The organism is Barnesiella intestinihominis YIT 11860, assembly GCF_000296465.1.
Taxonomy (GTDB): domain Bacteria; phylum Bacteroidota; class Bacteroidia; order Bacteroidales; family Barnesiellaceae; genus Barnesiella; species Barnesiella intestinihominis.
The window spans coordinates 286,858-402,200 of the sequence record NZ_JH815203.1 but is presented as its reverse complement, the minus strand read 5'-3'; the positions used below and the strand labels follow the sequence as shown (position 1 = coordinate 402,200).

The 115,343-nt window shown below is 44.3% G+C and carries 111 protein-coding genes and 1 tRNA gene (1 of these 112 running past the window's edge); 26 read left to right on the top strand and 86 right to left on the bottom strand.

Annotated features, from left to right (window positions below; all coding sequences use genetic code 11):
- The 10 genes from HMPREF9448_RS01800 to HMPREF9448_RS01750 form a co-directional block, all read right to left on the bottom strand.
- A protein-coding gene (locus tag HMPREF9448_RS01800; protein WP_008860869.1) for a beta-N-acetylhexosaminidase crosses the window boundary here: on the bottom strand, nt 1-797 show its start. It extends 1,552 nt beyond the left edge of the window; only the first 797 of its 2,349 coding nucleotides appear in the window; its start codon is at nt 795-797; its stop codon lies beyond the left edge, outside the window.
- Nucleotides 798-835: 38 nt separating this feature from the next.
- The gene (locus tag HMPREF9448_RS01795) at nt 836-3,106 is read right to left on the bottom strand and encodes a GH92 family glycosyl hydrolase (RefSeq protein WP_008860868.1); all 2,271 of its coding nucleotides are present in this window, start codon (nt 3,104-3,106) and stop codon (nt 836-838) included.
- A 46-nt stretch (nt 3,107-3,152) separates the two neighbouring features.
- On the bottom strand, nt 3,153-6,500 hold the full coding sequence (locus tag HMPREF9448_RS01790; protein ID WP_008860867.1) for a beta-N-acetylglucosaminidase domain-containing protein: 3,348 nt from the start codon (nt 6,498-6,500) through the stop codon (nt 3,153-3,155).
- A gap of 204 nt (nt 6,501-6,704) precedes the next feature.
- Complete coding sequence (locus HMPREF9448_RS01780) at nt 6,705-8,738, bottom strand: LamG-like jellyroll fold domain-containing protein (RefSeq protein WP_008860865.1); 2,034 nt, start codon at nt 8,736-8,738, stop codon at nt 6,705-6,707.
- A gap of 81 nt (nt 8,739-8,819) precedes the next feature.
- Nucleotides 8,820-12,662, bottom strand: a complete 3,843-nt coding sequence (locus HMPREF9448_RS01775; protein ID WP_008860864.1) for an endo-beta-N-acetylglucosaminidase — start codon at nt 12,660-12,662, stop codon at nt 8,820-8,822.
- 98 nt (nt 12,663-12,760) lie between these two features.
- Nucleotides 12,761-14,458 (bottom strand): SusD/RagB family nutrient-binding outer membrane lipoprotein, encoded by a 1,698-nt coding sequence (locus HMPREF9448_RS01770; protein WP_008860863.1) that lies wholly within the window; start codon nt 14,456-14,458, stop codon nt 12,761-12,763.
- 14 nt (nt 14,459-14,472) lie between these two features.
- Nucleotides 14,473-18,051 carry a SusC/RagA family TonB-linked outer membrane protein gene (locus HMPREF9448_RS01765; RefSeq protein ID WP_008860862.1) on the bottom strand — a complete coding sequence of 1,193 codons (3,579 nt, stop codon included), beginning with the start codon at nt 18,049-18,051 and terminating at the stop codon, nt 14,473-14,475.
- Nucleotides 18,052-18,162: 111 nt separating this feature from the next.
- Nucleotides 18,163-19,095 carry a FecR family protein gene (locus HMPREF9448_RS01760; protein ID WP_008860861.1) on the bottom strand — a complete coding sequence of 311 codons (933 nt, stop codon included), beginning with the start codon at nt 19,093-19,095 and terminating at the stop codon, nt 18,163-18,165.
- 150 nt (nt 19,096-19,245) lie between these two features.
- A complete protein-coding gene (locus tag HMPREF9448_RS01755; protein ID WP_008860860.1) occupies nt 19,246-19,788 on the bottom strand; it encodes an RNA polymerase sigma-70 factor in 543 nt (180 codons plus the stop codon).
- 556 nt (nt 19,789-20,344) lie between these two features.
- A complete protein-coding gene (locus tag HMPREF9448_RS01750) occupies nt 20,345-20,935 on the bottom strand; it encodes an RNA polymerase sigma factor (RefSeq protein ID WP_008860859.1) in 591 nt (196 codons plus the stop codon).
- Nucleotides 20,936-21,263: 328 nt separating this feature from the next.
- Between HMPREF9448_RS01750 and HMPREF9448_RS01745 the strand changes: the two genes are divergently transcribed.
- The 5 genes from HMPREF9448_RS01745 (at nt 21,264) to HMPREF9448_RS01725 (ending at nt 28,242) form a co-directional block, all read left to right on the top strand.
- Nucleotides 21,264-22,163, top strand: a complete 900-nt coding sequence (locus HMPREF9448_RS01745; RefSeq protein ID WP_008860858.1) for a glycosyltransferase family protein — start codon at nt 21,264-21,266, stop codon at nt 22,161-22,163.
- Nucleotides 22,164-22,457: 294 nt separating this feature from the next.
- Complete coding sequence (locus HMPREF9448_RS01740) at nt 22,458-23,834, top strand: tetratricopeptide repeat protein (protein ID WP_008860857.1); 1,377 nt, start codon at nt 22,458-22,460, stop codon at nt 23,832-23,834.
- Between the two features lie 226 nt (nt 23,835-24,060).
- A complete protein-coding gene (locus HMPREF9448_RS01735; RefSeq protein ID WP_008860856.1) occupies nt 24,061-25,950 on the top strand; it encodes a fibronectin type III domain-containing protein in 1,890 nt (629 codons plus the stop codon).
- A gap of 280 nt (nt 25,951-26,230) precedes the next feature.
- Nucleotides 26,231-27,583, top strand: coding sequence for an MATE family efflux transporter (locus HMPREF9448_RS01730; RefSeq protein WP_008860855.1), 1,353 nt, complete (start codon nt 26,231-26,233; stop codon nt 27,581-27,583).
- Between the two features lie 8 nt (nt 27,584-27,591).
- Nucleotides 27,592-28,242: an AlbA family DNA-binding domain-containing protein gene (locus HMPREF9448_RS01725; RefSeq protein WP_008860854.1), complete on the top strand. Its 651-nt coding sequence runs from the start codon at nt 27,592-27,594 to the stop codon at nt 28,240-28,242.
- A 48-nt stretch (nt 28,243-28,290) separates the two neighbouring features.
- Here the strand turns inward: HMPREF9448_RS01725 and HMPREF9448_RS01720 are convergent, their stop codons facing one another.
- Nucleotides 28,291-30,750: a phosphodiester glycosidase family protein gene (locus HMPREF9448_RS01720; RefSeq protein WP_008860853.1), complete on the bottom strand. Its 2,460-nt coding sequence runs from the start codon at nt 30,748-30,750 to the stop codon at nt 28,291-28,293.
- A 1,066-nt stretch (nt 30,751-31,816) separates the two neighbouring features.
- Here HMPREF9448_RS01720 and HMPREF9448_RS14575 point away from each other — a divergent pair.
- Complete coding sequence (locus HMPREF9448_RS14575; protein WP_157260314.1) at nt 31,817-32,737, top strand: hypothetical protein; 921 nt, start codon at nt 31,817-31,819, stop codon at nt 32,735-32,737.
- 251 nt (nt 32,738-32,988) lie between these two features.
- Nucleotides 32,989-33,639, top strand: coding sequence for a ribulose-phosphate 3-epimerase (gene rpe, locus HMPREF9448_RS01710; protein WP_008860851.1), 651 nt, complete (start codon nt 32,989-32,991; stop codon nt 33,637-33,639).
- A gap of 269 nt (nt 33,640-33,908) precedes the next feature.
- On the opposite strand, the gene HMPREF9448_RS01705 is transcribed toward rpe, so the two are convergent.
- The 5 genes from HMPREF9448_RS01705 to HMPREF9448_RS01685 form a co-directional block, all read right to left on the bottom strand.
- Nucleotides 33,909-35,102 carry a transglutaminase-like domain-containing protein gene (locus HMPREF9448_RS01705; protein WP_008860850.1) on the bottom strand — a complete coding sequence of 398 codons (1,194 nt, stop codon included), beginning with the start codon at nt 35,100-35,102 and terminating at the stop codon, nt 33,909-33,911.
- A 13-nt stretch (nt 35,103-35,115) separates the two neighbouring features.
- Entirely contained in the window at nt 35,116-35,850 is a 735-nt protein-coding gene (locus HMPREF9448_RS01700) for a copper homeostasis protein CutC (RefSeq protein ID WP_008860849.1), read from the bottom strand.
- A gap of 376 nt (nt 35,851-36,226) precedes the next feature.
- Entirely contained in the window at nt 36,227-36,856 is a 630-nt protein-coding gene (locus HMPREF9448_RS01695) for a DedA family protein (protein WP_008860848.1), read from the bottom strand.
- A gap of 100 nt (nt 36,857-36,956) precedes the next feature.
- On the bottom strand, nt 36,957-37,538 hold the full coding sequence (locus HMPREF9448_RS01690) for a uracil-DNA glycosylase family protein (protein ID WP_008860847.1): 582 nt from the start codon (nt 37,536-37,538) through the stop codon (nt 36,957-36,959).
- A gap of 17 nt (nt 37,539-37,555) precedes the next feature.
- Nucleotides 37,556-37,906: a hypothetical protein gene (locus HMPREF9448_RS01685; protein WP_008860846.1), complete on the bottom strand. Its 351-nt coding sequence runs from the start codon at nt 37,904-37,906 to the stop codon at nt 37,556-37,558.
- A 111-nt stretch (nt 37,907-38,017) separates the two neighbouring features.
- Between HMPREF9448_RS01685 and HMPREF9448_RS01680 the strand changes: the two genes are divergently transcribed.
- From HMPREF9448_RS01680 to HMPREF9448_RS01670, 3 genes are all read left to right on the top strand, one after another.
- Nucleotides 38,018-39,343, top strand: coding sequence for a DcaP family trimeric outer membrane transporter (locus HMPREF9448_RS01680; RefSeq protein WP_008860845.1), 1,326 nt, complete (start codon nt 38,018-38,020; stop codon nt 39,341-39,343).
- A 272-nt stretch (nt 39,344-39,615) separates the two neighbouring features.
- Nucleotides 39,616-40,341 carry a polysaccharide biosynthesis/export family protein gene (locus HMPREF9448_RS01675; RefSeq protein ID WP_195241986.1) on the top strand — a complete coding sequence of 242 codons (726 nt, stop codon included), beginning with the start codon at nt 39,616-39,618 and terminating at the stop codon, nt 40,339-40,341.
- Between the two features lie 7 nt (nt 40,342-40,348).
- Complete coding sequence (locus HMPREF9448_RS01670) at nt 40,349-42,754, top strand: GumC family protein (RefSeq protein ID WP_008860842.1); 2,406 nt, start codon at nt 40,349-40,351, stop codon at nt 42,752-42,754.
- 73 nt (nt 42,755-42,827) lie between these two features.
- On the opposite strand, the gene HMPREF9448_RS01665 is transcribed toward HMPREF9448_RS01670, so the two are convergent.
- Nucleotides 42,828-44,018, bottom strand: a complete 1,191-nt coding sequence (locus HMPREF9448_RS01665) for an FprA family A-type flavoprotein (protein ID WP_040295810.1) — start codon at nt 44,016-44,018, stop codon at nt 42,828-42,830.
- A gap of 204 nt (nt 44,019-44,222) precedes the next feature.
- Between HMPREF9448_RS01665 and HMPREF9448_RS01660 the strand changes: the two genes are divergently transcribed.
- Nucleotides 44,223-44,912, top strand: coding sequence for an MIP family channel protein (locus HMPREF9448_RS01660; RefSeq protein ID WP_262483648.1), 690 nt, complete (start codon nt 44,223-44,225; stop codon nt 44,910-44,912).
- 55 nt (nt 44,913-44,967) lie between these two features.
- Here the strand turns inward: HMPREF9448_RS01660 and HMPREF9448_RS01655 are convergent, their stop codons facing one another.
- The 4 genes from HMPREF9448_RS01655 to HMPREF9448_RS01640 all read right to left on the bottom strand — a co-directional run bounded on the left by HMPREF9448_RS01655 (nt 44,968) and on the right by HMPREF9448_RS01640 (nt 50,215).
- Nucleotides 44,968-46,698, bottom strand: coding sequence for a DUF4153 domain-containing protein (locus HMPREF9448_RS01655; RefSeq protein ID WP_008860839.1), 1,731 nt, complete (start codon nt 46,696-46,698; stop codon nt 44,968-44,970).
- A 91-nt stretch (nt 46,699-46,789) separates the two neighbouring features.
- Nucleotides 46,790-47,710, bottom strand: coding sequence for an NAD(P)-dependent oxidoreductase (locus HMPREF9448_RS01650; RefSeq protein ID WP_008860838.1), 921 nt, complete (start codon nt 47,708-47,710; stop codon nt 46,790-46,792).
- 12 nt (nt 47,711-47,722) lie between these two features.
- Nucleotides 47,723-48,790 (bottom strand): 3-phosphoserine/phosphohydroxythreonine transaminase, encoded by a 1,068-nt coding sequence (gene serC / locus HMPREF9448_RS01645; protein ID WP_008860837.1) that lies wholly within the window; start codon nt 48,788-48,790, stop codon nt 47,723-47,725.
- A gap of 153 nt (nt 48,791-48,943) precedes the next feature.
- Nucleotides 48,944-50,215: a replication-associated recombination protein A gene (locus HMPREF9448_RS01640; RefSeq protein WP_008860836.1), complete on the bottom strand. Its 1,272-nt coding sequence runs from the start codon at nt 50,213-50,215 to the stop codon at nt 48,944-48,946.
- 165 nt (nt 50,216-50,380) lie between these two features.
- On the opposite strand from HMPREF9448_RS01640, the gene HMPREF9448_RS01635 reads away from it, so the two are divergent.
- Complete coding sequence (locus tag HMPREF9448_RS01635) at nt 50,381-52,009, top strand: sialidase family protein (RefSeq protein ID WP_008860835.1); 1,629 nt, start codon at nt 50,381-50,383, stop codon at nt 52,007-52,009.
- A gap of 141 nt (nt 52,010-52,150) precedes the next feature.
- The gene (locus HMPREF9448_RS01630; protein WP_008860834.1) at nt 52,151-52,621 is read left to right on the top strand and encodes a hypothetical protein; all 471 of its coding nucleotides are present in this window, start codon (nt 52,151-52,153) and stop codon (nt 52,619-52,621) included.
- A gap of 87 nt (nt 52,622-52,708) precedes the next feature.
- Here HMPREF9448_RS01630 and clpB read toward each other — a convergent pair whose 3' ends face one another.
- Complete coding sequence (clpB, locus tag HMPREF9448_RS01625; protein ID WP_008860833.1) at nt 52,709-55,297, bottom strand: ATP-dependent chaperone ClpB; 2,589 nt, start codon at nt 55,295-55,297, stop codon at nt 52,709-52,711.
- 255 nt (nt 55,298-55,552) lie between these two features.
- The gene (locus tag HMPREF9448_RS14570; RefSeq protein WP_008860832.1) at nt 55,553-56,374 is read right to left on the bottom strand and encodes a hypothetical protein; all 822 of its coding nucleotides are present in this window, start codon (nt 56,372-56,374) and stop codon (nt 55,553-55,555) included.
- A 412-nt stretch (nt 56,375-56,786) separates the two neighbouring features.
- Here HMPREF9448_RS14570 and tgt point away from each other — a divergent pair, with 412 nt between their 5' ends.
- From tgt to HMPREF9448_RS01600, 3 genes are all read left to right on the top strand, one after another.
- On the top strand, nt 56,787-57,917 hold the full coding sequence (tgt, locus tag HMPREF9448_RS01610) for a tRNA guanosine(34) transglycosylase Tgt (protein ID WP_008860831.1): 1,131 nt from the start codon (nt 56,787-56,789) through the stop codon (nt 57,915-57,917).
- Between the two features lie 11 nt (nt 57,918-57,928).
- Nucleotides 57,929-59,005, top strand: coding sequence for an LptF/LptG family permease (locus HMPREF9448_RS01605; RefSeq protein ID WP_040295901.1), 1,077 nt, complete (start codon nt 57,929-57,931; stop codon nt 59,003-59,005).
- Nucleotides 59,006-59,108: 103 nt separating this feature from the next.
- A complete protein-coding gene (locus HMPREF9448_RS01600; protein ID WP_008860829.1) occupies nt 59,109-59,603 on the top strand; it encodes an RNA polymerase sigma factor in 495 nt (164 codons plus the stop codon).
- A 91-nt stretch (nt 59,604-59,694) separates the two neighbouring features.
- On the opposite strand, the gene HMPREF9448_RS01595 is transcribed toward HMPREF9448_RS01600, so the two are convergent.
- Genes HMPREF9448_RS01595 through HMPREF9448_RS01575 form a run of 5 tightly spaced genes read right to left on the bottom strand, consistent with a single transcriptional unit; the run spans nt 59,695 to nt 65,093 of the window.
- Entirely contained in the window at nt 59,695-62,199 is a 2,505-nt protein-coding gene (locus HMPREF9448_RS01595; protein ID WP_008860828.1) for a TonB-dependent receptor domain-containing protein, read from the bottom strand.
- A gap of 45 nt (nt 62,200-62,244) precedes the next feature.
- A complete protein-coding gene (locus HMPREF9448_RS01590; RefSeq protein WP_008860827.1) occupies nt 62,245-62,985 on the bottom strand; it encodes a hypothetical protein in 741 nt (246 codons plus the stop codon).
- On the bottom strand, nt 62,982-63,374 hold the full coding sequence (locus HMPREF9448_RS01585) for a GntR family transcriptional regulator (RefSeq protein WP_008860826.1): 393 nt from the start codon (nt 63,372-63,374) through the stop codon (nt 62,982-62,984). The genes HMPREF9448_RS01590 and HMPREF9448_RS01585 overlap by 4 nt, the downstream gene beginning before the upstream one ends.
- Nucleotides 63,375-63,376: 2 nt before the next feature.
- Nucleotides 63,377-64,237, bottom strand: coding sequence for a hypothetical protein (locus HMPREF9448_RS01580; protein ID WP_008860825.1), 861 nt, complete (start codon nt 64,235-64,237; stop codon nt 63,377-63,379).
- A 7-nt stretch (nt 64,238-64,244) separates the two neighbouring features.
- Nucleotides 64,245-65,093: an ABC transporter ATP-binding protein gene (locus HMPREF9448_RS01575; protein ID WP_040295807.1), complete on the bottom strand. Its 849-nt coding sequence runs from the start codon at nt 65,091-65,093 to the stop codon at nt 64,245-64,247.
- A gap of 166 nt (nt 65,094-65,259) precedes the next feature.
- On the opposite strand from HMPREF9448_RS01575, the gene HMPREF9448_RS01570 reads away from it, so the two are divergent.
- From HMPREF9448_RS01570 to proS, 3 genes are all read left to right on the top strand, one after another.
- A complete protein-coding gene (locus HMPREF9448_RS01570) occupies nt 65,260-65,577 on the top strand; it encodes a hypothetical protein (RefSeq protein ID WP_008860823.1) in 318 nt (105 codons plus the stop codon).
- A 10-nt stretch (nt 65,578-65,587) separates the two neighbouring features.
- Nucleotides 65,588-66,283, top strand: coding sequence for an OmpA family protein (locus HMPREF9448_RS01565; protein WP_008860822.1), 696 nt, complete (start codon nt 65,588-65,590; stop codon nt 66,281-66,283).
- 117 nt (nt 66,284-66,400) lie between these two features.
- Nucleotides 66,401-67,882: a proline--tRNA ligase gene (gene proS, locus HMPREF9448_RS01560; RefSeq protein ID WP_008860821.1), complete on the top strand. Its 1,482-nt coding sequence runs from the start codon at nt 66,401-66,403 to the stop codon at nt 67,880-67,882.
- A gap of 87 nt (nt 67,883-67,969) precedes the next feature.
- Here proS and HMPREF9448_RS01555 read toward each other — a convergent pair whose 3' ends face one another.
- The 5 genes from HMPREF9448_RS01555 to HMPREF9448_RS01535 all read right to left on the bottom strand — a co-directional run bounded on the left by HMPREF9448_RS01555 (nt 67,970) and on the right by HMPREF9448_RS01535 (nt 71,809).
- Entirely contained in the window at nt 67,970-68,566 is a 597-nt protein-coding gene (locus HMPREF9448_RS01555; RefSeq protein ID WP_008860820.1) for a hypothetical protein, read from the bottom strand.
- A 36-nt stretch (nt 68,567-68,602) separates the two neighbouring features.
- Nucleotides 68,603-69,064: a hypothetical protein gene (locus HMPREF9448_RS01550; RefSeq protein WP_147401619.1), complete on the bottom strand. Its 462-nt coding sequence runs from the start codon at nt 69,062-69,064 to the stop codon at nt 68,603-68,605.
- Between the two features lie 384 nt (nt 69,065-69,448).
- On the bottom strand, nt 69,449-70,639 hold the full coding sequence (locus HMPREF9448_RS01545) for a hypothetical protein (protein ID WP_008860818.1): 1,191 nt from the start codon (nt 70,637-70,639) through the stop codon (nt 69,449-69,451).
- Nucleotides 70,640-70,730: 91 nt separating this feature from the next.
- Nucleotides 70,731-70,919: a hypothetical protein gene (locus HMPREF9448_RS01540; RefSeq protein WP_008860817.1), complete on the bottom strand. Its 189-nt coding sequence runs from the start codon at nt 70,917-70,919 to the stop codon at nt 70,731-70,733.
- Nucleotides 70,920-70,930: 11 nt separating this feature from the next.
- Nucleotides 70,931-71,809, bottom strand: coding sequence for a pirin family protein (locus tag HMPREF9448_RS01535; protein ID WP_008860816.1), 879 nt, complete (start codon nt 71,807-71,809; stop codon nt 70,931-70,933).
- Between the two features lie 236 nt (nt 71,810-72,045).
- Here HMPREF9448_RS01535 and HMPREF9448_RS01530 point away from each other — a divergent pair, with 236 nt between their 5' ends.
- Nucleotides 72,046-73,401, top strand: a complete 1,356-nt coding sequence (locus HMPREF9448_RS01530; RefSeq protein ID WP_008860815.1) for an MFS transporter — start codon at nt 72,046-72,048, stop codon at nt 73,399-73,401.
- Nucleotides 73,402-73,475: 74 nt separating this feature from the next.
- Here the strand turns inward: HMPREF9448_RS01530 and gadC are convergent, their stop codons facing one another.
- A complete protein-coding gene (gadC, locus tag HMPREF9448_RS01525; RefSeq protein ID WP_008860814.1) occupies nt 73,476-74,990 on the bottom strand; it encodes a putative glutamine/gamma-aminobutyrate antiporter GadC in 1,515 nt (504 codons plus the stop codon).
- Between the two features lie 105 nt (nt 74,991-75,095).
- Here gadC and HMPREF9448_RS01520 point away from each other — a divergent pair, with 105 nt between their 5' ends.
- Nucleotides 75,096-75,806 carry a potassium channel family protein gene (locus HMPREF9448_RS01520; protein WP_051008882.1) on the top strand — a complete coding sequence of 237 codons (711 nt, stop codon included), beginning with the start codon at nt 75,096-75,098 and terminating at the stop codon, nt 75,804-75,806.
- Nucleotides 75,807-75,852: 46 nt separating this feature from the next.
- On the opposite strand, the gene HMPREF9448_RS01515 is transcribed toward HMPREF9448_RS01520, so the two are convergent.
- The 3 genes from HMPREF9448_RS01515 to HMPREF9448_RS01505 all read right to left on the bottom strand — a co-directional run bounded on the left by HMPREF9448_RS01515 (nt 75,853) and on the right by HMPREF9448_RS01505 (nt 79,700).
- Nucleotides 75,853-77,172 (bottom strand): alpha-L-fucosidase, encoded by a 1,320-nt coding sequence (locus HMPREF9448_RS01515; protein WP_008860812.1) that lies wholly within the window; start codon nt 77,170-77,172, stop codon nt 75,853-75,855.
- Between the two features lie 118 nt (nt 77,173-77,290).
- Nucleotides 77,291-78,253, bottom strand: a complete 963-nt coding sequence (glsA, locus tag HMPREF9448_RS01510; protein ID WP_008860811.1) for a glutaminase A — start codon at nt 78,251-78,253, stop codon at nt 77,291-77,293.
- 4 nt (nt 78,254-78,257) lie between these two features.
- The gene (locus tag HMPREF9448_RS01505) at nt 78,258-79,700 is read right to left on the bottom strand and encodes a glutamate decarboxylase (protein ID WP_008860810.1); all 1,443 of its coding nucleotides are present in this window, start codon (nt 79,698-79,700) and stop codon (nt 78,258-78,260) included.
- A 204-nt stretch (nt 79,701-79,904) separates the two neighbouring features.
- Here HMPREF9448_RS01505 and HMPREF9448_RS01500 point away from each other — a divergent pair, with 204 nt between their 5' ends.
- A complete protein-coding gene (locus HMPREF9448_RS01500) occupies nt 79,905-81,113 on the top strand; it encodes an MFS transporter (RefSeq protein WP_008860809.1) in 1,209 nt (402 codons plus the stop codon).
- On the top strand, nt 81,110-82,042 hold the full coding sequence (locus tag HMPREF9448_RS01495; protein ID WP_008860808.1) for a DMT family transporter: 933 nt from the start codon (nt 81,110-81,112) through the stop codon (nt 82,040-82,042). Before HMPREF9448_RS01500 ends, HMPREF9448_RS01495 begins: the two co-directional genes overlap by 4 nt.
- Here the strand turns inward: HMPREF9448_RS01495 and HMPREF9448_RS01490 are convergent.
- The 4 genes from HMPREF9448_RS01490 to HMPREF9448_RS01475 form a co-directional block, all read right to left on the bottom strand.
- Nucleotides 82,035-82,964, bottom strand: a complete 930-nt coding sequence (locus HMPREF9448_RS01490) for an EamA family transporter (RefSeq protein WP_008860807.1) — start codon at nt 82,962-82,964, stop codon at nt 82,035-82,037. The genes HMPREF9448_RS01495 and HMPREF9448_RS01490 overlap by 8 nt on opposite strands.
- 150 nt (nt 82,965-83,114) lie before the next feature.
- A complete protein-coding gene (locus HMPREF9448_RS01485; RefSeq protein WP_008860806.1) occupies nt 83,115-84,203 on the bottom strand; it encodes a phosphotransferase enzyme family protein in 1,089 nt (362 codons plus the stop codon).
- Nucleotides 84,204-84,219: 16 nt separating this feature from the next.
- Nucleotides 84,220-85,158, bottom strand: a complete 939-nt coding sequence (locus tag HMPREF9448_RS01480; RefSeq protein WP_008860805.1) for a sugar phosphate isomerase/epimerase family protein — start codon at nt 85,156-85,158, stop codon at nt 84,220-84,222.
- A gap of 44 nt (nt 85,159-85,202) precedes the next feature.
- Nucleotides 85,203-86,075 (bottom strand): CE1 family esterase, encoded by an 873-nt coding sequence (locus HMPREF9448_RS01475; protein WP_008860804.1) that lies wholly within the window; start codon nt 86,073-86,075, stop codon nt 85,203-85,205.
- A gap of 227 nt (nt 86,076-86,302) precedes the next feature.
- Here HMPREF9448_RS01475 and HMPREF9448_RS01470 point away from each other — a divergent pair, with 227 nt between their 5' ends.
- The 3 genes from HMPREF9448_RS01470 to HMPREF9448_RS01460 all read left to right on the top strand — a co-directional run bounded on the left by HMPREF9448_RS01470 (nt 86,303) and on the right by HMPREF9448_RS01460 (nt 88,395).
- Nucleotides 86,303-87,115, top strand: coding sequence for a purine-nucleoside phosphorylase (locus tag HMPREF9448_RS01470; protein WP_008860803.1), 813 nt, complete (start codon nt 86,303-86,305; stop codon nt 87,113-87,115).
- A gap of 53 nt (nt 87,116-87,168) precedes the next feature.
- Complete coding sequence (gene thiL, locus HMPREF9448_RS01465; RefSeq protein ID WP_008860802.1) at nt 87,169-88,209, top strand: thiamine-phosphate kinase; 1,041 nt, start codon at nt 87,169-87,171, stop codon at nt 88,207-88,209.
- Nucleotides 88,210-88,322: 113 nt separating this feature from the next.
- Nucleotides 88,323-88,395, top strand: a tRNA-Phe gene (locus HMPREF9448_RS01460).
- A gap of 384 nt (nt 88,396-88,779) precedes the next feature.
- Here the strand turns inward: HMPREF9448_RS01460 and HMPREF9448_RS01455 are convergent.
- The 45 genes from HMPREF9448_RS01455 to HMPREF9448_RS01240 all read right to left on the bottom strand — a co-directional run bounded on the left by HMPREF9448_RS01455 (nt 88,780) and on the right by HMPREF9448_RS01240 (nt 115,204).
- Nucleotides 88,780-88,983: a hypothetical protein gene (locus tag HMPREF9448_RS01455; protein WP_004303920.1), complete on the bottom strand. Its 204-nt coding sequence runs from the start codon at nt 88,981-88,983 to the stop codon at nt 88,780-88,782.
- Nucleotides 88,984-88,993: 10 nt separating this feature from the next.
- Complete coding sequence (locus HMPREF9448_RS01450) at nt 88,994-89,392, bottom strand: ribonuclease H family protein (protein WP_008143073.1); 399 nt, start codon at nt 89,390-89,392, stop codon at nt 88,994-88,996.
- On the bottom strand, nt 89,389-89,919 hold the full coding sequence (locus HMPREF9448_RS01445) for a hypothetical protein (RefSeq protein WP_004293684.1): 531 nt from the start codon (nt 89,917-89,919) through the stop codon (nt 89,389-89,391). The genes HMPREF9448_RS01450 and HMPREF9448_RS01445 overlap by 4 nt, the downstream gene beginning before the upstream one ends.
- Nucleotides 89,920-90,081: 162 nt before the next feature.
- A complete protein-coding gene (locus HMPREF9448_RS01440; protein WP_008143069.1) occupies nt 90,082-90,738 on the bottom strand; it encodes a hypothetical protein in 657 nt (218 codons plus the stop codon).
- Nucleotides 90,710-91,033 carry a MutS N-terminal domain-containing protein gene (locus HMPREF9448_RS01435; protein ID WP_004293682.1) on the bottom strand — a complete coding sequence of 108 codons (324 nt, stop codon included), beginning with the start codon at nt 91,031-91,033 and terminating at the stop codon, nt 90,710-90,712. Before HMPREF9448_RS01435 ends, HMPREF9448_RS01440 begins: the two co-directional genes overlap by 29 nt.
- Nucleotides 91,034-91,187: 154 nt before the next feature.
- A complete protein-coding gene (locus HMPREF9448_RS01430; RefSeq protein ID WP_008143066.1) occupies nt 91,188-91,598 on the bottom strand; it encodes a hypothetical protein in 411 nt (136 codons plus the stop codon).
- Nucleotides 91,599-91,611: 13 nt separating this feature from the next.
- Complete coding sequence (locus HMPREF9448_RS01425; RefSeq protein WP_008143065.1) at nt 91,612-91,920, bottom strand: LPD28 domain-containing protein; 309 nt, start codon at nt 91,918-91,920, stop codon at nt 91,612-91,614.
- Nucleotides 91,921-92,203: 283 nt separating this feature from the next.
- On the bottom strand, nt 92,204-92,599 hold the full coding sequence (locus tag HMPREF9448_RS14770) for a hypothetical protein (protein ID WP_008860801.1): 396 nt from the start codon (nt 92,597-92,599) through the stop codon (nt 92,204-92,206).
- Nucleotides 92,600-92,602: 3 nt separating this feature from the next.
- Nucleotides 92,603-92,968, bottom strand: coding sequence for a helix-turn-helix domain-containing protein (locus HMPREF9448_RS01415; RefSeq protein ID WP_008860800.1), 366 nt, complete (start codon nt 92,966-92,968; stop codon nt 92,603-92,605).
- Entirely contained in the window at nt 92,914-93,507 is a 594-nt protein-coding gene (locus HMPREF9448_RS01410) for a hypothetical protein (RefSeq protein ID WP_008860799.1), read from the bottom strand. Before HMPREF9448_RS01410 ends, HMPREF9448_RS01415 begins: the two co-directional genes overlap by 55 nt.
- A 12-nt stretch (nt 93,508-93,519) precedes the next feature.
- Nucleotides 93,520-94,026: a hypothetical protein gene (locus HMPREF9448_RS01405; RefSeq protein WP_008143058.1), complete on the bottom strand. Its 507-nt coding sequence runs from the start codon at nt 94,024-94,026 to the stop codon at nt 93,520-93,522.
- A gap of 22 nt (nt 94,027-94,048) precedes the next feature.
- Entirely contained in the window at nt 94,049-94,495 is a 447-nt protein-coding gene (locus HMPREF9448_RS01400; RefSeq protein ID WP_004293675.1) for a hypothetical protein, read from the bottom strand.
- A 38-nt stretch (nt 94,496-94,533) separates the two neighbouring features.
- Complete coding sequence (locus HMPREF9448_RS01395; protein WP_008143055.1) at nt 94,534-95,010, bottom strand: MutS N-terminal domain-containing protein; 477 nt, start codon at nt 95,008-95,010, stop codon at nt 94,534-94,536.
- Nucleotides 95,011-95,111: 101 nt separating this feature from the next.
- On the bottom strand, nt 95,112-96,014 hold the full coding sequence (locus tag HMPREF9448_RS01390) for a hypothetical protein (protein ID WP_004293673.1): 903 nt from the start codon (nt 96,012-96,014) through the stop codon (nt 95,112-95,114).
- A gap of 20 nt (nt 96,015-96,034) precedes the next feature.
- Nucleotides 96,035-96,739 (bottom strand): radical SAM protein, encoded by a 705-nt coding sequence (locus tag HMPREF9448_RS01385; protein ID WP_008672671.1) that lies wholly within the window; start codon nt 96,737-96,739, stop codon nt 96,035-96,037.
- 17 nt (nt 96,740-96,756) lie between these two features.
- The gene (locus HMPREF9448_RS01380) at nt 96,757-97,260 is read right to left on the bottom strand and encodes a hypothetical protein (protein WP_004293671.1); all 504 of its coding nucleotides are present in this window, start codon (nt 97,258-97,260) and stop codon (nt 96,757-96,759) included.
- An 11-nt stretch (nt 97,261-97,271) separates the two neighbouring features.
- Nucleotides 97,272-97,535, bottom strand: a complete 264-nt coding sequence (locus HMPREF9448_RS01375; RefSeq protein WP_004293670.1) for a hypothetical protein — start codon at nt 97,533-97,535, stop codon at nt 97,272-97,274.
- Complete coding sequence (locus HMPREF9448_RS01370; RefSeq protein WP_004293669.1) at nt 97,516-97,695, bottom strand: hypothetical protein; 180 nt, start codon at nt 97,693-97,695, stop codon at nt 97,516-97,518. The genes HMPREF9448_RS01375 and HMPREF9448_RS01370 overlap by 20 nt, the downstream gene beginning before the upstream one ends.
- 34 nt (nt 97,696-97,729) lie before the next feature.
- The gene (locus tag HMPREF9448_RS01365; protein WP_004293668.1) at nt 97,730-98,248 is read right to left on the bottom strand and encodes a hypothetical protein; all 519 of its coding nucleotides are present in this window, start codon (nt 98,246-98,248) and stop codon (nt 97,730-97,732) included.
- A gap of 32 nt (nt 98,249-98,280) precedes the next feature.
- Nucleotides 98,281-98,700, bottom strand: a complete 420-nt coding sequence (locus HMPREF9448_RS01360; RefSeq protein WP_004303935.1) for a hypothetical protein — start codon at nt 98,698-98,700, stop codon at nt 98,281-98,283.
- Between the two features lie 19 nt (nt 98,701-98,719).
- Nucleotides 98,720-99,040 (bottom strand): hypothetical protein, encoded by a 321-nt coding sequence (locus tag HMPREF9448_RS01355; RefSeq protein WP_004293666.1) that lies wholly within the window; start codon nt 99,038-99,040, stop codon nt 98,720-98,722.
- On the bottom strand, nt 99,041-99,391 hold the full coding sequence (locus HMPREF9448_RS01350; protein ID WP_004293665.1) for a hypothetical protein: 351 nt from the start codon (nt 99,389-99,391) through the stop codon (nt 99,041-99,043).
- The gene (locus tag HMPREF9448_RS01345; protein ID WP_008860797.1) at nt 99,388-100,059 is read right to left on the bottom strand and encodes a hypothetical protein; all 672 of its coding nucleotides are present in this window, start codon (nt 100,057-100,059) and stop codon (nt 99,388-99,390) included. The genes HMPREF9448_RS01350 and HMPREF9448_RS01345 overlap by 4 nt, the downstream gene beginning before the upstream one ends.
- A 140-nt stretch (nt 100,060-100,199) precedes the next feature.
- Nucleotides 100,200-101,072, bottom strand: a complete 873-nt coding sequence (locus tag HMPREF9448_RS01340) for a DpnD/PcfM family protein (protein ID WP_008860796.1) — start codon at nt 101,070-101,072, stop codon at nt 100,200-100,202.
- Nucleotides 101,069-102,973 carry a hypothetical protein gene (locus HMPREF9448_RS01335; RefSeq protein ID WP_008860795.1) on the bottom strand — a complete coding sequence of 635 codons (1,905 nt, stop codon included), beginning with the start codon at nt 102,971-102,973 and terminating at the stop codon, nt 101,069-101,071. The genes HMPREF9448_RS01340 and HMPREF9448_RS01335 overlap by 4 nt, the downstream gene beginning before the upstream one ends.
- The gene (locus HMPREF9448_RS01330) at nt 102,960-103,550 is read right to left on the bottom strand and encodes a hypothetical protein (RefSeq protein WP_008860794.1); all 591 of its coding nucleotides are present in this window, start codon (nt 103,548-103,550) and stop codon (nt 102,960-102,962) included. Before HMPREF9448_RS01330 ends, HMPREF9448_RS01335 begins: the two co-directional genes overlap by 14 nt.
- A 130-nt stretch (nt 103,551-103,680) precedes the next feature.
- A complete protein-coding gene (locus HMPREF9448_RS01325; RefSeq protein ID WP_004293660.1) occupies nt 103,681-104,349 on the bottom strand; it encodes a hypothetical protein in 669 nt (222 codons plus the stop codon).
- Nucleotides 104,350-104,430: 81 nt separating this feature from the next.
- Nucleotides 104,431-105,021 carry a tyrosine-type recombinase/integrase gene (locus HMPREF9448_RS01320; protein ID WP_004293659.1) on the bottom strand — a complete coding sequence of 197 codons (591 nt, stop codon included), beginning with the start codon at nt 105,019-105,021 and terminating at the stop codon, nt 104,431-104,433.
- A gap of 11 nt (nt 105,022-105,032) precedes the next feature.
- The gene (locus tag HMPREF9448_RS01315; RefSeq protein WP_004293658.1) at nt 105,033-105,932 is read right to left on the bottom strand and encodes a DUF932 domain-containing protein; all 900 of its coding nucleotides are present in this window, start codon (nt 105,930-105,932) and stop codon (nt 105,033-105,035) included.
- A gap of 69 nt (nt 105,933-106,001) precedes the next feature.
- Nucleotides 106,002-106,787, bottom strand: coding sequence for a hypothetical protein (locus HMPREF9448_RS01310; protein WP_004293657.1), 786 nt, complete (start codon nt 106,785-106,787; stop codon nt 106,002-106,004).
- Nucleotides 106,766-107,578, bottom strand: a complete 813-nt coding sequence (locus HMPREF9448_RS01305) for a hypothetical protein (protein WP_008860793.1) — start codon at nt 107,576-107,578, stop codon at nt 106,766-106,768. The genes HMPREF9448_RS01310 and HMPREF9448_RS01305 overlap by 22 nt, the downstream gene beginning before the upstream one ends.
- A gap of 21 nt (nt 107,579-107,599) precedes the next feature.
- Nucleotides 107,600-107,815: a hypothetical protein gene (locus HMPREF9448_RS01300; RefSeq protein ID WP_004303944.1), complete on the bottom strand. Its 216-nt coding sequence runs from the start codon at nt 107,813-107,815 to the stop codon at nt 107,600-107,602.
- Nucleotides 107,816-107,830: 15 nt separating this feature from the next.
- Entirely contained in the window at nt 107,831-108,367 is a 537-nt protein-coding gene (locus tag HMPREF9448_RS01295; RefSeq protein WP_004293654.1) for a hypothetical protein, read from the bottom strand.
- A 2-nt stretch (nt 108,368-108,369) separates the two neighbouring features.
- Nucleotides 108,370-109,305: a hypothetical protein gene (locus HMPREF9448_RS01290; RefSeq protein ID WP_229065956.1), complete on the bottom strand. Its 936-nt coding sequence runs from the start codon at nt 109,303-109,305 to the stop codon at nt 108,370-108,372.
- Between the two features lie 146 nt (nt 109,306-109,451).
- Complete coding sequence (locus HMPREF9448_RS01285) at nt 109,452-109,661, bottom strand: hypothetical protein (RefSeq protein ID WP_004293652.1); 210 nt, start codon at nt 109,659-109,661, stop codon at nt 109,452-109,454.
- A 1-nt stretch (nt 109,662) separates the two neighbouring features.
- The gene (locus HMPREF9448_RS01280) at nt 109,663-109,881 is read right to left on the bottom strand and encodes a hypothetical protein (RefSeq protein ID WP_004293651.1); all 219 of its coding nucleotides are present in this window, start codon (nt 109,879-109,881) and stop codon (nt 109,663-109,665) included.
- A gap of 51 nt (nt 109,882-109,932) precedes the next feature.
- A complete protein-coding gene (locus HMPREF9448_RS01275) occupies nt 109,933-110,280 on the bottom strand; it encodes a hypothetical protein (RefSeq protein WP_008143041.1) in 348 nt (115 codons plus the stop codon).
- On the bottom strand, nt 110,280-111,212 hold the full coding sequence (locus tag HMPREF9448_RS01270) for a hypothetical protein (protein WP_008143040.1): 933 nt from the start codon (nt 111,210-111,212) through the stop codon (nt 110,280-110,282). Before HMPREF9448_RS01270 ends, HMPREF9448_RS01275 begins: the two co-directional genes overlap by 1 nt.
- The gene (locus HMPREF9448_RS01265; RefSeq protein WP_004322721.1) at nt 111,193-111,429 is read right to left on the bottom strand and encodes a hypothetical protein; all 237 of its coding nucleotides are present in this window, start codon (nt 111,427-111,429) and stop codon (nt 111,193-111,195) included. The genes HMPREF9448_RS01270 and HMPREF9448_RS01265 overlap by 20 nt, the downstream gene beginning before the upstream one ends.
- Nucleotides 111,430-111,462: 33 nt before the next feature.
- Complete coding sequence (locus tag HMPREF9448_RS01260) at nt 111,463-112,047, bottom strand: hypothetical protein (protein ID WP_008860792.1); 585 nt, start codon at nt 112,045-112,047, stop codon at nt 111,463-111,465.
- Nucleotides 112,048-112,058: 11 nt separating this feature from the next.
- The gene (locus tag HMPREF9448_RS01255; protein WP_008860791.1) at nt 112,059-112,784 is read right to left on the bottom strand and encodes a hypothetical protein; all 726 of its coding nucleotides are present in this window, start codon (nt 112,782-112,784) and stop codon (nt 112,059-112,061) included.
- A 13-nt stretch (nt 112,785-112,797) separates the two neighbouring features.
- Nucleotides 112,798-113,085, bottom strand: a complete 288-nt coding sequence (locus HMPREF9448_RS01250) for a hypothetical protein (protein WP_004322729.1) — start codon at nt 113,083-113,085, stop codon at nt 112,798-112,800.
- A gap of 12 nt (nt 113,086-113,097) precedes the next feature.
- Nucleotides 113,098-113,277 carry a hypothetical protein gene (locus HMPREF9448_RS14340; protein WP_004322731.1) on the bottom strand — a complete coding sequence of 60 codons (180 nt, stop codon included), beginning with the start codon at nt 113,275-113,277 and terminating at the stop codon, nt 113,098-113,100.
- 362 nt (nt 113,278-113,639) lie between these two features.
- On the bottom strand, nt 113,640-114,728 hold the full coding sequence (locus HMPREF9448_RS01245; protein WP_008143029.1) for a hypothetical protein: 1,089 nt from the start codon (nt 114,726-114,728) through the stop codon (nt 113,640-113,642).
- A complete protein-coding gene (locus tag HMPREF9448_RS01240) occupies nt 114,725-115,204 on the bottom strand; it encodes a hypothetical protein (RefSeq protein WP_004293642.1) in 480 nt (159 codons plus the stop codon). The genes HMPREF9448_RS01245 and HMPREF9448_RS01240 overlap by 4 nt, the downstream gene beginning before the upstream one ends.
- Nucleotides 115,205-115,343: the final 139 nt, after the last annotated feature.

The window sequence follows — 115,343 nt, the reverse complement described above, 5'->3', positions numbered from 1 at the left end:
ATAATGGTAATACCCAAATCGGCGGCGTATTTTACCATATCGCGTAATTCGTCCTGTGTATAGAATCCACCATAGGGGGTCGTGTCGTAGTTATCCCATTCTTTACGAATCATGGTTTTGTTGCGGATACTGCCCACTTCGGTCAATCGTGGATATTTTTTTATTTCTACGCGCCAGCCTTGATCGTCGGTGAGATGCCAATGCAATGTATTTAGTTTGTGAACAGCCATTACGTTGAGAATCCGTTTTACTTCGTCCAATGTGAAGAAATGACGGGCAACGTCGAGGTGCATTCCCCGATATCCGAAACGGGGAGCATCGTTTATCGTGGTACAAGGAACCGACCAATTTTCATCTGCGGAGAGGGTTTCTCCATAGATAGCTACCGGAAGGAGTTGTTTAATGGTTTGTAGCGCATAGCGTACACCGTTGGGCGTAGCTGCGGTTATTTCGATTTTCTTTTTGCTTATGTTTAGCCGATAAGCTTCTTGGCTCATAGTCGTGTCGATTTTTACGACCATCATATTTTTACCTTCTTTTTCGGCTATTTTTAAGTCCTTGCCGGCTGTTTTACCGAATTGCTCTGCAAACTGAGCCAAGATTTCATTTACTTCGTCTCCACATTCCGGTGAAATAAAAATCTGTGTGTCGTCATCGAAAGAAAAGCGTCCCGACATCTGTTCCATGTCATTGGGATAGGGTATTAATTCATAACGGTTTGGGTTGTCTTCACTTTGGCAGGAGATTAAGGAGATTATCAAGGCCACAAGTGAGAGATAACGATTCATATTTTTCATAACTGTTTGGATTATGTGATGTTAATATCTGATTTCGTTTATTGTTTGACCGGGGTGTTTCCCATTTCCATTACAATTTTTCCGCCTTTCATAATGTCGCTATGCATGAAGAAAGGAGATTCGAGCAAGATATTATCAAGGCGAATGCTCTGTATATATTTATTGGTTCGGGAATTGTTGTTGGCGATAATTTCGAATACTTTCCCGTTGGGTAGATTTATGGTTACCTTATCGAAGATAGGACGACCGACAGAATATATGGGCGATCCGGGACATACTTGATAGAATCCCATCGCATTGAGCACATACCAAGCCGACATTTGACCGCAATCTTCGTTGCCCGACAATCCGTTGGGGTTGTTGAAGTATTGGGTATGGAGAATCGTATCGATCAACTGTTGGGTTTTCCACGATTGATTCACGTAGTTGTAAAGGTGAACGATGTGATGGCTAGGCTCGTTTCCGTGCGCGTATTGTCCGATGAGCCCCGATATATCCGAAGATACGAGAGGGCCTTCTATCTTTGATTCGGCGATAAAGAGAGAATCGAGTCGACCAATGAATTTTTCCTGACCTCCCATCAAGGTGATAAGTCCTTCTATATCGTGAGGAACGAACCAAGCCCATTGCCAAGCTGTCCCTTCGCAATAATCGTCATTGCGGTGGTCGGAGTAACGGGGATTAAATGGAACGTGCCAATTCCCTTTCAAGTCTTTGCCACGCATGAATCCGGTTTGCGAGTCGTAGTAATTGATGTATGATTTAGAGAGTGCCTTGTATTTTTCGTAAGTGGCCGTATCGCCAATTTCTTCTGCCAATCGAGCGATGCACCAATCGTTATAGGCGTATTCCAAACCTTTGGCTACCGACTCGTTTTCTTTTTCGTAGGGAACATAACCTATTTTATTTTTGTAGTATTTAGAAATGGGAACCAACCCGTTGACCATTCTGCTCGATGCGATAATACCGGTCGTATCATATACCGAGCTGCGGATACAGGCTTCGAGCAATTCTTTTCCATCGATTTTGTCGAATCCCTTCATATATGCGTCGACGATTACGGGGATAGCATGATAACCAATCATCGTAGCCGTGTAATTCCCTGCTAATTCCCACATGGGCAGAATACCCCCTTCGTGGTATTTTTGCATAAGAGACATCACCAATTTTTCATTTAAATCGGGTTTGATGATGGTCAATAGCGGATGCAATGCACGAAAAGTATCCCATAGGGAATAAACCGTGTATATTTCTTTGCCGGATTTGGTTTGATGTATCATTTGGTCGAGCCCACGATAGCGTCCGTCCGCATCGGAAAAAAGGCTGGGGTGTATAGCCGTGTGGTATAGTGCTGTGTAGAATATCTGTTTTTGGGTTTCGTTATTGCCTTCGACTTGAATGGTTTCCAAGTAGTCGTTCCACTTATTTTGTGTAGCGGTCATTATACTGTCGAAGTCCCAAGATGGAATTTCGGTTTCGACATTCCGCTGTGCTCCTTTTATATCTACGGCCGATATACCTACTTTTACAAGCACTTCTTCGTTTTGTGCCGTCGGGAATTGGAGCAGTGCTTTTTTCTGTTCCAATTTACAGGATTTTCCATCGCGCACGATATCGATGACCGTGTCGACGATATGGCAAGTGAATGGTTTGGAAAATTTCATGTAAAAGCCTATACATTGATTTTCCGCCCAGCCTTTGGTCTTTTTCCACCCGACTATTTCGGTATCGCTGAGCGAGGCGAGCTTCATATCGATGTTTTCTTGTCCTTGTAGACTGTAATCCAAATCGACGATAAATCCTGCCTCTTTACTTTCGGGGAAACGATAACGGTGCAGGGCCGCCCGAGGTGTCGCCGTTAGTTCGGCTGTCACGTTGTAACGATCGAGTTCTACCGAATAGTATCCCGGTTTTGCCACTTCTTTGTAGTGCGAGAACGGTGAGGCATAGGCGGTTTGTTGGCAACCGTCTCCCAAGTAACGATAGTTTTGTTTTCCTACGGTGGGCATTAACAGAACGTCTCCGTAGTCTCCACAGCCCGTACCGCTCAGATGGGTATGAGAGAATCCGTTTATCGTGCTGTCGGAATAGTGATATCCCGAGCAGGCATCCCACCCGTATATACGGGTATCGGGACTGGGCTGTATCATTCCGTGGGGGGCCACGGGGCCGGGGAATGTGTGTCCGTGACCTCCCGTACCCACGAACGGGTTTACATAGTCGATGTATTGTAACTGCGTTTCTGTGAGGTTAGAACAGCTTGAAAAAAGCAGTAATCCCAAACCTATCCATAGCGTTGTTCGTTTCATGTCCTTTGTTTATATGTGATGATCTTTTTGTTCTATCTTTTTGCTTTTATCGTATTATTTTACAGGTCGATAAATTCTCGTTTGTATGCATAACTTGCACGATTAATATTTGTGGAATATTCGAGCCGAATGTTGTTTCAAAGATACATTTATTCACGTTAAAATGGTTTATTGTTTTTCCGTTTAAGTCGAATAAAATTATATTTTGTATCATATCGTCCGATTGTACGATCAGCCGATTATTGTTTGTATATATGGTTAGACCGTCTTTTTTCATGTTATTTATGGCGGTGGGTTTCCCCGGTTTTTCTACATAAGGAGTCCCAACGGGAAGTATTTCGTAAAGATTGGGAATATTCTCTTTGTTCCACTCTATTTTCACGGCTGTTACCGTATCTATTTCGTGGGTGTCTATGACTGTGCACAACGGTTCCAAAGACCCTTTTTCGATCCATTCGGAGCCATTGTTGACATATATTGACGGGAGTTTGCGAGTGGAATCGAAGATGGTATTGTGGAAAATTTCAATCGACTCTATCGTTATATTTTCGATAAAACGGTGCTCGATATATCCTGCTTCGCCAGCTTGGTAGTTGGTCGAAAGGTCTTTGTCGGCGAGGGTGGCTATTTGCACTCCGCTTTGGTCGGTCGTTTGGGTGTATTTTTCAGACATATCCGCTTTAAATTCGGCTACTTGTAACCAATAGCTACCTACGGTATTACGAATGATAAAGCGAACATATCGTGCCATGAGTCCGTTGGCATTGCAAGTAAACGAACGGGTAGAGTCGAGATAGCCGTTTGTAAATTCGGTTACCGTTTGCCATTGGTCGTTATCGGCGGAGACTTCTATCGCTGCGGTTCCTGAGAGCTGGTCGGTCTCTGTAAATGTGATGCTTATCTCGTAAATGGGCTGAGCCGAAGGGTAGGTGAGAAGAATATAATCGCCTGCGGCTTGTGCTTCGCTGCTCCAAAAGAATGTCGAGGAATTTCCATCGACGACGTTGTTTATGGAGTAAGATTGATATTGTGACATATTGGTGGATGCCTCGGCTTTGACTTCTACGGAGGTGAGGATACGGGAAACCGATAGTTGGTTAAAATCTACGGCGACTTCTTCTTCCGAAATATTCTTAATTCGGATATATGCGGTTTTTTGTTCTCTGATGGGTAATTGTATCGGAGTCCACTGTTTCCCATTTTCCGAAATCTCTACTCGAAGCGTTTTGTCGGCCGTGATTTCTTCCACATTTATTTTTTCGATGTTTCCGAAATAAATACCTAAGTATTCGTCTTTATCGAGATCGAGTCCGTTCAATCCGGTTAATCGGACCGTTTCGTTCTGAGCCGTCAATTCTACACCTTGCAAATTCTCGATGTTGGTAATTATTTGCAAACTGTCTTTTGTCGGCCATAATCCGGGGATACTGTTTCCTATTTTTTCTACCAAAAAGTCTGTAAACGGGCGCAAATGGCTATCTCCCGGCTTCACTTCATAGAATTTTTCGGTGGTCGAAGTTCCATATCCTTCGAGAGCGCTTACGAGATAGGTAGAGTCGGAGCTCATACCGGTGTATAGTTTTTTCAATCGCAGGTATTTTCCCCAACCTTCGGAACGGGACATGGAGTTTCCATATTCGAGCATATCCAATGCGTCGAGCGCTATCGTACTTATGTTTTTCAACTTGGCGTTCCAACAGCGAATGTCCTCATACATCAATCGGTAATCTCTGTGCGGACTGTCTTTTAAGGTTTCGATGTACGTGCAAGCCTGTTTGAGATTTTCCAGTTCGTTTCGCAACTTGTCGGATTCCGGCGGGAAACTTTCGCCGCCGAATTTCTCCATGAAATTGTCATAGAGCGTTATCATTTCTTCGTCCTCGACCAACGTGTTCGAGAAGCGGGCGAAGCATTTGATCGCTTCGGCAGTCTGCGTATCGCCGGGTTCGGCTATTCGGTGAAATACTTCTTCCCAGTTTTTACGAACGTCGAAAGCGTTGGGATTCCAGCTGTAATCGGCCGCTCCGAACAAAGCGATTTTCGAGGCTTGTGCTTGGCACATGGGATTTAGGATAAGCCCGTTGAGCGTATTGATTGCTCCGGGTTTTTCAATTGTCCAATGAGTCGTTAACTCCCGCATGTAGATACGGTCGTCATGATCGTCGTTTACCGGATTGTTCCACCACATGACCGGATTTCTTCCCACGCGTCCGGCCATATCGTCGATGGCCGAGGGGCGGATATTGGAGAAGCAGTCGTATCCGGTAAAGGCGATGACTACTTCGCTATCGACTTTTTTCAGGTTGTTTAGAGTGTAGGAAGCTCCGTAGTTGAGAGCGTAAGCCGTGGGGACGAAAAAAAGAGGTGCTACTTGGTCGTCGGTGTTGTCGGTAGTGTATCGTTCGCGTATTTTTACTTGTACTTCGTTGGCTAAATGAGCTTGCATGTCCCCACTGGGAGTGTAGGTCATGTCGTCGATGAAAACACCAAATCCCCGTACACCGAGATTATAAAGGTGATCGAATTTTTTCATGAGGGCGTCGATACCGGGAGCCATAGCCGATTCGTTCGAAAAACTGATTCCTTGTTGTAATCCGGGGTGTGCTGCCCAGATGAAATCGACGTTGCATGCTTTTGCTGCTTGCACCATTGTTTTCAAATCATCTTGGGTAATCATACCGAAAAACCGTTGTTGTTCGGTGAGCGAGGTAGGATAATCGTCCCTCCAATTACCGAGGTGGTAGGGATCCGATTTCGGTCCATACACGAATACGTTCATTTTGAATCGTTTACAAAATTCAAAAAGACTGATACGGTTTTCCACCGAGTAGGGGTGTCCGTAGAATCCTTCCACGATTCCCCGATATTGAGTGTGTGAATAATCTTCGAAAGTAATTTGACGGATCGAGTTGCCGTCAGTTTGCTCCAAAATTTGTTCGAGCGTGGCAAAGGCATAAAATTCGGAGCCTTTATCATTACCCAGAACGACGATGTCGCCGTGAGGGTGTCGGTCGTTTATTTGCAGGAGATAGGGGTCGAATTTATTATCTCCCGTGTCAAAAACGGCAAGGGGCAAATTGTTTTCTACGGCATAGCGGTCTGCTGCACCGTCCGAGCCGTTGATTCCTATGTAGAGGTTTGTATTCGTCTGCGACGGGTTTGTGGAGAATGCGATGGTATATCCTGCTTCTTCGAGTACTTCTTTCATGCGGTTGCGGGTCACTTCGCCGATTCCACTTTCGCAAATGACATTTATTTGTTGTGTGAGTTCTACCGTTTCTCCGGCCTCGCTGATTTTTTGAGGGGTAGGGTATATCGTGTAGGTTTGAGCATGGTTTTTACATAGTATCGTACCGAATACTAACAAAGCAAGCAGGGTGAATATGTTTCTCATCGCTAAATGTGTTTAAGCAAAAAGCTTTTGTTTTTGATATAAAAAAGATACAGACTTTTGTGTTTCATGGTTCGGCCGAATTGCGATATAGACCGGTAGGGTGTATTAAATCCCGACGAAATCGGGGCGAACCGTGGTATTTTTTGAAAACACCCCGCACTCACACGAGGCAGGCGGGTACGGGGTGTGGCCATGAAAACCTAATTATTTTTTGAAGCGAATGATTGTTGTGTTTTCGCTCATCGAAACCTTAGCCAAATAAATGCCAGCAGGAAGATTTTCGAGATTGGTTGTCATTTCGGTCGCTTCGGCAACTGCTGTTCCCAATAAATTATAGATAACAGCCGTTGCGCCTTGCGGCATATAGAGCACCTTGTCGTTGTAGTAAGCAGTAGCCTCGGCCGTTACGTCTTCAACGCCCGTAGCGAGTTCGAAAGTCGCATTTACCGTTAAATTTTGGTCGGTAACTTTAATCGGGTCGTTTATGTTTTCGAGGGGGATATCGTTTACTGAAACCGAAGCAAATTTATATTTTTCACCGAGGTTAACAGCATAGAGGTTACTGTATGTTTTTACCGGGGCGGGAGATTCACCGATAGCAACATCGAAACGACGAAGTTCATAAGCAGCTTCTTCCTCGACCGGGGTGTTATAAGTCACTTCTACCGTAGAGCGCCCATTGGTTTTTTGCAAAGCATCTGCCATTGGGAAGTTACCACTGGTAACGGTTCCATTTTTACGATAATAAGCGTCGATGTCGCCGGCGAGATTTTCAACCGTTGTGGCATCGGCGGACTCGGGTAGGTAGTGGGCGACCAGTCCTTCGGCATCGGCTTTGGGTCCGAACATCGAGGCTTCTATTTCCTCGGGGGTGAGGGTTTTGTTCCATAATTGTACTTCCTCTACTTTACAAGGCATTTGGTTGTATTTGGAGTCCCCGATGGCGAAGTCGCAGGCATCGTAAAGCAACGCCAAGCCTCCGTCTTCTACTTCTTGCGAGATAGCCTCTTCTCCGTTTTTATATACTTTGAACGTTCTTCCGTCATTGCTGGTTACCAGCGAAATAAATGCAAATTCGCCCGGATAGAGTGTCGTGTTCTCAGATACGGCCGGAGTGGGAACACCCGGACAACCAGTCGAGTTTCCGTCCCATTTGCGATACCAAACGGCGAGTTTACCGTCTTTTACTCCCACGCCGTAGGAACCTTCGACAGCCCAAGTGATACTGTTTTGAACATGCCCCATGAGGACTCCGTTGTAGCCCATAGTAGAAATCCAAGCCGAGAAGGTGTAATTATGAGACCGTTGGTCGCTCTCCACTTGATTTTTGTCGGTGTTATGAGAGCCTAAAACAGTATCGCTGAACCGTAACTGACAGTCTCCTGCCTCACCGTATCCGGGAGCCGACATCAGCATGGCATCGCCGGTACTGGCGAGCTTCTTGAATTGTGCGGCAAAATTGGCATCGGCGCTAGCTACGAAGGTTTCGCTTGCATATATTTCGTCATTGTTTTTTATCGATACCAGTTCATAACCAGTCGAGGGCGCAGCTGCGACAGAAAGAACAGTACCTTCGGGTACTTGGGCTCCCGATTCGATCGGAGTCTCGCCGTTTTTAATCGTTAATGTTCCGTTTTCAGGGGTAGCGATGTTTATCGTATATCGTTGGATATTGTTTTTTACGGTTATTTTTATATCGTGATATATCCCTTCTTTGAAAGAGGGAGCATATGTATTGATATCGTCCATACTCGTAAATATCATACGGAACAGATAGACAGTTCCTTCTGCGGCATCTTGGGGTATGGTAATACTGGGAAGAGTACCATCGGGAGTAGGATTCGGATTGTCTTCTGCGTGTACAAGTACTCCGTTTGTCTCGTCATTATAAGGATTGCTTGGTCCCGGAACTCCACATTGCAAAAGCCGGGTTATTTCTTTTGATGAATTGGCATCGGTGAAGATTGCAAAACGTCCCCAATACGTGGTTATTTTAATGGAAAATTCTACTTTGGCTCCCGGAGCGACGAAAAGTTCCTGTTCGATTTTTCCTGTTGTAAGATCTTTGAGGTCGGTGTAGTTTTCCAATGCACCGGAGGTGCTGAGTGAAATGACTTTTCCACAGTTTCCCGGAGCTGTAAACGACGGCGCTTCATACCCGTCAAGAGGATTTTGAGCGTTTGCTATGGTACTCCCTAACAAGAGAGCCGCTAATGTAAAAAGATAATTTTTTTTCATAAGATGATACTAAATAATATTCTGATTGATTTAATAACCCTCCGCACAAGGACTTGTGCGGAGGGTTTGAATGGCCTTATATTATTCGGCTACCACTTTGAAAGATTTCACGCGTTTGCCGTCTTTCGACACGACTACATAGTACATGCCTTTGGCAGCATTTACCGTGAGCGTGCAGATTTCGCCGGCCATAGCTTGGTGCTTTTTGGTAGTTACCTGACGACCTTGTGCGTCGAAGATGTCGATAACGTAGTTACCGTCGGCTGCGAATTGCAGGTTGACATTTTCGATGAAGGGGTTGGGGTATACCGTGAGGTTATCTACCAAGTTGCCATCGATACCCGAAGAGGGGAGAACTACGATATACTCTTCTTTCGTCTTCGTATCCGAGCCCCATCCGTTGGCAAGCGTCAAGGTGACGTTATATTTACCGTCTTTGTTGAATGTAACCGATGCGTTGTCTCCGGTGTTTTGAACTTCGGCGTCGGTAACGGCGAATGTCGATGTCGTAGTGATGGGCAATGTACCCGACATGGCCGGGTTACCTTGAATAGCGATATTGGCCGGTAATATGTGTTCTTCGTTTGCAGAGGTGTTTTCACCGCCTGCACCTTTCACTTCGATATAGGCAGCCTTGTTGTCGGTAACCAAAGTACCTTTGTTTTCAAACACTTTTTCGCCTTCGTTGTAGTTGTCCGATTCGAACGTCCAGTAACCTTTCAGGTCAGAGGGGATTTCTTTACCGTCGTAACCTTTCATGGCTTCTATTACTTCGGTATCGCTCAATGCCTTGTGCCAAACTTGTACATCGTCGATGACACCGGAAAATCCGGCATAGTAAACGCGAGAACCACCGATGTAGATGTTTGCAGCTTTAACGTTTCCAGTTCCACCGTTATTATCGTTGTAATTGTATTTTGAAGCATTACCTTCTCCTACTTTCTTACCATTGAAATAGATTCTTTGTTTGCTGCCGTCGAATGAAATGAGGACGTGTGCCCATTGACCTTCGGATAAACTATAAGATTCGGTTCCGGTACGGTTACCGTCTGTACAACAAGCCAAGTTGGGAATTTCGTGTTTGTTGTTGTTTCCGTTGAAATAGTATTGCGATTCATTTCCCCACATAGTATAAGAAATGATATTGTTATCCAAAATGCGTTGTCCTCCGTTGTTGAATGTCTCAGGCCATACGTCTACCCAAAGGGCTCCCCAATTATTATCGGGCCAGTGGATATCCATATTGCGTTGCTCGATCAATCCCATACCGAATTTAGCGAACGTGAATTTTTCGGGTTTTATCCAAAGACAGATTGAATATTGATTTTGATTCATCGGCAAGAAATCCGATGGAATACGGAACATATAGGGGTCGTCTACCTGCAAACCACGAGAAACCGTACCTTCGTTCTTTTTGCCGGTGTAGCTGAGTGTTACTTCGGCAGTACCGTCTTCGAGGGTTACGTTGGTGTCGGATGCTGTGAAATCGGTAATCGAAGGAATTGCACCTGTGCTTTCGGGAGAAATTTGTACATAGCCGCGATAAGAGAGTACACTCAAATCTCCTTTGGTGAGTTTTACATCGTAATAACCTTCCTCTGACAGTGAAGTGGTTATCGAACGACCGCCATCTTGGGTGAATACGGCATTACCGCCGGTGGTTGCGTTAAAGATTTCCCAAGAGAAAGGTTCTTCTTGGTTGGGGTCGATCAACGAGAGGGTAAATTCCTCGCCGGCTTTGATTACCGCTTTGTTACATTCGATACCGTCGACGAGTGTGAGGTCGGTAGTCAGATAACTGGTCCATGTCGTTTCGCTCTTCGTTTTTCCGTCGGGAGCTACGGCACAAACACCGATTCGGTAATCCGAGATTTCATTGTTGGCCGATACTGGAGCGCCTACTACGTAGTGTGCCCAAGAAGAAGTCGTTCCGCAAAGAACGGGCTCTCCGTCTTTTGCTTGTACGTAAACTTCGAAGTACCAAGTATCTACATCTTCGTTATAAACGGGTATGGAGGGATCGGAATCGTTTTTGGAGGATTCGCAATCCCAGCTAAATTTGAAATCAATCGAGTTATAAGTACGTTTTTTCAAGATTTTGCTTTCTTCGGTAGTGATAACCGGTTTGATCGGTGCAAAAGTCTTTGCCGGAACAATAGCCATTTCGCCGATGAATACATCGTAGTTTGTCGGGGTATTTTCGAATTTGAGACCGATGAGGGCTACATTTCCGTTCATACCGATTTCAGAGGCTTTCTTGGAGAAGGTCGTCCATTGTCCTTCTTTGGCTCCGGTAATGTCGCAAGAGTGCAATGTAGATTCCGATCCTACGAACGACCAGAAGAGTTTCATGTGCGTATCTTCGCCGCTATTTAATTTGAAAGTCATCGATACGTCGTCGGTTTCAGAAACGTCAAATTTGGTCTTGAAGAGACGAACGTTAGATACTTTCGTAGCTCCGCTCATGTGTAGGGCCGAACCGGCATACCAAGCATCTTCGTAAGTGAATCCGCATTCGATACCGTCTTCGGGTACGTTATTGCTGTCGTCTGTAATCCACCAGCGCCATGTGGGCAGGTAGTCCTGTACACCTACGTTGAACCATTTGTTCCCGAAGGTTACTTTTCCTTCGTTACGGAAGGTTTTTCCATTACCGAGTCCGAAACGGGTTACGAAAGGCAACTCTTGCAGTACGCTTCGGGCGGGCAGGTATTCTGCTATACCGTGAAAGTTGTTCATAGCCGCTTCGCTGGAACTGGAAATTCCGTCTTTAATAGCCGGGCGTTTTGCCGGGTTTCGGTTACCGCCGGAGAATACTTGCTCTTGCTTTTCGAGGTAACAGGCTTGTACAGCTTCGTCACCCGAACCGAATTCGGAAGAGTTCTGGTAAATCATATTGGTGGTGTGGTTTCCCCAAAATGCGATAGACATTTTGGTGTTTTTCAACGTAGACCACGGACCTCTTGCCAACCAGTTTCCTTGAATGTCGTAACCGGCATAAAGGGTGTAGGGATTGGCTCCGATTTGTTCGGCGTAGCTAGCCGAACTGCTTGCAGAATATCCCCAATCGTAGTTGAGCATATACATGTCGACTACTTGTTTGTTGTTTTTCCACAACCAATCTTGTTTGCTACTACCGAAAGAGGAACCTAAATCCATAGATCCTCCGTTAGAACCTACTCCATACCAATATACGTGGAATTGCCAACCGATCGATTCTGCATATTCCCGACATTGGGAGAAGAAGTCTTGCAAAGCAGAGGCTTGGGGAACCGGACCTTCGGGGTTGATACCGACACCATCGAGACCATAATAGCGAAGGAATTTTACGAATTTTTCTACGTATTTGAATTTTCCGCCTTCTTTTTTCACCAGCATATTTACATTAGCTGTTGGGCTGGTGTTATCGCCTCCCCAAGAGTCGAAGAAGATGAGACCGCCGCTATTGGCTACACCGTTACGGTGAGTAACGTCGCTGTATGCACCCGGTACACGTACCCACGGGAGAGACCAGCCGCCTTGCGAATCCACGTAGGACCACATACTGAAATTATCGCCGTCGAATACATATCGCGGTAGCGATTGCCAGTAAGTGTCGGATATACCCATCGGCGTCCACATACTGAATTTGCGGTCTTGCGTCATGGTGGGATCTACCTGTGTTGCCGTGTTCACGAAACGTTTTTTCATGGGGACACGGGCGATGTAGAAGTTCTCGTCTTCGGAAAGGGGGACTCCCGGTTCCCAAGATTCAAAATAGTCATAAAAATCGAGATAGACTGTTTTTTTATCACCTCCGGCGATAGAAATTTCTTTGGTCGGTAAGAGTTCTACATAGGGAGCGTGGGTAGGAATGTTTTGTGCATAGTTTCCCACAACTACCGAACAAGCCAATACCGATAATACTAATTTCGGTGTTTTCATGTTTTTTGTTTTTAAGTTAATAATAGGATCTCAAAAAAGTTGTTTTTTATTTTAGGGGAGAGAGTGTACGTTTCTATACGCTCTCTCCGATTAAATTTTTAGTTAGAAACTTCGGTTTCCCAACGACGATTGTCGCCCAATCCGGCAGGGTCTTCTACGTCCCACCAAAGGGTAGTACGCATCAGGTTACTTCCTCCGAGGGCTTGGATCCCCGACGTATTGACATCTTGGGCGGCTGCCGCATCGGTCATGTTCCACGGAATACGGCGAATCATACGACCTTTTCCCAACGAGCCGTCTCCGATATCGTTGACGGGGAATATGCGAGGATAACCGGTACGGCGCAAGTCGTTCCATGCTTCAAGTCCCATAGGGAACTGAGCGAGCCATTTTTGGGTGATGATTTTTTCGAGCTTTACTTTATTGTCGTCGCTGTTGTTGATTTTTACTCCTACGGTAACCAGACCTTTGGTGTTGTTGCGTGAGTTGTGCGGATCCACGTAGTCGATAGAAGTATCTGCCGATTCTTGATTCCAATAGGTTTGGAAGTCGGGTTCGGTTTGTGCGATGTCGTAATCGTCGAACATGGCAGCAACACCTCTCAGATAGTTTGTATTGACCGATCCGCCGATATTCCATCGAAGGGCTGCCTCGGCTTGCAGAAAGTAACGCTCGGAGAGTTTGAAAATGGCGAGCGGGAAATTTGCGAAAGCACTTGTGACACCTGAAAATTTGGTGTATTGGTTATTATCGTCCCGAGGTGTGAGTTGGATTCCCGTGCGGACTCCCACAATGTCTTGTTGTGCTTGCCACGTCGTTTCTCCGTTTTCGTCTCGTATGGCATCGCTATTTTTTTCAAAAATTTTATCCATGAAAGGTACTTTGAGTCGTTTCATGATGTTTTCGAGCGAAGCGTTTATACGTGTGTCGTTCCAAAGAATGGAGATAAATGCCAACGGGTGATTGGTTCCGTTATTAACCATCGTGTTGTACTCGATGCTTTTTTCGATAAGTCCGTCGTCGATAGCCGATTGCGCTTCGGTTTTAGCTCTATCGGGATTGACGTTGGACATACGCATGGCCATGCGCAGACGAATGGAATTGGAGAATTGTTCCCATGTTTTTACATCGCCGCAGATTTTGTCGTATTGAGCCAGAATCTGATTAATGGTATCTTGATGTTCTTCGGAAGTAGAGGTAAACTCTTTCAATATTTTCCCCGCATCTTTGAGATTGACGAACAGGGAGTCGTAAATTTGATCCATCGGTTCGTAGGTTACGGGAGGTTCCTGTACATCGTTTTTATAATCGGTCCACGGGAAAGGTCCGTACACATCGGAAAGTTCCAATGCAGAGAAACAATACATGATGTTGCACATGGCTCCGATTTCTCGCAGATTGAGGTCGGCAGCCGAGCGCATTACAGGTAAGGCTGCTTGTGCTACGTTGAAAAAACTGGCTTTGGGACCATCGCAGTATTGCGCAAAATACCGGTAGGTAGAGGGCAGGTTCCCGCTAAAATTTTGTGTTCCGGCCATGTATCCCGAATAATTGTCGATGTGAATGTTGAATTGTACTTGATAGACGTGTGCACCGTTCGATGCTCCGACATCGTGCATTTTTTGCTGTGCCGTCAGGAACATGCCGGCTGCCTGTTCATAGTTCTCGGCAATAGAGAGGTCGCCCGAACCGACTTCGATGTTGGAGTTCAGATCGTCGAGCAGAGGGTCGCCGCAACCGATTAAGGAGATTGCCGCGGCAAAAACGAATGCTGATAAATATACTGTTTTTTTCATGATGTTATGTTTCGTTAGAATGATGCTTTAAGTGAAATACCGAAAGAACGGGTAGTAGGCATACTGAAAATATCTACGTTACCCAGAGCATTTTGTGTACTCAACGAAGTATCGGGGTCGATGGGTGCATCGATGTACAAGAAGAACAAGTTACGGGCATTGGCCGATACCGTGAGGTTCTTGCTTTGTCCGAAGAGATTGCGGAACGTATATGCCAATGAAATCTCACGAAGACGGAAGTTCGTAGCATCATATACGTAGTTGCGTCCTACGGGTGATCCACCGCCGATGGTCTGATAATATTGGTCGACCGGAACGACTTGGTTTGTTCCCGGGATATACATGCCGGGCTTGGTGACAACACCGTCCTCGGAGGTCCAATAGAGGTTGTTGTTAAGTGCATAATCCCGTGCATCGGCCGTACGTTGCGATGTGCCGAAATAGTCAAGGTATGCCTCGGTGAAGGAGATGACTTTACCGCCAATTTTTCCATCGATAAGGAAATAGAAGGAGAAGTCTTTGTAATTGAAGGTGTTGGACCAACCGAGGGTGTGCTTGGCATTCATGTTGCCGAGGTATTCGTTGGCTTGTCCATTGAGTTTGAATGGAGCTCCCGTTTGAGGGTCGACAACGATTTCTCCGGTTATTTCGTCTCTCATAAAGTCGACGGCATAGAGGTCGCCATAAGAACCGCCTTCTTCGAATTTGATTTTCAGACCGCTGAGGTTACCCATATCGATTTCGTGGATATATTTTTGTCCGTTTTGCTTACGGGCCACCGTGAGGATTTTGTTGTCGTTGTAGGCGTAATTGAAGTTGGTAATCCAACTGAAATTGTTGTTGGGAGCGAAGATATAGGATGCGGTTAACTCGATACCTTGATTCCGTACCTTACCACCGTTGATATATATTTCTTTGCCGGCAGCACCTTCGTATTTCATGAATTGGTTTTTCATGATGGCGTTGTAGTAGGTGGCTTGCAACGAGATGGAGCGATCGAGCAAACTGATGTCGAAACCAGCTTCGAACGATTGTGTGGTTTCGGGTTTGGGATTTTTGAAGTTAATGATCGCACTGCTGATGTAGGCTCCTGTCGCCGGATTACGTTTTGCCGATGCGAGGAATAGGTTATTAGGAATAGAGTTACCCACCTCGGAGTACGAAGCCCGTAGTTTTAATTCGTTGATTTGTTCGGGCAAAACAAGTATCTTGTTCATTTGAGCGGATGCACCTGCCGAATAGTAGGCAAAGTGGGGATCCATATCTTTGAACTGTGTAAAGGCTCGATACCAGTCGTCTCGGTAACTACCCTCGACCGTTACTTTGTCTTGCCAAGTAACTTGTGCCGTAGCGAAAATAGCTCGTTCCCAGTTTTTGGTAGTAAGTCCCCCGTAGTTCTCGCTACTGTTGAGATAAATATCGGAAAGAACGAATTGGTTGCACGAGAGGTCTTCGGTATAGGGTGCTCCTGATTTGGCAATAGGAGTAATCATCCATTGATCGTAGGAAGAGTTCATCATGCTACCGCCGGCATTGACCCCGATGGTGAAATCTTTGAATGTTTTGTTGTAGCTTAACATGAAGTCGCCGTAGAAGTCTTGCGACTTGGTATGGTCGAGAATAAGACGACCCCGGTCGATCATTTCGGCATTACCCCATGTGGTGGCGTATTGTCGGTTTTCGTCGTTGCGTTCGTTGTAGTCGTATTTGATACGAGCTTGCAAATTGAGGCCGTCGATGATTTGCCAGTTGGCAGCGATACTACCGAATGTGCGGTTAATCACTTCTTCGCTGGTCATACGGTTGAGCAACCACCACGGGTTATTGAGGTTGATGGCATCGGTGAACCAAACTTGTTTGCCATAGTTGGCATCGGAAAGGGTAGATGTCTTGCCCGATTGTATCACCGATATGGGTAACCCGTCTGCTCCGATTTCGGAAGCGATGTAGCTATATGGATTGGACTGCCATGTTGCACTGGTGTCGTAATAGTTTTTGCGATACCAATTCATATCGATGTTACGCGGTGATGTATATACTTGATAGATGGGGTTGAAGAACGTACCACCGGTGGGACGGTTTTTGGTTTTTTGATTGATGTAATTCGCCGAAATATCGATTTTCAGTTTGTCCTTGAAGAAGGAGAAGTTTTGCCTCAACGAGATGTTGTGCCGTTCGAATTTATTGGTTTCGACGATACCGTTGGCTGTGGTATTTCCGTAAGAGAAATAGGTTTGTGCCACTTTTGTACCCCCGCTCAATGCGATGGAGTTGTTGAAGTTGGTTCCTACCCGGTAGAAATCGTTGATGTCGTAAGCATTGCGGGTGAGGTGATAGGGGGAGTTTGCGGTGTCGTAATATTCGTCACCGAGAGTGTTCATGCGTTGTCCCCAGCTATTAGAGTTCATGGTGAATCCGTTTTCGACCGACCCGGACATTTGTGCTCCATATCTGTTTTGTAACTTGGGGAGTTTCAGAGGAGTTTCGAATGTCGTACTGCTCGATACATCGATACGGATTTGTCCTTCCTTACCTTTTTTGGTGGTAATCATAAGTACACCGTTAGAGGCGGCACTACCGTAAAGGGCTGCGGAGTTTGCTCCTTTCAGCACGGTAATCGATTCGATGTCGTCGGGGTTGAGTTGGGAAAGGGCATCGCTACTTTCTTTCGAACCGTCGACCATCATTGTAGCACCGCCGCCGTCCATGTCCATTTGTCCGGCCACGCTGTTTTGCATGGGCACACCGTCGATTACGATGAGCGGCGAGTTGTTACCCAGCATAGACGCATTACCCCGTAGAAGGATTTTGGAGGCTCCACCGGCTCCGCCGGAGTTAGGCGTGATGACCAAACCTGCACTTTTCCCTTGCAACGAGTTGATGAGGTTGGCTTCTTTTGCACGAGTGAGCTCGTCGCCTCCGACGGTTTGCGTCGAGTAGGAAAGGGTTTCTTCTTTACGAGCGATACCCATAGCCGTGACTACGACTTCGTCGAGCAACTTCGTGTTGTCTTGCATCACTACATTGATTTTATTTTGTCCGTTGATGGGGCGTTTGATAGTTTGGTAACCGATGTAGGAAAATTCCAATTCGTTGCTTCCTGCTGGCACTTTGATAGAGTAGTTACCATCGATATCGGTTGCCGTCGCTACACTGGTTCCCGCAACCTTTACGGTGAGGCCGATGAGTGTTTCGCCGGAGGCATCGGTAACGTTACCGGTTATAATTTTCGTGTTGGCACTTTGAGCCGTGGCACTTGCGCTGGCGACATTTCCTTGCGCAGATGCGGCTTTTTTCGACAACATGATGTTGGGGTTCTGTATCGAGTAAGAAACGTCGGTCCCTTTGAACATGATATCGAGTATTTCGCTGACCGTCTTATTTTGAACGTTAAGGTTTACTTTGCGTTTCGTGTCCACTTGGGTGTTGATAACAAACAGACACTGAGCTTCTTTCTCGATTTTTTTCAAAACTTCGTCTATCGGAGTATTTGCCTCGGATAGGGATATGCGTGAATACGCATCGGCACTTGCTTCGAATGCGTAAGCCAGTGCTAAAACTGCAATAATTGCTTTTAAACTTTTTCTATACATACGTGTGTTTTGTGGTATTCAAAAGTTTTGTAACTGAAATAAATAAATTGTTGATTTTAAAATGATAGATAAGAGATGGTGTGCTTTTATGTATTCATAGGCTTTTGGATATTATTTGTGTTTAGAAGTGATTTGTATTGTATTGAGTTCTTTATCCCATTTGAAATCGAAGTTGAAATCGTGTTGAAGAGCTTGCAACGCATGTTGAATGCCATTGTAGCGATAGAACTTACCGGTGTAGTGCTCGGTGCTTTTGATGTCTTTGTCGATACTGATTTTTACACCGAAACATTTTTCAAATCCTTCCATCAATTCGTCGAACGATTTGTCCTTGAAGTAGTAGATGCCGTCTTTCCACAACTCGGTTTCGAAGGTGCGGATTACCGATTGCTTGAACTCGCCGTCTTTGAATTGTGCCCGGTATCCGGGTTTGAGCATCGCGCTTTTTTCGCCCGACGATATTTTTACAGAACCCTCGATGAGCGAGACCATGAAGTCTTTTTCTTTGAGTGTGGAAGTTACGTAGAATTTGGTTCCCAATACTTTAACTTTTCCGTTAGGCGTATTTACGATAAATGGTTTCCAACGGTTGTGGGCGACTTCGAGATAGGCTTCGCCTTCTATTTCTATATTGCGTTGCATTCCCAAGAACGACGAGGGGTATTTTATCGTGGAACCTGCATTGAGCCATACTTTCGTACCGTCGGGCAGGAGCAGGGTATTGCTGTTACCGGCGGGTACGGTCAATGAATAGAGGGGAACGATGCGATCGCCCATCGTGAGATAGAAACTGCCGAATGCTACCGACAACAATAGTATGACAACGGCGGCGATACGTAGAAGTTGTGCACGGTAGTGGCGGCGGAAGTCGTATTTGGTACGCTGTATATTGTCGGTCGATAATAAAATGGCATTGTATATGTTGCGTTCACGACAGAACTCTTTGAGGTTTTCGGGAGAGGCTTTTGTCCACTCCAAAACTTGAATGCGCTCCTCTTCGGTTGCGCAATTTCCGAAATATCTATATAATGTTTTCTTTTCCATACATTATATAAACCGAAAAACAGGGTATATCCCTAGTAATAAAATAAAATTTTTTTGAGAAAAATGAAGTGTGGATTTGTGTTTTTATAGTTTGTTGGTTGGTTTTCGTGGTATTTTAGTCGGATTTCGTTACAGCGTGGCTCGGAATTTTTATAAATAGTCTTTTAATTTTTTTCTTAGGACATTCAGGCTTTTTGTGACATGGAATTCTACGCCTTTTACCGAAATCCCGAAGTTTTCGGCAATGGTTTTGTAGGATTTTTGTTCGAGGTATCTTTCGTAAAAAATTTCACGGGTGCGATTAGGGAGTGTTTTGATAGTATCGTTTACTATATTTTCTATTTCGCTGGTGAATAGTTCGGAGGGATCGCATCCTTTCAATGAGGATATATTGAGTTCTATTTCACCTATTATGTGTTTATAGAGCTCGTCGTTTTTTTGTAATAAATATTTTCTCTCTTCCAGAATATCGATACATCGGTTTCTTATAATTGTAAAGATGTATCCTTTTATATTGGAAGTTTGGAATGTCGCTTTGTCCTTGTTCTCCCAATATTGGATATAGGACTCCATGACTACGTCTTCTGCGTCTTGCATGTTCCCAAGATAGGAATATGCAAACTGGATAAATCCATTTTTAGAAGTTCTAAAAATGTTTGTGAAATCACTATCTTCTTGAGTAACTAATGTCATTCAACTTTAAATTAAAATAAAATGTATAGCTTGTCTGAAAAATAGTATGGAGACAATAATCGTGTTAAATATGGTTTTTGTTACATGATATTCAGTTGTTTAGGGCTTTATGAGTAATGAGAAATAAAGAAAATCGCAGTGCTAATATACTAATATTATAAGATAAAAAAGAAAACTTACATTCTTTTTTTATAAAAAATTATAGTATTATATAAAGAAAGAAAAGAGGAGAAAAAAGGAGTGGTTACGGGAAAGTTTTCTTACTGAGGTTAATAGAGTAGAAAAGAAAAGGGGAGCAGATTATCTGCTCCCCTTTTCTTTTTAGTTATTTACCAATCCTCCTAACGAGGCCGGCAATCGGGAATCGAATGAATATACTCTGGCAAATTGCCTAATAAAATCGATTGTCGAGGCCGTTGGTTGTAATACTTTTGCGTTTTGTACTCTCGTTGTGTTTTTAGAGGTAGAGATTTTTTTCATAGGCTAATAAAAATTGATGTTTATGTATTATAAACGTCGGTAGCCTTGTAATTATTATCTGTACCTGCTTGTTTTTTTATAATGTCAGTACGATGTTGTTTTCCTCGGCCATTTTTCTCAGGTTGAGAATGGCATAGCGCATCCGCCCTAAGGCTGTGTTAATACTGACTTTGGTATGGTCTGCAATTTCTTTGAAGCTCATGTTTTTGTAATAACGCATGACAAGTACTTCCCTCTGGCTGTGTGGAAGGGCCTTGATAAGTTTGCGAACATCGGCTTCGATCTGGTTTTGTACAATTGTATCTTCGACGGTTCCTTCGCTCAATTCTTTGCGATTAAAGATATCCATGTTTTCATTATCGGTGATAACATAATTATCGGCTTTTTCCTGTCGGAAAAAATCGATAATGAGATTATGGGCGATTCGGGAAATCCATGCAGGGAACTTGCCGTTTTCGGTATAGCGTCCTTGTTTGATAGTCATAATAGCTTTGACGAAAGTTTCCTGAAAGATGTCGTTCGCCAATTCTTTGTCTTTTACAATATAATAAATGTAGTTGAAAGTACGGACCTGATGTCGTTTAAGCAAAACATCAAAAGCTCCATTATTACCTTCGGCATACAACGCAACCAGTTCTTCGTCGGTGCGATCGAATAAATCGTTCATTACTACCTCTCTTTTTTTTGATTCAAGCGTAATGTTTTGTCGATAGGCAATCTTTATTTAGAGTGATTCGATAATTATTATTCGTTGCAAATAAAGATGTTTTTTTTCAAATCAGAAAGTAAAAAGGATTTTTTTTCGACCTATCGTCCCATTTTTAACATTATTCTCGTGAACAAAATGGACTCTCTCTATTGAGCGTTGGGGTTTAACAGGTAGATAATATTTGTTTTAGGAACACTTGGGTGAAAGTTGAAGGTGTATTGCTGATTTTTATCATAAAAAATAATTACTTTTGCAATTCATGGAAAACTAAAAATAAGTAACTGCTATGAAACCAACTCTTTTTGTATTGGCTGCCGGTATGGGTAGTCGTTATGGAGGACTGAAACAGCTCGACGGTCTTGGTCCTAACGGTGAAACGATTATGGACTATTCGATTTTCGATGCTTTACGCGGAGGATTCGGTAAAGTCGTTTTCGTAATTCGTAAGGATTTCGAGCAAGATTTCAGGGATAAGATTCTTTCTAAATATGAAGGTCATATTCCTTGTGAATTGGTATTCCAGTCTATCGACGATTTGCCGGAGGGCTTCACGTGTCCCGAGGGACGTACTAAACCGTGGGGAACTAATCATGCCGTGTTGATGGGTAAAGATGTAATTAAAGAGCCATTTGCCGTTATTAATGCCGATGATTTCTACGGTCGCGAAAGTTTTGCTATTTTGGCCGATTATTTGAAAGGTCTGGAAGGAAAGAAAAATGAGTATTGTATGGTGGGTTATCGCGTGGGAAATACGCTGTCTGAGAGCGGTTCTGTTGCTCGTGGCGTGTGCGAGACCAATGCCGAGAAACATCTTACATCTGTTGTAGAACGTACTCAGATAGAACGTCGCGACGGCAAGGTGATGTTTAAAGAAGGGGATACTTGGACTGCTATCGATGACAATGCTCCTGTTTCGATGAATATGTGGGGATTCACACCCGATTATTTCAAATATTCCGAAGAGTATTTCGTTAAGTTCTTGAAAGAGAATGCAGATAATATTAAAGCTGAGTATTTTATACCTTTGTTGGTAAATGATTTGATTCAAACTGGCAAGGCCTCTGTAACGGTTCTCGATACTCCGTCGAAATGGTTCGGGGTAACTTATGCTGCCGACAGGCAGTCGGTTGTCGACAAAATTCATGCGTTGATTGCTGCCGGTGAATACCCAGAGAAATTGTTCTGAAAGAGTCGATGAAATAGAAATTGAAGGAGAGAGCTTATCGTGTAAAAATCGGGCTCTCTCTTTTTTGTTATTTTATCCGGCTGAATAGATGGTGGTTTTCGTATGTCGAGGAGAGTTCGGGTATAGTTGATTTGTACCTTAGGTTTGCTGGGGCATTTATTGTCACCTTTTTACCTATTTGTATAAATTGTACTTTTTTGCTGTTTTTTATTCACATTTTATAATTTTCCCGGCTGATAAAATTATCTTTGCTAAGATTTTCGTTGTTGTTACTTATACCAAGCAGTTGCACTCATGAATTCCCGTATATGTTATATTGTCATTTTGCTTTGTTTTTTTGCTTGCCATAGTGACCGATATCAAGAAAAGGCAACACGCTTATATGAATATGGGATTGAAATAGAATCTTTTCAACCCGATTCGGCTGCATATTTATATCGTCGGGCATTGAGCCTTACTAGCCCGAATTCGGATCTATCGGTTGCGTTGCATTTGCGTCTCGGAAACTTACTGCGTACGCATCATCTGTACAATAGAGCGTTAGAAGAGCACACTATCGCCTTGAAAGAATGTATGGCGAACGATTCGACGAAATATACGGCTCGAGCTTTACGGGAAGTAGGGAAAGATTATCTGTATAAGAACAGTCCCGACAGTGCACTCGGATACATTAAAGAAGCTTTGTCGTTATCGGAAGCTGCTTCGGACACTTTGGAAATGACAGCCGCTCATAACAATCTGTCGGTCGTTTACGGAGAACTCAAAGATCTCGAACAGGCTACAAAGCACGCGTATAGAGCTATTTCTCTGTCTAAGGATAGTACTTTGATATATCGAACGTATTCTGCCATAGGTAAGATGTTTTTATTATCTGGACAGTATGATTCTGCATATCATTATAGCCGGCAAGGAAGTTTAAGCCCCAATATTTATACAAGGGCCAATAGCTATAAGCAGCTTTGCGAAGTTGCTCTCGAAACAAAAAACGGTGCGCTCTATGAAGAATGTGTAAATTTATTGAATCTTGCTAATGATTCTATTGAAAAAATTAATCGTACCGAGTCAATGGGAGAGACAGAATATCAATATGATTTGGAGCAGATTCTTTATACCGAGAAAACTCGATATTATCGTTGGATTGCCGTAGTTATTATTGGAGCTTTGCTTATCTTATTTCTGTATATTCAAAAAAGAAGGTCAAGAGATAAAGCGTGGAAAGCTCAGGTGGAGGCGTTGCGTCAAAAGATAGAAACAGCTCACGAGTGCGATGAGGGTAATATAAAGGGGAATATGGGCGAATCGAATGTCGTCGCCCGGCAGGTCGATAACGAGCGAAAAGAACTACAATCACTCATCGATAAAAAGGGTGATGTATGTGCTTTATCTTTCATGCGAACCAAAGCATACAAAAATATGAAATCGATGATCGAGGCGAAATCGGAATCGGTATTGAGTATTGATGAACGACAGATGGTCTCGCAGTCTATACACAAAGCTTTTAATGAATATATCGATGCTTTGAAAAAACATACTAAATTAACGCAAGATGAGGCGGTTTTATGTTGTTTGGTCAAGTGCGGACTTAATACCAAAGAATGTGCTGTTTGCAAAGGAGTAAGTCTAAATGCTATCCGTACTCAGAAAAGTCGGATTAAAAGTAAATTAATGTAAAAATATCGGTAGGAACTATTTGATGTGTAAATTGTTGATAGTTAGTGTTTAACAAATATTGTTTGTAATATTCTATTTGAAAATGTCTGATTATCAATACAATATAATGGCTTAATTGTAACGTCGATTATTTTTAATAAAGAATTATCGGCGTTACTTTTGTTTAAAACTTATTTCTTCATTATTATAGAGAACACTTCCTAATTATAAAATCATATTATTGCTTATGAAAAAAATTACATCAATCTGTTTGACTATCTTCTTAGGTGTCAACATTGTTTCGGCTTATGCTGCTCGTGGCGAACAACTCGCTATTTTATCGGAAGATTTTTCGGCTTTTACCGAAGGAACCGAATCCACGCCTGCCGAGAGTGAACTTTCGACAGGAAATGCAATGATTCCTATGGAGTTCACGCACGGCATACAGTGGAAAGGACGAGGTATTCATCAAGCCGGAGGAGTTTGCGCTGTACTCTCTTATGATGACTATACATATGGGGAGACACAGGGGTGGATTCAAACGCCGTATACCGATGTGCGTTTGGACGATGGTAACTTCATACTGCGATTCCGAGCACGTTCGATTGCCCAAACGAAGGACTCGCTTATCCTTTATTTGCAAGATCAATACAGTAACAACTACTATACGAGTGAGAAATGCACCATCACCGACCAATGGCAAACGATCGAAGTCCCTTTTCAGCACAATTTCGGTATGGGGAGTCGCTTGGCCTATGTACAAATCGGGGCATACAACGATTCGTGGCTGATAGACGATATTGAAATCATACAAGACGTGTACGATATTTGCTCACCCCACGCGATCTCACCCAAAGATGTAACATTCGAGCATTTTACCGCTCGATGGGATGCCGTGTGGTCGGCAACCTCTTATCTTACGTCTGCTTATTATTATGCCGATGAAGAGAAAACACACCGTGTATATATTGCAGAGAATATCGAAACGACGGAATGTGAATGTCAAGTTACCGGTATGGAAAAAGGAAAAACTTATTTCTTCACGGTAAAAGCCAAGAATGACAAATACACTTCTGTTGAATCGAACGAGGTACAAGTGTATGTCCCCATTCGTACTATGCCAGTGCCCGAATTAGCCGATCCGACCGATATAACCGATACAGGATATACTGCTCGATGGTATCCTGTTGAGCGTGCAATGGGATATGCCGTGCGCCACTTTTTGAAACATACAGCCCGATCCGATGAAGAATACACGCTGGTGCACGAGGATTTAGAAACGATCACGGAGGGAACATTTGAATGGCCCGGTTACTTTTATGATTATGACCTTAATAAATATAGCAAAGTGCCCGGTTGGGGTGTCAATATGGGTTGTACGGTTAAAGGAATGATAGGTATCGATAATTACTACCGTGATTTTGAGGAAGGAAAAATCACGTCTCCCGAATTTGATTTGTCTCGTAACGATGGCAAATACACGGTGCAACTGAATGTGTATGCGATTCATGCTGGCGATACTGTCTATGTGGATAGTTATTGTGAAGGTGAAAAAGAACATCGCGAGTATCTGATGAAAACCGTGGGAGAGCATTCTTTTTCCGTAGATTTTACTAATGGGTCGGCTCAAACTCATTTTACCGTTACTTTCTCGGGAACGGATAAAATGTTTATCGATGATATTTTCGTAAAGCAAATTCTAAGAGCCGGAGAGAGTTATACTTCTGCATTGGCATCGTTCGAAGTGGAAGGTATCGATAACACCTCGTACACCTTTACCGACCTTACGGGTTCTGAAAGCGATGAATATCTTTATTCTGTAGCTTCTTGGTCCTATTCGTTAGATGAAGAAGGAATTTGGGGACCCAACGTATATTCGGAGTATTCAGAACCTCAAATCGTACGACTCTCTTCCTCCATCGAAAATGTTGATGGTATAGACTCTGATAAAGTTTATGCTCATAACGGAATCTTATATGTAGGGGTTGCCCGAGATGCTCTTGTCCGAATATATACTATCGAGGGTAAGTTGATACTTAGTAGACAAATTACAATAGGCAAACATGAACTGGATTTACCGATACACGGATTTTACCTTGTATATATAAATGATCATTGTTATAAAGTGAGTTTGTAGGGGACTTTGAACCGGAAAGTCGGTATTCAAGTCAGTTAAGCATAATCCAGTTATGACAACTTTCTATCAATCGGTATCTATCTATTTGTCGGATAGATACCGATTTTCATTCTGAGAAATGAATAGAAGTTGTTTCTGTATTCGATTTACATGAGCGATTGACAAAAGTCCAAGATTGGCAATGCAAGGCAAGAGAAAGAAAAGTAAACAAGTTCACTTTGTCTTTCTCTTGCCTTGCATTATCTTTGCACTTCATTTAATTTTTGTAAGATTGTATGATATGAGCTCAATGCAATTACTCCCTTATAAACAGCAGGTTAGTTCTTTGCTAAGACTAGGTTTACCGATTGTCGTAGGACAGTTGGGTATGATTATATTGGGTTTGGCCGATACGATAATGATCGGGCATCATAGTACGGAGGAGTTGGCTGCGGCTGCGTTCGTGAATAATGTATTCAATCTGGCAATCATCTTTGCGACCGGTTTTTCTTATGGATTGACTCCTCTAATCGGTATGTTGCAGGGTGGGGGAAACACACAAGGGATAGGACGAGTATTTCGTAATGCTTTGGCTGCTAATGCATCGGTTGCAGTATTGTTGACTGCTGTAATGTATACGGTCTATTGCTTTGTCGATAAGTTGGGACAGCCAGAGGAATTGTTGCCTCACATACGTCCGTATTTTGTTTTGCAACTGATTTCTTTATTGTTTATCATGCTGTTTAACGGCTTCCGGCAGTTTGCGGAAGGGTTGACCGATACTCGTACACCGATGTGGATTTTATTGGGTGGAAACGCATTGAATATTTTCGGGAATTATTTGTTGATTTACGGAAGTTTCGGATTCCCCGAATGGGGCTTGTTCGGGGCGGGTGTGAGTACATTGGTCTCGCGTATTGTTATGCTGTTGGTCTTTATCGGGGTCGTTGCTGTTGCGCGACGGTATAAAGTATATAGGGAGGCGATTTTACGCTCTCGATTCAATCGTAATGATTTTATACAACTCAATGCTTTGGGGTGGCCTATCGCTTTGCAAATGGGTATGGAAACTGCGGCCTTTTCGTTGAGTGCTATTATGGTAGGGTGGCTGGGCAGCATTCCGTTGGCGGCCCATCAAATAATGATTTCGGTCAGTACTATCGGGTTTATGGTATATTATGGTATGGGTGCTGCTTTGGCTGTGCGGGTCAGCCATTTTATGGGGCAGAAGGATTTCCCCAATTTGCGTAGAGCTGTAAATTCGGGAATGGGAATTATTTTATCGCTTGCCATTGTTGCCAGTCTATTCTTCTATTTGGTGAGGACTCCCATTATATATAGCTTTACAGAAGACCATGAAGTTATGATAGTTGTTTCTTCGTTGATATTTTCGCTGATTGTTTATCAGTTCGGAGATGCTTTGCAGATTACTTTTGCCAATGCTTTGCGAGGAACGACCGATGTCAAGCCCATGATGTGGATTGCCTTTTTCTCGTATTTTATAGTTGCTTTACCTGTGGGCTATTTGTGTGGGTTTACATGGGGCGGAGGTGTCGTAGGCGTGTGGGTCGCATTTCCTGCGGGGCTGTTTACGGCCGGATTTCTATTTTGGCTACGATTTCGTTATCGGTTGCAACAGTTAATGAAAAAATAGAGTAAACCATGAGACCGAATTCCGACAAGGTGTATTTACAACAACTTATCGCAGAAGGAGAACACCAGCAGCAGGATTTTAAATTCGAGATTTCCGATGCTCGAAAAATAGCCCGTTCCTTGTCTGCTTTTTCCAATACGGACGGAGGACGTTTATTGATAGGTGTGAAGGACAACGGTCGAATAGCCGGGGTGCGTTCGGAAGAAGAGATTTATATGATAGAGGCTGCTGCCAAACTTTATTGCCGGCCTAATGTGGAGATAAGTGTGCAGACTTATGAAGTGGACGGTAAAACGGTGCTTGTTGCAGAGATTCCGAAAGCCGAACAAAAGCCCGTGCAAGTGCAGGACGAAACCGGAAAGTATTTAGCTTATGTGCGGATTGCCGACGAGAATATATTGGCAACACCTGTGCATTTGGCTGTGTGGCGACAGAAAAACAGCACTTGGGGAACTCTTGTGAAATATACCGAACGAGAACAATTGTTACTTGATTATTTGGCTGAACATCAAGAAATAACAGTTAGTAAATATAGCCGGTTGGCTCATATTTCTTATCGGTTGGCGATAGAGTATATTGCTCGGTTTGTACGATTTGGAATTCTCGATATTTGTTTCGAGCGTCATCGGTTTTGTTATCGGTTGCGAGGGAATGAATGATAAGGGACACTTTCGTATGAAAATATCCCTTATCGATAAAAAACAATCTTATTTTACCCTGAATTTTAGACTTTGGTTTTTTCCGTTAGCTCGGATTGTCAATATATATATTCCAGGAGAAAGGAATCGGTCTGAGATATTATAGGTATAAGTTCCCGGGAGTTCTCGGTTGGAGATATATTCGGAAATTTGCTGTCCTGCGGTGGTCCAAATAGAAATATCGGCACTACCGGTTTGTTGCAAATTATAGTGGAGGCGAAGTTCTCCTTCGGCAGTGATCCATGCAAAGTTATTTTCGGTATATACATTATTTATCGCGGAATTTGCTTTGACTGGATAGTAGGCTTTGAGTTCCCGCAGGGGAATCGTGATTTCAGAACGGCTGCCCGGATTTAGTACGAACCGTATCGCTTCTAATGTGAGAGGAAAATCCTCAGTGGGAAAAGCTATGCCGTTTTTGGAGAAAGCCCATACGATGGTTTGATCGCCCGTGTCCGATGGAATATATTCGGGTTGCCAGTAGCTCTTTCCGTTTTTATGCGTGAAATCGAAACGGATATGTTTGATGGCTGCCAGTGCTTCTTTCGACAAATTCAGTTGTAGGGAGATTGAGTCGGGTAAACTATATAGACGATAACTTTTACCCATTTCTACATAAGGGTTTCTTCCTGTTTTTTGATCGAACTGCAATACGGCTCCATCTGGCCAGCCGGTCGGTAATTCTTCGTGAGAAATTGAGAGCGTGTTAGATACGGTCGAGGATAGTGGGAAGTCTGATAGATCGGAGAAATTTTCGTGTACAAGAGTCTCCGGAGTTACTTCGACGGTAACCTTTAAGCCGACGGTAATTGTGTCGAGTGTCCCGACGAGCGACGTTTCTCCGTTTTCTATTCCTTTTAAGATACCGTTTTCTATACGGCAACAAGATGGATTGGACGAGGTCCATGCGAAAGCGGCCGGGTCGAGCGTATATACTTGACCGTTGATGTTTCCTTCTAAATTGATTCGGTAGGGACGTACACTGTCTATGAGAATTTCGTCGGCTGCTATATGTATGTCTTGTACCGGCCGGGTCGAAACGGAAAGTTCGGCCGTGATTCCGTTTTTCTCGGCTATAATTTTGCCAGACATGACCGTTTTTCCGGCGTGGAAAACAGCTTCTTTGTCCACCCAACCCAATTCGGCCGGTTCACATCGGAATGCGAAACCTTCTACTTCTACGTTGCGTTCGATCACATCTTTGTATTTATTTTGAGAAATTAATGTGAGGGATGCAAGGGAAATTATCGGTACATTTAATTGTGTTTTTGAGAATGAATAATGGGCCACGCCATTGTCTTCGGGAGCAGTTGAAACAAGAAGAACTCCGTCCATAACTGGGCGTAAAGATCCTCTTCCCGGAAGGTTCAGCATGGTGTGGTCGACGACAATGGCAGTGGAGCCACCGCTATCGAAATTGACTACATTCCAGACTCCATGAGCCAACATCCAATTAGCGATGTCGATACAGTTGATACCGGCACTATTTTCCGATAATTCCGTAGCTACGAAATAGACGGTTTTTCCATCTTGTGACATGCCTGCCATTGTGCGACAAGAAGTTTCATATTCCCGTCCGTTTTCAAAGTCATTATATTCTCCGTCGTGGAGTTTTCCTTCATAGGCTATGCTGGGGTATCCGTGGAATGCTTGTAAGATATTGTCTGGTGGTGTTCCGAATTTTCCGGCAACTAATTTTTGCGAGATGGTTATTTCTTCGCCCACTTTTATATCGGGGAGTGAATTCAGTTTTGTATTACGGAGATATAGAACAAAATCGGTGTCGGAAGTTTGTAGGGGTAAATCCGAGACTTCGAGTACATCGCATACCGTGGGAGTTCCATTCACGATCCAATTGGATCGGGGGCGTATTTTTATGTATCTTCCCTCGGCATCCAGATTGAGCGAGTTCATATTTGTGAACAGGACGCAATCTCCGTTGCGGATTGTTTCTGCGCCCCAGTTGAAATGGTCGATTGTCACTTCGTCACCCGATGCCGAAATTGCTTTGCATTCTGGAACGGGAAAAAAGACCGATGCCGTTTTATCTTGGGTAATAGCAAATGTAGATCTTCCGCTACCTGCTGGCATAGAGATGACACCGTTGCTAATGTTTAGTCCGATACAGACGCCTTCGTCATAACTGAAAAAGTCATGATTGAAGGCCGCGCATACTTTATGCCCCGGGGTGGTTAGCCGCTTTGACATGTCTTGTACCAATTCCCGTTTTAAATCAGGAACGGAGTTGTTCGACTGTACTTGTTCAATTACATTGTAAGGATTGGTCATGTCGATAGTGGTCGCCCACAGTGTGAGGGGAACCGATTCGTATCTGATTTTGATGTACTCTATACCGGGGCCTATTTCGTAGTGTTCCAATGTGTCGGCTACGCCCCAATTGGGAGCCGCGGCCGTGACGGAGAAAATTCCTATCACTATAAAAACGAAGAGCGTAAGGTTCTTTTTCATGTGTTTTAATATTAGTAAGATCTTGTGATAAAACTAAATTAGTTTTAATAACAACAAAGATATACTACTTTTTTGAATTTTAGAGACTGTTTATTCTAAAATATTGTATTTAAATATTATTTATTGTGTCGATTTTCTGGCGGGTGATCGTTTTATCGTTCCTTTGAAAAGTTTGTGTTAGGATAAGATATTGTTTAATAGTGCTTTGTCGCTTCATTTTTTCTTGTAGTAGCCGTGATGGTAAAAAAATTGACACTATTTAATTTCCATTATTATAACGAGATTCATATATTTGTTTAATATTATAGAATAGGGCTATAATTATTAAATTTATAGTATAGTTATGTCGGTTTATAGTAATTGGAAATATTTCTTCGATTCTTTTTGGAAATTTGTGTCCCGTAATAGTTATCCTATTGTTTTAGTATTGTTTTTTATATGGATATGTATAGGTATTTTCCCGTTGACATGTTATGAATCAGATAGTATGCATGTTATTGCGGGGTGTAATATCATGTATAATCAGGGACTTACATTCCCGCCAGTATATTCTTATTTATATGAAATGCAACCGTTGGTAACCTATACGGTGGTAGGATTCAAATATGTATTTCCGTTTTTAACATGTGAACAAATCTATTGTTTGCTGTCTGCCATATGCGGGGCTCTATTTATCGTGGAAAGTGTGAATTTCGTTTATCGGATTACATCTTTTAGAAAAATATTTATTTTGCTTTCTCTGTTTCTTATTCCAGAGTCTTTTGCCATTTCGATGTATCCCAATTCGGCGATTTTTGCGGCAGTGTTTTTTGTTTGCGCTCTAAACAGGTTATTAGATGGAAAGTTTTATGTGGCAATGGTGTTGATGGTAATCGCTCCTTTATATAGGATAGATATCTTGATAGTTTATCCAGTGGTATTTTTTATTTTTTTATTTCAAAGGAAGAGTGTAAAAGAGAGTATAACGAGGTCGGTATTTTTAGCTGTTCTCATACTTCTATTTGTGACGATTGGATATTGGGGGCTGCGGGCAAACCCTTTAACCGCATTGACCGGTTATAACGGTATGAATGAAACACACAGTTTCGCTTCGCAAGTAAAGTTTGCGGTATTTACGTTTTATACGATTCTCAATTTTGTTTTTGTCCCTATGGGTTTGGTTGTCCTTTTCCGGGAAAAGAAGTTTGGAATTATGGGGATAGCGTTGATTCCTATTATTCTCATTCATTTTATGTTTCGTTATACAGGGTGTGCGCCTAAACATTATTTATATTTGATTCCTTTTGTTTCTCTCATAAGCGTCTATGCTATGAGGTGGATATATGAGAGGGTCAAAGGGAAACCGGTTTTAAAGTACGGTATAGTTTCTATCGTAGTTTTGTTTTTATGCCTCGGTATAAGAATAGACTTTCCCGACTCGCCGTGGAGAAATGTTCCCGATTCGGATGCGAAGTTAGGTCCTTATGTTCAATTTTGTAGGGAAAATTATACGAAATATCATGTCACGATAGGAGTGGGTGCAGGTCAACTGATACCGACGTTAGACGAGTATATGTTACTTAGCGGGAATTTATTTTATCCGTTTTATATTCATGAATATAAAACGGTAAAAGAGGGTAAGCGAATCGCAGTAAAAAAATGGTTCGATGAGAAAAAAGACTATAATTTATTGGCATGTAGTTGGGAAGATATATTTTATTTTCCCAACTTGCTGCTCGAAGAAGGGTATGAATTTAGAGAGTTGCCTTGTGAGAATTTTACGTATGAATTATTAAAAGGCGATAGGCGAGTGACATTATACACCCGAGAAATTCCGAAAGGCGATATACAAGGAATGGTTCAGGCGATTGACGAAGTTAATGAATATTCCAAAGGCGAAGACCTTTATATTGTATCGGCTCTTGAAAATCAAGACTATTTGTTGAATAAACTATCTGTTAGCGGAAAAGTTCGTAAGCAAATGGATAGACTCTATAAAGTAAATTAGATAGTTTCTCGATATTTTTTTCGAGGATATATCGAATAATTCTGCGTTTGTATAAAATGTGATTATGGAAGCTATCTGTAATGCTAAATAAATTTGTTTTTGCTCTCATTTGTATTACCTTTGACGAGAGTTAAGATTCGTTGAAACTCAACAGACCTGTTCTGTATTTGCTCTGTATTATATTTGTGTGAAATACGAAAGCAGACGGAGTGTCTGTATAATACCGAAAAAATCGTTTATACGTAAAAAATATGAGTGTGATAATTTCTCCATCGTTGTTGTCGGCAGATTTTGGAAATCTGAACAGTGAGATAGATATGATAAATACTAGTGCTGCCGATTGGTTGCATATCGATGTGATGGACGGTGTGTTTGTCCCGAATATTTCTTTCGGGTTTCCGGTGTTGGAATTTGTGAATCGGCGATGTGCAAAACCTCTTGATGTGCATTTGATGATCGTCGAGCCTCAAAAGTTTATACCAGAAGTCAAGCGTGTGGGCGGAGCTATCATGACGGTTCATTATGAGGCATGTACACATCTTCATCGGGTTGTTCAGCAGATACATGCAGCAGGTATGCAAGCCGGAGTTTCATTGAATCCTCATACACCGGTGTCCTTGTTGGAAGATATTATCGAAGATGTCGATTTGGTTTTGCTGATGTCGGTAAACCCCGGCTTCGGCGGGCAGAAGTTCATTCCTCGCATATTGGATAAGGTGAGGGATTTGAAAGAGATGATCGCTCGTAGAAATTCGCATGCGGTTATAGAGATAGATGGCGGGGTAAATTTGGATACCGGTCGGCAATTAGTTGAGGCAGGGGCCGATGCATTGGTTGCCGGTAGTTTTGTTTTTCACTCGGATAATCCTATTGATACGATTGCTCGATTGAAGCAGTTGTAAAAGGAAATATATGGGATAGCCCCTATCGCATATTCGTGTGCAGAGGAGGGTGAAACGTTTCTTGTTTCGTTACAATCCGACGAGTTTTCTATACAATAATATAAAACATTCTAAATTTCTCCCTTGTGTTTTGCAACGTAAAATATAGGGGAGAGATCGAAGAAATGATAGTTTCTGAGGAGAGGGGTTAGATGTATAAAACCACAATCCCCTCTGATTTTCTACTGAGCCGTTTTTTTCAGCTCCGGGAGGTTTAATCCGTTATCAGATTATTGCATATAACCTTTGACTGTCATCGGGTCGTTACCTACTAAAACTTCAACCGTTGTTTTTTCACCTCGGCTGTTCTCGTAGGCGAATGTATAAGTATGGCCTTTTTCCAATAAGAAACTCAGTGCATCGTTCATATCCTGCAAAGGACCGGCTGTGCGGCCTCCACCCACTTGTATGCCATTGCAAAATACATCGACGTTTGCTTCTACTCGATCACCGGAATCGGAGCTATGCCGTTTATCTCGGAACATCATGAAAGTCACATTCGTATGGGTCCCTTGTTTCGTAAGGATTTGGGTCGATTCGGTGTATATATCTCGATAACGTTGCGATACATTGATACCATGAACACTGCGTGCATCTTCATTCCACGCCATTGGAAACCAGTCTCCCGTAGGTCGGAACGATACAGCATAAATTCCGTGTGTATGGTCTCCCGATACTGATTTTCCTGCATCGGCCATAAACCAAGCCTTGTCGAGTACAGGAGGTTGATAATATTCTGTGGAGAACCATGTCCCATCTATCCAAACTTCTGTCCAACTGTGGTTACCTCGATTGTCGTGCCAAGCGGCAGTTCCTGCAAAACGTGCCGGAATACCTACGGAGCGAAATGCGTCGACCAAAAGAATGGATAACCCGGTACAGGAAGCCATGCCTTGTCTTATCGATTCAGCAGGACTTTGGTTGGTCTTTTCCCGAAGCGTGTTGTATTCCACTCCGACCACTTCGGGGATAATTCGGTTTATTGTGTCGATGGCCGCTCGTATGTCTGCACATTTGGCTACACGAGGAGCGAAACGATTATAAAAATCTTGTCTCCACGAGTCTCGAGTTTCGTCTACCACGGCATAGGGTAAAACTTCGTTGAGGAAGATGGAGTCGGGTAATGCTTTTGTCCATGAAAATTCAGACCGAACCCGACAGGCATATGCCACGTTCTCTTTTAAAAGGTCGAGATTCATCGTGTCGCGGTCTCCCTGTGGCATCCAAGCTATCAGGTAAGCCATCGCTTCTTGTTCGTCGTGTGGCGTTTTGTGTAATAGTAATCTTAGGCTGTCTGCACGAGACGACTGGTTTAAAACGGTTTCGAGTTGTCGTTTATAATCAGTTGAGATACCAGAGGTACAGGTAGAGAGTGAGCAAATCAACCCGACAAGCAGTAGAAAAAATGGAGCTTCTTTTCTCATGTGAGAGTCGTTTTTAGATTAGTTGGTTCAGAATATTACGAATCATGGTTGGGTCGATTCCGATTGATGCATATTCGGGAATCCCCTGTACTCCGCCCATTGAGATCGACGGATTTTTATAGGTCATACGGCTTTCTGTTAAATTCCGAGCACTGAAATGTATGGCATCCACTCCGGTGTCGGCAAGCAGTTTGACGTTCGATGCATTCACTCCGCTTCCTGCCATTACGTCTATTCGTCCTGCGGAGGCTTTGACTAACGAATGAATGTTCTCGATTCCTTCCGGTGCTGTGTTACGTCCTCCCGAAGTGAGTACCCGACAGCAACCGACTCTCACGAGGGCTTCGAGGGCTTCGTTGGTATCGCAGGTCATGTCGAAAGCCCGGTGGAATGTAAATTCCATTTCTTTGGCTGCGGCGACCAATTCTGCTGTGCGGATTTCGTCTACTCGTCCGTCGGAAGTGAGTATTCCCGCTACCACGCAATCTGCTCCGCAGTCATGGGCAAAACTAATTTCTTCGAGCATTTGGTGAAATTCTTTGTCGGAGTAGAGGAAGTCTCCGCCACGGGGACGAATCATTACACTCAGTTTCAAATGAGGAATTCGACGAGCCATGCGAATGAATGCGGCCGATGGGGTAGTGCCTCCCTCATAAGGAGATGCACACAGTTCTACACGGGTGATACCCATATCGGCGGCTATTTGGCAGGCTTCGAGTGTGAAAGTGCAAAGTTCGGTTTCTATCATGATTACCGTTTCTCTAAATTGTGTATCGAATTTTCATTTTCAAAGGATTTTACAAAGATAGTGAAAGGTGAGTGCAGAGACAAACGGAAACCTCGTTTCCGATTTGACTATGACGAACCGCAGCCTATCTTCGTACTCACAAAGATAGTGAAAGGTGAGTGTAGAGACAAGCGGAAATATTGTATCCGATTTGGCTATGCCTAACCGAATCCTATCTTCGTAGTTGCAAAGATAGATATTTATTGATGGGATGCAAGAGGGAAAAGTGGGTCATTGGTTATGTGTAGTCATACCCTATGTATTGTATCATTCAATAAATACGAACAGCTATGCGATTATCGCATAGCTGTTCGTATTTTTACAAGTGGAAATATGCTTATTTCGACTTTTTCATTCCCTTATAAATGAGAAATCCTACGATAAATACACAAATAGCGATGAGTATATAGAGTATTTCGTGGCTATACATCTGTACTTTCGAGATAAGTTCGTCTTCGGGGATAACAGCATGGAATCCATATCCTATGGCGGCCAATACGATATTCCAACACATGGCGCCAAGAGTCGTGAAAAGAATAAATTTGGAGAATTTCATACGTGCCAATCCTGCCGGTATGGAAATAAGTTGACGTACAGCCGGTATCAGTCTTCCGATGAGGGTGGATATACTACCATGCTTGTCGAAATAGCGTTCGGCTGTTTCGACTTTTTTCTGGTCGAGCAGACAGATATGTCCGATGCGGCTGTTGGCGAATTTATAAACGAGCGGACGTCCAATCCAACGGGCTAAATAGTAATTAATGATTGCACCGAGGTCTGCTCCGAGAGTCCCGAAGATAACCACCAAATACATGTTTAATTCTCCGTAAGCGGCTTTATATGCGGCCGGTATAATGACGATTTCGGAAGGGAAAGGAATAAAGGAACTTTCTATCATCATTAGAAATGTAATAGTCCAGTAGTTTAAATTATCGAGACACCACTGAATGAAAGATAATGATTCCATAAAAAAGGATTATAAAATTTGCACTTTTATGGCTGCAAAGGTAATATATTCGTGTTACAAATTTGAATTTTTGTGAAAATGTAATCGTATTTTAATATGGCTATTGCTCGAAGTTTTGGAAAATGGTACGGTATATTTTCGCCTTATCGGTTAGAGGCTTGGGATAAGCGCGGGAAGTGGAGGGCATACGGTAAAGCCGGAGGCGGCGATTATGGTAAAGAAAATCGACGAACCCTCCGATCTCAGGAGCTGGTGAACCTGTGATAGAAAGTAATGTGTCGGTTGCCTTTTGTCCTGTGGTCACCAGAGTATGACAGCGAGGAATTTGATCGAGTATTCCGGCCAGATTTAATGGCTCGACGACTTCGAGGGTTAAGTCTGAGGCATTTCCGTTTAGGCGATTGGCAACGGCTACTGTATCGCTTACAGCAATGGCTTTTTCCCGTAGAAATTGTTCGATGTTGTCTTTACAGAATTTTTTCTTTTCTATATCTACAAAATGATCTTTGTCATCGAAGAAGATAAGCCCAAAAATTCTCCACATATCGTTGGTGTAATTGGGATAGAAAAAATCCATCGACCAGCGCTTGCGGGGAGGCGGAAAACTTCCTAGCAATAGGAGCCGGGCATTGGGTGGAAGAAATGGGGCGAGGGGGTGTATCTCTGGTTGAAGTGGATTCATCTTTTTATCGTAAATAGTTAAAAGGAGAGGTCGCTTGGTTCGTCGTTGATTTTCCAGAAAATGTTCTCGGCGGCATCATATCGATATTGTCCTTCTCGTAATGTTTCTGTTTGGAAATCTTCTTTCTCGAAAACGTCTTCTCCCTCGTCGAGTATATAAAATTCGTCGTTCGTATCCGTTGCTTGTATGGTCGCTATGTACCCCTCTGGGATTTCGAAGATTTCATTTTCTTCTACTTCTATCATTTCTCCGTCATAACCTTGTTGGAATAGAATGTCGTAGGCATCGAAATCGTCGTTCTCATCGTAGCCCATTTCGTCCCTGATCGTATCGAATTCGGGGGTTAAGAATAAAGTAATTGTTTCCATAATTATGGGGATTTATTCAAGGTACAAAGGTACTTATTTTTGCGATTGTTTCAACAATTCATGTACCTCGTTGTTTTAATTATCGATGAAACGTTTAAATCCCAAGAAAGTATGAAAAAATTATTTGTTTCTTGTTCCTGTTTTTTGGTGACGACATTATTATCGGTACAGGCTGATGATAAAATGGATAAACAGACCGATGTCGTTGTAGAAGAGTGTGTTTGTCAAGGCCCTTCACAGTCGCCGGCTCGAGTAATTCTTTTGTGGGGGGAAACCCCTCCGAATGACGAATTGATGGCGATGTTTTACGACACTCGGTTATTGCATTTCCAAGACCCGCGAGCCCCTCGTTTTTTGCTGATAGATCGTAAAGGGCGTGCGGCATTGGGTATAGGTGGTTATGTAAAGGCTACTGCTTCCTATGATTTTGACGGGGCTCTGCCTAACCGGGATTTTGTGACATACGATATCCCTGTTCCCCGTAATCCGGCGGAACGTAATCAGTATCAAATGGATGCTTCTACCACACGTCTGTTTTTGAAATTAGTCGGGGCCAATTCTGTATTAGGAAAATATACCGTTTATGTAGAAAGTGATTTTCGGGGAGGACAGGATTACGGTTTTCGTCTCAGACAGGCTTATGTGAATGCCCGTGGCTTTTTAGTCGGACAGACTTGGAGTACCTTTGTGGACCCCGCAGCAGCTCCTCCTACAATCGATTATGAAGGTCCAAATGGTATGACTAGTGTGCGTAATGTTATGTTGCGTTATACTCTTGATTTAAGTAAACATTGGCAGGTGGCATTGGCGGCCGAAGCACCTTCGGTGACTTATACGCTAAGTGATGGTAACAATATGGCTATTCGTCAGCGTATGCCCGATATTCCGTTTTATGTCCAGTATGGTTGGAACGAAGGGAACAATCATATACGAGTCTCTGGTCTTATACGAGGTTTGTCCTATCGGGATTTGATGGCCTCTCGAAATAAATCTGTTTTGGGTTGGGCCGTGCAACTTTCGGGATTAGCTAATATTACACCGAAGGTAATGCTGTATTATCAAGGGGTTTATGGACGGGGATATGATAGATACTTGAACGGTTTGAACGGGAAGGGTTTCGATTTGATTCCAGATCCCGATAATCAAGGGAAACTTTATGCACCAGAAACATTAGGCTATATGGCTGGCATACGGTATTCATTCTCTCAAAAATTCTTTATTTCGGCATCTTATAGTCAAAGTAGATTATACAGCAAAACCGGGTCACTCTCGGAAAATTCCTATCGATATGCTCAATATATTGTCGGGAACGCTTTTTATAATTTAACTCCCGATTGTAGTATTGGGCTTGAATATCTTTATGGTCGTCGTTCCAATATAAATAGGGAAGATGGTCAGGCCAATCGAATCAATGCAATGATTCAATATAATTTCTGAAAAAGGGGAATTATTGTTGAGCCCGTTCTCTTTGTTTAGCGATAGTGAAGAGGGAACGGGCTTTGTTGTGCAATGTCATGAATCGCGTTTGAATCGTGGTTTTTCTGATAAAAATATTGTTCGCCATGTAAAAAGTGTTATTTTTGCATGGCGATTATATAATTGGGCCATATTTAGAAACAGAGCACATAATGAGATATTTGTATTTGACGTTTTTTATGATACTTCTTTGGGGGATAACTTCTTGTTCTTCTTCGAAGAATGTTCCCTATATGGTTGATATTGAAGATATACCTGCCGAAGTATTGAATGCTGCGACGGTTCAGTCTTCTCCTGTTTTAGCTCCGGGGGATATTATAGATATATCGGTAGTGGCTAAGAATCAAGAGGTTGTTATCCCGTTTAACAAGAGGTTGATGCAAGGAGAGGCTTATCTGCGAGGAAATGCATCGAAAGCCGTTGAATATTATTTGATTGATCAGGCGGGTAATATTGATTTCCCGGTGATTGGGCGTATTCACGTAGCGGGAAAAAGTAAGATGGAGGTAGAACATTTGATTCAAGAACTCCTTTATCCCGAATATCTGAATGAACTACCCCAAGTGACAGTGTGGATACAAAACTTTTCTATATCGGTATTAGGAGATGTGAATAGACCGGGATTGTTTACCATAGAAAACGAACGAGTGAGTATATTGGATGCGATCGCTTTGGCCGGAGATTTGGCTATAACAGGTCGCCGGGATAATGTGCTGTTGGTGAGGGTAAACTCAGATGGAACTAAGAGTATAGCGAGAATAAATTTGAATGATAAGAATTTGATATCTTCGCCTTATTTTTATTTGCAGCAGAATGATGTATTGTATGTTCAACCAAACAAATCCAAAGCCAATTCTGCTGTTGTCGTACCTCCCACGACTTCATTGATTTTTAGTGCGACTTCAATTTTATTGACTATCGCTAACCTTATTATTACAGCTTGGAGTATTTCGAAATAAAAGTTTTATGGAAGATAAGCAGAATACATCTGTAAAAAATGCATCGGAAGAGGCATTTGATGTTACGGGCTTCTTTTTAGAATGTATTTCATATTGGAAATGGTTTGTGGCCAGCGTGGTCGTACTTGCTGTGGCGATAATGTTTTATTGTTTCAGGCAGACTCCGGTTTATGAGGTCACATCTGCAGTATATATTCAAGACAATAAAGGAGATAATAGCAATATATTATTGGAAAGTCTAGGACTATCTTCCTATAAGAAAAATATAGATAATGAAATAGAAGTCTTACGTTCGAAAAATCAGATTACAGATGTCGTCGAAGCTCTTAATTTGTACACGTCTTATTCTTGGAATTCTTTTTTGAGAAATGTTCCATTGTATGAAGAGACTCCGATAGAGGCTGTTCTTGATTCGATTGATGTGCGTTCGTTAAAGGCTTCTTTGAATATTAGAATAAAACCGCAAAACGGAGTATTCCATTTGGAGGCGAAGACTCGAAATGTGAGGGGCGATGAGGTAGAAATTTGTAACACTACGGTCGAAACTTTTCCATATTCCATACCTTTTCACAAGGGATTTATCCGACTAAGATATACTGGCGATACGATTCCTACCGTGGATAAAACGTTGAATATATCTTTATCGAATCCGAGAAACGTGAGTAAGTCTATTGCCGGAAATTTGACAGTGGCTTTTGCTTCGAAAGATGCAACGATTTTGAAGGTCGTATATCGAACTCCGGTAATAAAAGCGGGTGAGGATTTTATAAAAACACTGGTCGATTTTTATAATATCGATGCGGCCAAGCAAAAAAATCAAGGGACTGAAAAAACGCAACAGTTTATTGATGCCCGTTTGGATTCTATTTCAAAAGATTTATCGGTTGTAGAGGCGCGAGTAGAAGAATATCGCCGTCATAATAATTTGATTGATATTTCATCTGAGGCGAAATTATATTTGGAGCAAACCGGATTTACCGATGAGAAGTTGGCTGAGTTGGAGTTGCAGAAAAGTCTTGTCGATTATGTAGAGAAATTTTTATCGATACCTCAAAATGAATATATGCCCATTCCTGCGTTGGGAATTGACGATAAAGATTTAGCTAAATTAATAGGAGAATATAATAAAAGTCTGCAACAACGAAAAAGATTATTACATTCATCATCGGAATCCAATCCTGTTATCGTTGAGTTGACGAGAGATATACAGACTCAAAGGTCATTGGTACTGAAAGGTGTCGAAAGCATTCGTAAAGGAGTAGAAATTAAAAAGAGAGATTTATCTCGTCAGGATAAGATTATCGAAGACAAGATTAAGAATGTACCTCAATACGAGCGGGAATTATCCGATATTATGCGTCAGCAAAGGATAAAGGATAATCTGTATGTATTCTTGTTGGAAAAAAGAGAAGAGAATGCATTGGCCAAAAGTATGACCGTACCGGTAGCACGCATTATCGACGATCCGGATTCTACGGGAGAACCAGTTTCTCCTAAGAAAATATTGCTGTTTTGTGCTGCTGTTTTATTGGGCGTTTTGTTGCCGGCATTTGTGATTTACCTCAGAATGTTGTTATTCCCTGTGTTGAAAGATAAGAAAATGCTAGAACGTCTTACTTCCATACCTGTTTTGGCTGAGATATCTAAGAAGCCGGGAAATAAATTTTTTGTGGTTGAGAAAAAGAGTGTGGAGCCCATTGCCGAACTATTCCGATTGTTGAGGAATAATTTACAGTTTGTCCTTACTGGTCCAGAGAAAAAGGTGATAGCGGTAACATCGTCGGTAATGCATGAAGGAAAGACATTCGTTTCTTGCAATATGGCTTTGAGTTTTGCCCTAACGGGAAAACGGGTGCTTCTGATAGGTGTGGATATACGACGTCCTCGTTTGGCTCAGCATTTCCAAATGTCCAATATGAGGGGTGTTACTACCTATTTGTCGGGTGGAGATTCTGATCTTTCGGCTCTTATTCAATCTTCTGGAATTGATTCTAATTTGGACGTTTTGCCGGCAGGGCCTGTTCCTCCTAATCCGAACGAATTGTTGATGAGTTCTCGTTTTGAGCAGTTGGTCGATTATGCACGATCCCATTATGATTATGTGATTTTGGATACAGCACCATTGGGTATGGTATCCGATTCATTTTTGTTGACCCGGGCTATCGATGTGGTTATTTATGTAGCGAGGGCTAATTATACGAATAAAGCGTCGATCGAGATGTTGAATGCATGGATTGACAATAAGCGTATCAATGTGCCGGTTTATCTTATTTTGAATGATGTGAATATGAATTCAAGGACTTATTCATATCGCCAATATGGTAGCGGAAAATATGGTTATGGATATGCTTCTTCGCGGTCGGAATATGTTATTCCGTGGTATAAACGTTTGTTCAGAAAAAGTGATAGTTAATAGAAATGATTTTGAGTATAAAAGAACGGGAAAGAATTTTATTCTTTCCCGTTCTTTTATTGGATTTGTTGAATCATCGAGTTAACCGAGCTGCCATTTCTTGTGCAAGGTTTCTACATTGCTCCTTTATAGCCGGAGTAATGCTTTGTTTCATTTCTATACAGCAGGGGATAGTTTCCCATTTCATGGATTCGGCGAATGCGGCGAGGTGTTTTACTGCCGCACCGGCCCAAGTGAAAGAACCGAAATAAGCAAACGTGCGATTCTTGATATCCCGTGTAGCAATCATTTCGGTGAGGGTTTCGACTGCCGGAAATAATCTGTTAGAATAAGTAGGGCTGCCTATAATGAGCCCCCGGTAGCGGAATATGTTTTGGAGGATATACGATGGGTCTTCGTGGGAAACATTGTGGAGTACAATCTCTTTGATTCCGTTGGCTGCTAGTTCACGAGCTATTTCTTCGGCCATCTGTTCGGTATGCCCGTACATACTGCCATAAGCGATAACAACACCCAGTTCACCTTCATATCGACTGAGGCGATCATAAATGCCAATGACTCTGGTTATTTCTTTTTCCCATATGGGTCCGTGTGTGGAACAAATCGTTTTGATTTCTATGTCGGATAGTTTTTTCAGTGCCGTTTGTACGGCTGGCCCGTATTTCCCCACGATATTGGAGTAGTAACGCACCATTTCGCTCCAATACTTATCCGTGTTTAATTGACTGTCTGTAATGCCTCCGTCCAAAGTACCGAAGCAGCCGAAGGCATCCCCTGAAAAAATCAATTTGTCTTCGTTAACGTAGGTCATCATTGTCTCGGGCCAATGAACCATCGGCGTAAGATGAAATGTGAGAGTCCTTTTCCCGATAGACAAGGATTCTCCGTTTTTAATACAAAGAGTATTGTCGTCTATTCCATAATATCCTTTAACCATTTCGAGGGTTTTGATATTGCCTACAATTGTCATTTGAGGATATTTTTGACGAATAAATTGTATCGAGGCAGAATGATCCGGCTCCATGTGGTTGATTATGAGATAATCTATTTTCCCGTCCCCGATAATCTCGGCTATGTTGTCGAGTAGTCTATCGGTATAAGCGGCATCCACGGTATCTATTAATACATTTTTTTTATCGGTTATCAAGTAAGCATTATAGGATACTCCGTATGGAAGCGGCCAAAGATTTTCGAATTTATATTTACACCGGTCATTTACTCCTACATAATGTATACCATTTGTAATTTCTGTTATCTTCATAATCGTATAATTAATTTGATATTTGATGATAGTCCTCTTGTTTGTAGATTATCGCTTATTTGAAAATGATTCCAAAAATACGAAAAAATAGAAATCTTTGGGAAGTTCAAAATTTATTTTTTCCTTTGTAATAGAAAACCTTAAATGGTTATATAGTTTATTAACAAATTTGCTAATAGGTGCATATTGTACCAGAAAAACATTAAAATCATGAAAAAGTATTTGGCAGAGATGGTGGGTACTATGGTACTCGTGTTGATGGGTTGTGGAAGTGCTGTATTTGCGGGCAATATAGCAGCTGCTTGCGGTGCGGGAGTAGGAACGTTGGGCGTTGCTATGGCATTCGGTCTTTCTGTGATTGCTATGGCTTATACGATTGGCGGTATATCGGGTTGCCACATCAATCCAGCTATTACGTTGGGTGTATGGTTGTCTAAACGAATGAACGGGAAGGATGCCGCCATGTATATGGTCTTTCAGATAATCGGAGCGATTATTGGATCGTCTATTATTTATGCTTTGGTTTCTACGGGCGGTTCATCGGGAGTGACTACGACGGGAGCCAATAGTTTCGGAGACGGAGAAATGTTACAGGCATTCATCGCCGAGACAATCTTTACGTTTATTTTTGTATTGGTGGTATTGGGTGCAACCGATGAGAAAAAAGGAGCGGGCAATTTCGCAGGATTGGCTATCGGTCTTACTTTGGTGTTGGTTCATATTGTTTGTATCCCTATTACGGGAACATCGGTAAATCCCGCTCGTAGTATTGCTCCGGCTCTGTTTGCAGGAGGAGAAGCTCTTTCACAGTTGTGGTTGTTCATTGTAGCGCCGTTTTTCGGAGCTGCGTTGTCTGCAATGGTTTGGAAAGGACTGATGGGTGACAATAAGGAATAATATAGTTTTTCTACGATAAAATAAAGGGGCTGCTTTTCAAGGCAGCCCCTTTATTTTATGGATTGTAAAAAACGATGCCTTTAATATATAACCCTCCAATTTCTTGCGGGTTGTTCATATAGCCGTCCAAAGACAGAGGAAGTATGTATGTATTGTTGCCTCGGAAAGACCAAATCGTGTCGTTGGAATTTACTTTGTAGTTTTGTTTTTTTAGTAGGTCGACTAGCGGATAAACGGCGACAACTGTACTGTCTGGCCCCAATATTTCCACATTGTCGCTGTTTGTTCGGATATTTGAATTTTCATCGAAAAACAGGGCGTATTGGTAATCTTTTATATTTATGTTTTTGCCTTCGTAAGAATCCGATTGGTAGTAGGAAAAATAGATGCGATGATTTTCCTGTGAGCGATTCAATGCAGATGTTATCCCTTGTGTGAGTTTGGAAAATTGCATCGAGGAAACGGAATCGGTGAACCAGACTTGTATATCTTTTGCCCCATAATTTTCTGTGAGATAGAGAAGGTCGTCTTGTAGTCGGGTGGCATCGATAGAGTCGAGCTGGGTGCACTGGGTTTCTAAACTGTCGAATGTAAGAAGATTGTTTGTCCCGAGTTTGTTATTTTGAATGAGTGTATCTATCCGCTTGTGCATGGTATACCGGGTAATTTCGCTGAATCTCCACGGACCGATTGATGAGATGAGGAAAAGAAGAATAAATGAGATGAACGGGATTTTTATTTTTTTACCAGATGTAAAAATGGTATACAAGGCAGTCGTATAGCACCAAAAGTTGAGCAGCAGTACGTATAGGCGGTTAGTCGTGATACCATAGTCTTGAAAACGGCGGATTATACCAACAGTCATTAAGATTAATAGTGGGAGAAGCAGTATGCCGAACCATTGCCTGAAAAATTTCAAAGGACGATTCTTTTGTATGCATAACGGATATAGTATAAAAAGGGTGATTGTTCCGCCTATGGTGAGAATGGAGACTAGTGCGGAGACCCAACCATCGGGAAGTTGCCACTGAATTATGATTTTTATTAAATAGGCATAAAGGATTGTTCCGTAGAGTATGAGGAGGGGTAATAGTATATATAAACCTAGGATTTTCCATGCTTGGGCAAACGAACGCGTCTTTGTTTCGGTTATCGAGGCGATAGGAATGTTGCCTAGCAGATAGAAAGGAAAGAACAAGGTATAGCAAAGTACATGTATGTTTGAATACATCTCGCTTTTGAATTCACAGCCGAACAGAGTATCGGTAGAAAATAACGCCAGAGAGAGGCCGGCTGCCAAGACCGATGCAAAAAGTAAGCCTGTTAGTATTTGGATACACAACAGATAGGAGAAATTCCAAAAAGAGGTATCGGTGTCCTTTTTCAAAAAGGCAGCCCAAAATAAGGACGAAAAAAATGTTACGATAGGAGCTATGAAAGCAAGTGCCCCGAAGAAATGTTCGGGAGTATCGTTCGAAATGTAGCCGTACAAGTTCCATAATAGTACAGCGAGTAGGGATACCGAATGTCGTATAGTAGGGTTCAAGCGGTTCTCGAAGCAGAGGACGATACTTGCAGCGAGAGGTAATGTGCCTACCCATACGTACCAATAGGAGGGCTCGTAGAGTATGCTCCCTTTTACTTGCTCATAGGGGAGGTTGACGAGTAATAGCAGAGAGATACACAACCCGATTGTTGCTGTTGCTGCGACCGGAAATCGTTTGAGCGCATTCAAAAGGGTTTCGGTGATGGATTGCCAACGAAAGGTATTTATTCTGTCGAGCATAGTTGAATGATGTTGTTGGTGAAGAATAAATCCCCTAAGTACACGTGTTGTTAAGAACGTACTTAGGGGATTCGGAAATATGTCAACAATGTTATTTATTGACTCTGAACTTGTCTATACCGTCTTTTAGGTATCCGACCGATTGTCGGGCGGCAGCGATACCTGCATTGATGTTCGCTTCGGCGGTTTGGGCTCCCATTTTTTTCGGAGTGAAGAATACTCGGTTGCCGAATTTCTCTTTTAAAGTGTCGGCAATAGTCGGTGCAACATCGGCTACATAGTGAAAATCGGTACGTTCTTCGAGTATGCGTGCCAGATCTTCTTCATATATCACCTCTTTACGAGCCGTGTTGATGAGAAGAGCTCCTTTGGGCATAAGCGAAAGCAACGAGTAGTTGATCGATTGCTTCGTTTCGGCCGTAGCCGGGATATGCAGCGATACGAATTGACATGTTTTATAAAGCTCTTCGGCCGATGCGACAGGCGTTACACCGTCTTTTTTCATCACATCGTCGGGGCAATAAGGATCGAATGCATAAACTTCCATGTCGAATCCTTTGGCGATACGGGCCACATTACGACCTACTTGTCCGTAGGCATGGATTCCTAGTTTTTTCCCTTTCAATTCCGTACCCGATGTTCCATTGAAATGATTTCGTATCATTAAGATAGTCATACCGAACACGAGCTCGGCCACAGCGTTGGAGTTTTGTCCGGGGGTGTTCATTACACATACTCCTTTGGCAGTAGCCGCGTTGAGGTCGATATTGTCATAACCCGCTCCGGCACGTACTACGATTTTTAATTTTGGGGCGGTGTCAAAAACTTCGGCATCGACGATATCGCTGCGCACAATGAGGCCTTCAACATCTTCGACTGCTTTTAGTAGAGCGGCTTTATCGGGGTATTTTTCCAAAAGAACCATTTCGACACCTGCGTTGTCGAGAACTTCTTTGATTCCATTTACTGCAACGGCGGCAAACGGCTTTTCAGTAGCAACTAATACTTTCATGGTTTTTCTATATTAGTGTTTCTTCTCAAATTCTTTCATGGTAGCTACGAGGGCTTCGACACTCGATTTAGGCATAGCGTTATAAATGGAAGCTCTGAATCCACCTACCGAACGGTGTCCTTTAATACCTACCATGCCTTGTGAGGAAGCAAATTCGATAAATTCACTTTCGAGGTCTTTATATTCTTCTTTCATAACGAAGCAGACATTCATGATGGAGCGATCTTCGTGAGCTGCTGTTCCGACGAAAATTTTACTGGAATCGATAGCATCGTAGAGGATAGCTGCTTTTTCCAAATCACGCTTTTCCATCTCTTTGATACCTCCCATCTCCTTATAATATTTCAAGGTCTGCAATGCCGAGTAGATGGGGAGACAGGGAGGCGTATTGAACATCGATCCTTTTTTGATGTGGGTGCGATAGTCGAGCATGGTGGGGATAGCCCGGTCTACATGTCCGAGTGCATCTTCTTTGACAATCACGATAGTAACTCCGGCAGGGGCTAAATTTTTTTGAGCTCCGGCGTAGATGACGTTATATTTGGAAACGTCGATAGGTCGGGAGAAAATATCGGAAGACATATCGGCTACAAGAGGTACATTTACGTCTGGGTCAAATCGCATTTCTGTTCCGTATATCGTGTTGTTGGAGGTAAAGTGGAAATAATCAACATCATCGGGGATAGTATATCCTTTGGGGATATAAGAGAAGTTGGCTTCTTTCGAAGAAGCGACAACATCTACTTCTCCGAACAATTTAGCTTCTTTGATTGCATTTACAGCCCATGTTCCGGTTTCGAGGTAAGCAGCTTTACGGTTCAACAAATTATATGGAACCATACAGAATTGCATGCTGGCCCCTCCACCTAAAAATAGGACATCATATCCGGCAGGGACTTCGAGCAACTCTTTTACTAGGGTTTTAGCTTCTTCGATAACCGCTGTAAATTCTTTGCTGCGATGTGATATTTCCAACAGAGACAGACCTGTATCTGCGAAATTAAGTACGGCATCCGCTGTGTTTTTAATGGTGTATTCGCTCAGAATAGAAGGGCCTGCATAGAAATTGTGCTTCTTCATAACGATCTTTGTTTAGTAGTTTGGTATAATTTGGTTTTGATAGATTACAAAAGTAATTCTTTTTTTCTTAGTTTTTATGCGCTTTGAAATATTTTGTTACAAAAATTTACAAAATGACGGCTATTTGTTAGCCCGAGATAGCATTTCGACAGATTATTTGTATCGGTCTTTCCATAGCTTATTTAGATGATCTTTCAGCTTGTTCTCCGCAACGTTATCCTGAGGCTTCCACCAATTATTGTCTTTCAACTCGTTTGGTAAATATTGCTGATTGACGAAGTTACCCGTATAATCGTGTGCATATTTGTAATTTTTTCCATACTCCAACTCTTTCATCAATTGTGTCGGTGCATTCCTAAGATGTAGCGGAACAGGAAGGTTTCCTGTTGTTTTTACCGTTTCTAGTGCTTGATTTATCGCCATGTAGGCCGAATTGCTTTTGGGTGAACTAGCCAGATAGATTGTCGTTTCGGCCATGATGATGCGACTCTCCGGCCACCCTATATTTTGTACAGCATCGAAGCAAGCGTTGGCTAAAAGCAGGGCATTGGGGTTTGCCAGTCCTACATCTTCGGAAGCCAATATAACCAATCGTCGTGCGATGAAAGCGGGGTCTTCACCTCCTTCGACCATGCGGGCAAGCCAATAGATTGCGGCATCCGGATCGCTGCCACGTATGGATTTGATAAATGCCGATATGATATCGTAGTGCATTTCGCCGTTTTTGTCGTAGGCGGCAGGATTTTGTTGTAACCGTTCCGTTACAATCGCATCGTCGATGATTATTTTTTCGTTCTCTCCGACCGCTTGGGATACGAGATCGATGATGTTTAGCAGCTTTCGGGCATCCCCTCCTGAATAACGAAATAGAGCATCGGTCTCTTTTACTTCTATATCGCGTTCTTTCAGATAAGTATCGGAATGTATAGCTCTGTCGAGCAGTAGCTGCAAGTGCTTTACTTCGAGTGATTTGAGGACATATACCTGACAACGGGAGAGCAGGGGACGTATTACTTCGAAAGAGGGATTCTCGGTCGTTGCTCCGATGAGCGTCACCGTACCGTATTCGACCGCGCCGAGGAGAGAGTCTTGCTGTGATTTGCTGAACCGGTGGATTTCATCGATGAACAGTATGGGACGTACTTTGGAAAAAATATTGGCTTTGCATCGATCTATTACTTCGCGAACTTCTTTTACGCCGGATTGTACGGCACTCAATGTGAAGAATGGTGCTTGTAATTGTTGCGATATGATGTGAGCCAGAGTTGTTTTTCCGACACCCGGAGGCCCCCAAAGAATGAAAGACGAAATTTTACCCGCATCGATCATACGCCGCAGTACGGCTCCCGGTCCTACCAGATGTTCCTGTCCGATGTATTCGTCTAAGTTTTTGGGCCTTAGTCTTTCTGCCAGAGGTTGTAACATAAATTACTTGTTTCTGTTGATACAAATATACTTGTTTTGAACCGTTTTTGCAAGGAAAGAAACGGAAAGATAGAGCCGTTTATGAGAAGTATGAAAATCGGCTGGTTTTTGGAGTAATAAGTAAAAAACTGTTATCTTTATTCCGCAAATTTAATTAGATATGTCATGAAGAGACTTTTTCTTTTTTCCTTGTTAATTGGATATTGGTCGGTAGTAAGAGCTTCGGATACGGTTTTTATAAAAGAGGCACAAGTCCCCATTTTGATAGAACGGCAGGATAATCTATTATTTTATCTTCGATTCGATGCACGAGACAGCCGAATGCTTGATGGAGTAACAGTAGACTTGTCGAGGTGTAAAAATCTCGACGATATTCAATCTGTAAAGCTCTATTATGGTGGAACAGAAGCCCGTCAAGAAGAGGATAAGAATCGATTTGCTCCGGTTAGTTATATTTCGAGTTTCAGTCCCGGTAAGACATTGTCGGCATATCCTTCTTATTCGATAAAATGTGCCGAGGAATCGAATGTGTCTGAGTCGGTGGTTTTGGAATGTAATTACAAATTATTTCCGGGAGTTAATTTCTTTTGGGTGAGTTTGCAGGTGAGACCCGGCACATCTCTTTTATCTAAGGTGACGGCCGATTTGAGTTCTGTGACAATAGACGGGAAAGAGGCTATTTGTAAAAAAATGTCGCCCGACGGTATTGTACACCGCATGGGAGTAGGTGTTCGTCATGCTGGTAACGACGGTGCTTCGGCGTTTCGTATTCCCGGATTGGTCACTACGAATAAAGGTACATTGTTGGGTGTGTATGATGTGCGTTATAACAGTAGCGTGGATCTGCAAGAACATGTAGATGTTGGATTGAGTCGTAGTACCGATGGCGGGAGTACATGGGAGAAAATGAGATTGCCGCTTTCTTTCGGAGAGACCGGAGGCTTGCCGGCTGCCCAAAATGGGGTAGGAGACCCTTCTATCTTGGTCGATACAAAGACAAATACAGTGTGGATTGTCGCGGCGTGGACACACGGTATGGGGAATCAACGGGCATGGTGGAGTTCACAGCCGGGAATGGAAAAGAGCTATACGGCTCAACTCGTGATGACGAAGAGTACCGATGACGGCAAAACTTGGTCGAAGCCGATTAATATAACCGGGCAGGTGAAAGATCCTTCTTGGTATTTCCTACTTCAAGGGCCGGGGCGAGGTATTACCATGCAGGACGGCACGTTGGTATTTCCCATTCAGTTCATAGATTCGACTCGTATTCCGAATGCTGGTATTATGTATAGTAAGGACCGGGGTAAAACTTGGAATATACATAATCTGGCACGGACAAATACGACAGAGGCTCAGGTCGTGGAGATAGAGCCGGGAGTGTTGATGTTGAATATGCGGGATAACCGGGGAGGAAGCCGAGCCGTAGCCATAACCGAGGATTTGGGAAAAACATGGACCGAGCATGAGTCGTCCCGAAAAGCTTTGCAAGAACCCGTGTGTATGGCGAGTCTGATTCATGTTCGTGCCGAAGATAATGTATTGGGTAGGGATATCCTTCTTTTCTCGAATCCCAACACGAAGAAGGGGCGCAACCATATTACGATTAAAGCCAGTTTAGATAAAGGCCTGACGTGGTTGCCAGAAAATCAAGTGATGTTGGACGAAGATGAGGGGTGGGGATATACCTGTCTGACCATGATCGATCGTGAGACAGTGGGTATTTTATATGAGAGTAGCGTGGCTCACATGACTTTCCAAGCTATTAAGTTGAAAGACTTAATTCGGGAATAACAATTCTCCATTTTGTTAAAAGTGCTAAATTTAAACATTTCGCAGAACGTGTGGTTAAACCTTTGGACAAAAACAGAGTCTTATAAACAGATTCGCGAATAAATAAATTGAAGAAAACTTTTTAATGAAAGGAGAAAATTTATGAAAAAGGCAATAGTATCGTTCGCTCTTGTTCTCGTTTTATCGATGAGTTCATTTGCCGGTAATAAAGTAAAGAACGAACGGAAAGAGAAATGTGAATTCCCTTGTGAACAAATGGTGAAAGATTTGAATCTTAGCGAAAAACAGCTTTCTCAATTAAAAGAAGCCGATAAGACGTTCGATACGGAAGTAAAAGCGATTCGAGAGAAAAAGAAGGAATTTGAGAAATCGAATCGAGAATCGATGAAAGCGGCTAAGGTTCGTCGGGATTCCACATTTAAATCTATTCTGACCAAAGATCAGTATATTCAGTATTTGGAACAGAAAGTGGCACGATTGGAAAAACGAGCAGCCCGCGATTCTTGGCGTGAAAGATTTGGGACTCCATTTATGGGGAAAGATATGAAACTGGGTCGCCAGTTTCCCGATTTTAATCCCTTGCCGAGGAGTGAAAAGAATGTAGAAAAATAATAGAGAACAGAGAATAAATAGGTTTTCGGTAGAAAAAAAGGAGGTGCATCGTGCATTACGACGCACCTCCTTGCTTTTTATCTCGTTTCAGTTACGAAATACGATTTGGTCATTTTCGGTATCGACTATGATAGGCTTCGATCGGTCTACTTTCTGGGCCAGCAGGTCTTTCGACAACTGGTTCAAGATAAGCCGGTGTATCACTCGTTTTACCGGACGTGCTCCAAACTCAGGGTCGTAGCCTTCGGTTGCAATCAAGCCCAGTGCTTTGGGTGTAATTTCGAGGGTGACACCGTTTTTCTCCAACATCTTTTTGATGTTGTCGATTTGTAACGACACAATCTCTTCGATTTCTTTCTCGCTCAACGGGGTGAACATAATCGTTTCGTCTATACGGTTGAGAAATTCGGGACGTATGGTTTGTTTCAACATATTCAAGACCGCTTCTTTTGTCTTTTCGATGACTTCGGTTTTGTTGGCAGAGGTCATCTTTTCAAAATTTTCGCGTATCAAGGCGGAACCCATATTCGAAGTCATGATGATAATGGTGTTTTTGAAATTAACCAATCGGCCTTTGTTATCGGTCAATCGTCCGTCATCGAGTACCTGCAACAGAATGTTGAAGATGTCGGGGTGAGCCTTTTCTATTTCGTCGAACAAAACCACCGAATAAGGTTTACGCCTGATTGCTTCGGTCAGTTGGCCACCTTCGTCGTATCCAACGTATCCCGGAGGGGAACCGATGAGACGAGTGGCACTGAATTTCTCTTGATATTCACTCATGTCGATACGAGTCATCATGTTCTCGTCGTCAAACAGATATTCGGCAAGAGCTTTCGCTAACTCGGTTTTACCCACACCGGTCGTACCGAGGAAGATGAACGACCCGATAGGCCTACGAGGATCATTCAATCCGGCACGACTCCGACGAACGGCGTCGGCAATGGCCGTGATGGCCTCGTTCTGACCTACAACTCGTTTGTGCAGTTCCTCTTCGAGGTGGAGCAGTTTGTCTTTTTCGCTTTGCATCATTTTGTTTACCGGAATGCCTGTCCAGCGAGATACGACGTCGGCGATGTCCTCGGCATCGACTTCCTCTTTAATCATAGCTTTGTCACCTTGCAACTCGTGTAGCTTTTGTTGCGTGGCATGGATTTCGTCTTCTTTTTGTTTGATTTTGGCATACCGTATTTCGGCTACTTTACCATAATCGCCCTCTCGTTCGGCTTTATCGGCTTCGAAACGTAAGTTCTCGATGTCGATTTTATTTTGCTGTATGCGGTTAACCAGTTCTTTTTCCGATTGCCATTTGGCTCTGAATTTAGTTTCCTCTTCTTTCAGGTCGGCAATTTCTTTGGCTAACTGTTGCAGCTTTTCGGTATCGTTTTCACGTTTGATAGCTTCGCGTTCGATTTCCAATTGTTTGATTCGTCGGGATATTTCGTCCAAAGCCTCTGGAACCGAATCTACTTCTATGCGCAGTTTTGCTGCCGCTTCGTCCATCAAGTCTATGGCTTTATCGGGTAGGAATCGGTCTGTTATATATCGTTCGGATAATTGTACGGCTGCTATGATAGCATCGTCTTTAATCCTCACTTTATGGTGATTTTCATACCGCTCTTTCAGACCTCTCAAAATCGAGATAGAGCTCATTTCGTCGGGTTCGTCGACCATGACGATTTGGAACCTACGTTCGAGAGCTTTGTCCTTTTCAAAATATTTTTGGTATTCGTCGAGCGTAGTAGCGCCGATAGACCTCAATTCTCCTCTTGCCAAAGCCGGTTTCAGAATATTGGCAGCATCCATTGCTCCGTCGCCTTTACCGGCTCCCACCAACGTGTGTATCTCGTCGATAAAGAGGATAATTTCTCCCTCGCTTTGAATGACTTCGTTGACTACCGATTTCAGCCTTTCTTCAAATTCTCCTTTGTATTTGGCTCCGGCAACCAAAGCTCCCATGTCGAGAGAAAAGATTTGTTTGCTTTTCAGGTTTTCGGGAACGTCTCCGCGTACGATACGATGCGCCAGTCCTTCGGCTATGGCTGTTTTACCCGTACCCGGTTCACCTATCAAGATAGGATTGTTTTTGGTTCGACGACTCAGAATTTGTAATACACGTCTGATTTCTTCGTCTCGTCCGATAACAGGGTCGAGTTTCCCGTTACGGGCACGTTCGTTCAAATTGATTGCATATTTGCTCAACGCATTGTAGGTGTCTTCGGCCGAAGCTGCGGTTACTTTCTTCCCTTTTCGCAATTCGTCGATAGCTGCGCCCAGTTCTTTTTCGGTTATGCCTGCATCTTTCATGAATGCAGAGGCCGGACTTTTCACGAGGAATAATCCCATGAGCATGGCTTCCAATGCCACGAACTGGTCTCCGAGTTTATTGGAATAGTCGATTGCTTTTTGTAGAGCATCGTTAGCTTCCCGACTCAGATAGGGCTCACCTCCGTTCACTTTCGGAAGCGATTCTATTTCTCTGTCGACTTGGTTGTTTAGCAATCCTGCGTTGACTCCCAATTTTTGAAAAAGGTATGAGGTGAGGCTTTCGCCTACTTGCAAGATACCTTTTAGAAGGTGTACCGGTTCTATGGATTGTTCGTTGTGATTACGAACAATCTCCACAGCCTTTTGGATAGCCTCCTGCGATTTGATTGTGAAATTGTCGAAATTCATATATTTATTCTCCTTTCTATTTTATCTTTTTTTTGTTTTTACATTGGGATATAGTCAAAAGAAATGCCAGCCGTGTTTTAATGAAATATTGTCTGAAAATCAATCTGTTAATATGACATAATGTCTATATTTCCGATACGTTGGAAAGGTTCGGATCTATAAGAAGTTCATTTATAATTCTTTTTGTTTCTGACAAAATGACTTGTTTATTTTTTACAACACGGATGCAGCATAGAAAGTTCGGAGGAACAGAGGCTATCGGGTCTCGTTTATTTTCGGTGAAGATGCTGCGGAGATGGTATCGATAGCCGTTTGGGGACGCTCTTTTCCAAAGAGCGGTGCTGTAAATTTCGGCTTGGAAGGTTCGACGATGGTATCGTTTTTCAGTAAGGTGGATATCTGAACGGGATTGGCAATCGTACTTACCGGGACATTACGTTTCCATTCGATGCTTCGTTTTATTGAATCAGTCTCATGTTTGGTGAGCGGGCGGGTAGTGTTCCCGAAAAGGGTCATTAAAACCATTTTGGTGCGTAGGGCTCTTTTCTTGCGTTGCCAGTTACGGTATATTTCGACAGGGTCGAGGAGTCCCACATAAGAGACGCCTATACCGAAGGGCATGGTGTTGGGTGCACTCATCGACCAGCTGTTGACAGGAGCGGGTTTGTCATTGGAGAGAGGCCGTAACAAGTTACGTAATACAAACATATCGACCATTCGCGCGATTGTTTCGTCGTGAAGGCTGGCTATGCTGTCTTTCACTGCGTGCAGTAAAATTACGTTTAACATGAATTCCGATGGATTTTCGGGAAACATGGTTGAGGGACGCATGATGTTTAAAGATGCAGATTCGAGGTGCTCGTTCAGCTTTTTCTGCATGAACCGATCGTTGGGTGTAGAAGAGGGTAGCTGTTCGGTACGGGGCCACGACAATTCACCTCCTTTTATTTCCAATTCCGACCCATTGCCCGGCCGCATGGGAGGAGGCGTGGAAGATTGGGCATATGCGGTGTGGCAGAAAAAAGACAGCCCGCATGTCCAACATAAAAAAACTATTATCGTTCGAGGCGTCAGCATAACAGCTGCAAATATATCTTCTATTTGATAAACTACTCGATGTTTAAAAAGAAATTAACCGATATAATATTATATAAACGTATTTGTAAATACTCCGTAGGATAAAGATATCGAAGTAATTCTTTTTAATGTTTTTTATGTTTGTCGGTGTGTCTTGTCGTTTTTAGTGAAAATCAAGTTTATTTGATTTTGTCCATCATTTGCTTCTGACAGCAGTTCGCATTTTTTGACGACAGTCCAAGACAGGCATGACCCAACAGAGCTAAAATAAATTTTGTTCTATATTCGCCTTGCATTATCTTTGTTCCCGAATAAAGTAAAGAAACTGTTTTGAGTTTTTTCGAGCAGATGTTGTCAATCAGTTTTTCTGTTTTTTCATTTGTGTTATTTTTTCGAGTAAAAAGGACGGACAATGGATTTTGAACTGGTACATACCGATGAGTGTACCCATGCGAGGGCCGGAGTGATAACGACCGATCATGGGAAGATACAGACCCCTATATTTATGCCTGTGGGAACGGTGGCCTCGGTCAAGGCCGTGCATCAGCGCGAGTTGAGGGACGATATTAAGGCACAAATAATCTTGGGGAATACCTATCATCTGTATTTACGTCCGGGATTGGATATATTGCGTCAGGCCGGTGGACTGCACCGGTTTAACGGTTGGGAACGTCCTATTCTTACCGATAGTGGGGGGTTTCAGGTTTTTTCTTTGTCCGACCGTCGGAAACTGACAGAAGAGGGGGCCCACTTTCGTTCGCATATCGATGGCTCGAAACATCTTTTTACTCCCGAAAATGTGGTAGATACCCAACGTATTATCGGAGCGGATATTATGATGGCGCTCGACGAGTGTACTCCGGGCGATGCCGATTACGACTATGCCAAGAAATCATTGGCCTTGACACGCCGTTGGCTCGACCGGGGGTGGAAACACTTTTGTGAAACGGAGGGTTTGTATGGTTATAAGCAAACTTTTTTCCCGATTGTACAAGGCTGTGTCTATCCCGATTTGCGTATAGAGGCTGCGAAGCATGTCGCCGATTTGGGTGCTGACGGTAATGCCATCGGCGGATTGGCAGTGGGCGAACCTACGGAAAAAATGTATGAGATGATAGAGGTTGTCAACGAGGTCTTGCCTCAGGATAAACCACGTTATCTAATGGGGGTGGGGACACCGGCCAATATATTGGAAGGTATAGAGCGGGGTGTCGATATGTTCGACTGTGTGATGCCTACTCGCAATGGGCGCAATGGTATGCTGTTTACCCGTAACGGTATCATGAATATGCGGAATAAAAAGTGGGCCGATGATTTTTCTCCTCTCGACCCGGAGGGAACTTCTTATGTCGATACATGTTACAGTAAAGCCTATTTGCGCCATTTATTCATTAGTGAAGAAATACTGGCCATGCAGATAGCCTCGATACATAATCTGGCATTTTATGTATGGCTTACTCAGGAGGCACGTCGTCAAATTTTAGCCGGTACATTTAAGTCGTGGAAAGACGAGATGATATGCCGGGTGACTACACGATTGTAAAGAGGGACGAGATGAAGATATTGAAAAAAATAGATATCTATATTATCAAGAAGTTCTTGGGAACTTACTTTTTCGCGATAGCTTTGATTCTCGCTATTACGGTCATGTTCGATATTAACGAGAAATTGGATTCATTTTTGAAAGCGCCTTTGTCGGCGACGATATTCGACTATTTTTTCAATTTTCTTCCCTATTTTGCCAATCTGTTTAGTCCTCTGTTTACTTTTATCGCTGTTATATTTTTTACCTCCAAGCTGGCCGACAACTCCGAGGTTATAGCCATGTTGTCGAGCGGTATCAGTTTCAAGCGATTGTTTGTGCCTTATATGGTTTCGGCAGCCATTATCGCTGCATTGAATCTCTATTTGAGTTGCTATGTAATACCACCGGCCAATGTGACTCGTATCGAGTATATGAATACGTATGTCAAAAATAAGCGGGTAGATTATGCCAGTAATATTCAGTTGCAGGTAGAGCCGGGGGTAATAGCCTATATATCGCGCTATGACAACAGTAACAAAACTGGCTATCGTTTTTCTTTGGAGAAGTTCGACAAGAAAGTTCTTCAATCCCGATTGACTGCTCAAACCATTCATTACGATTCGGCTTATCACTGGCGGGTTAACAATTATGTGATTCGTAATTTCAACGGTATGCGGGAGGAATTGATAAAAGGGTCGACGCTCGATACGATTGTACCCATAGAACCTTCGGATTTCTTGATTTCGCAGAATGATAGCGAAGTGATGACTACTCCCGAACTACGGCGTTATATTATCCGTCAAAAAGAGAGAGGGGTCGCCAATATAAAAAATTTTGAGATAGAATATGAGCGGCGTTTCGCTATGGCTGCCGCGGCATTTATCTTGACAGCTATCGGTATGTCGTTGTCTTCCCGGAAGGTAAAAGGGGGTATGGGTATCAATATCGGTATAGGCTTGCTGTTAAGTTTCTCATATATATTATTCTCGACTGTGACTTCTACCTTTGCTGTATCGGGGGCTACTTCACCTATGTTGGCAATGTGGATACCCAATATCATCTATACGGTAATAGCGATCGTGCTATATAAGAAGGCTCCTAAGTAACCTCGCTTTCGAGCGTATTAGTAAAGAAAGGCAGTTTAAATTTTTTATTATAAAAATTAATCCTTATCTTTACTAAATTATTTTTTAATTTTCAGATATAATAATGATTCAAGAAGATTTTGAGCAGCATGTGGTAAAACTGCAAAATGCTCTGTTAGGCTTTGCCAAAAGTCTGACTCATAATGAAGACGAGGCGAAAGACCTATTGCAAGAAACATCGCTTAAAGCGTTGAGCAATAAAGCGATGTATGATGATTCCGGAAGTATTAAAAGTTGGTTATATACTATTATGCGTAATCTTTTCTTGAATTGTCGTCGCCATTCGTCTCGGCAAGAATCTCTTCCTACCGATTTTGAGATACCGGATACCGATGATATGCAAGGTGGAATAGAAGGTGAAGATTCTTTTTCTACAATCGATGTTCAACGTATTATGGATTTGTTGTCTATTGATAATCGTATCCTTTTTGGTTTATACTTGCAAGGATATCGTTATGACGAAATAGCCGACCGTTTACAAATGCCTTTGGGGACGGTGAAGGTGAGAATATATCGAATTAAGCAAGAATTGAGAACATATAAGAAGCAGTTGGTATAACTTATCGCTTGTTGATAATAAGATAAAAAGCCCCGGATTCTCACGAGTCCGGGGCTTTTTTCGTTTATTTAAATCAGGAAGTCAAAAGAGTCTATTGAATATTGGCCCCGCCTCCCATACCGCCGGCCCCACCACTGCTTTCGCTTTTTACATCGTCGTTGGTGATACTGCGTCGAGCTTTCTTGACCGATTCTTTCATTTGCCCGAAACGATAGGTGACTCCTAAGCGTACGTATTGACAAGGATCGTAGTTGTAGTTATCGATACGATATGCATCGTTTTTAATGTGCATGGTAAATTTGCGTTCTTTTGAAAAGGGATCGCTTACCGAAAGGTTCAGTTGAAGTTTCTTTTCAAAAAATGATTGACTGACACTGAACCCGCAAAATGCCATTGGTGCAGATGTTCCTACCAACATGCGAAATCCGGAGTAGTAACCGACGTTGGCACTTATTGCACCGTCTTTCCATGCGTTCCAACGTGCGCCGAGGTATCCGTTGTAATTCCAACCTTTGTTGGAATATCCTGCCGATTTGGAGCTATAATCTCCATATCCCCCGGAGAGGTTGGTGTAGAGGCTGAGGGTAGGAATGATATTTCCCGAAAAAAATACGTTCAAGTTACATTCTCTGGCTTTTCCGATATTGTCGTAAGTTACGTTGGCCACACCGTCTTCGTCCATGAAGATAGTCTGCTCTATCCCATTGTTTTGTATGCGTCCATTCAGTTCGGTGGCTAAGTTTAGTCCTTTTGCCGTAAACAATGTGTATCCTAAGGAGAATGTATGTGATATTTCCGATTCCAAATTAGGGTTACCATATACCAGTTGCATGGGGGTCGAACTGTCTTTGAACGGATTTAGCTGCCAAATTCCGGGCCTACTAAGCCTTTGAGTATAGGATAATTTGAATGTTTGCATATCTCGGGGTTGCCACGATAGGGTGACGTAAGGTACAATGTTGAAAAAATTGTTATCGAACTTTGTTTTTTTGGGTGTTTCCGTGACGTCGTAATTTGTAGTGCGGCCATCGTTCCAAGTCGATTCTAATCGGGCTCCTACTTTACCGCTCCATTTCTTAACTTTTAGTACATATCCGGTATAGACGCCTAAGATATGTTGTGTATAGTCGAGATCGTTGACCGGGAGCGGTGTTTGTTTCCAATCTTCGGTTGTTTCGTCCCAAATGCTTTTGTCTCTATCTCCATCGCTTACGTTACAGCGCATGATGTATTTTACCCCGCCCTCGATTTGATGCATATCGGTCAAGGGGTCGAAATAGTCTATCTGTATGGTTTGTTCGGTTCCGTGAGCTTTGTTTTTACTTTTTTCGATGTAGCTTTCTGAATGAAGAATCCCCTGATTTTCGGTCGTGTAGTCCGAGTTGTTGGGATTGTACTCGAATTGATACGAGGCTGTTAGCGTGCGGTCTTTTTTTGCGAAAGAGCGTTGGTAGTCGAGAGTACCCGATACAGAACCGTAGTCGCTGCTGGAACTTCCTAACGAACGATATTGACTGCTGATATCATTGGCGCGATTGAAATAGGTTTGATTCAAGTCATTTGTCGATTTGTTGTTTCCCAACCAGCCCCATGCCGAGAAACTGATGAGGTTAAGCGTGTCTATTTCATAACTGGCTTCGATGGACATGTTATGTCCGGCTCCCCGATATTTGGAAGAACCATATACTTCGGAGCGGTAAAATTCATCGTTGGCAAACGTCTCCATAAAAGCTTTCGAGTGACCTCCGTCGCCGTTGGTATAACGGCTTCCGGAGTATCTGCCGGAGAAAGCGAATTTCCCGATTTGGGAAGAGAGATAGACGTTTCCCCCGAAGCCTCCATAGGTGTCGGCATTTGCACCTACACTACCTACGATACCGTTGGTTTCCCGGCGGGAAACTGTGATGATGTTGATGATACCGCCTACACCTTCGGCCTCGTATTTGGAAGAGGGATTCGTGATAACTTCGATATTTTTAATCGTATTGGCCGGCATACTTTTGAGAACTTCTTTGACATTGTCTCCCGACATTACTGCCGAACTTTTCCCATTGACCAATACTTTATAGTTGCTTTGTCCGTTCAACCGTATATTTTCTTCGGCATCGACTGTAATCATGGGAACCTTCCTCAGCATATCCAGTGCATTATTGCTGGCGGCGTCTGGATCGGCTTCCATATCGTAAGTGATTTTATCGATGTCGCTTTTTATTAAAGGTTTTTGAGCGATGACTGTTACCTCGGATAACTCTGAACTTTCTGTAAGTTTTATGGTTCCTAAATCTTTATTTTTTTCATTTTCCGAAAGTGATATATCGACGTATTTTGTTCCGTAGCCAACCGATGAGACGACCAGACGATAATTTTGACCCGACGAAGCTGTGATCGTAAACTTCCCTAAGGCGTCCGAAGCGATTCGGCTCAATACTTTTCCTTCGTTGTTCTCTATCCCTATGGTGACAAACGGAATAGCTTCTCCGCTAATCGAATCGGTAACAGCCCCGTTTATTTTACAAGCGGTAGGGGCTGCTTGTGCCGCAGTACATAATGAGAATATAAATCCCAATAATATACCTAATTTGAAAACTCTTTTCATTTTTTACCTGATAAAATGTATTGTGGTTTAGTGAAATGATTTGTATTATTCGTCGGTTTTGACATTGATTTTCATTTTGAACGTTCCATGAGTGTCTGCACTGTCGTTATTCGTTTCGGAACCTATGGTTATATTATATTCATTGGACCATGTGTTAACGCCGATATTATTGTTGACGAGAGAGAAATCTCTGTATTTTTCTGGAAAAATGGCTGTGCCTATGTTGTTCTCGGTTATTTCCATCGGACGGTTTGTGCAGCTCAATGCAATCAGTCCACCGATGTTATTTTGAAGGAGGCGGATAGGAGCGGTATTTATGCTGTCTTGGAATATTAAGGTCCCTAAGTTTGATGAGACGATATCTGTTTCGCCCGAGGAATTGAGACTAATCTTACTGAGATTGGCATTTGCGATCTTGAATTTTATGTTCGGATTTTTGTTTTCGATAATTAGATTTACTTCTTCCTCATAAATGATATTGTAACTACTATGGGCGTTTCCCGATATACGAATCGTATCTTCGTCGTATCTGTGATTGTCGATAAGGGTCGATTCAGAATCGGCATCGGTCGTAATATTGATTGTAGTGCCGATGCTGTCGCTCCCGAAATATTCTTCGGTAATGATATATCGGGTAGGGGTATTCGGATCTGATTTATTCCATAGGGTCTGTATGCCTTTAAGCTTTGATTCGGGAGATAGGTTGTTGACCGTTTTTACGATTACGATAGGAGTGATTATTAGCAAGACGAGGAAAATAATCAGTATAATAGTAGAGCGTTTCATAATTGTGCGTTTGATGTTTTGGAATTTAATTTATCGATGAATTGTTTATACATGAGATCGATTTCTTCCATAGAAATGTTGAGTGTATATATCTGTATGAAGAAACGTTGTAATTCGTTTTTAAGGAACTCGTTACGGCGGTAGCTCTTTATTTTTATTTTGGCATCGGGCGAAACGAAGAACCCTATGCCTCGTTTGTTGAAGATGATGCTCTGGGTCTGCAAGAATTCATAAGAGCGCATGACCGTGTTGGCATTCACTTCCACGAGTGCGGCATATTCGCGTACCGAAGGTATGCGGCTCCCGATGGCATAGTGCCCTAACAGAATCTCGTCGCTGATTCGTTCGGCTATTTGTAAGTAGATGGTTTGGTTCTCTTTGAATTGCATGGCTATCGTTTGGTTTCATTTATTTCCAATTCTTTCAGTCTCAAATATCCGATGTATCCTAAAATAATTGTCTCGGCGATTTGGACGGTATTTATAAGCCAAAAGAAATTTGAGCTGTTATCGAAAAATTTTCCTATAAAAAGGTAGGAAACGGCTGAGCCGATTTCTTCATTTGTCAGAAATAAGGAGCAAGAAAATGAAAATACAATAGAAAAAAGAAAAAGAGCCGATACCGTTTTCAAGAAGCTGTTCTTCTGCCACAATGTGGCGCCGAGTGTGAATGTCGCGATTGTGCTAAGTACGGAGGTAACAAAGAATATCGTGGTAAACCCACTGTTTTTCCACATCGAGAAGCAACCCTGCAAAGGTGTTCCCGGATTGAATATTTCGCCTCTTATGGTAGAAGATATTAGCTCCGATGCATATTGGGCTACGACAATGGCTGCGAAAAATAGTAAAGGATATAGGACAATGGTCGACAATAGATGTGCGATATATTTTTCGGCTATCGATACCGGAACGGTAAGATAGACTACTCGTTTAGAACGTATCCCTATTTGGTCGGCGAGACTTGAACTGCTTTTGGCGATATAGATGAAAAATCCGAGCCAAATAAGCATTTGTGCACCGCTTGATGTAATGAACGGCTGGCCGTCCGTATGGAAAATAAACATCAATAATGTATAAATGCCGGTCAAGGATATAAATTGCAGGGAGAGTCCTCTTTTCCATTCATATACTTGTTTGGTGCAATATTTCCAAAAACGTTTGGGCTGGAATATATGGGCCGTCACAGACCATCTGAAATAGCCTAAACTGAATTTCCCGATTCGTACGGGATCGATGATATCGGTTTCTTTCATGTTCGTATTATTTTGCGGAGGAATTGAATATATTATGAATTACTTCGGGGTCACCTATTGTACAGTTGAAGAGCATTTCAATATCGATTAGCGACTCTTCATCGGTTTCATTGGGCAATATAGCACTATATCCCGCGATAGTCGATACTTTATAGAATGCACCGGCAATCTCACTTTCGTTGCCTCCTTTAATGAACCGAAGTCGAGAGCTTATCGTGTGGGTATCGGCATCGAGTAGTAGAAGTCCGTTGTCGAGTATGGTGATGTGATCGATCATGTTTTCTAAGTCGCGTACTTGATGGGTAGATATGACTATGCTTTTTTGCTCGTTCATACCCGATGCAATGACTTTACGGAATTGGCTTTTTGAAGGAATGTCCATACCGTTGGTCGGTTCGTCCATGAGTAATAAAGGTGTGTTTGTCGCAAGAGCGAAACTGACCAAATATTTTTTCTTTTGTCCCATAGAAGTTTTGGCTAGATTTTTTGTGTGTTCTAACTCAAAATCGGAAAGATATTGATTGAATTGATCGATGTTGAAGTTGGGATAAAACACACTGTTCCGACGGACATAATCGTCGATCGATATGGAAGGGAGATCGAATTCTTCGGGCACAAGGAAAATTTTCTCTAAGGTTTCGGGTAATCGGCGTTTTACTTCAATCCCATCGAACCGGATAGAACCTTTGTGAGGAAACATCAATCCGCACATCATGTAAAGAAGGGTCGATTTCCCGATCCCGTTCTTCCCTAAGAGCCCGTAAACCGAGCCGGGCTGTATAGTCAGGTTTATCCCATTGAAGATAGGGTTCCCTTTTTTGTGATAACTAAATTCAAGATTTTCAATTTGTAACATGGTGTTTACAATTTGTAGTGTTATACTGTTTATGTGTATTAGTTTAATAGTATACTGCAAATGTAGATAATATTTTTTTTATAGCAACAAAAAAACTTATTTTTTTTTCATCGATTTGCAAAAGACATTTTGGATTTGTACTTTTACCCAATAAAAAAATGAAGCTATGAGTCAGGAAGAAGATTTGTTTGCATACGACGAAGACGATGCTGTTCGATATATATTAAATGTATTGCCGCAAGAGTTGAAGGAAAAATATACCCATGACGATATTATCTATGTTACCGATGTTGTGTATGATTACTACGATCAAAAGGGGTTGTTCGACGAGCAGGCCGGAGAAGAAGTAGAACTTGATGAAGAGGACATTATTGCTTTTGCTTGTAAAAGCGCACATAAAGACGGGGTGAAAATAGAAGACGAGGATATGCCGTTTCTGGTTCGGGGAGAATTGGATTATGAAGAGTCTTTGGGCGTTTTTTGATTAGGGTTCTATGAGAAAAATCGTATTTATATTATTGGCGGTCGTTATATGTTTTTCCCCGGTAGGTGTTTCTTCACAGAATATTTTTCAGAAAGCTGCGAATAAAATATCTTCTTGGTTTTCGGGTGGGGAAAAGGAGCGAGCTTCCGATAAAACGGGACATATAGATATTACGCAGTTGACTCTCGATGAAAATCTTTCTATTCCAGATTTAGGTAAACAGGCTCGTAAGATACGGACTGCCCAATCTAGGGAAATGAAACGTTTGCAAAAAGCTCGGTTGTCCGATTTGAAGTTAATTCGCAATTATGAAGTTCTTAAAGCGACCTTATCGGCTTCGAATCTTTTTTTACCGAACGATACCGTGTTGAGCGATAGGGCCGACATTTATTTGCGACCTTTTTTGGCCGCTTTGCGAGTACCCGATTTCTATCATGTCATGTTGGTGATGCATAGTGACGATACGGGTTCGGAGGCTTATAGTCTTGATTTGACCCGAGCCCGTGCTCATGCTGTTCGCGATTGGTTTACGCGAAATGGAGGAAATACGGATTTTGTCGTTATTTATGAAGCCGGTGCGTTCGATCCGATTGCTTCGAATGAAACTTTGGAAGGACGGGCACGGAATCGTCGCCTCGATATATATTTGATTCCGGGAGAGAAAATGGTAGACATGGCTCGTCGGGGAGAATTGGATAAACGATAGCTCTCGTTGTTTCACAGGAATTTGTTTTTAACTTATCGGCTTTTTCTCTATTTTTGCACGAAAATGTAGAATAGAGGATATAAAAATTCTTGTGTAATAAATTAACAGCATAAAATAATGGCAAAAGAGTTGAAAGATTTGACCAAGCGTGCCGATAATTATTCTCAGTGGTACAACGACTTGGTTGTGAAAGCCGATTTAGCGGAGCAATCGGCAGTACGGGGGTGCATGGTAATAAAGCCCTATGGATATGCGATTTGGGAAAAAATGCAACGTCAGCTCGACGATATGTTTAAGGCGACAGGACATGTAAATGCTTATTTTCCGTTGTTGATACCCAAGTCGTTTTTGAGCCGGGAAGCCGAGCATGTCGAAGGATTTGCCAAAGAATGCGCCGTGGTTACACACTACCGGTTAAAAAATGCAGCCGACGGTTCGGGCGTGGTCGTAGACCCGTCTGCTAAATTGGAAGAGGAATTGATTATCCGTCCTACTTCTGAAACAATTATTTGGAATACTTATAAGAACTGGATACAATCCTATCGCGATTTACCTATTTTGTGTAATCAGTGGGCAAACGTGTTCCGTTGGGAAATGCGCACCCGCCTGTTTTTGCGCACTGCCGAATTTTTGTGGCAAGAGGGACACACGGCACATGCTACTCGTGAAGAAGCCGAAACCGAAGCTCGTCGAATGCTTGATGTTTATGCCGATTTTGCCGAGAATTTTATGGCTGTACCGGTAGTGAAAGGTGTCAAGTCGGCCAACGAGCGATTTGCAGGTGCTCTCGATACTTATACGATCGAGGCGATGATGCAAGATGGAAAAGCGTTGCAGTCGGGAACTTCTCATTTCTTGGGACAGAACTTTGCTAAGGCATTCGACGTTCAGTTTATCAATAAGAATAATGAACTCGAATACGTATGGGCTACCTCTTGGGGTGTTTCCACTCGTTTGATGGGTGCACTTATCATGACCCATTCCGATGATAACGGGTTGGTATTGCCACCGAAGTTGGCTCCTATACAGGTGGTTATTATTCCTATCTATAAGAATGCCGAGCAGTTGCAAGCTATCGATGCGAAGGCGAACGAAATTGCCGATAAGCTGCGAACTATGGGAATATCCGTAAAATATGACAATGCCGATAACAAGCGTCCGGGATTCAAGTTTGCCGATTATGAGTTAAAGGGAGTACCTGTACGTTTGGTTATGGGTGGCCGTGATCTCGAAAACGGAACTGTCGAGGTGATGCGCCGCGATACGTTGGAGAAGGAGACCATGTCTGTCGAGAATATAGAGCAGGTGGTAAAAACATTGCTCGACGAGATACAAGCTAATATTTTCCAAAAGGCTCTTAAATATCGTCAGGAACATACGATTACAGTTGACAGCTATGATGAGTTTAAAGAGAAAATCGAGGAAGGTGGCTTTATTCTCGCTCACTGGGACGGAACCACCGAAACGGAGGAACGTATTAAGGAAGAGACGAAAGCGACGATTCGCTGTATCCCGTTCGATGGCGATACGACTCCGGGTGTTTGCATGGTTACCGGAAAACCTTCGGCTCGTCGGGTTTTGTTCGCCCGTTCATATTAAGGGTCTTTATTTGGTAAATGTATAGAAAAGTAGACGACTGTTTGAATTTACTCAAACAGTCGTCTACTTTTTAACTTTCGTTGAGTTCTACCACTGGAATCCTATTTTAACTTGGAACTTATTTCTTGTCCATAGTTCATCTTCAAAAGTATTGTTATAATAGTCTTCACCGGTTAATCCTGTGCATTCATGGTGTATGAATCCTATACCCACGCAAAATTTCCATAGTCGTATTCCTATACTGGCATCGCAATAGAATCCGGAGTATTCGTCTATATTGTATGCATAACCGAGGGATAAACTGACGTATGGTTCTATCTTTTTAGCTACTGGATAGTATCCTTTTAAGTTGATGAATAAAGGTATATTGGAGGTCTCACATAGCCAATCTTTATATCTGTCGTGATAAAACCACAGGTCGCCGTATTCTATACCGATTCCCGCTCCGGCAAACAGGTATTTGTTAATACGTATGCCGTGAGTTGTCGTTAAAGAGAGGCAAATATCGTCACCTGCGTAACCTAAGTAGATGTCTCCTTGATAGCGGGGATATCCTTTTTCGGGAATTTTCTTTTCAGGAACGAATAATGTTTGAGTAGTAGTCGATTCTCCTTGAATGATTTGAGCCGAAGAAAACAGAGGGAGCCATATCAGACAGAATGAAAGGAAGAGTAATTTTTTCATGATGCAATGTATTATTCTGTGAGGGTGAAAGAATCGTTATTTTTTTATGGCGTCAGTATTTTTACTTTTGTTTCCGTAGTTGATAAAGTCGAGCATCCACAAGTCTTCCCGTGTAGCAGGACGTATTTTGCTATAACGAGCAGGGAATCCTTCGATGTTTACTTCGATATATTGGGCAGTCATACGGGTGTTCATCAAAGCACCGACAATGATGTCTGCGTCATGATGTTTTTGAAAGGCCGACAGTGCTAATGCTCTGGCATTTTGAAGGTCGACAGTACCGTCATGGTCGAATCGGAATGTAGTGTCGCATTTTGTTTGGCTTACTTCTAATTCGGCGATTTGGGGTGCAGTGATAACCTCGGATTGGGGATCGACCATACGTCCCTGAGAAGTTTTTTTCTCTGTGATTATTTTTCTGGTTGTTCCTTGTGCGGAAACATTGAGGACATTTGCGAGTAGGATGGTTCCTACCATCAAGTAAGATGTTTTTTTCATAAGGCTGAATTTAATGTTCGTTGCCCGCCAACTCCGATCGGGCATAATAAAAGAAGAAAACGCAGAGTTGTCCGCCTGTTCTGAACTTTAAATATGGCGAAGCGTTTTCGTCGAGTAATTTTTATCGCCCGGTAGCAACACTACTTGTTGTCATGAAAATGATGATACGGCGATATCGACCTGCAAATTAATAAAATTTAAATGAGAAAAAGATACGGATTATTTGTAATGTGTTGATTTTTAAATATTATATAAAGAATAGAGCACTTTGGAGTATACCTGTTTTTATAAAAAAAGTGAATGATATGCAAGTTTTTTTATTCATTTCAACAATATTCGTTTTTTGATACTGTTGCACCTTTGGCTTCTTTTTTCGGATAATATTTACAATGAAGAGATAAAGAAAGACGGTATGAGTGTAGTATTGTAGAGTATATCTCGATACATGGAATAATGAAAAGGAGTGTCGAATTCTTTCTTATTGCCGGTTTGTGCCCATTTTAGTATCACACCTTCTTTATCGAAATAGATAGAAATGATATGATTGGACAATATGACCGCTTTTACGCCATCTTTCAATGGTTTATGTTCAGCATCAAACCAAGTGACATTGAAGATGTTCACAAGCCCGGTAGGTTTTAAAATTGCTTTGATCATACCGGTTTCCCATTGATCTTGGAATCTTTGTGCTCCATTGACGTAAAGGAGCAGAATATACTGTTGAGTAGAAATTGCAGCGAGTTGATAATTCCCGCCTAATCGAATATTGTCCGAGGCAGAAACGGATTGTAGAGGTTCGTAAAAACCTTCAATTTCGTTTGTGCTTATATTCAAATATTCATATAATTTATCGGCTGTCAGAAAGACTTTTCGCTCTATATATTCAACCGGAGAAAGAGACCAGTTTTTCATTTTTATTTTCGCTCCGCTTCCTATATAGACTCCTGCCGAACTTCCGAAGAGTCTGTCGTCGTGGCAAATTCCTATGCGGCATTCCCGCTCTTTTCCGATGAATATTTCGTATCCTCCGTTAACGGGAACAACGTGTATGCGGTTGTAATCTGTTTCGGGATTGATATATGGGGAAGACAATGTATTCCACGGCGCATGGAAGATTGTATCTCCCTCGGCAACAGTGATGATGCTGTATTGTAATTCGGGAATATGGTAGCCGTATGGATCCGGGTTGCCGGCTCGGAGAAGCAATGCGTGGAAATTTGAAGAGTTGCCATATCCCCATACCACTCCCCATACAGTTTTTTCTACATATCCGGCTTTTGTGATTGTCCCTGTTTGGTTTTGCCGATATACCGGATATTTTTTGTTTTCCCGATTATTTCGATTGGCAATGTCCAACGATAAAGAAGGACGAAACCCTTCTCCCGGGTGTATATCGGTTTCGGTTACGTTGACGATATCTTTTTCGGCTTGATAATTGTAATCGGATAGAATACTGTCTTGGAAAATTGCCTGACGAAAGTTGTCTTTACCTGTGTACCATGTTTGGGCAATGCATTGTCCAATAGAGAATACGCATAAAAAGGTTATGAGGAGCAGACGTGTATTCATACTCATACGATTTGAGGATTATAGATAAAATCTGTCTGTTTCCTCAAAGGTATGAAAATAACTGTAAAATTATCGGGAAAGAGAAAAATTTATCTTTCTATTTGTTTTTCTCTTGCGGATCATTGTACAAAGGAGACGAGTTGGCATTGTTGTTCATGATTTTAGTCCAATCTTTGACCATTTTTTTACTCGTTTTGCAATCGTCGGCTATATTGATAGCTACACCAGAGTAAATAGACGACTCGTCGTTTTTTTTCTTTGTACTCTTTTTCTTTACTTTTGCCATAGTTGATATTTTTAGTCGTTCAATATACCATATTTACCCTTGTTGAAATCTTCGAAGGCTTGAACCAATTCTTTTTGTGTGTTCATTACGAATGGCCCGTATGCTGCGATAGATTCTTTTAAGGGCTCTCCTGAAACTATTAATACAACGCTATTTTTCGATGCAGTGATTGAGAATGTTTCTCCTTCGTATGCAAATAGCAATAAATGGTCTGCTTTTACATCGATAGATTCATTTATATAGATGTTCCCTTCGATGACTAATAAAAAGGTTGTATAATCTTTGGGGAAGGAAAATTCGGCTTTATCACCTTGTGTGAGTCGGGCATTCATTAAATGAATCGGAGAGAATGTCATTGCCTTTCCTTTTTTCCCTGCATATTCTCCGGCGATTATTTCTATATAGCTATTATTCCCCGATAGATAGACTCGTTCGAAATCATTGGACGCTAAGGCTTGATAACGAGGCTTCTCTTCTTTGTACTTCCGTGGCAGGTTTACCCATAGTTGTACCATTTGAAAATCACCTCCTTCCCGAGCCCATTCTTCTTCGTAATATTCCTTATGGAGGACTCCCGAAGCCGCTGTCATCCATTGAACATCACCTTCACCGATAACTCCTGCATTTCCGGCGCTATCGTGGTGGGCGATCCGGCCTTTGTAGGCTAAGGTTACGGTTTCGAATCCCCTATGAGGGTGAACTCCTACACCTTTGGGTTTCGAACTTGCTTCGACATGCTGTTTGGCATTGTAGTCGAGCATCAGGAATGGGTCCATACGCTTCATGTCCAGCCCCTTTACACTAGGAATGAATTGGTGTACTTTGAATCCGTCGCCGACCATGTGAGATGCCGGTGGGGTAAATATTGCTTCTATACGTTTTAATTTCATGATTACTGTTTTGAATAATAACAAATATGTAGTGATGAAAGTTCTTTGTGGGTGAAAAGTATAAAGGGGAAATTATATGTTTACATTACTGTTTCTCTACCTTTCGGGAATGTGAGTATATTAATAGGTAAAAAATATTTTTATAGTTCATTTTTTCATTACATTTGCATACGAAACGAAACAAAAACAATATAGAACGAAACACGCGATTAAATCTAATTCAAAAATAAAGAAAGATGCTAAAAAAAATTATTGACTTTTATCGGGCTTTACCTCCGGCAGAAAGGCCCGTGTCATTAACTGATGAAGAGGCTGTGAAGCTGACAAAGAAATTGAGACTACAAAGTTTTTTTGCCGGGACATTGGGGTATAGTCTTTATTATGTTTGCCGTACGGGATTAAACGTGGTAAAGACACCTATCGTCGAAAGTGGAATGTTGAATGATCAACAATTGGGTATTGTCGGTTCGGCTCTCCTTTTTGCGTATGCTATTGGAAAATTTGTCAATAGTTTTATGGCCGACCACTCTAATATTAAGCGATTTATGGCAACCGGACTAATTGTCTCATCGGTCGCTAACCTTATTGTAGGATTATTGGGTATGACGAGTGGGTTAGTCGGGCTATCGTCTATGGCGTTTTTTGTCTGCTTTTTTATTATGTGGGCGATAAACGGTTGGTCTCAATCGATGGGGGCTGGTCCTGCCATTATTGCATTATCTCGCTGGTTTCCGCCGAAAGAGCGAGGAACTTATTATGGATTTTTCAGTGCTAGTCATAATTTAGGAGAGTTTTTATCTTTTATATTCGTTGGGTCTGTCGTAGGTTGGCTCGGGTGGCAAGCCGGTTTTGTCGGTTCTTTTATAGCAGGTGCAATAGGAGTCGTTATTATTATTTTCTTTTTACATGATAGTCCGGAAAGTAGAGGGCTTCCTCATGTAGGAAATCCGCCGAAAGAATCGACCAATAAGGCTCAGAAAGGAGTATTGAAGAATCCGTACGTCTGGATTTTGGCATTGGCCAGTGCGTTTATGTATGTTAGCCGATATGCGGTGAACAGTTGGGGAGTACGTTTCTTGGAGATGGAAAAAGGGTATTCGTTGGAATTGGCAACTACGGTGATTGGTATAAATGCTCTGTTAGGAATATTCGGAACTGTGCTTTCTGGCTGGTTTTCCGATAAATTTTTCAAGGGGAAAAGAAATATGCCGGCTTTTATTTTCGGTGTGCTCAATACGATTGCATTGACCTTATTCCTGTTGGGAGGAGATAGCCTTGTACTCAATGTGATAAGTATGATTCTTTTCGGTATTGCTATCGGGGTGCTGATTTGTTTCTTGGGAGGGTTGATGGCTGTCGATATTGTTCCTCGTAATGCGACCGGTGCGGCATTGGGTGTCGTTGGTATGGCGAGTTATATTGCAGCCGGTTTACAAGATGTGATATCGGGTACACTAATAGAGAATTTTAAGGTTGTATCCGACGGTGTTGTGACGTATGATTTTTTACCGGTTTCTATTTTCTGGATAGGGGCTTCGATTTTATCATTCGTTTTAGCTTTGTTCGTATGGAATGTTAAGCCGGCGGAGTAATTATATTTTACTATCGACAAAAAAAAGCTGACACGTAAAATCGTGTCAGCTTTTTTGTTTGTATTTGTATGAGATTATTTACCGGGAGAGGTTTCATTCGATTCATTTGCCGGGCTTGAAGTTGGTGTGTTCGGTGTGGTTTCTTCCCAATGGAATGGTTCGAATTGGCTGTCGCTGTTTGTCCAACTGGGTTTGCGAGATGAATAAATAATAAATGGCGCGATAACGACTATCAGGGCTCCTATAATGAGAACAGAAAACCATACGGCATTACTGCCGACCGATATTTGACTAGGAGGAATAAAACTTAGAACGAAGGCAAGAAGCGAACCGCAGAATCCCAATCCTCCTATGAACCACATTAATCCGTTTCCTTTGTTTCCTATTCGGAATGGGCGATTGGTTTTTTTCATATTGTATCGTAGATAAATTGCGGCAGAGAACATTAACATATACATAATCAGATAAAGAACTACCGTTAACTGAGACATGATTTGGTAAAAACTTTGTACCGAAGGCATAATAACGAATAATAGACTTAATAATGTAACTGCACCTCCTTGTAAATAAAGAATATTTTTCTGTACTCCTATTTTATTGGTTTTTTGGAAAAAAGGAGGAAGGTATCCGGCACGGCCTACTGCGAAGATTCCTTTTGACGGACCGGCTACCCAAGTCAGTACTCCGGCTAAAACACCGAATGCAAGAGCTATGGCTATTATGGGGGATAACCAAGACGCTTTAATAAAGTTGAAATAGTTGTCGAATCCGACTAAAAGACTTTGTGTTAGGTTGATATCTTTTTGAGGAATAATGATCCCGAGGGCGAATGTACCTAAAACAAAGATTAGGACTGTAATGGCGGAGCCTATGAAAACGGCTTTGGGATAATTTTTAGACGGATTATTTATATCTTTTACGTGTATACCGCCCATCTCCATTCCGGCATAGAATAAGAAGATACTGGCGGCTAAAACGAGATTGTCGAAATTGGTGAAATCGGGGAGGAAGTTGCCTGAAAAATCCATTTGGGATTTACCTCCCATTAGTAGATATACAATTGCCAAAATGACTAAAAGTCCGGCGGGAATGATTGTACCGACCAAACCGCCTATTTTGGCGACTTTTCCTACCCAGCCTAAACCTTTCAATGAGATGAATGTCGCTAGCCAATAAATGAATAGTACGACCGCTAATGTGTAGAAACGGTTGGAAGCCAATAACATGTCCCCTGTATGATCCATGCCTATAAATGCTATGGCGACAGCTCCAAAGGTTAGTACGGTAGGATACCAAATAGTACTTTCTATCCATTGTAACCAAATGGCAAGGAATCCGGCTTTTTTACCGAATGCTTCTCCTACCCAACGAAAGACTCCGCCTTGCTTGTCTTGAAACATGGCAGCCAGTTCGGCTGCGACTAGCGCCGTAGGAATGAGGAATACTAAGGCTGCGAATAGATAATAGAACGCTGAACTGACTCCATATTCAGCTTCGGCAGGTAGTCCCCGGAGGGATACGACAGCCGTTACATTCATAATTGCAAGCGTAAATACGCCTAATTTTACTGATTTTCCGATGTTTGCCATATTTGTTGATATTAAGTTTACTAATAGGAGCATCTACATTCGTGTAGATAAACAAACGTCGGTCGCTTGTTGTTTTATCGTCGCATAATTTATGAGGAAAGAAAAATGGGAAAAAATATAATCGGGGGGTGGAGAAATTATGAGTCGAGAATTTATGGCATATTGCACATATTGATTTTATTGTTATCGGTTTTTCTGATTATAACCATATCGATAGATACATTTCGTAACATATCTTTCTTGAATCAAGGGAATTATATGGAAATACAATTATGGATATGCAGTTTCTTTATGTTCGATTTTTTGTTGGAATTTGTTTTATCCGATCATAAATGGAAATATCTTAGAAACCGATTTATCTTTTTTCTCGTATCGATACCTTATTTGAATATATTTTCCTATTTGAATTTAAATTTTTCTTCCGAGACTTATTATTTTCTTCGGTTTATTCCGTTAGTGAGAAGCGGATATGCTTTGGCTATCGTGGTAGGGTGGTTATCCTATAATAAAATATCGAGCTTGTTTATTTCGTATGTTACCATGCTTATGGCGACAGTTTACTTTTCGAGTCTTATATTTTTTGTTTTAGAACATGCGGTTAATCCAATGGTTACTCGGTATACCGATGCTTTGTGGTGGGCTTTTATGGACGTGACGACAGTAGGTTCGAACATCTATGCCGTTACCGCTACCGGAAAGATTCTTTCGGTCGTTTTGGCTGCATTGGGTATGATGATGTTCCCTATTTTTACGGTCTATGTGACGAGCCTATTGCAAAAATTCAATGCACAAGATAAGGAGACACAAAAACCGTAGGCCGGCAGGTATCGGTTTTAGCATCGTCCTTTTCGTTGATTTTGTACTATTTTAGTACGAGCTCTACGATGTAGTCGATTTCGTCCGGTATTTGGGGAAATTTCAATAATGTACCGTCTTTATCTTGTTTGAATTCGATGGGAGCTTGATTGGAAAATTTCATTGCCTTTTTTATTGGGACTTTCAGTGGTATATAGAGTCCATTTTCTTTCAAGTCCAAAATATGGATAAAGAGGCGATTCCCTTTTCGGGTGGATACTCCCCAGCTATGTGGGGGAATATCGCCACCTCTGCTGTCGTAAATGGTTTCGCCGTATTTCGATAGCCACTTACCCATACCATTTAAACGGTCTATCGCCAAAGCCGGGAGCTCTCCATTGGGCTGCGGACCTATATTTAATAACAAGTTAGCGTTTCGTCCGGCCGTGCGAACGAGATAATGGATCAGAGCCTTAGTAGATTTGTAATTTTGGTCGGTGATTTTATACCCCCACATACCATTCATAGTTTGACAGGTCTCTAATGGGAGGGCGCTTATTGCCTGAGTAGAATAGCCTGCTGTGTTTTCACCGGGGACGTCTCTTTCGAAGATTTGTATATCTTCTCCTGCATATACGTCTCGGTGGTGATTATTCCCAATGAGGCATGCCGGTTGTAGCTTGTGTATCAAATCATATTGCTCTTTTAGTTGCCAATCGAAATCGGAGGGACGGTCCCATACTCCGTCGAACCATATAGCTCCGATCGGCCCGTAATTGGTTAGTAGCTCTGTCAGCTGGTTATTCATGAACCGATAATAACTGGGCCAATCTCCGTGTCCATTGGGACGACCGGTTCCTTTTCCGGTATTGCCTCCGGCCGGGTAATCTTCTCTACGCCAGTCTATATGAGAATAATACAAATGGAGCTTAATGTCTTGTTTATGGCATTCGTCGGCCAATTCTTTTAAAATATCGCGTTTAAAAGGTGTCGCATCTACGATATTAAAGTCGGACTGTTGGGTGTGAAACATAGAAAATCCATCATGGTGTCGGCTGGTAATACAAATGTATTTTGCCCCTGATGCCTTGATTGCCGATACCCATTCGGCTGCGTTAAACCGTGACGGATAAAATCCTGATGCTAATTTTTCATATTCTCGCCAGTCGATGTTGTGATTGGTCATGTACCATTCTCCTTGTGCCAACATGCTGTAAATGCCCCAGTGTATGAAGATTCCGAATTTGTTGTTTTGAAATTCTTTTCGAGCTTCGATATTCTTTTGCGATGGTATATAACTGTCGATTGTCTGTGCGAATGAAATATTCCAAGATAAAAGAGAGGTAGTAATGGCTAAACCTATTTTTTGGATCATTTTGTTTTTCATGTTATGTGAATTTTCGGTAAAGATATGGATAATATGGAAAAAATATTGAACAAAGATAGCAAAAAGAAACCCAAATAGTTTACTCTATCTGGGTTTCTTTTTGCTATGAAAGATGTTTTTACTGGACATTAACCTGATCGCCACTGAATACCGACAGGTCGAGTTTATTCATAATATGTTTGATTGCCAGTTGAGCCTTAACCGAGTTGCCTGCTGCATCGATAGGGGGTGCAAAGGCTGCAATACCCATGATTCCGGGAAGAACTCCCATGACACCTCCGCCTACTCCGGTTTTTGCAGGGATTCCTGAAGTGAAGAGCCAGTCTCCGGTGTGTTCGTAAAATCCTACTGTCGCTATCAGCGATGTAATTTGAGGAGACAGCGAGGCATCGAATACTCTTGCTCCGTTTTTTGGATTGACTCCTTTATTGGCTATGGTCGCACCGCATACAGAAAGCTGTTCTGCCGTGATTCCCAAAGAGCATTGACGAGTATAGAGGTCGAGCGACAGATCGGGATCGTCATAAATACGGTTGTAGTTTTTCAATAACCATGTAATTGAGCGGTTGTTGAAATTTGTAGCCGATTCGGAGCGATACAATTCATCTATCAATTCGGGAGCACTTCCCGAAAGTTCAGTGATATTTTTCACTATCGCAGCCCATTTTTCTTTTGGATTACCAACTGGTTGAACCATACTGCATGCGGTGATAGCTCCGGCATTAACCAATGGGGTCGAGGGGTGATCGTTTTCCAACAAAATAGCGATTATCGAATTGAACGGTAATCCTGTCGCATCGGCTCCAATCATGGAAAGGAGCTTTTCTGCGCCATATTGGCGTAATACCAATATGGCGGTGTGCACCTTAGAAACCGACTCTATACCGAATTTATATTGAGTATCTCCGACTTCGATAATTTGTCCGTCCAGTAGACATACGCTGATACCGAACAAGTTTTTGTCGATGTTGGCAAGATAGGGAATATAGTCGGCATTCTTACCGTCTTGGTTATTTTTATAGAGATCGTACGCTTCGTTGACCGCTTGTTTGATTTGGGAAACCGAAATAGTTTTTTTCATATTCCTATTTTTTTGTTTTATGGCGGTTCCCCGTATGGGTAAATACCGAACCTTTCACTTCAATATTTTTGTCTTGTGCGATACGAGTATTGGTCGGGTATTCCAATTTTTCGAGAGACGCGACGGCATCGCGAATATCGTTTAGCAACATGTCGGCCATATCCCTGCTGAACCCTTGACGTACGACGATACGCATGACTACATAGTTTTGAATATTTTCGGGTAGAGTATATGCCGGAACCATCCAGCCGCCTTGTTTCAATTTGTCTTGCAAGTCATATAGAGTCCATTTTGCCGTTTTTGCGTAATCGGGCTTCATATACCAGATGAACAATGGGTTTTCAACATGATCGCTGTAATTGACAAATGGAGCCATTTTACCGATTTCGTCGTGGAGGTATTGGGTTATTTGCATACTATTGTATTGGACGGCTTTGTATCCTTGAAATCCCAATCGAATAAATTGGTAATATTGTCCCAATATTTGAGCTGCCGGGCGTGAGAAATTGAGCCCTACTTGTGTGATATTCGCTCCTAAATAGTTTACACTGAATGACATTTCGTCGGGGAGGTATTTTTTGTCTTTCCAAACGACCCAGCCCAGACCGGGGTATACCAATCCGAATTTGTGCCCTGATGTACTGATTGATAGAACCCATTTTAATCTGAAATCCCATTTTTTGTGTGGATCGAGGAAAGGTAATATAAATCCACCGGAAGCTGCATCTACGTGGATAGGAATGTCATATCCTGTTTTTTTGTTGAATTCGTCGAGGGCTTTGTCGAGAGCTTCGACGTCATCGTTCAATCCAGTCCAAGTTACGCCCTCGATAGGAACGATGCAAATTGTATTTTCATCACACATCTTTAAAGCTTCTACCGGGTCGAGGGTCGTTTTTTCGAGGGTCAGGGGTACTTCTCGCATCTCGATTTGCCAAAGTTGTGCAAACTTTTCCCAAACGACTTGAAATCCCGAAGAGATAACAAAATTGGGTTTATCGGTAGGCTTCCCTTCTGCCTGACGTTTCTTACGCCAACGTAGCCATGCTGCGACACCGCCGAGCATACAGGCTTCGGAAGAACCTATGGCCAAAGCTCCGCTTTTCCATTTTTCCTCTTCGGGAGAGTTCCAAAGGTTAGCCATGATATTTATACATTTGGCATTCATGACAGCGATACGCGGATATTCTGTTTCATCGATATAGTTGATGTTGATCGCTTCATTCATCAATTTGGTTGCGTAGTCGTCCATGTAGGTGGTTACGAATGTAGCCAGATTTAATCGAGGTTGTGTTTGAGCGAATGTTTCGTCTTTAACCATTTGGTATGCGATCTCTGGTGTTGTAGGTGCATCGGGAATACGATCTACCGGTGATGGTTTCAACATTTCGTTGGACCCGAAGATACTTGTCTTGGCATCTCCTTCTCTGAAATTCAAATCTTTCATTGTATAAAATTTTATGAGTTAGAACTATAAAGCCGGATTATTTTGTACGGCTCTTCGATAAAACAACAGCCTTGTAAGGTGAAAGTTTGACCGATTTGTCTATTCATACACAATTTGGCACTTATTAAAATATTAGAATAGTACCGGTAAACATTCGAAGGTGATTATTGTTTTTGAAAATGCAAGCATAAAAAAGATGTGATTATGAAAATAGAAACTGGACAAGGGACTATACCTTTGATTACGCTTTTGGGAATATGGTCTATTTCAGCTTTAAATGCATTACCGGGTCTAGCTGTTTCCCCTATTTTGGGACAGATGTCTACAATATTTCCGCATTCTTCGGAGTTCGACATACAACTGTTATCTTCACTACCTTCGCTATTGACTATACCTTTCATCTTGTTATCCGGGAAGTTGACCGAACGTATTAATAACATCGTCTTGTTACAAGTTGGATTAATTATTTTTGCATTAAGTGGTTTGCTATATATGCTTTCTTCCCGAATGTGGCAGTTAATAGCGGTGAGTGCGTTGTTGGGTATTGGCTCGGGTATGATAGTTCCGTTGTCGACGGGTTTGATTTCTCGCCATTTTATAGGTCGATATCGTACTCGACAGTTTGGTTTGAGTTCTGCGATTACAAATATAACGTTAGTGACGGCGACTGTATTGACTGGATATTTGGCAGAGATTAATTGGCACTTGCCTTTTATTGTTTATTTTTTCCCTGTGGTATCGTTCTTTTTGTCTTTTTATTTGAAACGAGATACTATATCGGTAGCCCCAGTAAAGGTGACTGTATCGGGTAAAATAGAAGTGAAGAGGTTGGTTTCTCTCATGTTGTTTTATGGCCTGGTAACTTATTTAGCTGTTATCGTTAGCTTCAATTTACCATTTTTGATGAAGGAATATCATTTCGACACGGGATCCTCGGGAATTATTATTTCTTTGTTTTATTTAGCTATTATGGCTCCCGGTTTCATATTGAATCGAGTGTTATCGATTTTTGGGTCGTTTACAAAATGTGTGAGTCTATTGTGTATGGCAGGAGGTATGGTTCTGATATTGTTGTCGGGCAATGAATGGATATTGGGACTTGGAGCCATATTTATCGGGTTCGGGTATGGGGTGATGCAACCTGTTATTTATGATCAGACAACGAGAGTAGCTACACCCGATAAAGTGACTTTGGCTCTCGCATTTGTCATGTCTATGAATTATTTGGCTATCTTACTTTGTCCTACGATTATCGATACATTACAATCTCTATTCCATATTCATACTCAGCAGTTTGCATTTATATTTAATTTGGTTATAACACTACTTGTCGTTTTAGGGGCATATTATCTTCGCCATACGTTTTTGTTTAATGATAGTTGTGATAGTGATAAATCTCTGGAAAAGTTATGACAAATAAAATTCAGGAAGCCAATTTGGCTATGGTCGTTTCAAAAACGTTTAGCGGATTAAACGTAAATGCGTTACGATATTTGTTGCCTTTGTGGATCGCCCCGCTAACCGGTGTGACTTTTCGTTGTGTTTTTGCAGCCGTGGCTTTTTGGATCATAGGGTATTGGGCAAAACCGGAGACGGCTTCGGTAAAAGATAAAATTTATCTGTTTTTGTTGGGGGCTGTCGGCATTTATGGTTATATGTTTTCCTATTTAATGGGACTTAGTAAAACGACTCCGGTATCGGCGGCTATTTTTACTTCTATGCAGCCCATTTGGGTTTTTATTTTGTCGGTTTTCTTTTTTAATGAGAAAGCGACTGTGATGAAAATTGTCGGTATTTTAGTAGGATTAGGTGGGGCTCTACTCTGTATTTCAACACAAAAGAGCGATGATTTGGCTTCGGATGCTTTTTCCGGTAATCTTTTTTGTTTGGTGAGTTCTGTGATTTATGCCGTATATCTGATATTGAGTAATCGGTTTTTGAAACGAACAGGCCCTTATACACTTATGCGTTATACGTTTTCAGGAGCGGCTGTATCGAGTCTTATCGTTATGGCTTTTGTTGGATATGAAGCGTCTTTAACTACACCTCCGCTACATTTTTGGCCTATTGCCTTATTGCTGTTTGTATTGATATTTCCAACTGTTATCAGTTATTTACTAATACCGACAGGTCTCAAATATCTGAGTACGACAGTCGTGGCTATATATGGGTATTTAATTTTGGTCGTCGCTTCGATTGTTTCATTTCTGGTAGGACAGGATAGATTCTCTTGGGAACAGTTGGGTGCTATGCTTCTTATTTGTGTGGGTGTTTATTGGGTAGAGATAGCTGAAAACAACGGTCGTGAGAGAAAACGGCCCCATTCGCCATCTATCACTTGACTCTTGATTTATGCAGTAGTTTGGGGATAAGTTGCAGACCCTTTTTTATTTCGTGGGGATTACGAGCTATGATAACAGTGGTTACAGCGATGAGTATGATACAAATACCGATACTTTGTATGAAGTTACAACTTTCATCCAGAAATAATACACCCATAATGACTGCTGTTAAAGGTTCCATGCAACCCAATACTGCCGTTGTCGTCGAACCGACATGCTGGACGGCAAGAATAAGGGTTAGATCAGATATAAGTGTAGGCACTAAGGCTAGAAGAATAAGATCAACGCCGATTTCCCAAGAGGGTATGGGAGTAAGCATTTCCCGATTTACGATTAAGTTCAACAAGAAAATGAATGCACCCGATAGTAAAACGTAGAACGTGAGTTTTAAACCGTCCATATCGCTTACGCTCGATTTGTTTATTCCGACGATATAAGAGGCATAGGTCAATACGGTTGTGAGAGCTAATGCCAATCCTGTGGAATTAAGTGTACCGCCTTCGCTTCCGCTTAATAAGTAGACACCGCCGATAGCCATTATTGTTGCAATGATGATGGAGACGGAAACTTTGTCTTTGAAAAAAGTAACCATCAGTAAGGTTACGAGTACAGGATAAAGGAAGTGTAGGGTAGTAGCCAATCCGCTAGGAATGTACAGATATGATTTTGTCAGAAGAAGGGAAGTGGCCGCATATAAAAACGCCAACCCGAAAATGATGAGGGCTTGTTTCCCTGAGATTTTGAAGTTCGTTTTTCGTATACAGAGTATAATGCCGAGCAAGATTGAGGAAAATAGGAATCGATAAAATACTACTGAGTTGAGGGGGATACCGGCTTGTAAAGCAGGTATGGCAAATAGGGGTACAAGCCCGAATGTCGATGAAGAAATGATAGCGTAGAAGAGTCCTTTGGGGGAGTTCATGATTCTTGGTTTCGAATTTGAGTGTGCAAAGGTAACCAAAACCAAGAGGAGAAAGAGTGGGTTTTGAATTTTTTTAAGGAGTTTTCAATGAAAGAAAAAGAGCTCCCGAATTATTCGGGAGCTCTTTTTCTTTCATTGGGCAGTATGGATTTATTTACCCAAACATTCTTTGATGTAAGCCTTCATTTTGGGGATAGCGGCTTCGGCACTTTGTAGAAGTTTGAATTGAGCCTTTGTACGAACTAAATTGTGTTCGGGGTATTTTATCTTGTAATAGGTGTCGCCGTTGATATAGTCTGTCAGGAAACGTACGGTTTGCATATAAGGAAACAAGGTAACAGCATAGGGCAGATTGTCGATTTCGATGTCGGTGAGAAACGATTTAGCAGTTTCTAAGTATCCTTTGGTAAATGCTTTAAATATTTCCATATTGAAATTGACGTTGTCCAAATTCTTGTCGTCCTCTTCTCCGGTATTGGCTGCCGTTCGCATGAAATCACCGAAGTCGGAAAATATGTAGCTGGGCATGACTGTATCGAGATCGATCACGCATAATACATGACCGTTTTCATCGAACATCATGTTATTCACTTTGGTGTCGCAGTGGCAAATGCGTTTGGGCAATTTCCCTTCTCGATGCAATCTTTCGGCCAAACACATGGCGTCGGCTCGTTTGTCTAGCTCGTCGATGATGGGTTTGACGGAGGCCACACGACCGACAGGATCGGCTGTTATGGCTTCTTGCAGTTGTTTTAATCGGAATTCCATATTGTGAAAATCTGGAATCGTTTCACCCAGTTCCACTGGAATATCCGACAGCATAGCTTGGAAATTACCGAATGCTTGTCCGGCATAATATGAGAATTCCGGGGTTACGGCTTCGTAGCTTTTTGCGTTTGGAATGAAGATGAGTATTCTCCAATAACTTTCTCCATCGAAATAGTATAATTTACCATCGGTTGTCGGTATTAAGGTTAAAACCTTGCGGTCTATATCGGTTTCTCCTTTGGTTTCTAATTTGTGGCGGATATGAGTCGTGACTTGGTAAAAATTATTTTGCAGCATATCCACATCTTTGAAGATCGAGTGATTGATTCTCTGTAAAACATAGTCGGGGGTATCGGGGGCGACGGTGGTTACTTTATAAGAATCGTTGATGAGTCCTGCTCCTAATGGCTTAATTTCGAGAATTTTTCCGGCAAGAAAAAAATGCGATAATATGTCTTTCAAATCTTTCATAATAGTGTATGTGTTTTTATTTGTTTGAGTCGATAAAATTTTGATAGAGGTTTTGATAACAGTTATAGAGGTCTTTGAACTCTTTGTATTCCGATGTTTTTACTTCATACATAAAAGGCCCTGTATATCCGGCTTTGTAGAGCTCTTTTAGTATTTTTATCCAATTGTTGTCTCCTTTCCCGCTACAAGGGTTAGGCATGTAATGACACTCGTGTCGTCCGTCACCGTCGGCGATGTGAACAGATTTTAATCGTTTGCCCATAGCCTGTATGAGCAGTTCTGGGTTATCGATGTGATTCATGTCGATGGCAGAATATACATTTTTAGGAAGTTGTTTCATGATGAGTTTGACTTCTTCTACTGTACGACCTAAGGGACGTTCATGTTGTTCGTTTCTCACGAGTTCGTATCCTAACATATTTTCTATAACCATTTTGGCTCCCAGTTCTTTAACTTTGGGATTGAGCTCATTTACCGAGCGTACTAACTGAGCGATACGTTCATTCCGCTCGTTGTGGCCCAGATACCAGCTTGGGTGGAAAAGAATGATTTTAGGTTGTATGATTTTACAAAATTCGAGTACTTTCATGTGTAGAGCGACGCTGTTTTTTCGTATTTTTTCGTCGGTTTGCGAAATATCGATGTCTTTTCCGAAAGGCATGTGTATAGACCAAATTTCAATACCGGCAGAGTCGGCTGCTAATTTGGTACGAGTCAACAACTCCGTAATTTCGGCATCTGTTTTGGGTTTCTTCGTGGATATGAATCCACCTGTTGTAATTTCTATGCAGTCGATACCGGCATCTTTCATCGCTTTGAGACGTTCGTAGTTCATGTCTTTGATACCGATGGAGTTCCCAATTCGGAGTGGAGGATACTTTGTTTTACATGCCGAAGGGAATGCAATGGTAATAACCATTAGAAGCACTAAAAAATTTTTGATTTGTGTGAACATGATGAATTTGTTTTGATGTAATTATTATATTGTTTTTGTGTATCCTAACGGACGAATTTGCTGAAAAATAGCCAAATATGTTCGCTTGTATTCAAGTCTTTTTCTCCCCATGAATGTTTACCCCCTTTTATTTCGTATAACCAAACTTCGTTTCTGTTTATACCGTTGACGTATTTATGGCTGATAATAGTATGATTGGATAAAGAATCAATAGAGGCAATCGTATCGGTAATTTCATGAGTGCATCTGTTTTGGATAGCCCAATGGTTTACAGCGATAGGTACTGCTATATATTTCCCCCAGCCTCCTTCATTATTCGGGTCTCTGTTCCACATAGAGGTTTTGTCTTCGGTTCCGTGTATTTCGAATAGAGGGATAGGGCGGTTTGTTTCTAATTCCCGATACATCCATTCGAGCGTAAGCCCGGCAACAGGAGCTACTGCTGTAAATATATCGGGACGTTTGTACGCTAAAAGATAGCACATTTCTCCTCCATTGGAGTAACCCGTGCAAAATGTATTGTGCGGGCTTAGTCGGTAATTCTTTTGAAAGTGTAAGGCGAGATCGCATAAAAAGTTTATATCGTCGATAGTCATATCGGCCTGAAATGGATAGCCGACATTCCAGCAGTTTTTCCCTTTTTTATCTTGTTCGCCTTGCGGATAACACACGGCGAATCCGTATTTATCGGCGATAGGATTCATACCGAATCTTTTTGGATCGGCTGTGCCACCATAGCCATGAAGTACAAAGACAAGAGGAGCCCCAGATGAGAGATTGGCCGGCTGATAGTATTTATAACTACGCTCGATTCCTCCTGATTGAAATTTATGAGAGGTTAGTGTCCCGGTGGTTTGTCCCACAGCCAATATGCTGCCATATAGAGAGATAGTTAGACAAAATAAAAACTGTTTCATTTTTCAGGTATTATTATTCAAAGGTAGAGAAAAAGTAGATATTGGAAAGAATTATTTACTGAAAATTTAAGAAAAATGTTTTGGAGGGGAGCCGAAATACCGGAGGTTGTGCTATATTTGTAAAACGAACGGAAATAGATTGTAGCTCATTGGAATCGATAGGGATATTGTATTTGCCTTCGGGTTACTCTATTTTTTAGAATATTATTCACCAAAATATTTACGTGATGATTGAAAAGATTAAAGAAACAGCCGCCTATATCGCAGCAAAAGTTCAGGTGATGCCTAAGACCGCCATTATATTGGGAACTGGGTTGGGCGAGTTGGTAGACCACATTACAGACAAGACTGAAATTCCTTATACCGAGATTCCCAATTTCCCGGTGTCGACAGTAGAAGGGCATCAGGGGAAGTTGATATTCGGAAAATTGGGAAAGAAAGATGTCATGGCTATGCAGGGGCGTTTTCACTATTACGAGGGATACGATATGAAACAAGTTACCTTCCCGGTGCGTGTCATGAAAGAACTAGGAATAGAGCATCTCTTCGTTTCGAATGCAGCCGGAGGTATGAATCCCGATTTTGCCATCGGCGATATTATGATTATCCGTGACCACATCAATCTCTTTCCCGAACATCCGTTGCATGGACGCAATTATAAGGAATTGGGTGTACGATTCCCCGATATGAGCGAGGCGTATTCTCGCCGTTTGATTGCAAAGGCTCTTGAAATAGCTGAAAAAAATCATATAAAAGTACAGCAAGGTGTGTATGTGGGTACACAGGGACCTACTTTCGAAACCCCGGCCGAGTATCGTTACTTTCATATCATAGGCGGTGATGCCGTGGGCATGAGTACGGTTCCCGAAGTCATTGTCGCGCGTCATGCCGGTATCGAAGTCTTTGCCGTTTCGGTGATTACCGATTTGGGGGTAGAAGGTATTGTGGAGAAATGTTCTCACGAAGAGGTGCAAAAGGCAGCGGCAGAAGCTCAACCCAGAATGAGCTTTATTATGAAAGAACTGGTAGAACAATTTTAATATGAAATAGAAGAAGTCCATGAGCCATGAGCTTGTGGACTTTGTTATAATTTATGGAAGAAATAAAACGTACAGAAATTGCCTCGTTAGGCGAATTTGGTTTGATAGAGCGTTTGACCGGGCATATACAGTTGAAGAACACTTCTACTCTAAAAGGGGTGGGAGATGATTCGGCCGTGCTCGACTATCAAGGAAAACAGACGTTGATTACAACCGATTTATTGCTCGAAGGTGTTCATTTCGACCTTACCTATGTCCCGTTGAAACATTTGGGGTATAAATCGGCGGTGGTTAATTTTTCCGACATATATGCCATGAATGGGACACCGCGTCAGATAACTGTTTCGTTGGGTGTCTCCAAACGTTTTTCGGTAGAAAATCTCGAAGAACTTTATGCCGGCATACAGCTCGCTTGCGATATCTACGGGGTGGATTTGGTCGGGGGAGATACATCGGCTTCGATGACGGGGCTGACTATCAGCATTACCTGTATCGGAGAAGGAGAACCCGGGAAGGTCGTCTATCGTAACGGAGCGAAAGAAAACGATTTGATTTGTGTCAGCGGCGATTTAGGAGCAGCCTATATGGGATTGCAACTATTGGAACGGGAGAAGCGGGTGTTTGCCGGAGAAACCGAATTCAAACCTGCGTTCGAAGGACATGAATACCTGCTCGAACGCCAATTGAAACCAGAAGCCCGTAAGGATATTGTTGCCGAGTTGGATAAAGCCGGGATCGTTCCGACAGCCATGATGGATATTTCTGATGGGCTCTCCTCCGAATTATTGCACATTTGTTCGCAGAGTCATGTGGGCTGCCGTATATATGAAGACCGGATACCGATCGATTACCAGACGGCAGCTATGGCGGAGGAATTTAATATGAATCTGGTGACTGCTGCATTGAATGGAGGCGAGGATTATGAATTGCTTTTTACCGTACCTCTCGAAAAGCACGACATTGTCGCTGCTATCCCCGGAGTGCGAGTGATAGGACATATTACAAAACCAGAATTGGGTTGTTGCATGATAACCCGTGACGATACCGAGATAACCCTTCGGGCACAGGGGTGGAATTCTCTTGCCGAAGAATAAGAATTTATTCGTCCCTTGCGTCGTTTGCATATTTATATTTTTGAACGGAAAAATTCGACAATATATTTGGTAAATTGGAATAAACCTATTATCTTTGCACACGCAAAAATGATGGTGCCATAGCTCAGTTGGTAGAGCAAAGGACTGAAAATCCTTGTGTCACTGGTTCGATTCCCGTTGGCACCACTTGAAAAAAGAGAGTTACGGAACGGCAAACTTTTTTTGTTTGATAATTGATTGATAACCAGTAGTTAGTTTCGCTTAAAAAAGCTAATCTCTACTTATAAGCATACATAGAGGGTTTCAATAACCAACTGATACTGAAGACAAAAGTATATAAAAAAGTCGGATTGTAAAACACTGGAAAAGAACCTTCTTTTATCAATCAAGGAAATCAAAAAGTGTATAGAGCAAAGTGGCGCATGTATGGTATAGATAATTCCGTACATGCGCCACTTTCTTAATCATCTGATTTGCATTGATTTACATTAATTGTTATTATATACTATCATTTGGTACTGATAAGCATTGATTTTGCTTGTGGGGTGTATTATTGTCCACCTAAAAAAATCAAGAATATCTCCTTGAAACGGGTTTGACGAGCAGGTCGATGTGCTCGTGTTCAAGGATATGTTCCATAGCCTTGTATATGGGCATCTTTTCGATACCGGCAATCTTCAGGGCTTCCATCTTGATGGTATTCTCGATGAGCAGCAGGTAGTCTTCCTCCTTCAGCTCAACATATTTCTGTGACTGTGATTTTAATTTTGCCATATTGATGTTGTTATTTGTTTCCGAAGTCGGCAGGAATCTCACCCCACAGGCGGTTGTCCCAGTGCAGCACTTCGATGTCCTTGATTCTTGCCTCCATCACTTTGAGGAATATCTCCGCTTTCTGCAATGCCGGGCATCTGCGTGAAGAGGCTGTCTGTTTGTTACAATACCACGTGATGGCTGTAATGCTGTCCGAGTAGATTGTTCGCGGACTTTCCGGATGTTCCATGACATATCTGACCGCCTCGACAATGCCGAGAAACTCCCCGATATTGTTCGTCCAGTTACCGATAGCTTTGGAAAAGAGTTCTTTTCCTGAAGAGAGGTCGACAGCCCGGAAGCGTGTCAACCTCTCTTTTGCAGAATGGGCACCGTCGGTCGCAATACCCACGACCGGTTTTTCTTTCATTGAATTCCTCCCTGATGTCTGTCTCCCGTATAGATGAACCCGTCGGATTCCATACGTCGTACCAGAGCACGCGCCTGATTCAGATAGTCGGTGATGACACCTTCCTTGTACTTGATATCCTTGCGTCCCTTGAGGATTTCCAGCACACCGTCTATTGTGCGGCTCATTACGCTCTTGCCGTCTTTCGGGTCGAAGAAAATCTTTTTGTTGCCGAACGTCACAGTTACTTGATACAATGTCTTCGGGACGATCACTGTTTCCACATGCGCCTGAAATAACACGGGGGTAGCGGCAACGACTACATACCCGTTGGCTTTGTGCATGGGTTTCAACTCTACCGAGTATAGTATGTTTGGCTCGAGAGTTCCTTTCAGGTCTTCCGAAAGGACACAAATCTGCTTGCCGAATCTTGAGTCTTCACGGACTCCCATCAATTTACGTGTCTTGGAATGGCGCGAAACGAACCCTATCAGTTCGCCCGTCTCTTCCGATCTCGCAAACTTCAGTTGCGATTTTTCCGATGTCATATTACTGTTCTTTCATATTCAATCTATTGCTTTCAATTGACAATCTGTTTTCAATGGGTCACTTTTCCATACAAATATATGCCAATTTTTCACGCCAACAAAACGTTTTAGTTATTAATTTTCAGATGGTTATGTGTAATATATATAGAGAAAAGGCTGCATTCAGTACAGCCTTTCCTCCTCTGTAAAATGACTGAAACGCTCGTCAGTATCAGAAGTTTGCAGTAGATAACGGCATTTCCAATAACGGTAAATCCGCCTTCCGTTGGGTATACAGTGATTTATATCGTCAGCATTCAGATATTGGTTCCCTTGTTCCGTACCGTGGTGCATCCATGTAGCGCACCCGGGCAGGTCCGGGTTGTTCCGGACATAGAAGTCCATTTTCTCTTTACCGGCGACAAAGATATTGTGTATCCGTACGTCCTTATCGATAGGAAACCGGTAGGCGTACAACGCGAAGTCACAGATGTCGGTTTCCAGCAGGTTGCCGCCAAAGTGTTCGGGAGCTTTCCGTTTCAGGTTCTCGAACCCCTCCAGAATACCCGGCCTGTCGCATATCTCGGCAAACCTTTCATCCGTTACCGGCTCAGCCGTCGCATAAACCACCCGAAAACCATTATCCGTACTGTCCAGTACCATGACATGCGCGACTATCCCCGGTGATTTGTTGATACTTTCGTCAATGCTGTCCGAGTCCGTGGTCAGACAGCATTTCAGCGTTCCGATGATTAATACCGCTACCACCAACAGTGTCCAAGGACCTATTGCTGCCGCTATCAATACCAATTCATCGGCCCGTTTCCGTATTTGTTTCATTGATTTTGAGAATGTGGCGGCCGGATACCCCCCGGACCTCGGACACGCATACCTTGCATCCTGCATCCAGCAACCGGTTTCTACATTCTTCCAAGGCGGCGTCGGAAATCCTGATGGCAGGTATACCCGCCGCCGTCATCTTGAACCGGGGCACTTCCGTGATCCGGGTAATCGTTTCGGCATCATCAAAATACGCCTCGAATGAATCTCCGACATGGAAAAGGATGATGGTTTCCACGCCATGCCTTTCCTTCATGCCGCCGTAACAGCGGCGAATAATCTCTTCCTTTTTCATATCAAATAGATATATTAGGTTTGATGTCAGCCAAACATGAAAGTGCCTGTAATCCGTTCAACTGCCGGGCTTTCGTCCGAAATACATATACAGACTTTCTTCATCTGACAAATATACAATAAATTACGGAACGACCCATGTCTATTGCATGAAACTATCCTTTCATCTTCACCTCCCTTCTTTCAAATTGTTCGCGGATGATTTCAACGAGTTGTCCGATGCTGTCGATTTTTTGACTCTTACCGCAGGCTTTGCCATGGAACAATGGCGTGAAGTACAGGTTAAAATCCTCATCGATGGAAAAACCTCCCACGAGGACGATACCCGCCTTGATACGGTAATACTCGCCGTACATGGCGTAATCATCGGTAGTTTTGGTGAACCCGTACTCCGGCAACAAGTCCGGCAAAGTGTCCAGGATCGGCCGGATGACATCCTTGAGAAAATTCGGGGTCTCAACTTCCTTTTTCCGTTTCCGACCTTTTCTGCCGGTTCCGTTATCGTCTTGCAGGTAATGGGCATCGAAACGATCCCGATACCTTTCTGTCAGTTCCTTAATATCCATATCCTTTATACATTTAATTGTTTTCCTCAAGCCACTCTTCCAGTGTCATGGAGTCCTCGAAACCGTATTCGTCAATCTGTACATAGCCGTCCTTTTCCGTGATAAACTCTTTCCTGGTCAGGATGGTTCCGCCATGATTTACCATCACCGTCGGTTCGATGGTCGCCAGACGGTCCCCGTCATCCGACTCCCGGATATCGTATGCGTACAGTCCCTCCGGAACGGCATTCCGGTCAATCCGCATATCCGTAAACAATGCAGGCGTGTCATTGATGGTCATAGACTCAAAGGTCTCGTTGCCAATGTTTTCTTTTGTAATCATATTTATTGATTCAAATAGTTTATTATTCCTGCTTGGGAAGTTCAATGGCTCTTACCCAATTGTTCCGGTCATCAAAACATTCATCATTGATGTTGGCCGTAAATTCCAGCGGTATCATCTTCTCAACCCGCGTTGCGGGGTTATTTTCGTAATCAACGATGATTTTCCCGGCCGGAACGTCACGTTCAAATTCGTCCAGCGGGAAAGAGAATATCCATATTTCCCGGTCTTTATCTTCCCCAAGAAACGCCTTGAGGTTGTCTGTATAAGCCTGGCATTTGTCCTACGAGGTTTCCACGAATGAAATGATTTCCTCTTCCGGTTTGCCGGTACGGTCTTTCAGGAATGCAACGGCATTCCCTTTCCAGATATCCTGCTCGACACAGAGTTCCAGATAACGTTCCCAGACTGTCACCAGCCAGTCCATGTTAATCTCATGCAGGTGGCGGCAGGTGAAACGCTCCCGGCTTTCCGCGTTGTAAAGCGTGCAGCTTCCGTCCGTGCGTATCTCCTCCAACCGGTACATGGTGTATACCGGTATCCCGTGCCCATACCCGTCTTCCCCTTCCTCCTCGACATATACCGTATGGGGCAACATATTTTCCGGCATTTTCGGTATCGCACACAGGTTGGCTATAACTTCCTGTTCCAACGCTTTTTGTTTCTCCTGTATTCTCATTGTCTATCCATCTTTTAGTATGATTTTACCTTCTTGAAATAATCTCTGTTTGTAACGACGGTGGTTGCGTATATTTTCGGTATGTTTCTTCCGGTCATATTTATACAAGCCTTTTGCCTTGTTCTCTCTCAGCAGTTCCTTGTTCCGCTCTTCGCTTTCTGGGTTCACAATGAAGGTTATCAGCCTGCGGCTGACACCGTATTCCCGGGCAAGCTGGCGCTGGCTGACAGCTTCTGTCATGTAACGGTGGAAAATTTCAGCCTTCTGAAAAGGAGTGAGCTTCTGCCTGCGGTCATATTGTGTCCCGCTGATGATTATTCCCGAGCTTTTGTATGGTATAGTGAAGTCTGTTTTTCGTTTGTGGTCCATGAATGGTAGATGCGTTGTTTGCCATCTAAGGAGAGTAGAAACCAGCGGCTATAAATCCGTTCCAGCGTTTCGGTGTCGTGCCCGTATATCGGTCCCAGTTCGTTTGCAAACATCGCCGCTACCTTCAGCCTCCTGGTATCGGACAGCTTCTCCCACCAGCGGCAAATGGTCTTGTACTGCTTCACGTCCGTTACAAGGTCCGGAACCGGAGCGGAGGAGATATATTCCGCCTCTTTGCCGCACGGTGCCTGCCAGAACCCCTGTTCGCAAAGAGCGCGTTGCTCGTCACAAACCCGTTCTGCAAAGGATTTGAGTGCCATTTGGAATATCTTTCTTTCCAGTTCCTTACGTTCCATGGACAGTTCATGCACACCCACGTTCAGCCCGTGCTTATTGCGTTCATCCGGGGAAAGCTTGTTGCTCAAGGCTTTCCTGACCAGTTCCAGCCGTTCTTTCAGAGGGCCGTATTCGTTGTTATCTAAATACCGGTTAAACAGTTCCTGTTCGTTTCCGGGCAGTATGAATATATTTTCCATCATGCATCATTTAAGTTATCGGATGTGAATAGGATATATCGCAGTGGATAGCGGGTGTCGGGGTGCGGAAATAGCCACGAGATCCCGTGCCGTCAAGGGGCGCAGAAAAACGGCATCGAACTCCTGAGTATCGTCTTCACGGATATCTCGGACTTCAATGATCCATGTGCCTTCATAGCGGCACCAGGCAATCACCTCCAAAATCATTTCCTTTCTGTAGTCAGCCGGTCCGTCCCCGAAACTTTCACGTATCCGCTTAATTGCATCGTCTGTCAGCCGGACAAATTCCCCTTTGCGAAACGGAGCTTCCGGCGTAACGGCAGGAGCCAGCATCTGCCAGTCTTCATGTCCGTCCAGGTCTTCCACAGCCATTGCGTAGGCTTTGTATTCAGCTTCGGTCTCGAAATGTCTGGTTATCACATATCCCCCGGATTCGGCCGTGCTCTCCACCGACGAGATATCCCCGGTTTTCCTGTATATGCTTACAGTATCCTTACCGAGTAGAACTTTTACTGTTATCATTATTGCAGATGGTGTGGTTTTATTATAAATGGAACTCCACGTCTTCCTCCTCGAACTCCGTGTCGTGGTCCTCGTTGTACCCCTCGACGGTCGAACCAGGGACATAGGTCTCTCCGCCAATCCCATAACGTCCGGCATCGAGCAGTTTCCGAAGGGTTTCGGTGTCCCCGTTTAGAATCCTTTCGATGTCCTCCCGGCTGCCCCGGACGCTAATTCCGAGACGTAGCCAGAGATTTTCCTCTCTCGAGGTGTCCGCCTCTTCCGACCGGTGGCGTATGATATGATAATCACTCCATCCGTCGGCATCGTTTACCCCGGCGATGTAGGCATTGTACTCCGCCTCAGTCTCGAACTCTTTCTCGTCCACGACGCCCCCGTTATCCGCCAGCCATTCTTCAGAAGGCAGTTCATTGTTCTCTTCATATTCCCGTACGGCGTCCTCGCCGAAAATCGTTGTTATCTTTATCATGTGTCTTTGGGTTTTGAATATTTGTTATTTAATGGTTATCAAACTCGTTTGCCCGAACCGGTTTGATTCGGTTCGCAGACAGCCACCCGGTTTCCGGCGCGTATCAGTTTGGGGAGATACACGTCCAGGTCACGAAAAGAAAACCGCAGTTCCTTGACGCCTTTCCCTTGCCCGTCGACGCGTTCGGCGGTGGCAATGCCCAAAATGCCGGAAGCGGCGATGGCATCATCCTCATACAATTCACAAGATTCCCCGTTTCGGAAAATGTACAGGGCATCCGGGTGCGCCGCTTTCATCTCGCGGTATTTTCCCATCATGTCGGAAACTCCCGGGACATTTCCGTTCCCCGTTACATTCCGGGTCTTCAGTAGGTTCCTCGTGGCGTCGATGTCGATGAAATTCGTCCAGCCGGCTTTATGAAGTTCGACAGCAGCTTCCCGCAGGGATACCTTCCCGTTCTCGACCTCCTCTTTCAGGGATTCGAGAATGTTCTTGATTTTATAATCATTCATCATATTTTTTATTCTTTGGTTACATTGTTACTTGTTCCGACGGTATTCCGGTCAAGGGGAAAGCACCCGTGGCCTCCGGTAACCCGTCGATACACTGCCCGTCGTCAGGATTTCCCCGACAGGTAATGCCCGATGGACTTGTAACGGTTAGGAATGTTCGCGTTCTCGTTGAAACCGTTCAGGCAGTGGAGCAAGGCATCTTCGAGCGTGACATAACGACGGTCGAAAGTTTGGATATTATCCAGACAATAAGCATTTACAGCGTATTTGAAAGGCGCGTACATCCTTTCGTTCTCCCGCTTTAAAATGACAAACCAGTCGAAATGGAGTTTCAAGCGGAAACCGTCGCTCTCGCCGACTTTCATCAGCCGCTCTTTGTCGAGAAGCCGCCGCACGAGTGTGGCGTCGAGCTGACGGGTATACTCCCTGTACGCCTTGATACGGGCCGTGTAAGCCGCGGCATATTGTTCGATGTCCGTTTCTTTCAGCCGATGTTCCGCCGGGTAAAAGTCCAGCACCTCTTTCGTCGTGACGGGAATTTTCAGGTCGTCCACCCCGATCTCGTAGGTCTTGTTTTCCAACACGTCGTGGAACTCGAACCCTTGAATTCCCATGAGGGTAAATTCTCGCGTCGGGTCAGGGAGCGCAAGTGATTTGAGCTCTTCGAGGTCGCGGCACACGGCCACGACCGGATACTTCTCGACCACGTCTGACGGGCCTCCGATGCGGATATACGCCTTTTCACACCCGTCGTAATCACCATGCCGGACAATGTCGCAGCAGGTGTAGTTGGGGGCGGCACGATGCCGCGCCGTATATTCCGTCCAAAGCTTGTCCAGCCCGGCTTTTACTTCGTCAGGGTCGGTCAGGGCAACGTTGCCGCACTGGCTGCACCGGCCGTCCGACAAGGCGTTGCGGGTAAATTCGAGGAACTGTCTGGTGTTCGGGTCGATGACGGCGGTACATTTCACTCCAGTGCCGCCGCAGATACTGCATACGATTGACATAAGTTTTTTGATTTGTGTATTTATTCGTACAATCTTTCTTTTTGACGCTTTTTCAAGGTCATCCGGAGATATTGCATCAGTTTCCCGCAGGGACACAGGGCATGTTCCCGTTGGCGGGCATAACTCAGGTCCCCGTTGGAGAGAACCATGCCTTCAGCATTGAGACAGAGGTCGCCGTAAACGTAGTTCTCCTCCGTAAGATAAATCCCATGAACAGGGTTCGGAAACCCCTCCGTGCTGCGGCCTTCCCGGAAAAGGAAGATACGCTCGGCCTGTCCCCGGACTCCGAAAAAGGGATACGGGGAAAGTGCCGCGAGCGTGGCGGCATGCTCTGCCGGATCATGGAAGCGGTCGTCGCTCATTTCGAGCATGTGGCCGGAGTCCTGTTCCTTTTCCTCCTGGTACTCGTACAGTGCGGCGCAGGCTTCTATGAATTCCTCCGAACGGGATGTGGCAGAGCCGTTGGTTACGATATAAAAGTCATTGACAGTAATACCGTAGGCGCGTACCCGTTCGAGGATATGGCGGATGGCCCGGACGTTAAGCGACGGCTCGCCGCCCGTGATGTTGAAATGGTGAATATGCCTGACATGCCGCAGCAGGTTGCTTATATGTTTCAAAGGGATATCCACGGATTCGGCATCTCCCCGCATGCAATGGGTACAGCGCATGTTGCAACGTCGGGTAATCTCGATGCAGAGATTCTTGATATATAGTTCTCTCATATTCGATGTAGTTCGGCTTAGGTTTCATCCGGGATTTCCTTTCCCGTGTAAGGATTATACAGCGGTGTGTTGCCAACTGCCTCGGCGTCAATAGCGAAACTGCCACGGCCTACGTCGTAGAAGAGTTCCAGCTTTAGTGGCGTTGAAGCGATGACTTTCTCAGCCTCGGCTTGTGACAGGCCTGAATACATCAGGCATTTGACACGACACCGGAACATTTCCGGATTGGTTTCCGGCGTGGTAACTACATCAACGACCTCGCACACTTCATCCGTGATGGCGAAGCGGTCGGGATTGGGTGTGCCGTTCCTTCTAGAGCCGTCCGATGCGGCATGTCCGGTGATTGAATGGTTCCGCACCTTTTCGGCGGGATAGGTCTTATCGCCTTTGGCGAAATACGACTTGCCGGAGGCGACACAGGCATGATAGATTACGTCGTGGACCTTTCGTCCGTTGTCAAGTATAATTGTATAGACCGTTCCCTCCTGCAAGACAGGAACGGCATTCGGTTTATGAGACATAAGATTTGTTTTTAGCTGTTTATGAATTTCGGTCTTGCACGCCGCATGATGTGTAGGTCATCGTAACCGATGGCTCTCAGTTCGGAAAGCGGGTTGCGGTACTCCTTTTCATGGGCTGGCCGTGTCATGGCGATCACGCCCGCATAGTCGGCTGCGCCATGCTGGCCGACATGCATGTAGGAGGTTATTTCACCCCGCCGTCCGCTCCACGGTATGTCCGGGAACAGGGCGATGACCTGTCCGTCGGGATAGCGTCTAAAGACCACCTTCGTCATTTTTCCCGCAGATTTCCGTGTCGATTTCATAGTCCCCGTAATTTTTGAATTCATAGTCCACTTCGCTGATAATTTCGTCAACCTCTTCGTCCGTTATTTCATCAGCCTTCGGGTTGTCGATATCGAGCCGTACGGTCAGGTAAATGGTTCTTGTTGCCATAATATCATACATTTTTTAGTGTAACAAAGCCGGCTTATGACGGACCGACGGTATATTTCTCTATCAGCCGCTTCCGGTACGCCTTGTCTTTTCCGGCGGCAAGGCTTGCCAGTTTGCGGATATTCCGGTTGGCTTTTTCCGCGACCTGCTCCACTGTCGGTCCGGGAGTCATGAAATCACGGCATCCGGCACCGCAATACCGCTGCTTCCCCTTGACCGTCCTGCCACAGGCCGGACACCGGCGCTTGCCGTCACGCTCCAGCACTTCCAGAATATTGGCATGAATGCCTTTCCACCATTCAATACGGTCTATGTCATAATCGTAGACGGTTATCGTGTTCCCGAAACTGCGGGCTTCGACCTCAACGGCAATGCCCTCATTTTCAAGGTAAACCTTCAATACCGGGTCTTCGTGAGGCTCACAGTGCCTGTCATACCAGATGATATAGGTGGGATCGTCCAGTTCGTCAGGCTCTCCCAGACAGAGTTCCGTAAGGCCGTTGTTCACGAGAATGTTGCGGATGGCGTCTTGTAAATCTTTGATACAGTCCATTGATATTTCGTTTTATGGTTGTTCCTCATTCGTCAGTTCATCTCCGAAGCGTGGCCGACGAACTGGAAGATATCGGCGTATTGTTCGCTGTAGATATAGAATCCGTCCCGTTTTTCCCCGGTCTCCGCATCTATTCCGTCAGCAAGGAGATATTCCCCGTCATCCGTCAGGTAGACATCGGTAAGCTTGATACGGGGCGTGTCGTGCTTCCCGTACAAGGTTGTCGTGACGGGGAAGTTGTTGTCATCGAGTTCCTCCTCTTCTGTAAGGCCGAGTGATACGCGGCCATATTGTGCCAGGAACTCCAGCATGAATTTCAGCATGGCTTGCTCGGCCTCGTGCAGCCGTCCGTCGATAAAGGCGTACTGGGTGGCGAACAGATGCAGCTTGTCGGCGCTCATTTTGTCCGGGGCTTTGCCCGGCTCCGCATTGTCTTTCTGTATTTTATCCATATCTGTCATATTGTTGGTTTCATGTTTCCAGCGGGGTGAAGGAGACGGTCAGTATCACTTTCTCGTCACCCAGGTTGAACACTTTCAGGCAGTCGTTACTGATAGTCCTTTTCAGGATGTCTCCCCGGTATCGGGAATTGCGTACCTTGAAGGTAAAATCATCAATGAACGAGCTGATGCAATGAAGCACGTGGTCGAATTCTTCCTTACCATACCGTTCCATTTCAGGGAAGATGCCTTTCAGATGCGCCCGCAGGCTCAATATGTAGTTCGGGGTCTTGCCCGTGATTTTTCCCGAGTATGTGATTTTGTATTTCCTGTCCATGATATGCCGTTCCATTTAATCGTTACTGTCATACCAGCCCTCGATCTCATCGAAATAGCCGTTCGAGTCCCATTCTTCCAGCAAGGTGGTCGGGTACGTCCATTCAAGGCTGTAAAACAGATCCTGGCACACCTCTTCATTACCCTTGCACAGGGCGAGCAGTGAGTTATGCGTGAAACAGCCGTCACTGCTCTCCGACACACGCCAGTCCTCACGGTCTTCTGCCGCGTATTCAGGTACATAGCACACTTCATCGGGGCGGTTGAGAAAGGCATCCTCGTTCTTGTAGATGTTTCCTTCCCCTCCGTATTCCAGTTCATAGAACACACCTTCCGGCGTTTCTATCCTGTTGCCAATCTCTATCATAGCGTTACCGTTTCGTGGGTATATATAATCACCATCCGGGAGGAGAGCACCTTGTCGCGTACCGTGGGGTTGGCGATTGCCCAATCGGAATGGAAATGCATGTCCGGAATGGATGCGGTGTCCACAATATCGCCCCCGTTTTCCAGATGGAGATAATCCGGCTGATACAGGTCGCAAAGGAATTTGCCGTCCGTATCGTTGATGGCGTATATCTTGCCGTCGAGTGCGGCCGTCATCTCCTCCTCGCTGCGGTAGACCAACAGGTATTTACAGCCGGTCTTCATCTCTTCCGCAATCCGCTTATGCAGTTCTTCAGGAGATAATTCACGCAGTCTTGACACGACCGCCCCGATACTTTCCACGGCATCGTAGCTGTCCAAGACATCATGGCAGGTCGTTTCAAACTCCTCTTTCGGACGACCCGCAAAATTGATGGTACGAACTTCCTGCCCGTGCCCGCCGAGCAGGTAAAAGGGCGTACCGTTCCATTGTTCCTTTCTGACAGAGAGCGGCCGGGAGCATTCCCGTGTCTGCCGGTTCACAACGGCATACAGTTCCAGACTTTCCCCGCATTCCATACGCAGGATATGCCGGGCGAACTCCGTAAATGTCATGATTTTGATTCCTTCCCCGTTCGCCGTGAAGAAATCCTGTCTTGTCTGTTTCATAAATCCGTTTTTTTAAGAGTAGGTAATCGTTTTGTATAAGGGGTGGAATACTCACCTCGTTTTGAAAAAAAAGACCGCCGCAGCCGTAGCCGCGACGGCCCGTCATCATTATGGCATGTGATGAACAGGTTCTATTTTCGTTATTCGGCCTCGTAGTACGGTACGCCGTGCCTTACCACTGCTTTTTCCATTTCTTCCCACCAGATTTCACTATGGCGGTCATTGTCAAAATCTATGGGCTTTCTTTTACCGAGCCGCAGCCGGTCCCGTGTCTCCATTTCCGTTTCGTACACAATCTGTTCCATTTCTTCGTCCGTAACATGGTAGGTATCGAACGGCTCCGGCAGAGATTCCAACTCCCTGCGTGACAGCTCGGATTGCCCGCAGGTGAAAACCTTGTCATAGAAAGCGTCATCTTTCGGCGGCAGTTCGGGTTCCTGTTCCGGCAGCACATCCAGATAATCCGACTCGTACAGGTAGTTTTCGCCGCGCCCCTTCGTCTGCCGGTTGTTCTTGAACTCTTCCAGATCACTTTCCGTCAGGCGGAATTCCTTCTTCTTACGCCGCAGGTACTCCATCATGTTTTCGAGGGAGGAGAACGGGGCTATGAGCTCCATGGAAGAACGGTTGTGCCAGGCATCGCTCCGGTACAGCAGGTAGACCTGCGGGCGGTTCCGGGCCGCCTCCTTACGGTATTCGCCGAACTCATACAGGGCGTTGTCGAAACTTCCGAATGCCAGCCGGACTTTGTCTTCGACGGATATGGACTCCCGGCATTCCTCAAAACGGCATTGCACGTATCCGATGAAACCCACGTCTTCCAGAGTCTCCATGACCGTGATGTCATCAGTCGAGAGCGCGATGTCAGCTCCTGCGAAATTGTCGGCTGACAGCACGTGTTTCTCTTCATTGTATTCGTCTTCCGCCCTGCAGACGGCCAGACCGGGCGTTTCCGCCTCGATCTCCACGACCTTACGGAGCGTCTCTTCGATAGCTATCCGGTATTTTTTCATTGTATGATGTTTATTTGTTTCAGTTCACGTTTGTAGTTTCTCAATGACGGCTTGTGCCCTTTCTCCCTTACGATCTGGCGCATCTGTGCAAAGGTGTATGCCTTCTCCATGTCCAGGCCGTAGTCCGTGGCGAATGCCGTCATTCCGATATAGCAGAAGCCGAACTTCCGGTGCAGCATGTCGGCCGTATAAGGAGTCATGTCTTCCGCCAGGGTTACGGGGACAGCCATTCCCCGGATCTTGAACTTCAAGCCCTCGATAAGGGTCCCGCAGTTGTCGCTGTGGTAGGTCAGGTCCCTGCGGCGGGCGCAGTAACCGATGGTCTCGCCCATGAAGGTGTTGCGGAAGATTTCCGTACGGTTCAGGTCCTTCAACTTCTCGACACCGTAATAGCAGACCGCCTGTACGGCTTTCAACGCTTTGTCCACACGGGGTTTGACAAAGCGGGGGTCGTTTTCCGCCACGATCTTTTCCAGCCACGTGCGGTGGAAGGTTCCGACAGGCACGTCGAACACCTTCTCCGGCGTGCAGTATTTTGAATCCGACCGCGTCATCATCAGATGTGCCGAGGACGGCTCGTATTGTTCTTTCAGGTAAAAGGCCAGACAGGTATTGCCGACTTTGCAGTAAGTATAGTCGTCACGGCTGTTTTTCAGCGACAGCATCGTGGTTTCCCCGCCGTAGAACTTCTCGGGCAGTCCGGTCTGTCGGCAGAACTCCGTGAGGAAATGTCCGGGGATGGCACGTGCATAACTGCGCTCCCGGTAGCACTCCTTCGCCATTTGTGGGGTGATGAACCGTTTGGCAAAGTCACAGATATGGTGATGGCCGTAATCATACGCCGCCTGCGTGTTCGCGTAGGTCTGGAACTTTTTGGGCATCTGGCGGAACCAGCGGAAACACGTCCCGTGCTCCATGCAGTAGTCGACAAATTCCCGCGTCCATACATTTTCAGGAAATTCGGGACAGTTGCCGTTTCTTCGGATGAATGCCTTGCACACTTCCACCGTGAGCAGGGATTGTTCAGTTTCCTCGTCGATATAGCAGTTCGTCTCCCGTTTGCTGTTATCGATGGCAATGACCAGTCTTTCCGGTGTCTTGAACCGCTTCGGCAACTCCCCGAACATGTAAGGGTGTTTCTCCATCAGCCGGTCCGCCAGCATGTCGTCCAGATATACCGACAACGGCTTGAAAAACTGGGGGTCTGTGATGAAGTTTTTTCCTTCGGTCGAACAGACAGCCGCATGGAGAATCTCATAGGAATAGAACCGGGCGGGAACAAGCGAGAGGTCATGTTCCGCCATCTTGCGGTAGTATGCCGCAGTCTTGAAACGGGACGGCACGACGGCATCGGTAACCGTGCTCAATATTTTCATCCCGTCGAGCATCCCGTAATAGAACTCTTGAGTCTTTACCTCAACGGGGACATATCCGAGGATAAGACCCGTTTTCATGACGGCGTCTGTCCTGCTGTCCGTGTAATACGGGTCGTAAATATAGCTGCGCAAGGCCAGGTATGCCAGTTGCGCGTCCCAAAGGCGTTCAGGTATGAAGGCGAGAATGTCGAAATCCCCGCGTCCGTTTTGGATGACCGCTTCTGCCATTTCTCGGGTAACCATTGCTTCGGGAACAGCCGTGATATTCTTCGGTTTTTTGCGCGTGGCGTAGTCACAGACTGCTCCCGAACGGTACGCCTCCGGGATATTGCGCAACTCGAAGCTGTGCCAGCTCTCCGTGCTGCCCGCGATGATTCGTTCTATACGTTCGGGTGTGAGGAAACGTCCCGGAATATGGCTCAGTACCTCTATTTCCTTGCTTTCGACGGCTGCTTCCACGATCTCTTCCGTGAACAGGTGTTCCGGCAGCCATTCTATGGCCGATACGATGTTATTGTGCCGCATACAGTTTCTTTTTAAGGTTGGATGAACGGACGATTCTCACAAGGCGGCACCCCCGGTAGACATAGAGTATCCTGGATTCCCGTTCGGCGAGTTCCTCAAGTCCCTGCCAGTGCTGCGGTGTATTTATCTTTTCGAGTCGGACATGGTTATTCACATACACCGTGATCGGTTTCATACTGTCATGGGAGGGCGTATCTTCGACGAAGAGCGGCGGTTCACAGTGTTCTCCCTTGTCCATGAGATGCCATCTGCCGTTATCGAACAGGAGGCACGTGTCCTCCATGCGGCCGAAAATGTCTGCGTTGTCCGCGATGCGTGATGCGGATTGCCGCGGTGTTTCCCGTCCGTCACGGATCTTTGAAAAACAGTGGACGGCATCGCCGGTTCCGGTCCATTTTCCATAGGGTGACGGTCCCAGTTTTTGGATGTCGCCCAGCGACAGCAGGGCATCTACCCGTCTGTCATTGGGATAGAACACCCGGAGTTTCCTCACAAGGTCTTTTGAAAGCGTCTCATGGAGCGCCTTGATGTGCCGGACACTGCCGTCCGGCAACAGTTTTCCGATTTGTATGCTCATAATAGTGCTATCTCTTGTTGTTGAAGTATAGCCGGGTCGTCCTTCTTTCGATTGACAGTCCGGCTTGAAAATTATGATTTACAGAAGTCTTCGGACTGGTATCCGGCCATGTCCGGTACGGAACCGCGTGTCATTCCGTCCTGTCGTCTTCCCGTCTTTTCATTTTCAGTTCCCTGCCGGTTGCCGTGCGGCAGAGCGGCAGTTTCCCGGAAGCGGTTTGCTTGCATCCCTCGACGAGCCGTCCTTCAGACACCATTTTCCCGTACATTTCCCTGATATAACGGTATGCCGGGGAGGTGTTCGAATAAACGGACTTCCCACGGAGTGTCTTGACACGCAGCTTTTCGACGAGTATTTCCAGCACCTGCTCCCGGCTCTTGTACAGGTTCCGGCGCTTGGTGCGGAAGGCGTCGAGAAAGACACCCCCGATAGTCATGTCATGAGTCTTGTGGTAATACGCGAGTTCTTCCTCCTCCGTCAGGTCGAGAATCTCGCCGTAAGTGTCAGTACGCAGGTACCGGAAGGTCGTTCCTTGTGCCAGAATCTTCTCGATAAGCTCCATGTGCTCTTTAAGAACAGGGCCCGATAACGATTGGGGATGACAGTACAGGCATGTCTTTCCGAGATACACCTCGGGACAACCGTCTTTGTATTTGTTTTCCTTGATGCTGAACCCTGTTTCCGTGAAAAGGCGCTTTACCTCGTCGAAGAAGCGTCCGGCTTTCTCTTCCGGCATGCGACCGCCGTCATAGCCGGACTCGACGCGGAAGTATGTGTCGATATATATCGGTGTGTCCATTTACAGTTCTGATTTTGATATGTTATATAAAGCATAGCCCGGAACCTCCCGCTCGGGTTCCGGGCATCGTTGAAAATATTCTCATAGACGTATGGAATCGAACACTTTGTCGATGTCCTCCTGCGCCAGCCCGATGTAGCGCCGGGTGGTTTCCAGGTTGGAATGGCGGAATATCTGGTTGAGCAGGATCAGGCCCTCGGCCGAGCGTCCCATCAGCTCGTAGACATAGCGCCCGAAAGTCTTGCGGAAGGTATGTGTGGAGAATGCCCTGATCGGCAGCCTGTACCTTACCTTGAATACCTTGAGCAGCCTGTTGATGTATTCCAGCGAGTAAGGTTTCCCGGTACGCGGGCTGAGAAAGATGTACTGTTCGGGGGCGGGTTGTCCGAGCATCTCGTACAGGAAACGGTTCTTCTCCTGCACGTCCCTGTTGAACTTGATCAGGCGGTTTTTCTTTGTTTTCTGCTCGATGCGGGTCATGGTGCTTTTTCCTAAGATGTCTTTCCAGCGCAGGGTCCTCACGTCGGAGGCCCTGCATGCCGTGCAGAACGACAGCCAGCAGTAGGTCTCCCACAGGTACTCGCCGTCCTTCTCAAGCCCGCGGACCAGCCTGTTATATTCCGCTATGGGCAGGTAGTCGGCTGTCGTCAGTTGTCCCTTGATTCTTGTCACGTGGCAGCCTTTTAAGATTCCGGCAACCCTTCCGAGAGCATCAGCTCGGCCAGCGCCCCGTTCTGGGGAATCATGGCCGGAATGTCCGTACGTCCGGGCTTGTAGATTTCGGTTGCCACGTTATAGATATCCCACGCCGTGAGCGTCTTCTTCTCTTCGGTGAGTTTGAGCAGGTCCTCGGTGAAGATGGAAATCTGGGACTGGTTCAGGGGATAGGTCTCCACCTTGGACGAAAGACGCTTGTCGGAACTGTCATGCGATACGCGCAATGCTGTCAGCAATCCGATGTAGGCGTACATCTCCACCGGGGTAATTACTTTCGCTTTCAGGCGGCGGATGCGTTCCCTGTCCTCGTTCATCTGTACCTCGAAGTTCGAGAGCCACTCGTCTACACGACCGAAAAGCTCTTCGGTGGTGACTTTGTCTTTCCCGTAGTTCGACACACTGCGTTCGGGGGAGAGGATGCACTGGTTGTGGCACACCCTGACGCACGGGCCGATGGCCGCCTGGATGCCGTCCTGATGGAAGGCGATGACAAGCGTCGTGGTCAGCTCGTCCGTTTCCCATTCCTTAATGCGGATGGTCGTATAAACGCGGCGCAGGATATGCGCCTCGACGGCCATCGCCCCGTACTTTTGTTCCACCTGGGGCAGGACGACCACGCCGGGCTGTGCCTTGTTCTTGTTCTGGGCGGCGAAGATTTCCTCCACCTCGTAATTCAGGTTGTGTTTCTGGCAGATGTCCGCCATGCGCTCTATCACCTCGTAATGGTAGATTCCCTTGAGCGGGTTGCCATAGATGTCATTTTCCTTGTGTGTGCGCCGGAGCGTGTCGAGCGTCATCACCTCGACGTTGTTGTTCTGGAAATCGAACTGCACGGGGGCGGCCGTTGTTGCTAATGCTGTTGCCATAATGATTGATATTAAAAAAGTTATACAATAAGAAAGGCGGTGAACCGTTGTCCATCGCCTTTCCGGAATTCATTTTGCGGTTTCAGGCAGGTAACGCCTGCATATCAGGTCCGTGATACTCGGGTAATACACGTTGCCATAAGTTCCGTATGGTCCGAAACGGGCAAGGAAGCGGAAGTAAAAATCTACCGGACGCCGGTAGCTCGTCTGTATTTTGGTTTTCAGCAGGCGGTAGGCGTACTCGTCAGAATTTTCCACCTTGACCTTGCGTCCGTTGAAATAATAGTTTCCCTCCTTATCTGAAGAAAACGATACCTCTTCCTTTGCCGGACGCTCGCCGGCAACGACCCTGAAGAAGTCCTCCAGGGAGCGGCAATCCTGGTATTCTACCGGAATCGTGTCGCCCTCTCGCAGTTTCACGTCCAGTTTGTCAAGCAGTGTCTTGATGGCGGGCGTGTAGATATTTTCGGATTGGAAGCATCTTGTATCCCGCCAGTATTTCTCGAAAAGAGAGCCGGTTTCAAGGAGTAGGAACAGGGTTTCACGCGCTGTCTGCGGTTTATCGGCCAGATACGGAATATACTCGGTCACCAGTATGGAAAGTGAAAGATACTCCTCCGGTTGCAGTTCGCTCTTCTGGTGCAGGTTACAGTGCCTCTCGAGCAGGGAGTCGATGTCGGCTTCCCGCAAGCTTTCGTCCGTCCATACCAGGCAACCTTCTTTCTTGCAGGCGGGACATTTATCCGCTCCATACGGCAGGAGCATCACCTTGCCGCAATCGGAACAGGTGACCAGGTCGCCTCGTTCCGTATAAACATCTACCGTTTCCATTCTCAATCCTCCGCGTAAGGCCATTCAAGGCAGCAGTCATTGCATACGGCCACGCCCTCGTCACTCAGAATGTCAATATCTGTGCCCCCACATTCGGGGCATACCGGTGCTTTTTTCTTGTCCATTCGTCGCTCTGCCGCTTCTTCCGTCAGAAGCAGCGGCACCCAGTATGCCGATGTGCCAAAATCCCGTATCCCGTTTTCATCCTGTATGGGTTCACAACCTTTCGTTCCCATGTATTTCTGGGAGTCCGGCCAACACACGGCACGGTAACACTTGTCCCGTTCGGGAGATTTGCCGGTATGGCGTATATAGTCTTCCTCGGGCACGTAAAGCGCCCCGTTGTCCCCGCTTCCCCATGCCGGATAACCGGTTCCTTCTTCCTCGAAAGGAGCACTTTCCTCGGGAAATTCCACGAGTGCATATAACTTGTCATCCCATGCTAGGGAACACTCGCCGCAGTGGAACCGACTTTCGTGAATATCATAACGGATATTTTCCGAATTGCATTTCGGACAGATAATGTCTTTTGTTTTTACTTTCGGGAAACTCAGGATTTCTCCGGCAATGATTTCCATGCTGGGCCAGAACAACTGTTCGCAGTAATCGTCGGCCATCTTTTCCGCCAGATTCTGCATGTCGTCATCGCTGATCTTTTCCACATCGAAACCTTGTCCTTCCAGGTCATCGCGGTGGACGGACGTGATAGGGAAATACCCGGCGTTCAGCTCCCGGATAAATTGTCTTTCCTCTTCTGTCGGTTCGGGTAAGTTGTTGAAATATTCCCTGAGCCGTTGATAAAGTTCTCTTACCATAATTATATTCCTGTTTTTAATCTAATATCCACCAGTCGAGGACCAGTAGTTCCGGTCCATGATTTTTTCAAGTTCGAGGTCGGAACGTTCTTTCCAGAGGTCGAAGTCATCAAGCAGCTCCGTTCCGTCCTCCAGAGAAAGCACAGTATCCTCATTGTCAAACAGATAGTCTTGTATGTCATATCCGGACGGATAACGGTTTTCCCGGATGATTTCTTCTGCAATTTCCTTGTCCATTCGGTTGCCATTTTTTCAGTTCGCCGGTATTGTAACCGGATTCATTTGTTTTGTCTTTTCCTTGTAAAACCTGTCGATGGCAAGGAAGTAGTCCTCCGCATCCCAATCAGTGCCCGCATGCTCAGTCTCGAATTCTTCCGCCCACTGGACGATCTCGGCATTGACGGCACGGGAGTCCCTGTCCTCCCACAGGTTGTCCGCCCCGGCATTGTAGGCAAGGTCCACGACAGCCTCCTGCAACTTGTTGTAGCCGTTACACTCTCTACCGTTGGAACGCAGCCATAAGTCCACGTCGACGGCATCCTCTTCCGTCGTCCCGTTGTGCAGGCACAGGCACTGCCCGTTGCCGTTATGGCATACGAGGACCGGCCGTTTGGTGTCGGGGCATATCCGTACCAGCAGCTCATTGGCGGCAAGTGTTTCCGTATCATGCCCATTGAGCATTGCAGGAAGCGCCTGGCTGACCAGACTCAGGATTTCCTGTTCCTCCTTTGTCCCGGACGGCTTGGAAGCCAACAGGTTCTGTATGCGTTTAAGAAGATTGTAAATCATAATCAGCAGTCATTATGTTCTTTCCAGATTTTACGTTTCTCGTCATAGCCCTTGTTTTCCCACCATTCATTGCAGGTTTCGGCAAACCCCTGATGGTTGTCTCCGGCCGGACACTTGTCCTGACGGCAACCCGTGATCTGTTCCATTTGATTTGCGTCCAACGAGTTCCACCATTCCTCCATGCGTTCTTTGAACTCTTTTAAAGTACAGAATGGCTGATGGTCCTCGCATTCGTCGCACCAGTTATCATAGCGGTCTATACCCGTGGTACCGATGAATGTACGGGCATTCGGATCCACCCATGCCTGGGTCTGTATATTGTCTGAACCGCACCCCTCGCATACGACAATCTCGTCGTCATTGACATCAGCGGAGATGAACCCGTGTTCTTCCAGCCAGTGGGCAATCTCAAGCAATCCCTCGGTCTGTACCTGTCCGATGGGCTCATCGAAATCCTCGCCGGCTTCGCCGTTGAGCGTGCAGAGCAGTTTGCCGTTCCCGTCGATGAAAAGTTCATAAACGGTCGCACTTTCATAACCGCCGTATCCGTAAAAAGCGGAATTGTGGACCACCACTATCGGGGAGGTTTCATACTCCGCTGATTCCGCCTCCCGGTAATGTACGCCGCAGTTGCGGTAGAACGTGCCGATGATGTTGTTCTCCTTCTTCACGGCGTCGCGGATTTTCTCCATAAGTGATCTTCTGATGGAGATGATACTGAGGTGCGCATAATCCTTACGGAGACGTCTGTACACTTCCTGCTCGAAGTTGCCTCGAACAGAGTCGAAAGGGGATACGCCGGCGTTCTCCCGGATATATTTGTCCTCGTTAAAGTTGTAGCGCCGGCAGACAATATTCTTGACGCGGCGGAATTCCTCTCCGGCAAATTTGAGGATACTGTTCTCGCCTAGCGAAGTCGGAAAATAGCAGCGGGGCATGTGCACTGTCATTTCACGGTAAAGTGTGTCATCGTCTTCCGGAAAGGTTCTGTCTGTTTCCGGCTTTGTAGGTTTTTCCTGTTCCATGTTGCTTGTTTTTTATCTGTAGTTGAACAATTTCCGGTTTGCCGCCCGTTGCATGGCGGTCACCATATTCTTATGTCATAATCTTTAAAATAGTATTCCAACTCTTTTAATCCTTCCAAAGAGTGCAGCTCGTTCTTTCCGGTCACTTCGATGTCGACGGATACTGCATTTTCATCTTTGATGTTTACTTTGGCATTGTCAAATACGCATCTTACATATTCTGCAATGCATGAGGCAGGCAGGTCGTTTTTTACAATATTAAGTACCATATTATTTATTGTTCATTAAATGTTTGCTACGTCCATAAACCGGGCACCGCTTGCGGTATCTGCATTCGCCCCGGGCCGCGTCGGTATGCGCCCGGTGCCATTCATCCCAGCTCTTCACTCCATTGTCTGTAAGGAATATGATCAGTTGCATGCAGCAGAAACCGCGTTCCTCACGTTTCCGGTCATGAAGGTTGGCCAGCCCGTTATCTTTAGGTTTCATACAGGTTTGATGTTACGGCAGGTTTGCTCGAAACGCCTTCATGGCATATCATTAAAACCATGAGACATGCACATAGGCATCGCTTTGGTCACTGCCGTTGATTAGACAATCGAGTACTTCGATAAACTTTTCCCGGTCCATCCCGACCTTTGCCAGGCAGGAATAAAATTCTTCGGCATTCTGCCGGAAGGTTTCATCCTGTTCTGAGATATGTTTTCTTAGCTGCTGCAGACCCGAACGGGCTATTTCGAAGTCATCGGTATAGGCGTCTTCTGCGGAGTTATCAACTTCGAACATTGTCAGGATATCATAAAAGATATCCTGACCGTCCCCGCCATACATACCCGGATATTTGTATTCGATTTGCCAAACTCTGGCTACATGTAGTTTTCTGGCCATTATCTTTTCATTTTTCGGATTTGTTGTCTTATGCAGTGCAGCATCAATTCGATACCACGGATGCTTTCCTCATTCTCTTTCAGTTTGTAATAGTAGGCGTTCGCTTCGTCGTAGTCTTCCCGTGCCTTGCGCAATCTGCATTCCTTGGCGTCACGGACCTGTTCATGGGACAGGTCGTAACCGATGAACTCGTCCATGAAACAGGAAACCGTACGCCCGTAATAGTGGTCCGTGCGGGTTTCCACCGCAGTACGGATGATGTCGTCGCACCGCCTTCCGAGTGTCCGGAGTACGTCGCTGATATGCCGGTCATGGTACTCGTAACCGAAGAAACGGGTATACCACTCGTGTTCCTGCCGGTTTGTCTTCCCCGCGTAATACTCGTACCATTGGGCGTCGCACTTGGTGTGCCTCTGGGTAACCTTGAATATGGCATACTCTTCACCGATCCATGTAAAACGTGAGAGTATCTCACTCGCTTCTTCCTCATAGTAGCTATCCCGCCAATTCAATTCTTCGGTCTGGCTGAGCGGGAGGAATGACTGTTTGGTGATCCACTGCCCGAAACCTTTGTGCGTGACATGCGGAAGCACTTTCACGACCTTGCTCCATGCCTCGTTGCAGGCTTCATCCAGTGAAGGGAAACTTTCAGGAAAGCGTTCCCTGTCCGTTCCGTCTCGCAACACCTCGTTCCAATCTTTGTCGCAGACAATGAGGGTGAGGTCCTCCCTCACATGGCAGTCGCGTTCGCAATAGCCGTAGGGAGCATCGCAGAGCGTGTACCACTCCTTCGGTCCATAACCGTCGTCACGTCCCAGATAGCGTCTGGGCTTACCCTTCTCTGTCTGCACCTCCCACACTTCCGTGCAGTTTCCACGGTCGATATGGTGCAGGCGTACCCTGATTTCCTTGTTATCTCGTTTTTCTTCCATGTCGTTCATTTTTAGTATGGCCTGTCTTTTTCTTTTCGAGAATCCGGTAGATTTCTTCAAGGTCATGCTCATTGTCTATCGGTTGCCCGTATTCCGTATCCACGATGACCACCCTGGCATTGGCCAGGTGACATCCTGCTATCGTCTTGTCATAGTCGCTCCATTCAGGATTGATTTCTGTTACCGTGTCAAATTCAAGTCCGTATGATGTCTTCATTGTATTTCCAGTTATTATGCGTATTTTTCTATTTTATGCTGCCGCTTTGTTCTGCCCGTCGATAATATGCCTGCATTCGGCTTCCAGTTCTTTCATACATTCCGTACCATAGAATCCCCAACAACTGTCCAGTTCATTGTCATCGTCACTTTCCGGCATGATGCGATACCCGAAAACTTCCCCGGTATAGTAGTTGTCAAGGGTACTGATTTCGTCTTGCAGGTATCCCTCGATCCGCTTCCTGCGTTTCGCGGTGATGTTCTTCCACCCGTATTCCCGGCGCACCTTGTCCAACGGTACCGCGATGATTCCGAAAAATCCGGAATCCCACGGGCAGCTGAACGGCGAGGTGGATATTGTAATGCCGCCATGGTCGTAGAGGTAGACCGGCAGGGCGATATATTCCTTCAGGAACGATTCCTGGAAATTTCCGATATGCCCTTCAAAAACCTTGTCGATATCGAAGTGGTCATCAAACTCCTTCTCCGGGCGGTAGCGACGATGTGCCGTATAAAGCGTACCGAGATTGTCATACGCTTCACGCGGGCTTCGGGCGTCATCATCATAATAGATGTTGATGCGATACCCGTTATATTTGATTTGATTATATAGATTCATTTGCCTGGGTATTATGTTTTGTTACAAAGTCTTACAAATTGTTCCGTAATCTCGTCCCGCTCGAACTCGTCGCAGTTCAGGTCGAAGAATATACCCGAAGCCGCGAGCATGTCACGGGCTTCTCCGTAGGTAAGGTCGTTCCTGTGCCTGTATCTGTCCACCATATCCCGATGTTCGGCTTCCGCCCGGTCGTGCAGCCTCATTTTATACTGCCTGTACCATGCGGGGAACTGTTCCTTGGAAACCATATGTTCCAGCTGCAAGTCCCGGTATCTTCCCGGTGCCAGCAGGATGTGGCTGTCAATGTAGGACTTCGCCTCGGCTATGATTCCCTCCCTGGTGAAGGGACGGTGGGAGCGTGCCGTGAAATGCACCCATCCACCATGCAACGGGTGTTCGATTTCAATCTGCACACCCTGCCTCCTGACATGTACCACGATATAGGCGGTCTGGCCGGGGAACATATCGTCCTTGAGGCTCACTTCCCGGCAGGCCGGCGGGTCAACATGGATGTAGTGGTCCTGCCTTGCGCCCTCGAGGAACCTTTCAAGCTGCCGCATCGACTGGCAGTAGATGAATGTCCCCACGCGGCACTGGCCTCGGCGGATGTCGCCGTAATAGTACTTTCTTGCCCTTGCTCCGGTAATGCGGGACTCGTCCGATGCCTCGAAATAGCTCCGGTAGGTATCGTCCGTACGGCAGAAATCATATATTTCCTGAAAAGTCCTTGTTTTCATTTGTTACTCCTTTTTATGTATTGTCTTCTTCCGGCGGGGGAAATTCCCCCGTCCTGTAAAATATCTCTCCGAGACGGTCAGCCTGTTCCGCCAGACCTCTCTTCCGGACAGCCGACACGGCATCGCATGCGGCCTTTTCGTACATGCCCAGCAGTACCGCCTCGGGCAGGCGTTTCGTCCGCCACACCTCCTGTGCGGTGGCGAGCATCTCCACCTCGCAGCCCAGATGGGCGGCTGTGAGGATAATGACGGCATTGCCGATAAAGTTCGGTATGCGTTCTTCCTGTTGTTCTCCTTTCATTGTTCCGTGCCTTTAATCCGTTTCGAACTCGTCTTCATAGACCTCGATCTCCTTCCCGCTCTCGCAGATGCGTACCAGCCAGGTGTATTGGAGCCGTTCCAACAGCTCTATACGGCGATAGCCCTTGTAGGGCACTTTCAGCGTTGCAATGTCTCCCGGTTTCATGTCAGGCGGGTATTTCAAACTGGACATGGAAATGGAATTCGCTTATCAGGCTGCAGATCTGCGGTACTGATTTAGGATCCTCCCCGTAAGGGTAGAAGATGGTCCGGCAACGTGTCAGGCATCGGATACCCTGTTTTCGTAACCGGTACAGCAGGTAGGCCCTGCGTCGTAGTTGTTTCTTGCTCATCGTATAAAGGATTATGTCGTTTTGATTAGAATAGCGGTGTGGTCGTCAAACAGGGGCATCTCTTTACGTTTTCGATGTAATGCCTCCATTGAAAGATGCTCATCTTGTGTTAACAGGGATGAGCATCATTTCAATGGAGGGAGTACTAATTTATTCTGACCCGCCACACCGTGCCGCCTACCGGGCGGATGGAGATGACGGCCTATTTCTTACGCCATGCCGCCATCTTCTTTTTGATGTTGATATTGTTGTCCGCCAGCATTTTTTTCAGGACTGCCAGCAACCGCCAGCCTTCTCCGTTTTTATACTCTTCCGCCTTGGCTGACAGGAACGCCAGTGACTGGTACTTGTCCAGACGCCGACCCCGGTCATTGACAGCCGTGCAACCGTGGAAACGAATCAGGTTCTGCATGGTAAAGAACGCCCCGGCTCCCTTATAGGCATCCATCCATGCCTTGCTTTGAGGAGTGCCCCATGGCAGCCGGATACGACGGTCATTGAACTGTCTGACCGCGTTGTAAAGCTGTGTGGCGTCCAACGCGTGCCTGATGTGGGTTATCGCGATGGAAAGCGGGTAGTACAGTTTGGATTGCAGGTCCTCCACGAAAATATTACGGCCGTGTATACGCTTGTAGGGAACTCCCTTGCATTTTCTTGTTTCCAGGTTGCCCACGTGTTTTTTCAGCGCGTTGACATAGTCGCTCGCGATGGCCAAAACCACATCACGGTTGAACCAGCGGTTTCTCTCGGCAAAACCCGTGATGTCCTTGTGTTCCATCTTCATCTGGGCGTGCAGCTCGTTCAAGAGCATTTTCCACTGGTAATCATAGCCTTTCCGGTGAATCATCTCGGTCACCCCTGCCGGCTCTTTTTCACGGTAATGCGTGTATGACATCATATGGAACATTTGTGCCATGACCCACCGGCGGAAGAGTCGGTTGTTGGGAACGGTACCCTGTGCCATGATGCTGCCGAATATCGGGTCGTTGTCATCCAGGATGGTAAGTTTCCCGTCTTTGTTGGAGGCGATATACTCGCCGCCCTCGGCTCCCTGCATGGCGAACAGGCAGCTCACGTCCACACCGGCACCGCGGAGTGCCTCGATACGCTCCCGCGCCCCTTTGGGAAGTCCGGCGGGAGAATTATGGCCGGCCACCACCGGATAGACGGTGCCCAAATCCGAATTCTTGCCGATAACGGTGCCCGTGGCGGCAAATTCCTTGTCCGCGATGGCGAATTCCGTGCCGCATCCGGGGCACAGGACTTTTGTTTCTTGTTTCTTTCTGCTCATTGTGAATTTGTTAATAGTTGATTACTTCCGGGTTCCACCCATTTTCTGAGTATCACCAGGTCCTTGTCTTTTTCGCTTTGCCAGAACCATTTGCCCATCGTTTCGGGATTCCATGTGAACCCGCCTATAATCCGGCAGAGGATATAGAATTCCAGCTCGAATTGCGCGGTATCCCGGTGTTGCCCGTACAGCATGTCCCCGTCCTCAAGGTCACTTTCGGGCAATGCCATGAAATACCGGCGGGACTTGCTCTGGCTGCGCTCCGATGGTATCGAATGTTTATAGCGGCGGTACAGCTCCTCCACATCCGTGAAAAAATCCCCGCAGCCGTACTCCGGCAACCACGGAGCGCCATCATACCTGCCGTTCCGTATCATGTGTCTCCCGTTTACTTTTAAACTTCTGGACTGGAAATCAATCCGGAAATTTGCGCCGTTCTCTATGGCGGTGACGGTTTCTCGGTAAATATCTTCCATTTTCTCACCTGTTTACAATAAATGGCACTCAAACCCCTGGCGCGTATCTTTATAGTCCTGATAAATACAGTAGGACTTCGGTCCTGAACCAGGTAGTTGCCTGGCTCAGGACCAAGCTTGAATACTGTATCTTGAATTT

Coding starts and splice junctions, on each gene's coding strand:
- HMPREF9448_RS01795 (WP_008860868.1), bottom strand. CDS start 3,106: ATGAAACGAACAACGCTATGGATAGGTTTGGGATTACTGCTTTTTTCA.
- HMPREF9448_RS01790 (WP_008860867.1), bottom strand. CDS start 6,500: ATGAGAAACATATTCACCCTGCTTGCTTTGTTAGTATTCGGTACGATA.
- HMPREF9448_RS01780 (WP_008860865.1), bottom strand. CDS start 8,738: ATGAAAAAAAATTATCTTTTTACATTAGCGGCTCTCTTGTTAGGGAGT.
- HMPREF9448_RS01775 (WP_008860864.1), bottom strand. CDS start 12,662: ATGAAAACACCGAAATTAGTATTATCGGTATTGGCTTGTTCGGTAGTT.
- HMPREF9448_RS01770 (WP_008860863.1), bottom strand. CDS start 14,458: ATGAAAAAAACAGTATATTTATCAGCATTCGTTTTTGCCGCGGCAATC.
- HMPREF9448_RS01765 (WP_008860862.1), bottom strand. CDS start 18,051: ATGTATAGAAAAAGTTTAAAAGCAATTATTGCAGTTTTAGCACTGGCT.
- HMPREF9448_RS01760 (WP_008860861.1), bottom strand. CDS start 19,095: ATGGAAAAGAAAACATTATATAGATATTTCGGAAATTGCGCAACCGAA.
- HMPREF9448_RS01755 (WP_008860860.1), bottom strand. CDS start 19,788: ATGACATTAGTTACTCAAGAAGATAGTGATTTCACAAACATTTTTAGA.
- HMPREF9448_RS01750 (WP_008860859.1), bottom strand. CDS start 20,935: ATGAACGATTTATTCGATCGCACCGACGAAGAACTGGTTGCGTTGTAT.
- HMPREF9448_RS01745 (WP_008860858.1), top strand. CDS start 21,264: ATGAAACCAACTCTTTTTGTATTGGCTGCCGGTATGGGTAGTCGTTAT.
- HMPREF9448_RS01740 (WP_008860857.1), top strand. CDS start 22,458: ATGAATTCCCGTATATGTTATATTGTCATTTTGCTTTGTTTTTTTGCT.
- HMPREF9448_RS01735 (WP_008860856.1), top strand. CDS start 24,061: ATGAAAAAAATTACATCAATCTGTTTGACTATCTTCTTAGGTGTCAAC.
- HMPREF9448_RS01730 (WP_008860855.1), top strand. CDS start 26,231: ATGAGCTCAATGCAATTACTCCCTTATAAACAGCAGGTTAGTTCTTTG.
- HMPREF9448_RS01725 (WP_008860854.1), top strand. CDS start 27,592: ATGAGACCGAATTCCGACAAGGTGTATTTACAACAACTTATCGCAGAA.
- HMPREF9448_RS01720 (WP_008860853.1), bottom strand. CDS start 30,750: ATGAAAAAGAACCTTACGCTCTTCGTTTTTATAGTGATAGGAATTTTC.
- HMPREF9448_RS14575 (WP_157260314.1), top strand. CDS start 31,817: ATGAATGAAACACACAGTTTCGCTTCGCAAGTAAAGTTTGCGGTATTT.
- rpe (WP_008860851.1), top strand. CDS start 32,989: ATGAGTGTGATAATTTCTCCATCGTTGTTGTCGGCAGATTTTGGAAAT.
- HMPREF9448_RS01705 (WP_008860850.1), bottom strand. CDS start 35,102: ATGAGAAAAGAAGCTCCATTTTTTCTACTGCTTGTCGGGTTGATTTGC.
- HMPREF9448_RS01700 (WP_008860849.1), bottom strand. CDS start 35,850: ATGATAGAAACCGAACTTTGCACTTTCACACTCGAAGCCTGCCAAATA.
- HMPREF9448_RS01695 (WP_008860848.1), bottom strand. CDS start 36,856: ATGGAATCATTATCTTTCATTCAGTGGTGTCTCGATAATTTAAACTAC.
- HMPREF9448_RS01690 (WP_008860847.1), bottom strand. CDS start 37,538: ATGAATCCACTTCAACCAGAGATACACCCCCTCGCCCCATTTCTTCCA.
- HMPREF9448_RS01685 (WP_008860846.1), bottom strand. CDS start 37,906: ATGGAAACAATTACTTTATTCTTAACCCCCGAATTCGATACGATCAGG.
- HMPREF9448_RS01680 (WP_008860845.1), top strand. CDS start 38,018: ATGAAAAAATTATTTGTTTCTTGTTCCTGTTTTTTGGTGACGACATTA.
- HMPREF9448_RS01675 (WP_195241986.1), top strand. CDS start 39,616: ATGGTTGATATTGAAGATATACCTGCCGAAGTATTGAATGCTGCGACG.
- HMPREF9448_RS01670 (WP_008860842.1), top strand. CDS start 40,349: ATGGAAGATAAGCAGAATACATCTGTAAAAAATGCATCGGAAGAGGCA.
- HMPREF9448_RS01655 (WP_008860839.1), bottom strand. CDS start 46,698: ATGCTCGACAGAATAAATACCTTTCGTTGGCAATCCATCACCGAAACC.
- HMPREF9448_RS01650 (WP_008860838.1), bottom strand. CDS start 47,710: ATGAAAGTATTAGTTGCTACTGAAAAGCCGTTTGCCGCCGTTGCAGTA.
- serC (WP_008860837.1), bottom strand. CDS start 48,790: ATGAAGAAGCACAATTTCTATGCAGGCCCTTCTATTCTGAGCGAATAC.
- HMPREF9448_RS01640 (WP_008860836.1), bottom strand. CDS start 50,215: ATGTTACAACCTCTGGCAGAAAGACTAAGGCCCAAAAACTTAGACGAA.
- HMPREF9448_RS01635 (WP_008860835.1), top strand. CDS start 50,381: ATGAAGAGACTTTTTCTTTTTTCCTTGTTAATTGGATATTGGTCGGTA.
- HMPREF9448_RS01630 (WP_008860834.1), top strand. CDS start 52,151: ATGAAAAAGGCAATAGTATCGTTCGCTCTTGTTCTCGTTTTATCGATG.
- clpB (WP_008860833.1), bottom strand. CDS start 55,297: ATGAATTTCGACAATTTCACAATCAAATCGCAGGAGGCTATCCAAAAG.
- HMPREF9448_RS14570 (WP_008860832.1), bottom strand. CDS start 56,374: ATGCTGACGCCTCGAACGATAATAGTTTTTTTATGTTGGACATGCGGG.
- tgt (WP_008860831.1), top strand. CDS start 56,787: ATGGATTTTGAACTGGTACATACCGATGAGTGTACCCATGCGAGGGCC.
- HMPREF9448_RS01605 (WP_040295901.1), top strand. CDS start 57,929: ATGAAGATATTGAAAAAAATAGATATCTATATTATCAAGAAGTTCTTG.
- HMPREF9448_RS01600 (WP_008860829.1), top strand. CDS start 59,109: ATGATTCAAGAAGATTTTGAGCAGCATGTGGTAAAACTGCAAAATGCT.
- HMPREF9448_RS01595 (WP_008860828.1), bottom strand. CDS start 62,199: ATGAAAAGAGTTTTCAAATTAGGTATATTATTGGGATTTATATTCTCA.
- HMPREF9448_RS01590 (WP_008860827.1), bottom strand. CDS start 62,985: ATGAAACGCTCTACTATTATACTGATTATTTTCCTCGTCTTGCTAATA.
- HMPREF9448_RS01585 (WP_008860826.1), bottom strand. CDS start 63,374: ATGCAATTCAAAGAGAACCAAACCATCTACTTACAAATAGCCGAACGA.
- HMPREF9448_RS01580 (WP_008860825.1), bottom strand. CDS start 64,237: ATGAAAGAAACCGATATCATCGATCCCGTACGAATCGGGAAATTCAGT.
- HMPREF9448_RS01575 (WP_040295807.1), bottom strand. CDS start 65,093: ATGTTACAAATTGAAAATCTTGAATTTAGTTATCACAAAAAAGGGAAC.
- HMPREF9448_RS01570 (WP_008860823.1), top strand. CDS start 65,260: ATGAGTCAGGAAGAAGATTTGTTTGCATACGACGAAGACGATGCTGTT.
- HMPREF9448_RS01565 (WP_008860822.1), top strand. CDS start 65,588: ATGAGAAAAATCGTATTTATATTATTGGCGGTCGTTATATGTTTTTCC.
- proS (WP_008860821.1), top strand. CDS start 66,401: ATGGCAAAAGAGTTGAAAGATTTGACCAAGCGTGCCGATAATTATTCT.
- HMPREF9448_RS01555 (WP_008860820.1), bottom strand. CDS start 68,566: ATGAAAAAATTACTCTTCCTTTCATTCTGTCTGATATGGCTCCCTCTG.
- HMPREF9448_RS01550 (WP_147401619.1), bottom strand. CDS start 69,064: ATGAAAAAAACATCTTACTTGATGGTAGGAACCATCCTACTCGCAAAT.
- HMPREF9448_RS01545 (WP_008860818.1), bottom strand. CDS start 70,639: ATGAGTATGAATACACGTCTGCTCCTCATAACCTTTTTATGCGTATTC.
- HMPREF9448_RS01540 (WP_008860817.1), bottom strand. CDS start 70,919: ATGGCAAAAGTAAAGAAAAAGAGTACAAAGAAAAAAAACGACGAGTCG.
- HMPREF9448_RS01535 (WP_008860816.1), bottom strand. CDS start 71,809: ATGAAATTAAAACGTATAGAAGCAATATTTACCCCACCGGCATCTCAC.
- HMPREF9448_RS01530 (WP_008860815.1), top strand. CDS start 72,046: ATGCTAAAAAAAATTATTGACTTTTATCGGGCTTTACCTCCGGCAGAA.
- gadC (WP_008860814.1), bottom strand. CDS start 74,990: ATGGCAAACATCGGAAAATCAGTAAAATTAGGCGTATTTACGCTTGCA.
- HMPREF9448_RS01520 (WP_051008882.1), top strand. CDS start 75,096: ATGGGAAAAAATATAATCGGGGGGTGGAGAAATTATGAGTCGAGAATT.
- HMPREF9448_RS01515 (WP_008860812.1), bottom strand. CDS start 77,172: ATGAAAAACAAAATGATCCAAAAAATAGGTTTAGCCATTACTACCTCT.
- glsA (WP_008860811.1), bottom strand. CDS start 78,253: ATGAAAAAAACTATTTCGGTTTCCCAAATCAAACAAGCGGTCAACGAA.
- HMPREF9448_RS01505 (WP_008860810.1), bottom strand. CDS start 79,700: ATGAAAGATTTGAATTTCAGAGAAGGAGATGCCAAGACAAGTATCTTC.
- HMPREF9448_RS01500 (WP_008860809.1), top strand. CDS start 79,905: ATGAAAATAGAAACTGGACAAGGGACTATACCTTTGATTACGCTTTTG.
- HMPREF9448_RS01495 (WP_008860808.1), top strand. CDS start 81,110: ATGACAAATAAAATTCAGGAAGCCAATTTGGCTATGGTCGTTTCAAAA.
- HMPREF9448_RS01490 (WP_008860807.1), bottom strand. CDS start 82,964: ATGAACTCCCCCAAAGGACTCTTCTACGCTATCATTTCTTCATCGACA.
- HMPREF9448_RS01485 (WP_008860806.1), bottom strand. CDS start 84,203: ATGAAAGATTTGAAAGACATATTATCGCATTTTTTTCTTGCCGGAAAA.
- HMPREF9448_RS01480 (WP_008860805.1), bottom strand. CDS start 85,158: ATGTTCACACAAATCAAAAATTTTTTAGTGCTTCTAATGGTTATTACC.
- HMPREF9448_RS01475 (WP_008860804.1), bottom strand. CDS start 86,075: ATGAAACAGTTTTTATTTTGTCTAACTATCTCTCTATATGGCAGCATA.
- HMPREF9448_RS01470 (WP_008860803.1), top strand. CDS start 86,303: ATGATTGAAAAGATTAAAGAAACAGCCGCCTATATCGCAGCAAAAGTT.
- thiL (WP_008860802.1), top strand. CDS start 87,169: ATGGAAGAAATAAAACGTACAGAAATTGCCTCGTTAGGCGAATTTGGT.
- HMPREF9448_RS01455 (WP_004303920.1), bottom strand. CDS start 88,983: ATGGCAAAATTAAAATCACAGTCACAGAAATATGTTGAGCTGAAGGAG.
- HMPREF9448_RS01450 (WP_008143073.1), bottom strand. CDS start 89,392: ATGAAAGAAAAACCGGTCGTGGGTATTGCGACCGACGGTGCCCATTCT.
- HMPREF9448_RS01445 (WP_004293684.1), bottom strand. CDS start 89,919: ATGACATCGGAAAAATCGCAACTGAAGTTTGCGAGATCGGAAGAGACG.
- HMPREF9448_RS01440 (WP_008143069.1), bottom strand. CDS start 90,738: ATGAAACAAATACGGAAACGGGCCGATGAATTGGTATTGATAGCGGCA.
- HMPREF9448_RS01435 (WP_004293682.1), bottom strand. CDS start 91,033: ATGAAAAAGGAAGAGATTATTCGCCGCTGTTACGGCGGCATGAAGGAA.
- HMPREF9448_RS01430 (WP_008143066.1), bottom strand. CDS start 91,598: ATGGATATTAAGGAACTGACAGAAAGGTATCGGGATCGTTTCGATGCC.
- HMPREF9448_RS01425 (WP_008143065.1), bottom strand. CDS start 91,920: ATGATTACAAAAGAAAACATTGGCAACGAGACCTTTGAGTCTATGACC.
- HMPREF9448_RS14770 (WP_008860801.1), bottom strand. CDS start 92,599: ATGAGAATACAGGAGAAACAAAAAGCGTTGGAACAGGAAGTTATAGCC.
- HMPREF9448_RS01415 (WP_008860800.1), bottom strand. CDS start 92,968: ATGGACCACAAACGAAAAACAGACTTCACTATACCATACAAAAGCTCG.
- HMPREF9448_RS01410 (WP_008860799.1), bottom strand. CDS start 93,507: ATGATGGAAAATATATTCATACTGCCCGGAAACGAACAGGAACTGTTT.
- HMPREF9448_RS01405 (WP_008143058.1), bottom strand. CDS start 94,026: ATGATAACAGTAAAAGTTCTACTCGGTAAGGATACTGTAAGCATATAC.
- HMPREF9448_RS01400 (WP_004293675.1), bottom strand. CDS start 94,495: ATGATAAAGATAACAACGATTTTCGGCGAGGACGCCGTACGGGAATAT.
- HMPREF9448_RS01395 (WP_008143055.1), bottom strand. CDS start 95,010: ATGATGAATGATTATAAAATCAAGAACATTCTCGAATCCCTGAAAGAG.
- HMPREF9448_RS01390 (WP_004293673.1), bottom strand. CDS start 96,014: ATGTCAATCGTATGCAGTATCTGCGGCGGCACTGGAGTGAAATGTACC.
- HMPREF9448_RS01385 (WP_008672671.1), bottom strand. CDS start 96,739: ATGAGAGAACTATATATCAAGAATCTCTGCATCGAGATTACCCGACGT.
- HMPREF9448_RS01380 (WP_004293671.1), bottom strand. CDS start 97,260: ATGTCTCATAAACCGAATGCCGTTCCTGTCTTGCAGGAGGGAACGGTC.
- HMPREF9448_RS01375 (WP_004293670.1), bottom strand. CDS start 97,535: ATGACGAAGGTGGTCTTTAGACGCTATCCCGACGGACAGGTCATCGCC.
- HMPREF9448_RS01370 (WP_004293669.1), bottom strand. CDS start 97,695: ATGGCAACAAGAACCATTTACCTGACCGTACGGCTCGATATCGACAAC.
- HMPREF9448_RS01365 (WP_004293668.1), bottom strand. CDS start 98,248: ATGGACTGTATCAAAGATTTACAAGACGCCATCCGCAACATTCTCGTG.
- HMPREF9448_RS01360 (WP_004303935.1), bottom strand. CDS start 98,700: ATGGATAAAATACAGAAAGACAATGCGGAGCCGGGCAAAGCCCCGGAC.
- HMPREF9448_RS01355 (WP_004293666.1), bottom strand. CDS start 99,040: ATGGAACGGCATATCATGGACAGGAAATACAAAATCACATACTCGGGA.
- HMPREF9448_RS01350 (WP_004293665.1), bottom strand. CDS start 99,391: ATGATAGAGATTGGCAACAGGATAGAAACGCCGGAAGGTGTGTTCTAT.
- HMPREF9448_RS01345 (WP_008860797.1), bottom strand. CDS start 100,059: ATGAAACAGACAAGACAGGATTTCTTCACGGCGAACGGGGAAGGAATC.
- HMPREF9448_RS01340 (WP_008860796.1), bottom strand. CDS start 101,072: ATGAAAAAATACCGGATAGCTATCGAAGAGACGCTCCGTAAGGTCGTG.
- HMPREF9448_RS01335 (WP_008860795.1), bottom strand. CDS start 102,973: ATGCGGCACAATAACATCGTATCGGCCATAGAATGGCTGCCGGAACAC.
- HMPREF9448_RS01330 (WP_008860794.1), bottom strand. CDS start 103,550: ATGAGCATACAAATCGGAAAACTGTTGCCGGACGGCAGTGTCCGGCAC.
- HMPREF9448_RS01325 (WP_004293660.1), bottom strand. CDS start 104,349: ATGGACACACCGATATATATCGACACATACTTCCGCGTCGAGTCCGGC.
- HMPREF9448_RS01315 (WP_004293658.1), bottom strand. CDS start 105,932: ATGGCAACAGCATTAGCAACAACGGCCGCCCCCGTGCAGTTCGATTTC.
- HMPREF9448_RS01310 (WP_004293657.1), bottom strand. CDS start 106,787: ATGGCCTTACGCGGAGGATTGAGAATGGAAACGGTAGATGTTTATACG.
- HMPREF9448_RS01305 (WP_008860793.1), bottom strand. CDS start 107,578: ATGGTAAGAGAACTTTATCAACGGCTCAGGGAATATTTCAACAACTTA.
- HMPREF9448_RS01300 (WP_004303944.1), bottom strand. CDS start 107,815: ATGGACAAGGAAATTGCAGAAGAAATCATCCGGGAAAACCGTTATCCG.
- HMPREF9448_RS01295 (WP_004293654.1), bottom strand. CDS start 108,367: ATGATTTACAATCTTCTTAAACGCATACAGAACCTGTTGGCTTCCAAG.
- HMPREF9448_RS01290 (WP_229065956.1), bottom strand. CDS start 109,305: ATGCCCCGCTGCTATTTTCCGACTTCGCTAGGCGAGAACAGTATCCTC.
- HMPREF9448_RS01285 (WP_004293652.1), bottom strand. CDS start 109,661: ATGGTACTTAATATTGTAAAAAACGACCTGCCTGCCTCATGCATTGCA.
- HMPREF9448_RS01280 (WP_004293651.1), bottom strand. CDS start 109,881: ATGAAACCTAAAGATAACGGGCTGGCCAACCTTCATGACCGGAAACGT.
- HMPREF9448_RS01275 (WP_008143041.1), bottom strand. CDS start 110,280: ATGGCCAGAAAACTACATGTAGCCAGAGTTTGGCAAATCGAATACAAA.
- HMPREF9448_RS01270 (WP_008143040.1), bottom strand. CDS start 111,212: ATGGAAGAAAAACGAGATAACAAGGAAATCAGGGTACGCCTGCACCAT.
- HMPREF9448_RS01265 (WP_004322721.1), bottom strand. CDS start 111,429: ATGAAGACATCATACGGACTTGAATTTGACACGGTAACAGAAATCAAT.
- HMPREF9448_RS01260 (WP_008860792.1), bottom strand. CDS start 112,047: ATGAATCTATATAATCAAATCAAATATAACGGGTATCGCATCAACATC.
- HMPREF9448_RS01255 (WP_008860791.1), bottom strand. CDS start 112,784: ATGAAAACAAGGACTTTTCAGGAAATATATGATTTCTGCCGTACGGAC.
- HMPREF9448_RS01250 (WP_004322729.1), bottom strand. CDS start 113,085: ATGAAAGGAGAACAACAGGAAGAACGCATACCGAACTTTATCGGCAAT.
- HMPREF9448_RS14340 (WP_004322731.1), bottom strand. CDS start 113,277: ATGTCCAGTTTGAAATACCCGCCTGACATGAAACCGGGAGACATTGCA.
- HMPREF9448_RS01245 (WP_008143029.1), bottom strand. CDS start 114,728: ATGAGCAGAAAGAAACAAGAAACAAAAGTCCTGTGCCCCGGATGCGGC.
- HMPREF9448_RS01240 (WP_004293642.1), bottom strand. CDS start 115,204: ATGGAAGATATTTACCGAGAAACCGTCACCGCCATAGAGAACGGCGCA.